The sequence below is a fragment of the Sporosarcina sp. NCCP-2716 genome (genome assembly GCF_023707985.1).
Lineage (GTDB): Bacteria > Bacillota > Bacilli > Bacillales_A > Planococcaceae > Sporosarcina.
In genome coordinates this window covers 1-114096 of record NZ_BRCF01000009.1, presented here as the reverse complement: position 1 = coordinate 114096, position 114096 = coordinate 1, and the positions used below count along the sequence as shown (strand labels likewise).

Sequence of the window (114096 nt, the reverse complement as noted above, 5' to 3'; positions counted from 1 at the left end):
GGCAGGTCTTCCGCTTCAGCGACCTGGACGTGCTCGGCGGAAAACAGAATGCGGCCATGAAAGCAGCGGAAGCTTATGATGAAGCCCGGACGGAATGGCGGAACGCAGTGTCGGAGGAAGTGAAGGAAGCCGGTGTCAGCGGGTCCTCACTGAAATATGCGCTAGTATCGATTGCAGCGGGCCTGCTGCTCGTCCCGCCGATGATCGTGTTCGCGGTGTACGGACTGCCGTGGTGGCTGGCGGGCTTCATCCCGCTGTCGCTGCTCCTCATCATGACGGGGATCTTCAATCAGCCGTATTCCGTGAAGGGCTACGGAGTCCGTAACCAATGGAAATCGTTTGCGGAACGGATGCCGCGTATGACCGAATCCGATTTCTCGGACCGGCTCGACGATGACCAGAAGCGGGCGGTCATCTATGCAGTCGGCACGAACACATTCGAGAAAGAGAAGAGGGACGCGATGATGCAGTACCCGCTGTTCCAGAGCAATCCGAATATGCTCGCCTATTTCATGCTCGCCGAAGTCTCCGCCCGGCAGTTCACGCGGGCCGACACCGCAGTGGCGCAGCACGTCAGCAGTTCCTCGTCGTCCGGTTCCTCCGGCGGCGGTACGGGAGGCGGCGGAGGCGGTGCGGGTGCATTCTGACGGCTGGCCGGACGTTTTCCCAGTCCGGCAGGCGGATTAGTTACGCTATACTTGACGTTCATGCTACCATTGGGAAATAGACAAATTTGCATTCAACCTGGCTGTAGGAGCGTATCGCAATGAAAAAAACACCCTTTGCCCTTTGGCTGCTGCTGGCCAACCTGCTGATCGCCTTTTTAGGCATCGGCCTCATTATCCCGGTCATGCCGACCCTCATGAACGAACTGCACCTGACCGGTAAAGTGGTCGGCTATCTCGTCGCATTCTTTGCGATCGCCCAGCTGATCGCCTCACCGCTGTCAGGCCGCTGGGTCGATTCCATCGGACGGAAAAAGATGATCGTCATGGGTCTGCTCATGTTCAGTTTCTCCGAGCTGCTGTTCGCAGTCGGCCAAACTCTGCCCGTTCTGTACGCCTCCCGGATTGTCGGCGGTGTCAGCGCAGCGTTCATCATGCCGGCGGTCACGGCGTTCATCGCGGATATCACGACGACCGAAAACCGGGCGAAAGCGCTCGGCTACATGTCCGCTGCAATTTCGACGGGGTTCATCCTCGGACCGGGCATCGGCGGATTCCTTGCCGGCCTCGGTACGCGGGTCCCGTTCTTCTTCGCGGCAGGCCTTGCGCTGTTCGCAGCAATCTTCTCGCTCGTCATGCTGCGGGAGCCTGAGCGGCAGCATGTGGAGACGGTGAACGCCAAGAAACCCGGCTTCAAACGTGTCTTCGCGCCGATGTACCTGATCGTCTTCATCGTTATCTTCGTCCTGTCATTCGGGCTCGCTTCATTTGAGTCGATCTTCAGCCTGTTCGTGGATCACAAATTCGGATTCACACCGACGGATATCGCAATCATCATCACGGGCAGCGGAATTGTCGGAGCAATCGCACAAGTCGTCCTGTTCGACTGGCTGGCGAAACGGATGGGGGAAAAGCGCCTGATCTTCTGGTGTCTCGTCCTGTCAGCTGTCCTCGTCGCCGCCATGACGGTCGTCAGCCATTACTTCGCCATTCTCGCGGTGACGATCGTCGTCTTCGTCGGATTCGACCTGATCCGCCCGGCCGCGACGTCGTATCTTTCGAAAATCGCCGGCAACGAGCAAGGATTCGTCGGAGGCATGAACTCCATGTTCACGAGCATCGGCAACGTGTTCGGCCCGATCCTCGGCGGCATGATGTTCGACATCGATCTCGACTACCCGTTCTACTTTGCGACATTCGTCCTGATCGGCGGCGCAGCACTCGCCTTTGTCTGGATGCGGCGGAAGGATGTCACGAACGACCCGATCCACCAGCCGTTATAAAGATGAAAAACAAAACCCCCGCTTGTGATGAATTCATCGCAAGAGGGGGTTTTCTATAGGAAGAAGACGATCAGCTGGGAAGCGACAGCGACCAGGATCAGGGCGAACGGATAGGCGGCCGCATAGGCGATCGCCGGGTCTTCCGAATCGATGAGCTGGTTCAGCGCGCCGAGGGCAGGGGTGCTCGTCATTCCGCCGGACAGGCCGCCGAGGGAATGCACGACGCTCAGCTTCAGCAGCTTGCGGGCGGCGAAATACCCGGCGAAAATCGGCACGAGTGTAATTAGCACACCGCCGAAGACCAGCTTGACGCCTTCGGTCTGAATGACTTCGACGATGCCCGCTCCGGCTGTCGTCCCGGCACCCGCGAGGAAGAGCACGAGACCGAGTTCCCGGATGACATGGTTAGACGGGCCGTAATAGCGGACATGGATCGGCCCGATCTTGCCGAAATGGCCGATGATCAGCGCGACGAACAGCGGTCCGCCGGCAGTGCCGAGTTCAATCGTGCCGAGACCCGGTATCGGGATCGGCACCATGCCGAGCAGGACGCCGAGCAGCAGTGTAATGCTGATCGAGAAGATGTCCAAGTTCGTGACTGCCAGTTTTTTTCGCGTGAACAGCGCTTCGACTTCATCGAGCCGCTGTTCCGTACTGACGATCGTCAGCACATCCCCGCGGATCAGCGGTAAGTTCGGATTCTGCGGCAGTTCGATGCCTTCCCGCGTGATCCGGGTGACCGTCGTCCCGTGATCTTTCCGCAGCCGCAGCTCCTTCAGCGTCTTGCCGGTCACTTCATCGGCATCTACTGTAACTTTCCGGAGATGGACATTATCAGGATTCTCGAGGTCCGTCTCGACGCGTCTGCCGACATAAGCGGTCAGGCCGTGCAGCTTCGTCTCGTTGCCGACGATGACGAGATGATCGCCCTCCAGCAGAATCGTATCACCGAGCGCGATCATCGTATGCCCGTCCCGGATGACCCGGCTGACGACCGCATCATACGGAGCGAAATTCAGCTCGCTCAGACTGCTCTTGTGCAGCATCGGGTTCGTCACCTCCAGCGTGATGACGACTGGCGATCCTTCCGTCCTGATCGGGTTGACCGTACTTTCGAGATCCTTCTGCAGATCGATCTTGCCGAGGCGCGGCAGCAGCTGGACGAACAGCACGACCGCCAGCACACCGAACGGATAGGCGATCCCGTAGCCGACCGAAGCGAGCGGATCATGCGTCGCCTGCAGCGCCGCCGCGAGCCCTGGTGTACTCGTCAGCGCGCCGGTCATAAGGCCGACACTGAGCGCAGGCGCAAGGTTGAACCATTTCGCGACTACGACGGTCGTCACGACGGCGAACACGATGATCAGCAGCGACAGGATGCCGAACACGAGCCCGCTCGTCCGCAGCATGCGGAAGAACCGCGGCCCCGCCTGCAGCCCGATCCCGACGATGAACAGACTCAGCCCGAAGTTCTGTATCACCGGCGACACGGCGAAGCCGAAATGCCCGAACACCATGGCCACCAGCAGCACCCCGGCCGCCCCGAGATTCAGCCCTTTCACCGACAGCGACCCGAACCACGAACCGAGGAACAGAATCACGAACAACAAAATGAGCGGCTCGCTCAGCAAAGAATGCAACAAATCCATCCAATCACCCCTAGTTTGTACTAGTGTACCCTCAGTATACTGCACCGAACCCGTGGGTTGTATGGATGGTGCCTGTCGGTGTTGCGGAGCGGGTCGACGGTACCTGTGCGTGAAACAATCATGAATGTTTGAACATTCATGATAACTTGTGAATGTGGTGGTTTGTGACCGGGTGAGAGTGCGAGGCGCAATTTCGGTCACTAGGGGACGTCTCTAGTACCCGGTTTTTCGGTTTTATCATAGGCACGGTCACTAGGGCGTGCCCTTACTGCCCGTGCCGGCGTAACTTGGGCTCATTGGGTCACTTAAGCGGGCTTTAACTGCCCGTGCCGGCGTAACTTGGGCTCGTACGGTCACTTAAGCAGGCCTTAACTGCCCGTGCAGGAGTAAATTGGGCTCGTACGGTCACTTAAACGGGCCTTAACTGCCCGTGCCGGCGTGAATTGGGCTCGTCCGGTCACTTAAGCAGGCATTAACTGCCCGTGCCGGCGTGAAATGGGCCCCTACGGTCACTTAAGCAGGCCTTAACTGCCCGTGCAGGAGTAAATTGGGCTCGTACGGTCACTTAAACGGGCCTTAACTGCCCGTGCCGGCGTGAATTGGGCTCGTCCGGTCACTTAAGCAGGCCTTAACTGCCCATGCCGGCGTGTATCTGGCTCGTCCGGTCACTTAAGCAGGCCTTAACTGCCCGTGCCGGCGTGACTTGGGCCCGTACGGTCACTTAAGCGTGGCTTAACTGCCCGTGCCGGCGTGAATCTGGCTCGTCCAGTCACTTAGCACCATCCTCGACTACCCTCGCCTGTCCCGAGTGCGCAATCCCTCGCCGTTCCTGTATAATGAACACACTTCACAAACCAACATCAGGAGGGATCCGCTTTGAAAACGATCCAGGACATCGCCAAACTCGCGAACGTTTCGAAAAGCACTGTTTCCCGTTACTTGAACGGCGGCTCCGTCAGCAAGGCTATGCAGGCGAAGCTGTCGCGCATCATTGAAGAAACCGGCTACCGGCCGAACAAATTCGCGCAAAGCCTGCGGGCGAAACGGACAGGCATGATCGGGGCGATCGTTCCCCGGCTTACATCCCGCTCCGCCATGCAGACGCTCAGCGGGCTCGACATGTACTTGCGTGACCGGTCGCATCAGCTGCTCATCGTTAACGCAGACCTGAGTGCAGACCGGGAGATTGAGGGCCTGTACGCCATGGCAAAGCAGAAAGTCGACGGCATCGTGCTGTTTGCGACAGCTGTCACCTATGCTCATATCGATGCGATCGAAGAAATCGGAATCCCAGTAATCCTGCTCGGCCAGCGGCATCCGTCGGTCCCGAGTCTAGCGTACGACGATTACCAGGCCGGCCGGGACTTGGCCGATTATGTTGCAGCACAAGGGTACCGGCAGGCGGCCTACATCGGGGTCGGTCCTGAGGTTGAAGCGATCGGCGTCTTGCGCAGGAAAGGAGTCGAAGACGGACTCGCAGCAGGCGGTGTCCAGTTCACCTCCATTGAGGCGACGTTCGAGATGGAGTCGGCGGCTGCGGCTGCAGAACAACTGCTGCGCGGCGACGCCCCGGATCTCATCATGTGCGCGACGGACGACCTGGCGTTAGGCGTGCTGAAAGCGACCCGGGAGGCAGGACTCCGGGTGCCAGAGGATATCGGCATCACGGGCTTCGGCGGCTATTCACCTGCAACGTACCTGTCACCGGGACTGACGACGATCCGATTCCATTTCCGGGAAGCCGGTGCCGAGGCAGGGCGGGCGCTGCTCGATCTCATGAGCGGGGAGCAGCCGGCGGACCTCCCGTCGCTGCAGCACGAACTGCTCATCCAGGAAAGCGCTGTCAAAATTTGTTGACTTGTGTATGAAAACCATTTAAACTGAATAAATAGAATACTAGTGCAATGAATGACCGGTTCCCGTGCGAACGAGGAACTGTTCTTCGCAACATGATTTGGAACCGGTTCCAAAACAAAAGGAGGGATGGCATGGCTGTTCACTGGACGAGAGAGCAGCGCTACCGCAGGCTCGACACCGTGGATCCGAAAGAGTACGACGAACTGGTGGAGCATGTCGCAAATGCGCCGTGGCGGCAGAAATACCACGTCCAGCCGCTCGCGGGTTTATTGAATGATCCGAACGGGTTCAGCTGGTTCAACGGACAGTACCACTTGTTCTACCAATGGTTCCCGCTCGGTCCTGCGCACGGGTTGAAGTATTGGTACCATACCGTTTCAGATGATTTGGTCACATTCGAAAATAAAGGGATCGCGCTGTCTCCAGACACGGCGTACGATTCACACGGCGTCTATTCCGGCAGCGCGCTGCAGGCGGGGGACGACCTGATGCTGTTCTACACTGGCAACACAAGAGACGACAAATGGCTCCGGACGCCCTACCAATGCATGGCGCAAATGAATAAAGACGGCGAGTTCTCGAAATGGGAGCTGCCGGTCATCACCGGCGTTCCGGAAGGCTACACTCAGGAACTGCGAGATCCGAAACTGTGGAATGAAAACGGCACGTACTATTGTGTCATCGGCGCCCAGCGGGACAATATGACGGGCGCCGCGCTCTTGTACCGTTCTGCGGACCTGCACGCCTGGGAGTTCATCGGCGAAGTGCAGACGGATCATACCGATTTCGGCTATATGTGGGAGTGCCCGGACCTGTTCACGGTGGACGGCACCGACATCCTCGTCTTCTCCCCGCTTGGCTTGAAACCGGAAGGCCTGAGCCGCAGCAACCTGTTCCATGCGGGCTATTTGAGCGGGACGTTCGACGTGGACACAGGCGCATTTAACCATGAACCTTTCCAAGAACTTGACTATGGCTTCGATTTCTATGCACCGCAGACGATGGAAGGGCCGGACGGCGAACGCATCCTGATCGCGTGGATGGCGATTCCGCAGCTGCCGTATCCGACCGACAAGGACGGCTGGGCAAACTGCATGACGCTGCCGCGCGTGCTTACAGTAGAGGACGGACAGCTGAAACAGCGGCTGCCGAAATCGTGGGATAAACCGGAGGAGGACGCCAGCCATTGGCAGGGCGAAATCGGCCGCCAGCCGGAACTGCTGCCTTTCGGCGGTGACTGCTACGAACTGCAGGCGAAGTTGAGTGACGTCACGGCTCGCGAAATGCACATCGACCTGCGGGTGCGCGAAATGGAATATTCCCGGATCACGTACAATAGCGAAACACAGACGCTGGTTTTCGATCGGATGCACAGCGGCGAACCGGTGAATGCGTCGGAAGGCCACACGCGGACCGTCACGCTCAGCCGGCCGCTCGAACGGCTGCGAATCCTCGTCGACATCTCCAGTGTCGAAATTTTCGTCAACGACGGAGACACAGTCATGACGAGCCGGATCTTCCCGGGGGAGGACTCGACCGGGATCCGCATACAGGCAGCGGAGGGGACAGCAGAGCTGGAATTCCATCACTGGCCGCTTGACGGGATCGCTTTCAAGGAAGAAAGGGTGCTGGACAAGGAACCGAAAACTACGTAAACAGGAGGGATTGTCAAATGTCTGCAGAAAACCGGAAAATTGCGGAGGAAGTCATCGAAGCGGTCGGCGGCCGGGAGAATATCGAATCGGTTGCCCACTGTGCGACGCGCCTGCGTTTCATCGTCCATGATCGGTCGAAAATCGACGAAGAGAAAGTCGAATCGGTCGATAAAGTCAAAGGAGCTTTTTTCAACTCAGGGCAGTACCAAATCGTATTCGGCACCGGAACCGTCAACCGGATCTACGAAGAAGTCGAGGCGCTCGGAGCGACAGGCGTCTCGACAACCGACATGAAGAAACAGACGAAAGACCGGGGGAATCCATTTCAGCGGCTCATCCGGACATTCGGTGACGTCTTTGTGCCGATCATTCCGGTGCTCGTTGCGACCGGACTGTTCATGGGGCTTCGCGGCCTGCTGACACAGGAAGCCGTACTTGGGGTCTTCGGCACAACGCCGGAAGCAATTCCCGAGAAATTTATCCTCTTCACGCAAGTGCTGACGGATACGGCGTTCGCCTTCCTGCCGGCGCTCATAGCGTGGTCGGCGTTCCGGGTGTTCGGCGGAAGTCCGGTGCTCGGTATCGTGCTCGGGCTCATGCTCGTCAACCCGGCGCTGCCGAACGCCTACTCCGTCGGAAGCGGCGACGCCGATCCGATGATGTTCTTCGGCTTCCTGCCGGTTACCGGTTACCAGGGGTCCGTCCTGCCTGCATTCTTCATCGGGTTTGTCGGGGCGAAGCTTGAACGCTGGCTCCGCAAACGGACGCCTGAGGCACTTGACTTGATTCTAACCCCATTTTTGACGTTGCTCATAATGATCATACTCGGCCTGTTCGTCATCGGCCCGATTTTCCATACGGTCGAAATCGGCGTCATGGCGGCGACTGTCGCGATCCTCGATCTGCCATTCGGCATTCCGGGGCTGCTGATCGGGTTCTTCAACCAGATCATCGTCATCACCGGCGTCCATCACGTCTTCAACTTCTTGGAAATCCAGCTGCTCGCGCAAGACGGCTGGAACCCGTATAACGCAATCGTCACGGCGGCGGTCGCTGCCCAAGGTGCCGCGGCACTTGCAGTCGGCCTGAAAACGAAAGACAAGAAATTGAAAGCGCTCGCCCTGCCGTCCTCCTTCTCGGCATTCCTCGGGATCACCGAGCCGGCGATCTTCGGGGTGACCCTGCGCTACATGAAACCGTTCGTCATGGGGCTGATCGGAGGAGCGGCAGGCGGATTCTTCGCATCGCTGTTCGGATTGAAAGCGACGGGAATGGCGATCACCGTCATACCGGGTGCGCTGCTCTACTTGAACAGCCAGCTGCCGCTTTATATCGTCGCCAATTTGATCGGTGCCGTCGTCGCCTTCGTCCTGACGTGGCTGTTCGGCTACAACGATTCCATGCTGAAACGGACGCATGACGACCACCCGAAAGTATAACGAAGAAAGGAGGCGGCCCCATGCGAATCGGAGGCATTGAAACAGGCGGGACGAAATTCATCTGCGGTCTTGCGGATGAAACCGGGAATGTACTGGAGCAGACGACCATTCCAACCGAAGACCCGGAAACGACGCTCGGCAAAGTGGCGGATTTCTTCCGGGAGAATCCTATTGACGCCATCGGCATCGCCGCATTCGGTCCGGTCGATGTCCACCCGCAGAGCCCAGACTACGGCATGATCGGCAAGACGCCGAAGTTCGCCTGGCAGTACGTCAATCTGATCACGGAATTGCAGAAGAACCTGCCCGTACCGATCCGTCTGGACACGGATGTCAATGCAGCCGCGCTTGCCGAATCGGCTGCGTACGGAACGGAGAACCTGGCCTACGTCACAGTCGGCACAGGGCTTGGGGCCGGCGCAATCGTCGAAGGGAAACTCGTACATGGCCTGCTCCATCCGGAAATGGGGCATATCGCCATACGGCGCCACCCAGGAGATCCGTTTCCCGGCTGCTGTCCGTACCACGCCGACTGCCTGGAAGGAATGGCATCCGGGACTGCGATGCGCGCCCGCACAGGGAAATCCGGCAAGGACCTGCCCGCTGACGATGACGCCTGGATCTACGAAGCGGACTATCTCGGCCAGCTTGCGGTGACCTTGCTGCTGACGCTTTCCTCGGAAAAAATCATTTTCGGAGGTGGCGTCCTGCAGAACGACTGGCTGCTGCCGATGATCGTCGAAAAGGCCGAGACACAGCTAAACGACTATCTACTGCTGCCGAAACCGGTAGGAGAGATCATCAGCAAACCGGCCCTAGGCACCCAGTCCGGACTGCAAGGTGCCTTCCTGCTCGGCAGAAGTCTGATAGAATAGCCCGTTTTCAGGTGCCTGTGCAGCAAACAATCATGAATGTTTAAACATTCACGATTGTTTGGCGCACAGGCACCTTTTTTTCCAAAGATTCATCTATCTCATTTTGGACACCCGTGATACGATGGATTGTAAGTTTACTTGCATCGGAGGAGTTTGTTATTTTACGGCTGAATCGTCTGCGCACTCGGTTATCCCTGATTTTTGCGATTTTTTCTTTCCTGGCGATCGTATCGCTCAGTCTGCTGATCGGTCAGCGGTCGATCCACCAAGTCGAAGCTGAAATCGGCGGCTCACTCGGGGAAACAGCTTACCTGATGGCGGACAAGTTGGATCACTTCATGTGGTCCCGATATGGCGAAAGCCGACTGCTGGCCAATCTGAATGAACTGCAGCATCCTGAGGAGCCTGAACGGATCAGCACGCTCGTCAACCAGCTCCATGACACATTCCCGTCGTTCTCCTGGATCGGCTACACCGATCCGGCTGGCACGGTCCTCGCTTCCACGGATGACATCCTGAAAGGTGCCGATATCTCGGAGCGGCCGGTCTATAAGGAAGCCCTCAAAGAGCCGTTCATCGGAGATATGCATGATGCCGTTCTGCTAGCGGACCTGCTGCCGAATCCGACCGGCGAAGCGATGAAGTTCGTCGATATCAGTACGCCTGTCAAGGATCCCGACGGCAGTCTCATCGGCGTCCTGGCGACCCACCTCAGCTGGGATTGGCTGAAAGAAGTGAGAGATTCCATGGCGGCCACTCTCGGAAGCCGGAAAGACGTTGAGTTTTTCATCATCAGTCCTAAGGAAGGTGACGTCATCCTCGGTCCGTCTCCCATGCTCGGCCGGAAGCTGAAAACGGACAGTATCGAACGGGCAATGGACGGAAAAAAGGGGTGGGTCCTCGAAACGTGGGCGGACGGAAATGAATACTTGACCGGATACGTCCAATCAGCCGGGTATAAGGACTACCCAGGACTCGGATGGACGATCCTCGTGCGGCAGCCGGTGGCGGAAGCCTACGCACCGGCGCGTGATCTCATGCGCTACTTCGTCATTGCCGGAACGCTCCTCGTCCTGCTCGCAGCGCTCGCCGGCCGTCTTCTTGCCGGCTGGATCGACAAGCCGCTGCAGAGCATCACCAACGTTGCAGACCGTCTGCGTGCCGGGGAAGCAGCCGATATCCCGCAGTACAAAGGGATATCGGAAATCGAAATCCTGTCCGATTCCCTGCGCAAACTCGTCACAGATCTGACATCGACCGAGTCAGCTCTCATCACTGCGGAAAACAGGGCCATGCATGACAAGCTGACGCACCTGCCGAACCGGTACGCCCTCGACGCCTATTTTGAAGCGCAGGAACGGGAAGCTGAATCACTGGCTCTTCTGTATTTCGACCTGGACGGATTCAAAGCCGTCAACGACACGTACGGCCACCCGACAGGCGATCAGCTGCTGCAGAAAGTGGCGGAACGTGTGAGCTCCATCGCCGGGCCGGAAGACATTGCTGCCCGTATCGGCGGGGACGAATTCGTCGTCGTGCTGCGCAACAGGCAGCATCCGGAATCGGCTGGAAAGCAGGCAGGAGAAGATGTCATCCGACTGCTGAACGAACCAGTCCTGCTCGATGCCGCAACTGTCCATGTGGGCTGCAGCGCCGGTCTCGCCATCTGGACGCCTGGCACCACCATCAGCAGCGTGATCCGCGCAGCGGACGAACGACTTTACAAAGCTAAACGAGCCGGCAAAAATCGCCTCGAAACGTAATTTTCCGGTGCCTGTGCAGCAAACAATCATGAATGTTTAAACATTCACGATTGTTTGGCGCAAAGGCACCTTTTTTTATCTAGATGAATCCTTGACTCTCACGTAACGTGACGGCTTACACTGGAATCAGAAAGGAGGGAGTGCCGTGCACATCAAACAGGCAGCTGAACTCGCGGGAGTCAGCGTCCGCACGCTGCATCATTACGATGAAATCGGCCTGCTGCAGCCGGACGGCATCTCGGAAGCGGGCTACCGGATCTATTCGGACGCCAGCCTGCGCACCCTGCAGACGATCCTGTATTACCGGGAGCTCGGTTTTCCCCTGAAACAGATCAAGGAAATCCTCGGCAACCCGTCATTCGACCGGCTGCAGGCGCTCGAAGAACAGCGGGGTCAGCTGCTGCGGAAACAGCAGCAGCTCAAGGTGATGCTCCAGACCATCGATCAGTCTATTCAAGAGGAGAAAGGAGAACGAACAATGACACACGAAGAACGGTTCAGCGGCTTCGACTTCAGCCACAACCCTTATGAAGAGGAAGCGAAACAGAAATGGGGGAAAGACGCAGTGGAACAGGCAAATACTGCCTTGGGCCAGTTCGGCAGTTACAAGCAGGAGCGCATGAACGAGATCTACCGGGCGCTCGCGGACGTGCGGAATATGGCGCCGGATTCCCCGGAAGCCCAAACAGCGATCGGCGACTGGTACCGGTTTTTGAACACTATCGGAACCTACACGCCCCAAGCATTCGCAGGGCTCGGAGAACTCTACATCGCCGATGACCGATTCACCAGCAGCATCGACCAATTCGGCGAAGGTCTGGCCGTCTTCATGCAACAGGCAATGGCGGTCTGGGCCGAACGGCATCGTGAATAAACGGTACCCGGAATAAACGGTACCTGTGCAGCGAACAAACGCGATTGTTTAAACAATCGCGTTTGTTTGACGTTCTTAGATTAATTCAGATGAAGACGTTCCTACTGCCCGTTGATTTTCGGAAATGCTCGTTTCGGTCACTAAGAGAGGCCCTTATTGCCCGCGGGAGGCAGCGGACTCCTTGATCGGTCAATAGGGAGCTGTTCTAGTGCCTCGGCACGGATAATAGGACTCCGCGTAGTCACTAAGAGAGCCGTCTAGTGCCCGAAGTCTCCTAAACACATCTTGCCCGGTCACTAAGAGACACTTTTCCAACCCGCAGGCATCGATATACTGACTGGGACTGCCGATGAAATCTACAGTAAACTGGATAACGAAAAGAATTTATTCAAAAACCGTTACCAAATCCAGCAATCCGTGTCTAAGTAGATAGAAGAGAAAAGAGGTGACAGGATGCCTGCAGAGCAATGGTTCAACGACTATGCCGGCGCGGTGTACAGCTACATCCTCATGCAAGTGCGCAACCGGCACACCGCGGAAGAACTGACACAGGAAACATTTATGAAAGTCGTCGAAAAGGTCCATCAATTCGAGGGGAAAGCAGCTGCCAAGACGTGGATCTTCCGCATCGCCTATACGACCACGATGAACCACTATCGCAAAAAACATCCCCTGACGCATTACCTGGACAGGGAACTTCCCCTGCTCGGCACCCAGCCGTCCTCTGAAGAGACCGCCATCCTGAGCGAACAGGAGGCGGAATTCTACGAAGCGCTGCGACGGCTGCGAAAAAGCCACCAGCAGGTGATTATGCTGCGGCACATCCAGGGATTCTCCACGAAAGACACCGCTGCCATCCTCGGCAGCTCGGAAGGCAAAGTGAAGATGAGTTTGAAACGCGCACTTGACGCATTCAAAAGCGAACTGGAGAAAGGAGGAATGTCCCGTGACACACTTCACAGACGATGAACTGACCCGGCAACTCGAAGCGCTCCGCAAGCCGTTCGAACCGGCACCCGCCGAGAAACGCGCCATGCACCATGCGATTTTTGTGCGAAAGCAGCCGGCAGCCAAAAGGCGCAGCATCCATTGGAAACCTGCACTGATTTCATTCCTCTTACTCATTTCCATCGTCACGACCCTCACCGTGCTGGCCGGAAAACCCGGTGCGCCGAATGCCGGATGGTTCGCCAAAGACGTCACCGGCTCGTGGGCAGGGATCATCATGGAGCAGACGAGTGATCACGAAGTGGCAGGATACTATATTTATTTTGATGAATCGACCATGCATGTTGAAAATACGAATGTAGGCGCATCGTTCATGGGTAACGTCAATATCACTCAGGCGGAAGTGGAGAAAATGGCAGAAGACTACCAGACGAAACTCGCCAAAATGACCATGCAGGCAGGCGACTACCCGAACTACACCGTCAAAAAGAAAAAGGACCAGTACACCATCACGGCACCCGGCGAAAACGGCTTCTCCTACACACTGACGAAAACGGCCCCCCGCCAATTCGTAGGGGAAGACGGCATCCGCTACAGCGTGAACAACTACACAGATTGATGCACGGCAACCTGAACTCTCAGCTTCCAAGAGAGTTCATTTTAATTTGCAAGAAAAGATAGATTTCAACTGGATGAATGATATGATAGAAGCAAGAAAAGGGAGATCATGGCAGACGCCGGTGTCTGAACAAAAGCCTTAAATGTTAAGAGAATAGTCGATGAAAGTTAGAAAGGTAGGAATTCATATGCAGATTACACCGACAGCCGATCAGCTGCAACTATGGATGAAGCAGCTGGTGCCTGACAAGGACCTATTCTTTCTGAAAGAAGAGAACGTCAGAACCTTCTATAAGGAGCTGAAAGAGGCCCTCATTGTGCCGAAGGACGAATTTTTCGCACATTCTTCATACACAAGGCTTGAATATTTGAACAGCTATATGTACTGGACTGTTTCAAAAGAAGCAGCCTGCGTTATCATTGCACCGCCGGAGTGGATTGGAAGCAGAACCCGGGGCACGCGGCAAGCACTGCTGGAATTGCAGGCGGAGCTCTCGACAGGGCTGCTCCTCCCTGCAGCGATCCTCCCTTCCGTGAAATGTATTCCGGCAGACGCCATTATCAAAGCAGTAGGTACGGCGAGCCGTTATTTCACAGAACACTTCAACAGGGACACAGACGAGTTTGCTGTGATCCGTGCCGCCATGTGGCACTCGTTGGATGAAGCAGGAAAGGAAGCGATCATCCGTGCATATGCGCAAATGATCGACGGCTGGGAAACAGAAGTGATACCTGAAACAGCCCCGGCGCACATCAGGAAATATGCCAATCGATTCCCGGACGATCCGGGGAGCAACTGTCTATCCGCTGCGCTGTTCGCCATCACGGAACAGGAGTGGATGCTGCGTGAATGGGTGCATCCCCAGACCTTTCTGAATGGATTGATGTCCAATGGCTATTCTGCCGTAAACGAGGAGCCCCTTCCCGGGGATGTGTTGACATGGTCCGATCGCACGAGCACCGTTCAGCATGCGACATACTATCTGGAGAGGGATCTATGCTTCAATAAAAGCGGCCAAACCTTCTTTGAACCATGGAAGATAGCGAAACTTGAAGATATACAAAGGTACTGGGGCAGATGTACTTTGCGGGTCTACAGGAAGTGTAATGAGGCAGATCTTGAAACGGTCGGGGCAACCTTCAGCTCTATACAAGCCTGAAGCATCCGGTTCCAGATGCCTGCGAGGAGTGGGAATGAATGAAACCAACAAGCATCCTACTTGCTGGAATTGTCCTTGTTCTAGGCATCTTTAGTCTGATCAGCCGAAACCCGCTTGCATTTACCTATATGGAGGTTGCAGTGAGCATCCTGTTTCTCTGTCTCGGAATCCTCCAGTTCCGGGAGCGCCGGAAAACTATAGGCACCTTGTTGGTCGCAGCTGGTGGATTCGACCTCTTCGCCAGTTTGTACCCCTATTTATAAAGGAGGCATAACAGATATGAAAAAATATTATACATACCACATACTGATCATGGCGGCTTTCGGCATTGTCCTCGTCTCAAGTCTGATCCAGCAGAAATTCCTGCCAGTGGCTGTCGCCGCCATCTGCGGGCTGGTCCTTATCTTCTGGAATTACCAAAAGAACCACCCAGCAAAGCAGAACACCAGCCTGTAAACCGAAAAAACGGTACCTGTGCAGTAAACATTCACGTTTGTTTAAACATTCATGAATGTTTGGCGCGCAGGCACCTGGAAGGACGGCAGTGACGTAAGAAAACAATTCACGATGGGAGGCTGTTCATTGAAAAAGTCAGCCCGTTTGTTTCTCCTGTCGGTTGTCCTGCTGCTGATGGCGTGCCAGGCAAAAGATCTTGAGGCCATTTCGCGGCAGGAAGTGATCGCCGCTTTGGAAGCTCAAGGATTGTCCCCGAAAGAACAGATGGAAAAGTGGGGCAAAAACGTGTTTGGGATGAAACTGAACAAGGTTCGCCCTGCTGGCTACGATCTTGAAGGGAACGACTTGTACGTCTATATCTATCCATCGCAAGCGGCGCGGGAACAGGGACTGGATGACTGGCGTGAAAAGACGGCAAGCATGGACATCGGTGGTGCTTTTCAAGTGTACGAAGCGGAAAATGTTCTGCTGTTCTGTGTCAGTGAAATGGAAGACTTGGGCGGAGAAACGGATGAAAAGATACAGGTAGCTATGGATGGATTGATGGATAAATAGAATCTTTCTGTTCGATTTTATTTCCGTAGAAATCAAATGATTCCGCGACGGATTGCAAGGTCGCTTCAATTTTGACCGGAGAAACCAGGAGGAGGCTTTTATGGGAGCTTGGGGAACAGCGGTATTATCAGACGATCTTGCTGGAGATATCAGCTTTCGATATAAGGATCTTTTAGGGGAAGAGTATTCAGGCGAGGAAGCGAGCAGGCTCGTCATCAACGAGTTTCTTGGTGAAGTGGATAGCGAAGAAGTGACGGTCTTTTGGCTGTCGTTCGCTCTTATCCAATGGAAAGCGGGGAGACTCCAAGAACAGGTGAAGAACAAAGCGATTGAGATCATTGACAGCGGCGCGGATCTCGAACGCTGGGAAGAGGAGCCTAAGCTTCTGAAAAAACGCACAACGGTTCTTCAGAAGCTCAAAGAACAATTGAGCTCACCGCAACCACAAGCAAAAAAAGTACCGAAGCGATTTGTAGCGGACACACACTTGAAAGCAGGGGACGCAGTTAGCTATGAATTACTATCTGGAAATTTCATTATCCTGAAAGTTGTTAAGATCATCGAAGAGTGGACGGGCGATCGGTATCCGCTTTTCGAAATATGCGATTGGATCGGAAAAGAAATTCCTTCAAAAACGCAGATCGATGATTTGAAAATGAAGAATTGGACATGGGATAACGGAGTGCAAGAAGTGAAAAGAGTTGCTGTGGTTCCTGCCGGTAAAAGAGATAACCCGAAAAAACGAATAAAAGTGGAAGAGGAAGGCGTCGAACTATCAGAGGTCCAGCAAAAATCTTACACCTTATGTACTTGGAAGGATCTTGATGAGAACTTGAAAGAATTCTATCATTTTGAGTGATTATAGAGAGCGCATTGTATAATTTCCAACACTAAGCGCCGGTCAACTCCAATTGGAATTGTCGTCGAATGAAGATGATGAGTAAGAAGAGAGGACTGAACCTCATTTTGACAAAAAGGAAGCTCTATTGGCTATTATTGATCCCCAGTGTGTTGCTATTTACAGCAGTGCTGATATATCTGCCTGAAGGGAAGAAGAATTACTCGACTATTATCCCCCTGATTTATTGGGTAGTATATTATATTTTAGTTAAATCGCTAGGTCTGGAAAATGCAGATGAACATAGCCAGTAAGTGAACGAGGTGAGATCGTTTGAAAAAGACAATTGCATTGTTCATCATCCTTTCCGCCTTGCTGCTCGGTTCGTGCGGAAATAGTTCGACTGCCTCGTCCATAATGGTGACCGAGAAAGGGCAGTCGGATAACAAGTATTGGATCAAGGTGTATAATTCGAACATTCCTGATGATAAGGAAGAGTTCACGATATTCATAAAGGAAGAAATGGTTTGGAACTTGGTTGAGGAAGATAGAGATTACTTTGCTATGTATTCAACTGATGAAGGTAAGCCACATGTGTTACAAAATATTCAGCAATAGGAGTCCTTATTTCCGACGATGTTCGTATATTTACCAAGGCGTGAGGGAGTCAGGACGGGAGAGAAACGGGGGAGGGAACACATGGGAGCCGGACGACAGAAAAAGCGGGTCAGACAACGAATGATGTTAGGAATACTAGGTTTGACTATTATTTATTACTCACTGCACGCGTCGCCAACTATAGCCGTGAGGACGTGTGTGTTTTACTTAGGACATCCGGTAGCTGCAATCACTTCCGGCATTCATGAAGAAACCAATGCTTCTTATGTTACCCTGACAGATCCACCGATTGAAAAGGCGACTGGAGGCGACTTGGATAGATACGAGGTGAAACGATACGGAGTGATCTACATTGCTAGGTTTGCAGGTGGACTTCAATGACGAAGCATTCAGCAGACAGTTTCATATTTGAAAAGGAAGGGACTTACTAACTTGAAAAATGACAAAGGACAATTCCGTGCCGGCTGGCTGATTGCACTGGCATTCGTGTCGATGCTGGTCGCCCAGCAGATTTTCTCCCTGCCCGGTGCGCTGCTTTTATTTCTTTATGAACTGCCGGCACTGACCAGTTCTACGGAGATGGACATTCTACAGATTTACGACGGCCATCCGTGGCTCTATGTGATCACACAGGGAGGGGCGGTTGTCGGCAGCATTCTCGTCACGTATATTCTTTGGCGGTTTGTGAACAAGGGCTCGCTCCGCAGCCTCGGATTCCGCTGGTCGTTCGCAGATTTCGCATACGGTCTGTTCCTTGGCGCAGCATCGATCACCGTCATTTTCCTGCTGCTGCTGGCAACGGGAAATATCGCGATGGTCAACTCGTTCGGGGCACCGGAATTCAGCGCCTATACGATCGCTTTCCTGCTGATGTACATCCTGGTCGGTATTTCGGAGGAGATGTTTTTCCGCGGATATGTCATGTCGACGATGCAGAGCCGGGGGAATCCGAAGTGGGCAATCTATCTCGTGTCTGCGGTGGTCTTCAGCCTGGCGCACGGCCTCAACCCGAATGTCAGTTGGCTCGGCCTGTTGAACATCGTATTCGTCGGCGTGCTGTTTGCGTATATGTTCCTCGAGACGGACAGTTTGTGGCTGCCGATCGGCTACCATATGACGTGGAACTATTTCCAGGGAAACGTGTTCGGCTTCGCTGTCAGCGGCACAACTCCGAACGGAATTTATAATGTCTCGATCGAGAGCGGCAATGCCTGGCTGACAGGCGGGGCGTTTGGGCTCGAAGGCGGTTTGGCAGCGACAGTGCTGATCCTCGCGGGGTTCGCCGCGACGTGGGTGTATGTCCGGAAAATGAAAAAGAGCGCATGTCCTGTTGTGCAGCCCTAAGTAGGGGGGCACCTACACTCTGCTGAGCGCTTGTTAGAATGGAATGGCTGCACTTCATCGGCAGAGATAACCAGAGCACGGCCGTCCAGCTGTGCATCCAGGAGGGGTAGTGGAGTTTATGAGAAACCGAAGCGGGCTGATTACAGTGGCCGTCGCAATCGTCCTGGTCCTTGGAGGGGTATGGATCGTGGCATCGGATGCTTACGGGGAACCGGAGGAGGCTTTGGCTGCGTATGACCCATCCCTCCTGCTGATCCCTGCCTATCAGCTGGATGACCGGGCTCTGTACTTTTTCATCAACGATCGAAACGGTTTTGGTGCTACCTATGTCCGGAAAGGCCTGTTCGGCTGGAAAAACGAATTCCTTTCGTGGAGTTCACTGGACCAGAAGAGGAAGTATGATGGTTTCGGCAGTGTGCAGGGGCATGGCGGTACGCTCGTCTATGGATTGACGCGCCATGGCGAAGAGTGGCGATTTGAAGTGGACGGCGAAGACGCAGAAATTTTGAATTTGGAAACACTGCCGGCAGAGCAGGTGCAGACCTACCGCTTGGAGGGCTTGTCTGTCTGGTATGCGGAAACCGAAGAGCAGTTGGACGATCCTGAAATCATTTATTATGAAAAGGAGACCGGAGAGGAACTTGAGCCCGAGTGAGTTTGAACGGAATAGCGGGGATCGCTGAACGGAAGACGCACAAGAGGCCGTCCTTCAAGAAAACGGCGGCGAAGGAGGAAGAGAATGGCAACGAGCATGCAGATTTTGAGCCGATTTGGCTTTGACGTAGCGACTGAACAAGAAAGCATCTACCCGTTTTCACCTGTCTATAAAGTACAGAATTTCATAGTGAAACGAACTCAGTTTCCGATCGAGAACGCAGAAAGACTGATGAACTACACAACGTACTTAGAAAAGCACAAGATTCCAATCGTAACACCCGTCAACCTGACGAGCGACAACCCCGTACAGATAGAGGATGACTGCTATGTCTGTTATCCCTTTATAGAAGGCACCGCATACAAGGGAACAAACCAGGAGATCGTTCAGGCTGGAGAGCTGCTTGGCCGTATTCACCAACTCTCAACGCCAGACAACGAATTTCAACTCGATGACTATAATGTCTTCGACTTTTATGCACATGAAGTTGGCGAGCATATGGAAAAGATTCAAACGTTGGCAGACCGTTACAACGTAAGGATAGATGTCGACGGTTTAACCAAGCTCCTGCATAGGGCGGTACTTCGCCAAGAGCACTTGAAAACGAGTGATCTGAAATGGGTGGATACGCCGTACGATTACAAAGCGAATAATTTGGTGTATCAGGATAAACCCGTTGTCATCGACCCTGATCATGCAACGTGGATTCCTCGCACTTTTGACTTGGCGCTGGCTCTTCTCCTATTCCATAATGAGCATGCCACAGCCCCCCATCGAGTGTTCACACCGGAGGAATGGCGGCTTTTCTTACAAGGATATGGTGCCCGCCAAACGCTGACGGAAACAGAAATCAGCACATGGGAGGAAGCGGTCCTTCATGTATTTTTGGACGAAGTGATGTGGCTCATGGCGGAGACAGAAGAAGATTGGCGCAGGCCGGAACAACGCGACCTCTTTGTAAGCGTGGTACAGCTGCTCCCCAATCTGTCTGCCTATCCGTTGAAACATGAAAACCTTAAAACACCTTAGCAGTGGGTACATGGAGGGGTCAGATGGAAATTCAATCAGAGACAATCGATCACATACTCGCACAGTTCGGGCTGACAGGGCATGTGTCCAAGGTCCATAAGTTCATAGATTACTACGATGAAGTAAGCAAAGAAGTCAAAATCATCGCAAAGGTCGAGTTCGCTGATCGAGCGCCATTGATTATGAAAATCCTTCGAGAATCTGAACATCCCATGTCGGTCGTCGAGTCGCAAAGTGCGTTTTCCGAGTATATAAGAAGCCAAGGCATCCGGACGGCACGAAGGTATGCGAGTGACGGACACTACTGCCTGCCATTCAAATTAACTGATCTGGACGTATGGATAACTGTTGAAGAGGATCTCGGAGAGGAAATCCAAGCGATCGATTTTCGTCTTGCCAGCCAGATCGGCCAGTTACTCGGTAAGATCCATGCGGTCTCGGAGAAAGGCAGCTGTCTGATTGGAAGGGATACGATTTTCAATTTCCTCGGCTACAACGAAGTCAGTGGTTACGATGTGTTCTGTGAGCTGGGCGAAACCGGTAACCTGAATCCAGACCTGTTCCAACGCATACAAGCTCTGTACAAAGAAAAACTCGACTGCGTGAAAAGGCAGTGGAAAGAGCTGCCGCGGTTTGCGACACAAGGAGATATGTCCATTAACAATCTGACTTGTAATGGTGGGGACCTAGGAATCTTTGACTTCAACATTGCGGGTGATGCCACGCTCGTCGCAGACATGGTTCTTCAAGGACTGTTGACAGCGAATGAAATGCCCTTGGCGGAGGGCACGGGAGATGACGACAGGCCGGAATTGTTCATGCAGTTCGTTCAAGGATATTGTTCGGAAAGAGAGCTGTCGAAAAAAGAAAAACAGGTAGTAGGTGAGATCCAAGCCCTGTCCGCTGCCTTCTGGTTCACAACCATCCGATACAACGACGATTCACTGGAACAGCTAGTCGAACGACACGAACAAGAGAGCGTTACCGCACGCTTGAAAGAAATATATAATGCGCTGCGGCAGACTAACTTGGGCATATTCAACTCATCGGGCAGCTGTTTACTATAGCAGTCAAGGCATACGTGAAAATGCATCTGAATTACCGGTATCATTTCTTAATGGAGGAAGGCATATGAAGATAACAACAGAACGCTTACGAATACGAAGGTTTATAGGGGATGACTGGCTAAGCGTCTAAAGGGGTGATAGTTTTTGTGAAAATAGCTATAACAGTCATAATCATGTTAATAGGCGTTCTAATGATCTCACTAACGATTACTAGTTTTGGAGAACAAGGGAATCTGTATATGCACATCATTGGCAGAGTATTACTTCTCGGCGGCATAGTGTATGGTTTGTTTTTTAGCTTTAAGAATGCAAAAAAAGAGTAATTCAATGTGAATTGACCTAGTCAACTGACACGTTGCAGTACGTCGTTATGCAGTCACAGAAGGGGAAATAGTGAAAAGGATCAGGTGAAGTGAAATGAACACAGAACTCACGCGGTATAAGGTCAAAGAAGGAAATCAGAGAAGGTGGATGAATGGCTGACCTTTCTGAATGACCATATGGAGGATGTGCTGGTCACGCTGGAAGGGGAAAAAATGTACGTAGAAACCATTTTCAGAGAAACTCTCGACAACACGGAATACTTATATTGGTATTCGGTGCAGGGAGACAATGGTCAAGATGTCGAGGAGTCCGAGCATTGGCTGGATAAAAAGCATCTGGAGTACTGGAATGAATGCATCGACCCGACTTTCAGACCTGTCGACCTTTCTCCGGAAGTGCTCATGATTCCGAAGAAAATCCAAGAAGCGATGGAAGCATAATTAGCGTAAGGACCATTCGCTGCCCCCAGCAGACGTTTCTTTTTTCCAAGAAAGACAGAAGATCTTTAAACACTACAAGGACGGAGTGATACTAATGGCAGAAATCGAAGACTTCATGAAACTGGACATCCGGGTGGGTACAATATTGCGGGCAGTGCCGTTCCCGGAAGCACGCAAGCCGGCCATTAAACTGGAAATCGATTTCGGGGAACTGGGCGTCAAGCAGTCGTCCGCCCAGATTACGAAGAGGTATGAACCGGAACAGCTCGCAGGCACACAAGTGGTCGCTGTCGTGAATTTCCCGCCGAGACGCATTGCGGGCTTCAAATCCGAAGTGCTGGTGATCGGCGGAGTGCCGGGGGAGGAAGACGTCGTGCTCCTGCGGCCGGACCAGCCAGTTGAAAACGGCACCCCTGTTGCTTGAAAAAGCCCACAAGTTAAGTTTCGGCGTGCCTATGCGCCCAGCATCCAAGAAATTGAAAACCAATACGATTGTCTGGCGAGCCGGCACGTTAAGCCAAGTACGTGTGGACCTTGGCAAGGCAATCTTCCACAATGTCATCCCATTGTTGAATTTGAGGATGTGCCGGTTCATACTGTGCTAACAGTTTTAAATTGCGCGCTCGCCAATCAAGAGACTTGATTTGGTCTGTTAAAATAACTCCTGTGACAGGGGTTCCGTCCGTGCCAAAAGAAATGCCCTCTGCAGGCAATTCAACTTCATACGGATAACCTTTTCGCTGATTGGTAATTGGGCATACGACGACAAACCCGGTTAGTTCGTTGAATGCCTTTGGCGACAACACAATGCCGGTTCTTCTCCCCGCTTGCTCGTGCCCGGCTTGGGGATTGAAGCTGATGACAATGAAGTCGCCTCTTCCGGGTACATATACAACCATTACAACAGTTCACGTCCTTCACGGCCGAAATCGAGTTCTTCGTGGCGATTCTCCGCGGTTATCTGCGACAATAATTCATCTAAGGAGTATTTCTTTTTCGGTTTCTTAGTTTTTAACGTAATGGTGTTCCCGTCTCCGAGAACTTCCAATTCAAGTTCGGAGCCCGGTTCGATTCCGATGCGCGCGGCAGCCTCTTTCGGAATCCGGATCCCTAAACTGTTCCCCCACTTTTGGGCAGTGATCGTAGACATGAAATTACCTCCTTTGCACGGGTTAGGATTGGTGGGTGCTGTCTTGTTATCATCCATTATATCATCTCCGATCCATGATGTATATACTAAGTATATACGTCGAAAGCGATTTTGATACAAGGTATGGAGAAAAAAAACGGATAGAAACGTACCTGTGCGTCAAACATTCATGAATGTTTAAACAAACACGATTGTTTGGCACACAGGCACCTGAACTGTCATTCCAGAGACCTCGCAATCTTCCAAATAAAATGAAACAAAAAGCATCTTCATCCGTACTAAAAGGAAGAGGCGGAGCAGCCGTCGGAATCGCTGTCTGCTGCGGAAAGGTGTGGAATCATGTTAAAACAAGTTACTTCACTCATAACCTGGATCCTTATACTTGCGATGGGGATTACGTGGATTTTTCACGGCTATTCCAGCTGGTTTTTACTGATGCTGCCGATCGCGTATATCTCGAACGCCATTGGAGAAGGGAAACTTAAAGTGTTACGAAAACTGACGATGAAGCAGGCCTTGATCATTCTGGTGTCCTTTATCGTATCAGTTGCTATCGCGTTCGGACTCATCCAACTCGCGAATTACTTAATTGTCACTGTTATCGGACTGACTGGAGGAGTCAAGACGGCCAGTCAAATCGCCGCGATCATTCTTTTGATTTACCCAATCAAGTTCCTGTTCGGTACGGTCGTGTACAGGATTTGGAGCAAGCTTGAGGTGCAGTGAAGACATATAAGCGCGGAGATAAAGAAAGGTGCCTGTGCAGCAAACAATCGTGTTTGTTTGAACTTTCATGATTGTTTGGCGCACAGGCACCTTGAGCGCACAGCAAACTGTAATTAGGTATTTGAGGAGGATGTCATGAGGAACGATATACTCGCATATTTGGAAGAGAACTTTCCTGACATGCAAAGTGAGTTGTATGTAAGATTTGAGTTAGGGGCCCCTTTTAAAAACGGCAGTAAAGAACGCATACAGCAAGTAGTGACACGGGTGACCGCCCTGTTCGAGGAATTGTTTGCGCCGGAGGAGACCGTTTCTCTTTTCGTGAAAGAGTATGGTCAGGATCCTGATATCATGTTCGGAAACACGGCCCCTCAATATGTTTGGGAGCTGCTGGGCGAACATCCTATCGAGAAGGAAGTCCTTTGTGAAATCGATGAGGATTATGACGAGGAGACCAGGCAGCGGATTGAAGAGAAACACGAATTCACCGTCGGCATAGTGACTGCCCAGGTGAAGGAAATCCCTTATAAAGAAATACTTGAAGGGATCGGAAACTATGAACAGGGAAGAGAGCCGTCTATCGGACAACAGGTGTACATTATCCATCCTGAAAAGAATATCGTCTTTCATATGTATGATGATCGGGGCTGTGATGTATTCGGATTGCAGAGGGAGCGGCTGTTACCCGTGTATCGAAAGTTTAGCCGCTGGATATTGGACTATAATCGCATAGAAATTGACTCTGTTTTCGGAGAAGGTTTATCAGGTTATCGGGAGAATGAGGAAGAGAGAGTGGCGCGAATCAGAAAGAATGCCATTCAAGTGGACAAGATGGGGATTGATTTATACGTTGACAATACGTGTCAGATAACTCATTCCTTGTACATACCGAACGATTTGGCCGCAGCATGTTTTGATGAAATTGAGACTACAGGGTTTACACCTGTTATTGACAGCGAAGACGATAGAAACACGACATTGAAAGTGAGTAAAACTGAAGCGTTAGCTATCGTGGACTATCAGTCGGAGCTGATGGCATTGTACTCGGAAAAATACAATGGAACATATGCCGGTTGGACGGCGGTAAGAGCGTACTAAGCAAAGGGGGTTCTTTCGTATAACTATCGGAGAGAAAGGTACCTGTGCAGCAAACAATCGTGTTTGTTTGAACTTTCATGATTGTTTGGCGCACAGGTACCTAAACGCAGGTACCTAAACGAAATCGGAAAGGGTGTCTTGGAATGGATGCTTTCAACAGTACCATCAACCTGGGCGACATCATATTTACCATCCTGTCACTTGGTGCACTCGGCGTCCTTGTTGTCTTTCTCATCCTGTTCATGAGTGGGAGAAGGAATAAAAGACAGTAAGATCGGTATCAACATATTCAGTGATGATAGATAATTATGTTTATTGAAAATGAAGGAGAAGATGAAGTGGTAGCATACTACGGGGAACTTTGTACTGAGGATTATGAAATCGATAAGTCGATTGCGGATGGGAAGGAACTTGAGTTTTACCTTTCCTTTGTAACAGACCAAGACATGAAAGTACTGGAACCGATGTGTGGGAACGGCCGAATGCTCCTTCCTTTTCTAGAAAGAGGCATTCACATAGAGGGCTTTGACATTTCGGAGGATATGCTTGATCTGTGCAGAGCGAAAGGCCGGGCATTACATCTGGAGCCTACTGTTTTCAACTGTCGGCTGGAAGAATTCAAAAGTAATAAAAAGTATGATCTTATCATTATCCCTTTTGGTTCCTTCTCATTGGTGACTGATGAGACAGCAAAGAGAAGCCTTTCAAACTTGTTGAATGTCCTCAATAAAGGCGGGAAAATACTGTTAACGGTTATGATCGGCCAAGGTCCCTTCGAAGATGTACCGGAATGGACGGAAGCAGATAGATTCGATGTCAGAGGCAAGGAAGTGATTAAGTCTAGAAAGATGTATTTTGATAATGAAAGCAAAATTTTGCATTCTGGATTAAGATACCAATTGACCTCAAATGGAATTGTGGAAAAAGAGGAAATCATGGATTTTCCTATTCGATATTATGAAGAGGGCGAGTTTGAATCTTTCTTGAAAAACAATGGAGTTTACGATTTTGTTCGTCATGAAGTCGAGGACGGATATGGCTTAGGAAGCCCGTTTCAAGTATTTGAGTGCCGAAACTAAATGATGATATAGCTCTTATTTGCCCTGCTGCTTCTATTCATTCAGAGCAATAGGAAGCAGAATGCTAGGCGATTAGAAAGGGAGGACCACATGTGTACGAAACTAGCTCCTGCAGAACATCTTCGCATCAGACCGATCGCCATGACGGATTTTGCACATGTCCATCAATGGAGCAAAGACCCTGCATTCTGTGAAGCGAATGAATGGGACATACATCGCGATGAAGCCGAATTGCGCGATTGGTGGCAGTGTTGCGTAACCGGAATAGCGAGTGACTTTGTGCGAATGGGAATTGAATTGGACCAAAAGTTGATCGGATATGCCGATTTGGCGAATATCGAAGACAGCTCCGCAGAACTTGGAATTGCCATCGGGGAGAGTGCGTTGTGGGGAAAAGGAATTGGATATCGGTCCAGCAAGAAAATGATAGAATACGCATCAGAACAATGTAATATTCAAGTCCTGAATGCAGAAACACATGAAACGAATAATCGTTCTCGGAGAATGCTTGAGCGATTGGGCTTTTCTGAGCTCAGCAGAATCGGATCGGAGCTTTATTTAGGTGTCGATACACCGCTAATTCAATACAATCTCTCTTTGTAACAGAATATATTTCTTCAAGCAGAAAGAATATAAGGGAAATATCAACTAGAAGAAGGAGGCATGCACACATGGGGCTGTTATATCTGATTTCCTCCCGCACTACCTAAGCATTCACACTACGGGAGGAATCAAAAATGAAAATCCAAGAAGCGCAACAATTTTATAGAAAGCAATTCGACCTGTATGGAAAGCATATCGACTATCCCGAGCTGGACGAAGGGCTGGCAGCCGACATCGTCGAGCAAATGGGCAGACCGTTCACGTCCGTCCTGGAACTCGGGGCAGGGAAGGGCAATCTCGCCCGATGCCTCGCGGGACGTGGAAAATCGGTGACAACAGTGGAACTTGTGCCGGAACTTGTGGAATACGCCGAGCAGTTCCAGTCACCGGACGTCACGTCAATCTGCGGCAGCTTTTACGACATCGAGCTGCCCCGTCAGTTCGACGCGGTGCTATATATGGATGGCTTCGGTGTGGGGACGGACGCGGAACAGCTTCAGCTGCTGCGGAGAATCCACGATTGGCTTTGCGATGACGGAGCCGCTTTGATTGATATTTACGAGCCCACTTACTGGAAGCAGACGAGCGGCAGGACGATGACACTGCCGGGGGATGTGTCGCGGGTGTATGGCTACGACGATTCCCGTAACCGAATGACTGACACGTGGTGGCCTACGGATCGCCCGGACGAAAAAATGACCCAGTCGCTGGCCTGCTACTCTCCGGAAGACATCCATGAAATGTGCAAGCAGGCACGATTGCAGATCATCGCCTACTTCCCCGGAGGCGCCATGGATTATGAGGCATGGAGCTATCACGAAGTCGCCAGCCTGGCACAGTGTATCAGCTACCGGATCAAAGTGGTGAAGATGCGCTAAAACTCGACCGGGTCACCGATTGTAATCGCGCAAATATAATAGGGTAACATGCAATGAATGAGTACCTCTCTCGGACACGCGTGAAAAGCAAATGGAAACGCTTTTCATTTGTGTCCTTTTCTTTTCCTGTTATCGAACCGTTATTTTTGGAAAAGCTAGATAACCAATTGGAGAATGTTATAATTGAAAAGAGTATTCTGTGATTTACGAGGGAGTGAACGCTATGATCCGAGCCTATGTGGAATCAGACATAGACACCTTGGCGGACATTTGGTACAACGGTTCCCTGCAAGCCCACCATTTCATCGAACCCAGCTATTGGGCATTGAAAATCGATGATATGAAACGTATTTATATTCCGTTGTCAGACACACACGTCTACCAGACATCTTCTGTTGTGATTGGCTTCATATCCATGGTTGACAATTACTTGGCTGCGCTTTTTGTAGATCCTACCTCCCAAAACAACGGAGCAGGCAGCCAGTTGTTGAAATTTGAAAAAGAACGTCGAAGTAGTATTCAACTGAAAGTCTATCAAAAAAATCCATCAGCCGTCCGTTTTTATGAAAAGAATGGCTTCCGTATAAAAGGAACTGAAATTGACGAACAAACCGGCCAAGAAGAATATGTTATGGAGTGGAAAGCAAAAGCATCTAAGGGGGAGTGATACCGATGAGCAGCCAGTTCGAACTGAGCTTCAAGAACAGAGCCGTCAGAATGTATCTGTATCTCATTATTCCGGCAGTTCTCATACAGGGATATCTCATCTTTTTTACAAACATACCGAGCATTATCCCGGCCGCCCTGCCAACAATTCCGCTACTCATCTTTTTTGTTTGGCTTGTACTCCATAAAAAGAAGAAGGAGAAGCAGGCTGTGAATGAATGATTGATCGGAGAGGGGGTGCACGATGGAATTCAATATAGGAAATGTCACGATTTCTTTGCCATCCCTGCCCATCACTCTGCGTGGCGATCTATCAGATGGTCCAATTTTATACAGGTGGATAAAAGCCCTTTAACATTGGCGTGAACAGGATACAACACTAAATAAAGCAGGTGAGCAAAATGAATCTGGGATTAAAGAAAAACCAAGTCCGTTTAGCAGACTACACACCGGAATGGAGCGACGAATTCCTGAAAGTGAAGCGTGAATTGCTGGAATGTACGGATCTTGAAGAGGCCAGGATCGAGCACATCGGCAGTACGGCAATTACGGGAATGCCGGCCAAGCCGATCATCGATATCGTCGTCGGAGTCGATAACTTGGAAAACGTAGCCCCCGCGCTCGTCAAGGGATTCGGCGAAGCCGGATTTTTGAGGTTGAAAGTGAAGAGACCCGGTGAAATCGTGTTCGCCAAATTCACGGATGATACGTATGAGGAGAAAACCCACTTCCTCCATCTCGTCGGCTATCAAAAAGAACTATGGAACAATCTCCTTTTCTTCCGCGATCACTTGAATGCACATGAAGACGCCAGACAGCAGTATCTGCAAGTGAAACTCGATTATTTGCGTACGTCCACGACAGGGATTACGGAATATACGAATTTCAAAGAAGCGTTTGTTAGGGAGATTTTTGCCCGACGGGAAAGCGAGGATGGTAACTGAGGCTCGGCATTTTTTCATCAGAGAGGAGCTGTTGGAATTGACGAAAAACCTGCTGCTGTTACTTGCCGGCATTCTTTTCGCTTGGTTCGGAATCAGCTTTTTCACAAAAAACTTCGATGGCAATCACCTGATGACGCTGCTCATCGGAGTGTTCCTGGGTTACATCGTGAAAAAGGAAGAGAAAAATGCCTGATCCGTTTTTTTGATAGGATGACACGGATTCGACACCTGTTTGAATCAGCTGGAAGGATGTGAATTCCAATGAAACTGATCAAGTACATAGCCGCAGCAGTCGTGCTCCTGGTACTCAGTGTCCTTTACTATCAGCACAATTTCTACTATAAGATCCCCAACAACCCGTTTGACAAGCTGGAAGCTGATTCCCTGACGGAGTTCCATCTGACAAAGAACCGGCCGGATGGTACATCGGTCTCCGCATCTTGCCACCAAGGCCGGGAATGTGACGACGTACTGGCGTATCTCCGCCAGCTTGAGTTGCTGCCGTTGAAGGAGAAAGCGGCGAACCGGCTGCTGGCAAACGAGGAGAATATGCCTTTCCTGACGGGCATGCTGAAATTCGGACAGTCGGCAGACGAAATCTTCCTCAGCGATCTGTATGCGGACCAGCCGACCGTCTTTGCCGTCAGCTCGACGAGATCAGGGTTCAAAGGCGCCGGCTATTACGAAGTCCAGCAGTCGGAGTTTGACGTGGACTACGTTTGGCGGCTGCTGAAGGAGGAGTCATGATGACCATGGAACAAAACGATCTGTCCACAGCGTACAAACGAACATTCGACCGCTTGGCCCTCTACCTGCTCGCGGTCTTCCTGTCGCCCATGCTGTTCGGCGCCTGTCTGGCACTGTACTCGGTGATCGCGGTCCGCGACTCATGGGATTTCGGTCCGACCGCTTTAGTGGCCGCCGTCTACTCCCTGCCGTTCTTTGCGCTCGCGGCCTGTCCCGTCTCGCTGTTCGTAGACTATTCGGTGAAAACGAGAGGAAAGCCGCGTCGGTTTAAGCTGCTGATCTACGCAGTGTCCGGGGGACTGGCAGGATTGGTCGGCAGCGTGATCCTGCAAGAGATCTTCTCGATACTCTTCATGACATCATTCGGTATGGTCGGCGGCCTGGTGCATTTCGGGGTGATCGAACTGCTGAAGAAGCTATTCAAGTCATCATGAAAGCCGGAAAGGCGACCATGCAACTTTCAGATCCCATTTATTAATTAATTCAGTACCTGTCGAAAATCGATGAACCGATAAAGAAGGTGATGCCATGGATTTCCTGACTCAAAAATTAGTGTACATTGCGCTGTTCATCTTCATCATCCATTCCATTGAAACCCTGGCATATGCAGTTCGCCTGTCAGGGGCAAGAGTCAGGCTGATCGCCTCTGCCTTGTCGCTCTTCAACATCATGGTCATGGTGTCGCGACTCGCCAATATGATGCAGCAGCCATTCACAGGCAGTCTGATCGACACGGCGCCGAATGAGCATGCACAAGAGTTCGTGGCGACGCAGTTCCGTTTCCTGATCGGGGCCTCTACGGTCGGAACACTGTTCGGCATGCTGCTGCTCCCGACGTTCATCGCGCTCTTTTCCCGTGCGATTATTCACCTATCAGAAGAACGGGGATCCATCCCTTCCTTAGCGAAGCGGATATTTTCCCTGCAATACATACGGCGGGGCGTCACCCATTTCAGCCTGCCGAAGTTTTCCTATTTACGGGATACGAAGATGAAAGAAATCCCGATCCGCCTGTTCGTCATCAATATGGTCATCACCGGTATCTATACGATCGGGGTGCTCTCTGCACTGTACGCCGCCTTGCTCGCTCCTGAACGCGCCTCGACAGCCATTATGGCATCCGGGCTGATCAATGGCATGGCGACCATCCTGTTAGTCATCTTCGTCGACCCGAAAGTATCTGTCGTGGCGGATGATGTCGTGAATGGACGAGGAAACTACCAGACGCTCAAAAATATCTCCATCATGATGGTGTCCTCCAGACTTCTCGGGACACTGCTCGCCCAAGTCTTTTTCATCCCGGGAGCAAAATACATCGCCTGGTTCACCCAGTTTATCGTCTGATGGATAAGAAAACCGGAGAAAAACAGGTGCCTGTGCAAGAAACAATCGTGATTGTTTAAACAAACGTGAATGTTTGGCGCACAGGCACCGTTAAAAGGAGGAAGGCCAATGGACTTTGTGAATATCGAGGGCGTGCCGGATACACAAATCGTGAAGAAGATGTTATGGCTACACGAGCAGATCTTCCAAGACTCGGAAACGTTATTGGACAAAGCACGTACAAAACCGAATCTGCTGTTCACGCTGGCATTGGAGCACGGTGAAGTTGTCGGTTACAAAATCGGATACGAAGTGGACGATGCGACGTTTTACAGCTGGCTTGGGAGTGTTGGGGAGGCGTATCGAGGGAGAGGAATTGCTTCCGAACTCATGAGACACCAACATCATCACTTGGTGGAAAAAGGATATAGCGTGGTACAAACAAAGACCATGAACAAGTGGCGCCATATGCTGATCCTGAATCTCAAACAAGGCTTTGACATAACAGGCACCTACTCGGACAAGAATGGCGAGACCAAAATCATATTGGAAAAGAGATTGGTCCCGATGTCGGTCCAAGTGGCGGGTGCTTATGAAAATTAGAGAAGCTGTGCTGGCGGATGCTCCAGGCATCGCACAAGTCCATGTAGACAGTTGGAGAACTACCTACAGCGGTATCATTCCATCTAAGCACTTAGCGAATTTGTCATACGAGAAACGAACGGATCTATGGAAGAGGAATATAGCAAGGGCAGACAACTTTGTGGTAGTGGCGGAAACCAATGAAGGGAAGATCATCGGATTTGCCGATGCGTGGAAGCGAGAAACCAACACCGTCGACCATTCCAGTGATTTGACCTCGATTTATCTTTTAAAAGAGTATCAGGGGCTAGGAATTGGCAAAAAACTGATGAACGAGTTGTTTCACCATTTTACACAGATGGAGGTTAGCAAAGTATTCGTTGAAGTATTGGAAGCGAATCCAACGCGTTTCTTCTATGAGTACTATGGTGCGAAATTAGTGAAAACCCTGCAGATAGAGTTTGGCGGGGAAACGCTAACGGAACTGGTCTATGAATGGGATGACCTAGAAGAGATGTTAGAGAGATTGTAAGTTGTCTCTTAGTAGATCGGTGTACTGACAGTCATCAAGTGGTCGAGATTGCGTGGGAGAGCCCGAGCAAAGGGAGGAAATTATGAAACCCAAAGTACTGGTTATAGGCGTATACCATTTTGGAGAAACAACCGATCTAACGAAGGTTGAACCGAAAAGCATGGAGGAGTTCACCTCCGAATCTCACGAAGTCGTCCAGGTGCTGAGTCGATTCAATCCGACTCGGCTTGCGGTCGAAGCCGTCCCTGAGAACAGCGTGATGCTGAACGAGCGCTATGCCGCATATCTAGCAGGCGATGTACTTCTTGAAAAGAACGAAATCGATCTGGTCGGCTTTCCATTAGCGAAACAGGCGGCGATTCAGGAGATTTCCTGTGTGGACTGGATGGGTGATATCTCTGATTACGCTGAGTTGGGCGATGTGCTTCAATATGCAGAGGAGCATGAGCCCGAACGCTATCAACATCTCATGAGACATTACATCGAGCCTATGCAGCAAGAAGCATCCGAGATGGTGAACCTGACCGTACTCGATGCCTTCCGACGATTGAATCATCCGAAAGTCGTTCGGGATATGCATGAAGTCTATATGGAATTCACCATGATTGGAAAGGAAAAAAACTACTATGCAACCGATTGGTTAACCTGGTGGTATAAACGGAACTTGATTATCTATACAAACATGAGACGGCTGATAACGTCCCCACAAGACCGCGTGCTGCTGTTGATTGGAAGCGGCCACGTCCATCTCGTCAAGCAATTTTTAAGGGAGTCTGGTGTTTGTGACGTGGTGGATGCAGGTGAAGTTTTGAATTAGGTTGGATGGCTGATCAGGAAAAACGGTGCCTGTGCAAGAAACAATCGTGATTGTTTAAACAAACGTGAATGTTTGGCGCACAGGCACCCTTTATAAAACTTCCTCACTCTGTTAAGCAATTCAATTGGGCAGGACCGTAACGGTGATCCGGCTGTAACTTAATTTGCATTCGGGAGTCTACTCACTAAGGAGGGATTTTCATGCATAAAAAAGGTGCTGTTCTTCTTATGATTGTATTATCGTTAGCTGCCTGTAACCAAGGAACTGCCGGGACAATGGAAGTCACGCAATGTGAAGTGGTTCCGCGTGCTGCAAATGCTTCCCCGCCTCACGACGAGACGAAATTGGTGGAGCTGGTAGATGGGGAAGAACGAAGTGTTTTTGAAAAAGCGGTAGCGGATGCGAAGCGCGAGCCTGGAATAGTCAATATGAAAAATGCCCAATACCGGTTCAGTCTTGGTGATGCGTCCTTTCTGCTTTGGCTCGACAAAGGATCAGGGACGTTAATGAATGCAAACGACACGCACACCATCCATACCTTATCTCCCGACGCTGCCGCGAAAATCTCTGAAATCTTGGATAAACGTTGAATATGGTGTCTGTGCATGAAACGGCAGCGCCGCTAACCTGAACAGTCGGAGGTTGCTATGAAAAGTAAAATCGCGCTCGTGGTATCCGTGGGTTTCGCAATTCTCTTTGGAGTTCTGGCGTATGTCTACTATGAAAAAGCGTATATTGCTGAAGCCGTAATGGAAAGTGGTATCCGGGATACGCTTCGGGACAGCGCCCTCTTTTTCGAGAAAGACCACTATGACGCAGCGTATGCAGAGCCGTTATACGTGCTGAATGGTTATGTCGAATTGCAACGGAGTTCTTTTAAGAAAGGCGAGAATGATCAGTTGGACTTTATCGTCCGCACCGTAAAAGAATATGGGGATCCTGTGACGTATCAAATACTGTCTGCGGACGAAAAAGAGAAGATTGCAGACAGTTTGCGGCGACTGGCCGACAAGCAGCCGATCTACGTGAGCAAAGAGGACTGGTCATTTTTTTACGACTTGAAGATCGAGAAGCCGTAGGGAAACGACAACTAAACTGGAAAGGAACGTGACACCATGGATGCACTTTTATTGGACGGCTGGACCCCACTTATTTTGCTAGCTCTAATCAGCATGGCGATCATACTGGTTCTGTCGCGAAAGTTGGCCAGACGGGTGTTTTACTCCATCGCCGTAGGAATCGCATTGCTCTGCATCGCGGTGTTCTTCGGCAGCATGGTCGTCATCGGCGGCTGGGAAGGAATGGGCTATGGAATCCTTGCCGTCTGTGTCCTGGTCGGGACATTGATCGGTACGGCGCTCGGCAGTCTTTCGACGGGGAAGTGATGGAGATATGTTCTTCAGGAAAATGAACGAGCAAGAGAAGGAGAATTCGAGACGGGGCATGGTCGTCGGGTTCATGACGTATATGCTGATCACGGCTGTTAACTATTGCTATTATATCGTCACGGATAATGCCCTATTCTCTCCGGCAGTTGTTTTCTTGACCGGACTTGTGGCTTCCTCCGTGTATCAGTTCATCTTAAACTATACAGATGAGCAAATTGAGGAAATGCGCAAGAATAAGGACGAGTGAGTCCTGTTTCATCAAGCTTAGAGTAGGTTGGTATAAAGTCCGCTGATTCACCAGTTGAGTCAGCGAAGATAAGGAGAATCCCATGCCACAAACAACTTCAGGGAAGATCACAGCCGCTTTGCTTGTCCTGTTTTTCATACAAGTTATCATCGGTTGTATTTATCTATTCACTGCTCCGTTGATGGTATTCACCGTAATATTGGCAACCAGCCTGATCGCGGGGATTGTGTTCCTGGTCGGCGGCACGATCGGCACTGTGTTTGAAGACGGCAGCCGCAAAGCCGTTCCGCTGATCGTCGCAGCACTTGGCGCAGCGGAACTCGTGCTGTTCCTCTCAGTGCAGTTCGGCTTTTCGTTCGGGGGATGAAACCCCGTATGACAATTAACCGAAACGGATGGGGAAATGTGTACGTGAATCTCAGTCGTCCATAAAGATATCCTGCAAAACGAAGGGGGTACCTTCCAGTGAGACACCATTTCCATCGGGCCGTCTGGCTATTTCCCAATATTCTGAGCTACCTGGCCATTGTCTCTGTAAGCGTCTGGGTCTTCAACAATCGGGAAGACATGCGGGAGATCGGCGTATTCGGTATATATGCCGGATTCCTCCTGCTGTTTTCAGCGATCACGCTGTTCGGCACGTTCAGGATTTGGACGTGGATACGGGCTGGAAAGATATAGAGCGCTGCTGTTTCTGTTGCAGCAACTAGGAACATGAGGAGGATATCGATGACCCGAAACTTGTATTTTTCAATCCCATTTTATTTTGAAGAGGATACCATCCAATTGCCCTGCCATGGAGATTACGCATATTGGCTGTCGCTTCTGAACCGATTCATCACACGGGCGGATCGGGTGGAAATCCATTGCTGGGATGGGGAGGAGGCATCATTGGACGATCTGTTCGCCCATTGTGCAAATGAACCGTATGAAGTGATACGTGAGCCGCATATGACCCGCGTGCAGATTACTCTTTCCCCTGCGTTCACCAATTATTTGCGGACCTCGTCGATTAATGAGGCGAATCATCTGAAATGGTTCAGCCTTTCTCTTAGCCGAGAGGGCTCTCTCCTATTCTCTTCGGAGCACTGGGGCACTGAGTTTTTCATTCCACATGTCCGAGAAGACGACGCGGAGATGATCCAGCGGGAGATGCCGCCCGATTCGATTTTTCATTTTCACGAGCCTGTCAGTACGGAAGGGGACTGATCAATTGAAACGGATGATGCTGTTGTGTGCAGTACTGCTGTTGCTAACGGGGTGTTCGGGTGTTATCCCTTCCAATACACTGACGGTTTCCCCTTATACGCTGTCTGAGCGGGAAGGTCAGGTCGTGTTAAAGAGCGGTGGCGGTGACTTTCAGTTCTTCATGCTTAACGGTAAGCCTGATGCTGATGAGGTGGTTGCGTTAATTGTGGAAAAATGGGAAAACGGCACATTCACTGGTGAAACGACGATATCATGGGGTGGTCAAGAGGAGGGCTATCGGGACGAGCTGCTGTCGTTCGGCACAATTGGCGGGAAAAATGAAGACACGACCAGGCTGTTGGTCACCGGTGTCCCTTCAGGTACGAACACCGGGGAATTGAACGAAACAGTCGGGATTGAAATGATGTGCCGGATCATTCCTGGCAAGGTCCGATTGAAGAAAGAGGAACCCGTCTATCTCGCGATGTGGCAAGGAAGTGACGGGGAGTCGCTCAGCTGTGCAACCAACGATACAGGTGCGCTGCCGGATGATGTGAAGAGGGCGGATGTTGCTTATCTATACAAGACGATCTGGACGGATGAAAAGAATCTGGAGAACAAATGACCCCCGGCATCAGCCGGATGAGGGGGAGCAGCGATGAATGCAGAGGATACACACCACAGAGTGAAAACAGGATATTTGTATGCGATTACGATCGTACTGTTTTTTGTCTGTCGAATGCAGCTTCTTAAGTGATAGGATTCCAGGCTGAGGAGGGAATGAAATGAAAGTGAAGTGGACGGCTTGGCTATTCTTTCTGGTTTCATTGCTGGGCCTGCTCGCTGCTTGCACATCCTCCGGTAAAGACTGGAACAGCAGCTTCATCGTCTGGCAGGGCGATATGTATGAAGTCGATAGCGAGTATATCCAAGAGGTTGGGGACAAATTGGGCCAGGTGACCGTCTATTCCGATCGGGAAGCGACCTATATAGGTACGTTCTCGAACACATACCGGAAAGGGACCAAGTTCTACGCCATCCCCGGTGAATCACCTGACGACATGATCGCCATCGAGGAAGAGGGGAAGCACCGCAAAGCCGTCAACACAGAGAAATATGGAAGGAAGTAATGTGCATTACCGGTACCTGCATTACCGGTACCTGCATTACCGGTACCTGTGTGTGAAACAATCGTGATTGTTTGAACAAACATGAATGTTTGGCGCACAGGTACCTATAAATCAATGAGCTGCGAGGAGACATATATGAATTTCACTAAACAATCATTCGCGGCGATTGGGCTGCTCGTCATGGGCGTCATGTCCGCTGGCTGTTCTACAGATGCACCAAATCTTGCGAAGACAGCCGGACAAGGAGTTGCTTACAGCGAGTATTTCCATTCGTACGATGGTCTGAAAGAACGGAAACATCTTACATACTACAAACCGGTTTCCGTAAAAGAAGCAAAGAAAACGTTTCCCGATCAGGTGAAACCGGTAGTGCACGAAGTGGAAGCGTCACAATTGCCATTCGACATAGATGAAGAAGACGCCTACTTGATCACGTCGAAGCAAAAGGATGGCGAAATCGTCCACGAAGCCCAAGTCAGCTTTCTGGGGAAAGACGAATATGACGACGTAGAGAACTTTTTGATCATTTCCGTTGCGGAATCGAAGGACAATCCCTTGAAAGCTTATCAGCACACGAAGGACGTCGATACTGTCGGGAATCAGATAATAGAAGCCCCACTGGCGGACGGGCTTCCGATCTATCAGCAAGTCCTTACGACAGATAGTGCATTGCTATACACCTACTACGAAGAGAACGGCGAACAAATTGTTACGGTCGCAACAGCTGCCAATGAATTTTACGCATATTATCAGGGTCACATCTACCACGCGGGCTTCATGATCGATAAAGAAAAAAATGACGCGGCTACACAGAAGCAAATGCTGGAGATTGTCCGGAAATACATTTTGGAAAGTGCAGCTGCAAAATAAGAAGAAGACGTTTCCTGAATGGATACTAACATACCGGTTAACTGAATTACCGGTGCCTAATTACCGGTGCCTGTGCGTGAAACAATCGTGATTGTTTAAACAAACGTGAATGTTTGGCGCACAGGTACCTTTTAGGAAAAGGAGCGATGGCAAGTGCCAAAGGGATTGCTGCATCACATTGAATTGTATGTATCGGACTTGAGGAGATCGGCGGAGTTTTGGGGATGGCTGCTCGAGGAGCTCGGGTACGAACCGTTCCAGGAGTGGGAACAGGGGAAAAGCTGGAAACTGGATGACACGTACTTGGTCTTCGTCCAGGCGGAAGAGCGGTATTTGGATATCCCCTATCATCGAAAGCGTGTCGGTCTGAACCATCTGGCGTTCTGGGGAGATTACCGTGCGCATGTGGACGAAATCACGGACAAGCTGAGAGACAAGGGCATCCCGATTTTGTATGGGACGAAGCATCCGTTTGCTGGTGGAGAGGCGCACTATGCCGTGTACTTCGAGGATCCGGATCGGATAAAGGTGGAACTGGTAGCCCCACACTGACTGTTGACCTTCAAAGCTGTGCTGAAAAACTGAAGCTACATAAGGCTTCATTGAAAGAAAACGGAATTTTGTTATAATGAATTCCTAATCTGCGAAAGGGGGCGTTGCATGATGAAATGGACAATCGGCAAATATGGGGTGCCTGCATTTTAAGGAACGTGCGTTAGAATGCCCCGATGACCCGCACGGTTCCTGCATTCAGGAGGAAAAAGATATGATCCGTGAATATGAACCCCGTGACGAACAAGGGTGGGTGCGCTGCCGGACGCTGGCCTTTTTGGAGACGGCTTATTTCGATAACGTACTGCCCCAAAAGGAACATTATGAGTCTCTCGCAATTGAATTGGTTGCTGAGAAAGACGGGCTTATTGTGGGCTTGATTGATGTGGAGTATGAGATTGAAGAAGGCGCTGTCTGTTCGAGAGGGAAAGGGCTGGGCGGCATGATCTGGCATATCGCTGTTCACCCGGATTATTCAAGGCATGGTATCGGTCGGCAACTGTTAGCGGCTGCTGAAGAACGGGCTGCAGCTCTTGGCCTGAATCGGCTGGAAGCTTGGACGCGGGATGATGAATGGGTCCGCCAATGGTATCGGAAGCAGGATTTCCAGCTGGTCGATGCGTATTATCACGTGTACTTCGGAGGGGACGAGCTGAGTGGCCGTGTTAAAAGTGACGTGCCGAACTTGAGGCTTGTGAGTGCCTGCGCTCATTACACAGGGACGGAAATTGAACAGTTCCAAGCGAAACACCAGCGAATCCATGAATGTGTTTGTTTTGAGAAATACTTGGAGTAGAAGGCGTACATGCAGAAATACCGGTGAATAGCTAAGGAAAGCGTTCCAATTGTTACAGTTGGAACGCTTTTTTTTACTAGCAGCTTCGTGATCGGTTGGAAAAAAATGATTGGAGAAATGCAGGATAAAGGACAATTCGTGGTGAGAAGCAGAAAGCGAAACTTTTATTAAGAGCTTTTAGGAGCAAGAACATTCTCGTAGATGAAAAAAATTTTGGGGATTTATGATTGTGGATAGCGAGTAAGAATTGATTGTGAAGTAATTTCCTATTCCTTTCAAGAATAGTAATGAACGACGAGACAAATAATAGATTGGTGGTGTCGACAGTTAAGAAGAGAGCTATGCTTTTAATGTTTCTTTTGATTCTTTTATTGTTAACATTTATTTTTCTAAGACATAATCAAAAAAGATCGGAAAAATTGACAACTTCAGTTGAAAACAATATACAAAAAGAGAGCTTTTCACCGAAATCGCTATCATCTGGTAACGAAAGCCTTTACGATATTGATTTAAAAATGGATGCGGACGGGAATTTCGACATAGAGACGAAAATAGAGATAACAAACACTTCAGAAGATACATGGCAGGAATTAGTCTTCTATTTCATACCTAACATTTTCACGGAAGAGGTTTCAGAACAGTTAGGGAAGACTTTGGATGTTCCAGCTACTGTGGAGGTACAAGATGTCTCGGTAGATAATAAATCAACTGAGTTTACGTTAAATCAAGACACTTTGTCTATGCCGTTAGCTAATACCATTACACCCGGAGGTAATGTAGTTGTAAAGTTTTCTTATCAACTTACCTTGCCGGTTGGAGGACTGCGATTTACAAAGAACAAAGACAATTTTCATTTAGCTCAATTTTACCCTATGCTTGCAACGTATCGGGATCAGAAGTGGAATAAGGAAGAGTATAGATTCAGAGGAGAAACGTACCACACCGGGTTTAGTGATTTTAAAGTAACTTATGAGATTCCCGAAACGTACACCTTCGTCTCTTCAGGAGAGAATGAAAGTTATCCGAGTCAGGAGGCCGGTGAATTTAGAATAAACAACGTTAAAGAAATATTTATTGCTATATTGAAAGATCCGGTCGTTGTTGAAAAACAAGTGAGAGATGTAAACATTCGAGTATTTGGATTTGAGGAGAAAGAGAATTTGTACAAGGAGATTATCGAGATAGCCAATGATTCATTACAATATTTCCAAGAGATAATGGGACCCTATCCATTTAATCAATTGGATATAGTGATAGACGGGCTCGGTATGGAATATCCAGGTATTGTGACAGCAGGCTCTATTTATGGTTCAACTGTTCGCGATGAAGCCGTTAAAAATATGGTTGTTCATGAGATAGCACATCAGTGGTTTTACGGGATTATTAGTAATGATCCGTATCATGAGGCTTGGTTGGATGAGGGCTTTACCTCATTCGCTGAAGAGATGTTTCATTACTCACAATCTGGAGACGAAATTTTTTATGACGATATGGTAGATAGACTGGGACTAATTAAGGACACGGATTTACCTGTAAACCTACCGCTCGATCAATACGAGAATAATTCACATGTCTATGGTAAAGCCAGTACAATGCTCTGGCTGTTATTTAAAGACAGAGGCGGATTAGAAGAAGCAGAAAAGTTTTTAAAATCCTATTATGACTTCTACAAATATAAAGAAGTAGATTCTAAAGAATTCGTTAGGTTCGCTTGTTCTTATTATAACCTTGAAGACGACTCTGAATTTACAACGTGGTTGGAGATGCATCATTAGGTTGCTCTTAGCATGCCGCAATTAAGCTAGACTGATTGAAATTTAGAAATTGCAATGTGTACAAAATATATCAAGTTGTGCTTATAAGGGTGGTGATCAAGTGAAGTTGGTATTTATTCGTCATGGCCAGGGAGAACAAAAAATACAGCCTGGCATAGCCGCAGATGATGGTGTTGCCATTCACTACAAAGAACAAGCGATCAGTAAAATCGTCAGCTCCCGACCTGAAGCGAAAGCGTATCGTGTTTCCTTGGAAGGACAAGTGATCGAGAACGTGCTTCACCCACAATTCTTAGGAACTTAATGAGCAAAAAAAACTGAAAGACCGTCACTTGGTAGGTGATACAGGGGAAGGAGGCCGTGCCCATGGAAGAAAACCGAGAGACGGAGATTTTACAACTGTTCCGTGACGATGAATGGATGATGACCATTCTAGCGACCGTTCAATCACTGAACTTGCCCGACTGGTGGGTCTGTGCCGGTTTTGTCCGTTCGAAAGTGTGGGACACGCTCCATCATTATAAGGAACGCACGTCACTGCCTGATATTGACGTGATCTATTATGACACCTCGTGTTTGGACGAAAAGGAAGAAAAGAGAATGGAACAGATGCTGAATACCTTGCATCCGGGAGAGCCGTGGTCTGTTAAAAACCAGGCCAGGATGCACCTTGCTAACAACGTTTCTCCCTATTCCTCTTCCTTCGATGCGATATCCAAATTTCCTGAAACAGCCACGGCACTGGGGGTGAAAATGGATGATCAAGACCAATTACTTTTGGCAGCTCCGCATGGCGTTGAAGACGTCCTCAAGATGCGGGTCACACCGACTCCATATTTCCGGGAAAGCCCAGAGCGTCTAAAGCTGTATCAAGATCGCGTAGCCAAGAAAGCGTGGAACTTGCAGTGGGGGAATGTGAGGATAGAAGAGATGTGTAAATGAGTGGGGCGTCTTGTCCATGAGAGGTGCCTAATTTCGAACTTACTTATTGAGCGTAATTGTAAACTAACTAGATTTTTAAAAATGGATTAGCGGTGTAATGTATTTACAAATAAGAAAGCTTGTACTGAAGAGAGGTGAGTAGATATCGATGCATTCGGCGCTATTCTAGATTTACTACTTTTTATTATTATCATTTATTTAATCACACGTGTTGCGAACTTCATGATGCATACCAAACAGAAATTAGATGAAATGGATAAAAAGATTGATGAGATTAGAGAGTATGTGAACCAGAGAGAAAACTAGAATTCATGTATGACTATATCATATGACAAGCGGATAGGAGGAAAACCGAATGGACAATAAGTGGTACGGCGTCTATGCACTGATTTTAGGAATCGTCTCCTTTTTCACTGGCGAAATTGTGACGTTCATCATGCTTGGTTTCATCTTGATGGCGCTTATCAATATCAATACGACCCTTAAGAAGAATGGGGAGAAGCGGGGGATAGATAGAGAGTGAGACGGTTGGATAAGAGAGACAAGAAGGTTATCCAGTCAATTCCTTCCGGGGATAAGAGGCTGCGAATAATGATCATCACAAGTATATATATCATTTTGACACCGATTGTCTCATTTCTCGGGGGCGTGCTTTCTTTCGGTCTGGTCTTGCAGCTAGTATGGGATGAGTCAATCTGGAATGATGTGAGCTTTGTGCTGTTGTGGGGAAGTGCTTTGTATTCGATCATAGTGCCTGTCTATTTTGTCATTGTGTATGTAATCGCCCGCCGCTTCCAGCACAACCTGTTACTTCTATTCCTTGCCGGATGTCTCTTGGTTTCGTTACTGCCAGGATTGATGATTTTCGCTCCTTTTGGGAAAGTGTCAGTTCTTGTCACTGTTCCTTTTTTGACGGCGGGTGCAATCGTTGCGGTATGCAGCTGGTTATTCATGAACTACAGGAGAAGGATGGATAAGACGGGAGAATGAGAGGGAGAACGGATTATGAATTACATCAAGGACATGCGTAAGTTGATCGGACAGGAAACACTGTTCACAGTAGGCTGCGGCGTACTCATCGAACAGCAAGGAAAGATTTTACTGCAGCATCGGACAGATGAAGACAATTGGTGCATCCCTGGCGGTGTCATGGAACTGGGAGAAACCTTTGAAGAGGCGGCCATACAGGGAGCTTTAGAGGAAGCGAAAAAACATGCACAGAATGTAAATACTTTCTATGCAGGTTTTAATTTTGTCTAGCTTCAGCCAAACACCGTTTTGATTACTACCACTACTAGAATCCCTGCAATCACACCTACTGCTAATTTCACTGCGTTCTTCAATCCAGGTCTCTCCTTACTTAATCAATCAACCGTTTTTTATAAAGACTGACAGCGGCAAATGAGGCTACTACTCCCCAGGCCAGGATGACTGCGAGCTGGGGCAGGATATCTGTAAAGCTGCCACCCCTTTCGACCTTAGTTCCGATTTCAAGCAATTGGATATTCGGTAAGTAGGCCGTCGCTTGCAAGGCCGGGTACTGTTCGGCCAATAGTGGCAGCATGGTGCCGAACGAGAAGAGCAGGATGATCGGCGTGACGTAGAGCGATGCTTCCATGACAGTCTTAGCGAATAGACCGACCATTGTGCCGAGTGCAATATAGAAGATCGCCGATACGAAAAGTGCGAGCACGATAAGACCTATATTAGCCGGCCGATAATTTGAAAAAAGAGCGCTGAGTGCGATGGTCAGAAGTGTCAGCACGAGGGAAAGCGAGCTTTTCCCAATCAGGATTTCCGTTGTACTCGCCGGAGAGAGCATCAGGCCGCGCAGCGTGTTCTTTTCCTTTTCTTCGGCGATGAGGCAGCTTTGGACAAATGCGGCGACCATGCCGAACGCCATATTGATCACCATGTAATAGGTCTCAATTGAACCGCCGTTGCCGGTCCGGCTGTAGAAGGCGGCCAGCACCGGCGGCAGGAAGATGATCAGTGAGACCGCCAAGTTGCGGGAAAAGTCCTTGTAGTCTTTCATGAAGATGGCGTGTATTCGTTTCCAAGAAATGGTCATGCTAGTTTCCTCCCTGTCACTTGTATGAAGATATCACCGAGCGTCGGCTCATTTGAGTGGATCGTGTCGACTTGATCTTCCTTCATGTAGTCGAACAACTGCTGGGCACCCTCCTGACCGGATGGCAGTGCAATGGATTCCCCATTCTTCAATGCCACTGTCAGTGTCGAGTCTGAGAATTGCTTCTTCAACTCTTCCGGTGATCCGATCAGTTGGATCTGTCCGTTGTTCAAGAAGGCGACTCGGTCGCACAGTGTTTCGGCTTCCTGCATATCGTGGGTCGTCAGAAAAATGGTAGTGCCGCGGTCGTTCAAGGCGCGCAGTCCATCATATATATGAAGGGTATTGACCGGATCAAGCGCTGAAGTGGGTTCATCCAAGAAAAGCAGCTCCGGCTCATGGAGCAGTGCCCGTGCGAGTGCCACACGCTGACGCATTCCTTTCGACAGGGCGGAGACCCTCTTTTGCTGTTCGTGCTGCAACTGGACGATCGCCAGCACATCCGCAATCTTCGTACGCGGCACCTCGTATAAGTCGCAATACAGCTTCAAGTTGTCATAGATAGAAAGCCTGCCGTACAAACCGCTGTTATCGGTGAGGACACCGAACCGTTTTCGATTGACAGGCTGCTTCAAACTGGAGACGGACTTGCCAAAGACACTGGCGTTTCCTCCTGTCGGCAGCAGCTGGCCCGTTAAGATCTTAATGGTCGTCGTTTTCCCGGAACCGCTCGGACCGAGAAACCCGAAAATCTCCCCGCGGTTAACATGGAAGTCGAGTTGCGCCAAGGCGGTTTCGTTCCCAAATCGTTTTTCAACGTGCTTCATTTCAATAATCGTTTCCATTTTCATCCTCCTGCTCGTTAGGTTGCTGAACGTTGTCTGCACTACTAGACTACGGCAGGGATTGCTGCAATACAGCTGATTTGGAGTGAAAAGAGCCAAGAAGCGGACGAATGGAGACTAGTTTCGGTGAATGGAGCAGTTGTATTGCCGGGAATGTACGCAGCTGTTAGAAAAAACCGATTTATTTCCGGGGAAATAATCGGTTTTTCTGCAATCTTCGTCATGATTTCAATCCAAGCATCTCTTTCAGCTCTGTCATTTTCGATTTAGAGAGGGGGATAGGCGTTTTTGTCGGATCGTCGAGAACGAGACTGTAGCTGTTACGGGTCCACGTAATGACTTCACGGACTTTCTGCAGATTGACGAGATAGGAACGATGGCATCGGAAGAATCCAAAAGGCATGAGCCGATTCTCTAAATCGGTCAATGTGAATACACAAGGAAAGGACTCTCCCTTTATATGTAAGAACGTCTGACCTTCGCTGCTTTCGATATAATCGATCTCCGGAGGATTGAACAGGACGATCTTATCGTTCACTTTCGTCGGGATCTTTTCAAACCGGACAGGTGTTACGGTTTCTTCGCTATCGAGAAGCGTCGCGGTATCGGGTACATCCTGTTCCAGCTGGACCGGATGAAGACCAGAGTCATCGAGTTTGTATACGTGATCGGCTGCGGTCACCGCGCTCTCCAGGTTGCCGGTGAGGATGAGCACGGTTTTCTTCTCCTCTTTAAGCTGCTGCAGCAATCGCAAATAGATCCGTCTGGACTCCAGGTCTATATTTTGGTCCGGCTCTTCCAGGATAAAGACAGAAGGGTTCTGCAGCACCAGGCAGGCGAGCTGAACACGCTTTTTCTCGGAATACGAAAGCCGTTTGATCTTCGCGTGTTGGATCGGTTCCAGGTGAAGCTGGCGCATCGCCGAGGCAATGGGCTCACTGGAACTATGCAGCTGTCGGGTGAACCGGAGCATCTCCGTCACGGACAGGCGCTCATACAAGCCAGGCTCGAGAAAACAGAAGCCTGAACGGGTATGTTCTCCCCATTTTAATTCCCCATGTGAAAGACTTCCTTGTCCGCACAGCAGTCCTAACAGATCCTCGCGAACATTCACACTCGACTGGATGGCCGTCACGCTTGCTGCAGACAAAACCAGGTCGAACGGCGGGAACAGGACTGAATCATGCACCCGCTTTTCCGCTTGTTTGAATTCCAAAACCATGTGCCGAACCTCCTGACGGTCAATAAGTGTCTAGAGGTATTATAACAGGCCGTTGGAGAGGAAGAAGAGAAATGTCCAATTTCAATAAATTCAAGGAATGTTGGAAAAAATTTCTCCATACAGGTGGCCGATAGGATATAATGGATGCATAACTAGAATTCATCGAACATTCGGAACGTTGAAGGATAGGAGGAGGACGGGTATGAGCAAACACGAGGATCGGGAGCCGTACAATGATCTGATGGGGGATATCTTGAAGAAGCATCGGGAAGAAGGCGGAATGGATGATCTGAAAGGCAAAGGGAAGCCGTTGTCGCGGGAGTACTTCTCCGGAGACACACTGCAGCACTTCCAGCGGATTGCAAAAGACGCGGGCTACAAACCGAACTGGATCGTCCTGCAAGACGAGATCCGTGATGACGTCCATACCCTTGCCGACTACTGGGAAGCCGGCATCACGGTGGATATGGACGCCCGTCTCGAGGCGATCAACGCAAAAGTCGTCAAATACAACCGCGCATGTCCGCGCCCGATGCAGAAAGGTCCCGTTTCGATGGAGACCGTTAAACGGGCGGCTGAACGGAAGTCGGTTGAATAACTGCGAGACCGCAGTTGGAACGAAGGGTGTGTTCAGTTGAAAAAAGTGGCAGTGGCATTGGTAGGTATTGCGGTGATGGTGTTCTTATATATGTACCAACCGCCAATCCTAAGTACGGATGAGGCGATCATCCGCGCAGAAGAGCATTTGCAACATATTCCGATGGAATGGGAGAGGGCGTTTGAAGAAAATGAATTTCAAGACGTCCCTTGGGGGAACTTCACAGCCGAACTGGGTCCGCGCCGAGGGGTTTGGAACACATTGCTCCATCGGCAACAGTGGGAAGTGACAGTGAACCATAATGGCAAAGAGCCGACGGTAGTGATCGACGCATATACGGGGAAGTTTTTAGAGATGTGGGGATTGTTGAATTGATACGCAAGAATCCATAAATAAGTGGGACGCGTTTGAAGAAGAAAGGGGTGAATCCAATGATCAAGATGAATCGGAAGTTATCTTTGTTTTTTATCGGGATATTGGCGGCGGCAGTCGGGTTGCCAGCTGTCTATGCAGTGGGAGTCCCTTCGTTCAGTACGATCTTGACTGCTGTGTTAGGGGCGGGGAGCATTTGGGCATACGGGGTCACCGTCTTGCTTTTGGGAACGGTTCTGTTCGGTGTTCATAAAGTTATTAAAGCGTATAACTGATCTGGTTTTCATCTCAAATATAATGATTTTAACTAAACTTAACGAGGGGGAATAGGATGCGCAACGACACGGCAGAGAAGCGATCCGAGAAATGGGACGGTTTCCATTTTGTCATGATTTTGGCGATTGTCAGCATGGTCTACTTGCTCCGTCTGCCCGATGCTGCATTCTGGATTCTGACGACGGGCTATGCACTGATCATAGTCTTTTTGGATAGGAAAACTTCACTCAGGAGGATCCTCGGCTTTCTCGCACTGGCGGCCGTAATGGTTTTGCTGAGGATAGGTTGGTGAATGCATACTGAACCTACATACGACTAATAAGTAGATGAAAATAATAATTTTCAATTCTTTGGGGAGAAGGTAATGAGCTTTGATTATAGTTGCAGCGATGGTCTCTCTGGCTCTCGGTAGTTATGGAATCACCAAGAGCAACGGTGCGGTTTGGAAGAAACTTCTATCTATTCTTTCTATGATGTGTTTAGGATTATTGGGATCACTGTTCTGGAACGAAGCGCTGTTTAACACGATTCTCGATCAAGGCCTTTTCTGGTTCGGTGTCATCGGCGTTCTAGGAATTCTGTTAGGGTTGTTCGGTGTGAAAGGGACGACACGCGTCACGCTAGTCACCTTGCATGTTGTTGGATTGATGCTGTATGGGGTTCTAGTTTTCATAGGTACGGTCGGTTTTCAGGAGCCATGACGGAAGTTGGTTGAGGCAGAGGAGTGAATAGGGACGTGGGTTTCCGCTTGAATTCTCTCGAATTTCCGAGTCTGTAGCCGGAGGAGTATCTACATTGAGACAGGTAAGTCTCTTTAGAGGCTGATCGATAATGGCTCACGAATTGATGAGATGGCATTCTAAGTTACACGGACTACTAATGAAAACAGGAAGACATTTCTCAGAAAGGAGGCCGACATGCAGACACTAACTGTGATCACAAATGAAGAAAAAGAAAAGATATTGACGAATTATTTCAAGCAGGGCACAGGTGGAAAGCTGGATACATTTCCGAGCAAAGAGAAACGGAAGCTCGTCGTTCTGGGTGCGATTATCAAGCGCTTTGAAGCTGATCAGCGGTATACCGAAAAAGAGGTGAACCACGTATTGAAGCCGGTCTATGAGGATTTCGCTTTGATCCGCAGGGCGCTGATCGATTATCGCTTCATGGATCGCAGCGGTGATTGCCGGGAGTATTGGGTTATTGTCGAATGACTGCAATCAAAAAGCAATCATTATCGACCGTACATACCAATTGCTGTTTCACCTGGAACCTTTTCAGATAATGACGAATGAAGAGGATGACCCCTATGCCCGTATCATCTGCTGAACAACCGATGCCCTCCTACTCGCTGCTGGAACGACTGCTGTTCCCGTCTGTCCGTTTTCGACCTGAACGGCTTACTGAGGAATTGCGAGGTAAAACGGTTTTGATCACAGGGGCGAGTTCGGGCATCGGTGAACAGGTAGCTTACCTATTACGGGATATACCAGTCCACCTCATCCTGGTAGCCCGACGGACGGATCGTTTGCTGGACGTCCAACGGGCTCTGGCGACAGGGGCTGCCACTGTGACTGTGGTGACGGCAGATCTCCGGGCGCCGGATGATCTTGACCGGCTAATCGATGTAATCCATGCACTGCCGGCCGGATTGGATGTGTTCGTGAGCAATGCGGGGCTTTCCATCCACCGGACCCTTGCGGCGTCGCTCGACCGGTTCCACGATTTCGAGCGAACGATGGCGATCAATTATTTTGCCCCTGTCCGATTGCTGCTTGCTGTACTTCCTCTCCTTCGACAGAACCAGGGCCAGGTCGTTAATGTTTCCACCATCAATGCCCGACTTCTCCCCATGCCGGACTGGTCCGCCTACCAGGCCTCCAAGACAGCTTTCGACAGCTGGCTGCGTTCATCGTCCATCGAACTGCGGCAGTCCGGCGTCTCGGTCACCACCTTCTACTTGCCGCTCGTCAGGACGGAGATGATCCGGCCGACCACGGCGTACGACCGGATGCCAGCGATGACCCCGGTGCATGTCGCGAAAATGATTGCACGCTCCATGTATTCGAAACAGAAAGCGTGGCGTCCGTGGTGGCTGCCGCCGGGCGAGTTGGCATCCGTACTGTTCAGACGGCCAATCGAAGAAGTGCTGCTCTGGAGAAGGGGAAGGAGGTCGCGAGATGCCGATCGCTAAGCTGACACGGCTGATGCGGGAGATGGGGGTATGGACGCCTGCAGGAGCTGTCGGATTGTCTTCAAGTATTGCCAAGCATGGCGTGAACCTGATGATGCTTCTGGAATTTGCAGAACGGCTGTATGGAGAGGAAACGGCGCTCATCGACGACGCGGGGGAATACAGCTATGCAGAGCTCCGTAAAACGAGCGAAGACATCGCAGACAACCTGGAGGCAAAATATAGCATCTGCCGCGGACAGAAAGTGGCTTTCCTCTGTTGTAACCAGGCAGCAATGATGACCGCGATGTTTGCTGTATCCCGCCTCGGCGCGGATATCTACTTGCTGAATGCCGATATGGGGCATAACCAGTTGGGTACCCTCTTGCAACGGCATGAATTCGATCTATTGATCCATGATTGCAACTCGAGGGAATTGGCAGACCTATTTCCCAAACACGAAGCGAGTTTCGTCCATATTGGAGAGTGTGCCCGTCGGAACAGCAACACTCCTGCCATACGAAAACGAAAACGGATGGCAGCCGGCCGTCTCGTCCTGCTGACAGGCGGAACGACCGGAGTGCCGAAAGCCGTGACTCATCAGCCCTCCCTTTTCAACTATATTGATCCTTATCTCGGCTTGCTTACAAAACTGAAGCTGACCCGTCACAACAATGTCCTGATCGCCACGCCTCTCTATCATGGCTACGGGTTTGCGATCCTGCTGTCGTTTTTTGCTCTCGGGAAGACAGTCGTGATGAGCCGGGGGTTTAGCGCCGAACGGATGAGCACCCTCATCCGGACTTACGCAGTAGAAGTCATCACTGTTGTTCCGTTGATGGCGGAACGGCTGCTCGCGTATAGTGCAGACAATCTGCGGTCCGTGAAGTGCATCGCTTCCGGCGGTGCGCCGCTGCATCCAAGAGTGATCCGAAATGTAGAAGCGGCGCTCGGTCCGGTCCTATTCAATTTATATGGAACATCCGAGACAGGACTTACCTGTATCGCAACGCCGATAGAATTGGCGCTCTCTCCCGGGACCGTCGGCAGGAACATCTGTGGCGGCAGGCTGAAAGTGCTTAATCCGGAAGGGAATGAGGCGGCTCCTGGTGAAATCGGACAGATCTGTACGATCAACAGCTGGTCGATGGCCAACAAGAGGACGAAATGGATCGGCACCGGGGACCTCGGTTATGTAGACCTGCACGGGTTGCTGCACGTGTGTGGCCGGATTGATGACATGATCATTTCAGGAGGCGAGAATATCCATCCTGCCGAACTGGAATCCTTGCTCCGCACCCATCCCCACGTCCGCGAAACAGCCGTCATCGGGGTGACGGACGAACAGTTCGGGCAGCGCCTATGCGCCGTCATCGAACCGCTCTTCGATACGCTTACAGCGGAAGAGATCCGCACTTGGCTGGAAGGCAGAGCTGCCCGCTATCACATGCCTAAACGAATCATCATGCGTCAGATTCCATATACGGCACTCGGTAAACCCGATAGGCGCAGGTTGAGAGAAGAGTTGCAGTGAATCCTTTGTCTGCGGAAGCTTCGCATGCGTGGAATTCAGTAAGGAGAACGGTCGGCAGATAACCAGTTCAGACTGAAGAGTCAGTCCAATCTTTTAAGGAGGCGGGCGGAGTGGATAAAATGTTTTATCTATTGAGCTCAGTTGGCCTGTTCATCGCGGTGGCGGTTGCCATTTTGTATACTCAACAGCCGAAAACCGGACCGCTTGGTGAAAATACAGGGGTACCCTTTCAATTTAAGATGGCCATGTTCTCGACGGTCTGTGTGGCTGTTTACTGCTTTGTGCGGTATTTGCAGTCTCGTAAAAACTCTTCTGGTTAAAGACGGCTTATATTAAAACTAGTCGTGAGCCGAGTGACCTACTGATGGCAAATGTGAACAGTAAGAGAGGAGGGGTTATGATGAATTTGCTTATAATAGGTGTCCTGCTGGTTTTTGCAAAAACCAATCTGTAGCTGCTGGATACAGGTGTCTTTTTCTACGCAACGAACGCGCTGGGGTATGGAATGATCTGCTTGGGCCTTTGGCAATTGGGCGATCCGCTGCCGAGGGTGCGCCGCTTGCTGCCTGCCGCTGCAGTCATGGTTGTGGACAGTGTTGGATTTGCGCTATTGAACGGCGTCGGGCATTCGATTCAGACGATCTCCCTGACGAGCGGTGCCGCAACAGCTGCCGCCTTGACACTGGCTGCGCTGGCAGTCGGAGGGCTCATGGTGATCTTCTACATCCTTCACGAAGTGGTGCTCGCTATCCGAAATGACGGAAGTGCTGACGCTTCGAATGGGTCGCACCTCGAGAAGCTGCCGGGACTGCTGCTGATCCTGCTTGTTTTGACGATCGTGCTCTTTTTCATCGCCCCTTCTGCTGCAAGCGTCCTGATGCTTATCTTACTGGGCGGGGAAATGCTGTTTGTGGTGAGATTTTCTATGACTATGCGGGGTGTGTTGTGAGGTTATCGAACGGGATTAGAGAGAATCTGTTGATCGGCTAGGATTAGCGGGGGTGGATTCTTCGGTTATAACGGATTTTTAGTAAACAAGGCATAGGAGGATTTTAAAATGAAACTGGTTTGTAAATTATGCAATTTAGATGTTTCCAAACAAGTAATTGAGCTGCAAGACTTAAAATTGCTGAACAAAACTGATGGTCAGGATTTAATGCCTGAAAGTTTTTATATAGTTGCAAATGACGAGTATTTCGCTCCACGAGACAAGGGTTGTTTTATTATAAATAGTAAGGATGTAATCAATTCAAACTTTCATTCAGATCAGGGGAGGTTAAATGGGTGCTGCGGTTATGATGGTTGTGATGGAATGAATAGAGTTTGCTTAAATAACCATGAAATTGGTACAGAGTGTTCTGATTGCTGGATGTCTCATTTCGTAGCATTTAATCCGGAATCAGTAAGACTAGTTTAAGATGAATACATAATTTGGTGAAGGAACATGATTGTCGTGTTTGTGCTCTCTTTTATTCTGTGATATTTCTATTCAAGAGTACAATCAATTTATTGTGAAGGAGCTCATCCATGAACAGAACACCAAGCGGATTCACGGAACGGCTGTTGGCGTCCCTGACTGATTTCTTTCTCATCTTTCTTCCAGTCAATTTTGTAATGTATGTGAAAAGCGGCGTGTTTTCAGTTGACCAGGCTGCAGGCGTGACATGGCAAGTGATCGACGCTGCCTATCTGACACTCGTCCCTCTCGTGTGGGGCGGCTACACGCTTGGCAAATGGCTGTTCAAGATTAACATCAGACAGATGGATGAGCAGGCACCGAGCTTGAAAAATATGCTGCTGCGCGAAGTGGTGGGGAAGGTGCTGCTCACGTATCTCACGTTCGGTCTCTCGAATATCATCAGTGCGTTCATGGTCATCTTCCGGGAAGACAAACGGGCAATCCATGACTTCATCGCCGGGACATATGTCCGATACGACGAGCGGTTTAAGGGCAGCCGTATGGTATGAGTGTCGATCTGGCACAGTCTGTTTGAAGGGGAGGGAAGACCATGCGTTTACCAAAATACATTACAGGGTTTCTGGATGAAGAGGCCGTCCTGAATCCGATGGACGGCGCCTATTTCAAGAAGTCGGGCAATGAAATCGTCAGGAAGCTTCAGTACGATGTGACGCACTTCAGTCTGCCGGAGTATTCCATAAATTTTTTCCGATTCGGTTTTCGGAAGGATGGCAAGGAATTCGCCATATTGCTTCATGAATACTTCCCCTACGCCGCCCTCGCTGCGTATGACAGTGAGCTTAATACACATTTTATAGACTGTGACGGGGTTACGGCTGAATTAAGTCCCTACTACCAAGTGTTGGACGCTGAATTCCTTAACGGAGCCTTTGACCCGGCGGCGCATGACCTGGCAGAGATCGAGCTAACGCAAGTGCGTTATTGGAAAATTGTCACGATCGGAGAAGTGGTTTTCAACTGTTGGGATTAGCGGGTGCAGGCATGGAAGTCGTCAGCTGTCTGTTGAATTGCTGCAGCCATTTAATTGGCACATATGAACCGCCCAATTTGCGAGAAGTTCCTGATTTTTAAATCCATACAATTATTCGTCAAGCAAAATTGCAAAGGTATAACTAGAGTGTATTAGGAGGCAGTACATGAAGCTTGTGGAAGTAGCGGAATATGATATTGATGGAAAATTAGAAAAGGACTTACAAAAATTACTAAGAGAATCTTTTGGAGAAATGTACCCGACAGATAGGAGTTACTATAAACAGCTGCCCCACTTTAGATTCATCATTACTGACGAGGATGAGCAAGTGATGGGACAAGTAGGCGCAGATTATCGAGTGATGTCCTTAAACGGAAAACCGATACGGGTACTCGGCGTAATTGACTTATGTGTTTCGGAAGCACATCGCTCCAAAGGGATTGGCTCCTTCCTTCTTGCTGAAATCGATAACTTTTGCAAAGGGAAAAACATCGATTTTGTTCTGTTATTTGCGGACAATCCAGCCCTGTATTTGAAAAATGGATATAGTACTGCTAAAAACAATTGCAAGTGGCTGCAAATAGACGAAGTAAAGCAAACGACATACGGAATTGGAATGGAAGTCAACAATGAATTGATGATCAAGAAATTAGGCAATGAAAATTGGGCGTCAGGAGATTTGGATTTATTGGGGTACCTTTATTGACCTCATTTAAAGAAGGCATGGTAAGAAGTTGACTTAATTTAAAAATGACAAATTTGATATATAATTATAACAACTAAAAAGGCGGTGGAAAGGTGCTTGTATTAATCTTTTTATTTGGTTGGATAGGATGGCCTTTAATGCCTATCTGGTGTATTGTATTTTGTTTAAATTTGGTTTCTATCATGAAAAAAGTGAAGCAAGAAGAAAAAACGACAACCAATACAGTTTGGCTCACTATTTCGTTTACGATTATTATGTGGACCACTGCTTCGCAAACAATAGGTTACGATTACTAACGGGTGTAGTCGTGGAGGAAGCGTTATGCCTAATTCCATCCATCTAGTTACACTTTTAAAACCGTTCACAAGTCTTCTTCGTTTTGAAAAGTAAGAATTTTCAATGTGAATGGAGAGGGAAATATGTGGCTAATGTTTGGTCTCATCGCAATAGTAGCAACCTGTATGAATCTTTATCTGTATGGAACAGGAAAAGAGTATAAGTTAGCAATGGCAATGGGAATATCGTTTACCGCACTAACAATTGCTGCAGAATACAGTATGGTGTCCGGTTGGGTAAAGGCAGAAGATTGGGCTGCTTTATTAGATGTGGTGCCTACAATGGAAACCGCATTATGGGTTTTGACGATTCTATCGGTGTTCTTAAATATCGTGCCCATATTATTAGAGTTAAAAAAAGGGAAATGACGATTGTGCTGATCTTAGTTTGCAACTAACAGCTATGATTTTAAACAGAGGATCATGTCTGCTTAACGACAGGAGAGATCGCAATGGAGTATATATGGGCAGCATTTAAGAGGACTTTTGAAATACGGGGTAGGTCGAGAAGGACAGAATATTGGATGTACACCTTATTTATATCCATCATAGGCGTTATCTTTGTGATAGTTGATGGCGTTATGGGGTGGGAGTTGGATGAGGATCTCGGTGTAACGTCTGCAGTATTCCTTCTCCTAACACTCATTACATCCGTAACCGTACTAATCCGACGGCTGCATGACACGGGAAGGACGGGCTGGTGGATCTTGTTGAGTTTCATTCCGTTGGTCGGTTCAATTGTTCTTTTCATTTTCACTGTTTTGGATAGTACGCCGGGTGCGAATAAGTACGGACCGAATCCGAAAGAGTATTCGGATGGCCTTTAGTGACGGAGTAAAGTCGTTGGGACGGCGCATAGTCTTTAGTATTTGGAATATGGATTTGCGTCTATTGAGTAACCGGGCCGGATTATTATGAGCATTATTTAGTCAGAGGGGGGAGAACTTATGAAAAAGTCGATTTTGCTTTTACTCATCCTTTGCACATTAATACTCGCCTCCTGCGGAGAGACATCAACCTCCTCGTCGTTTGTTGTGATTGAAAAAGGTCAGTCGAACAACAAGGAGTGTTGGATCAGGGGATATAATCCGAACATACCAAACAAAAAAGAACCGTTCAAGATAGTGGTTAAAGAGAAAATGGTTTGGAACATTATCGAAGAAGAGGTGGATTATTTTGTCACATATTCAGACAATGAAAATAATCGTCGGGTGTTAGAAGACATTCAGCGTTGAAGGTTGGAAAGAATAATATAAAGTAATCTACTTGCTCAATCGGGCGCAGTTTCAGTTTAAAGGCAGTGCTTTTGACGGGCCAGGATACTTTGATAACGAGGAGTGAATTAAAGAATTAAAGAATCTACCGGAAGTAGGGAGAAAATGATTGAGTTAAGAAAAATCACCCACGATAATTTTGAGGCAGTGTTGGAGTTAAGCTTAACAGATAAGCAGAAAGGAAATGTGGATTCGAGCATATATTGTTTGGCTAGAGCTTATGTGAGGATACTTAACGACGAAAAGCCTCCTATGATCTTCGCCATATGCCACAATGATGAAGTCATAGGATATGTCGATATTGGATTTTACGAGCTGGCGGAAAGTTCAATTTTACGTGAAAAATATGGAGATGAAGTCACTTATGGACTTAATCGCTTTATGATTGATAAACAGCATCAGGGCAAAGGACTTGGCAAGCAAGCCATGAAGAAAGTTATTGGATACATAAAGTCGTTTCCACAAGGAAAAGCCGATGCAGTTTCTCTATCATATTGGATGACAAACGCAGCTGCACGAGGATTGTATGCGTCTGTCGGTTTCGTTGAAACAGGAGCGATATGGGATGGACAAACAGGGGGGGATTGGAATGCAGAAAGAAAAGATATCGAGTATGCAGAAGTAGGTGCCAGACTCGGATTGTAAAGCTAACAATTTGAATAATGCATCATACAGTATAAGACGAATCATGCAAAGTCAATAACAAAAATGCAAAAAAGCAAAATATTAGCCCTGCAAAAAAGTATATGATTTCATGAACCGTAATGTAGAGCAGTTTATATCAATAACAATATTCATCAATCGGGCGTGTTTGCTTGCAAGAAAGTGCTTGTCGTCCTTTTCTACAAACGGGCCATTTCGTGACATGCGTATGAAACTTTTTGTATGATATCACGACTAATATGAATGAGGGGTAATTCATGAAAAAGTTGTTATTTATATCTGTTTTCCTTTTTGCTTTTATGCCATCTCTAGGTGGTTGTAGCAAAGGGATAACAGAGGTTAAGGAAGTAAGAATTTATGAAATGGAGAGTTTTTCTGAAGTTAAACAGGATTCATTAGTTATATATACAGAACCAATGGCGACAAAGCAATTTGAAAAGGCTTTTAGGAGTGCTAAGAAGAAAAGAGGAAAAGTGGATATCACGGATCCCGAATATAAAGTTGAATTAGGAGAGAAAACATACTTTCTTTGGTTAAGTCAAGAAAGTGGAACAATCATGGATGTTGAAGATACTAACACGATATATTCTTTAATAGATAGTTCAGTTGAAAATCTAAACGACATTTTCCGTTCAAGCGCGCGATGGCGGAAAGCGAATTGGACCCATTTGCAACGGGCTAAATATAGTGCAACATGGTCTTTAAATGTCCCTGAAAGTAAGCCTTGGGGAATCTTACACTCTCTATCTAGCGTCGTTTGATTAAAGGTTTGTAAAGTTTAGATGATAGGGAGAAAAGAGACTTATGAAAAAGGGCATTTATTTACTCTTCCTTATAATTTTTATCGGTTTAATCATTAATTTATTTGCAAATCAAGCTAGTCAAGATACGGATTTAGCTAAAGAAATTGACGACCTTTTAGAAAAAGGAGAATCACAAATTGATCTAACAGATATAACTAACTTTAAATGGGCTCAAGTCGGTATATTTGGACCTTATACAACAGATGAATCAATTAAAGATGCAATGAATATTCGATTTAAAGGGGACAATGGTGGAATTGATATACTTGATGATCGCTTTTTATTAGTATTTGCTAATGAAAAACATGCCATTAAAACCGTTGTGCTTTCAAGGAAACATGGTGCCTACGCCATAAAAGAGAACCAATTTTTAGTTGTGGACCGATAACCTTCTTCAGCTAACGGGCACAAGTATCAAGTAGTTATTAGTTGCGGCACCCCGTTGATCAAAATAAAAGCAGAGGCTATCCAATCATCCCGTCGCCTCGAAATAGTGTATACTGCCACAGACGTCAAAACGAAACACGAGGTGAAGGACTATGGATTGGCAGTTGAAACGGTTTGAGGAATTGACGAATACAGAACTGTACACGATTTTACAAGAGAGGACATCGGTGTTTGTCGTTGAACAGAACTGTCCGTACTTGGAGGTGGATGGGAAGGATCCTGCTTCCTATCATTTGTTCAAAGAGGACAATGGCGAGATTCACGCATATTTGCGCATTGTCCCTGCGGGGGTTTCGTACGAGGTAACGTCCATTGGCCGGGTATTCGTGAAGAAGGCATACAGGGGGCGCGGGCTTGCGCAAGAGCTGATGACACGGGGATTGGAGTTCGTTCAGCATGAATTGCAAGAGACGTGCGTCAAAATTCAGGCACAGGATTATTTACGTAATTTTTACGGCTCCTTCGGTTTCAAGCCCGTTTCCGATACCTACTTGGAGGACGATATCCCTCACGTCGATATGCTGTTGCAGAATTGAACGAATTACCGGCATTTTCCTACAATTGCGCTTTTCACCAAAAGAAAAAAGTAACCACCCTCCGCTAACTTTGCCAGTAAGCAGGGTAGTTACTATTTTGTAAAAACTCTCGTATTACAGGCCGACCGCACTTCATGCGGATGTCAGCTGCATTGACTGGGTGTTAGCCGCACCCGGTCTTTTTTAGTATATCCTTAGTTTACCGCAGTTATAACACCAATACACCTTTTAAAATGAAAAGTGCCTGTGCGCCAAACTTTCATGATTGTTGAAACAATCACGATTGTTTGGCGCACAGGCACCGTTTTTTTATTTTGCTGCTTCTGCGGGTCTTGCCTCGGGCAGGGATTTGTCTGCTGGGATGACGAGGTTCAGGATGACGGTGGCGAGGGCGCCGACCGAGATGCCGGAGGACAGCAGGTAGTTGGCCCAGTTCGGTACGGTTGCCAGTACTTCTTTCGGCAGGACGGTAACCGCAATCGTCAGCAGGATCGGGACACCGATGACGATCATGTTGCGGTCATCGATGATGATCGGCTGGATGATCTTCATGCCGTTCGTGACGATGGCGACGCAGACGATGCCGAAGATGCCGTTGATAACGGCTTCCGGGATACAGATGATGACGGCCGACAGTTTCGGGATGAAGCCGATCAGGACAAGGATGACGCCGCTGGCCATGATGACCATCCGGCTGCCGACGCCAGTGATAGCGAGCAAGCCGGCGTTCGACGAGTAGCCGGTGAGTGGCGTGCTGCCGAACAGCGAGCCGATGAAGCAGCCGAGACCTTCACCGAAAGAAGCACGGTTCAGGCGTTTTTCATCCAGCTCTTCGTCCGTGATCTGCGAAACGACGAACCATGTGCCGGTCGTTTCCAGCAAGATGATGAGGTAGACGAGCATCATCGTTAGAATAGCGCCCATGTCGAATACCGGTTTTCCGAAGGGCATGAGTGTCGGGAGTGCGATCCAAGCGGCATCTTTGACCGGCGAGAAGTCGATTAGGTTAAAGAAACTGGCCGTGATGGAGCCGGCGATGATTGCCAGGACGACCGAGACGAGCCGGAAAAACGAACCGAACCGTGGGAGACGTTTGCCGAGCACCATGCAGACGACAAGGACGGCTGCGGCGACGGAAGCGGTAATAACGTTCTGGCCGATGGAGCCTTCCGCAAAGTAAATGTTGTTCAGTCCGACGGGCATTAACGCAATGCCGACGATGATGATGACCGTGCCGCCGACGAGCGGCGGGATGATCTTGCGGACGGTTTTCGCGAAGATCTTCAATGGATAGCCGAGCAGGGCGATGAGGATGGCGCCGGGGATCAAGCTGCCTACGACTGCGCCGAGTCCGAGTTTCCCGCCGATGGCCGCGATGGCACCAATCGGTACGTAGGAGGGTCCTTGTACGACCGGAAGTTTCAGACCGAAGCCTGTCTGGATGAGTGTTGCAATGCCGGTTGCGAGGAAACACATCTGGACGAAAAATGACGTGTTTTCCGTGCTGAGTGACAGAAGGCCCGCGACGATGATCGGGGCTATGTAGAGATCCATGGCGAGCACGTGCTGCAGGCCGAGACCGATCGCTTTCGGATAACTGACTTTCTCGTTCACTCCGATGAGGAGACCATCTGGACGTTTCTTGGACAACAGGAACACTCCTTCGTTCGTTTTTGTTTTGGTATAGTTGGAGTATAAAGAAGACAGAACGGTTTGTACAGTTAAATTACGAATGATTTTAAATTAATCTTAAAAATTGTTCGTGTTTCGGGTTGACGCGTCTAAAAAGTTTCCGTACACTGAAGGCAGCTAAAGAAGAAAAGGGGACGGTAACATGTTGAAGGATCGAGTGCTGCAGGAAGAGTGGCTGGTTGCATGCCGGTCGACAGATGTGCAGGAGGCGCCCATCCAAGTGGTGCTGATGGGCGAACGTCTGGCGATCTTCCGCAACAGCAAAGGCGTGCATGCGTTCAAGGACCTGTGCATCCATAGAGGGGCGGCGCTGTCGCTCGGTGAAGTGAAAAACGACTGTCTCGTTTGCCCGTATCATGGATGGGAATTCGAGGAGGAAGGCGACTGCGTCAAGATTCCCCAGCTGCCGGAAGGAAAAGCGATCCCGAAAAAGGCGAAGGCAACGGTCTACTCGTGTGTCGAAAAATACGGATTCATCTGGGTGAACCTGGCGGGGAATGAGCCGGACTTCTTCGACTATCCTGAGATGGAGACGGAAGGCTGGCGCAATGTCATCTGGGGGCCGCAGGAAGCGGAAGCGCTGCCGCCGCGCATCGTAGAGAACTTTCTCGACGTCGGCCATCTCGCGGTTGTCCATCAGGGATATCTCGGGGAGGAAGCGCACCGGGAGATCGAGCCGTACAAGATGAACGAACAGGACGGCCGCCTGTATTCCGATGAAATCCGGATCTTCCAGCCGGACGCTGACGGTACAGGCGTTTCGAAATATGTGTACTATACATACGAAATCGTCCGTCCGCTGACGGTGCGTTTCACGAAGCGCGACGCGGAGAACAATACGCATATGACGATCCTGCTGACGGTGCGGCCGATGTCTGAGACACATTCCGTCGCGTACGGCATCCTGTCGTTCGATTATGACACCGGGCAGACCGATGAGGAGATCGTCGAGTTCCAGGATCTGATCTTCGCGCAGGACAAGCCGATCGTACAGAACCAGAAGCCGGAAGAACTGCCGCTCGATCTGCAGGTGGAGCTGTCGCTCGTTTCCGACCGGGTGAGCATCGCGTACCGCCAGTATTTGAAGAAGCACGGCGTCGTCCTCGGAACCGCGTGACCCGTTCCGAATGAAGATGAAATCGTTCATCCTATAGTATAGAAGGAAGCCGTCCGGTGCCGGGCGGTTTTTTCGTGCGGGGCCCGGTGCTTCATTGCGGAAAGGGCGCTGTGGTACACTGTGGAAAAGGATTGAAGGCGGCCGCTTGAGGGAACGGGAATGAGTAAGGAATCGAAAGGAAGAGAGGTGCGGGCGATGAAGCGAACCCCGCTCATCTGGCTGCTGCTCGGGATCGTTCTGCTCGCTGCCTGCGGGAAAGAAGCAGGACGGCCTGCAGCGGAGCCGGAGCCGGCCGATGGCTATCAGCTGAAACAAGAAGTGAAGAATATTAACGAGCATCTGGATTACAGCGGCAGCGACCTGCACAAGATCTACTTTGCCGGCGGCTGTTTCTGGGGTGTCGAGGCGTATTTTGCCCGGCTGTACGGTGTGGAGAAGACCGTCTCAGGGTACGCGAACGGGACAGGGGCCGATCCGTCGTATGAAGATGTCATCCAAGGGGACCGGAAGTTTGCGGAAACCGTCGAGGTGACATATGATCCGGAGCGGATTCCGCTCGAGTCGCTCGTCGACCATCTGTTCCAGGTGATCGATCCGACGACCGAGAACCAGCAGGGGAACGACCGCGGCATCCAGTACCGGTCAGGAATTTATTATACAGACAAGTCAGAAGCAGAGATCGTGGAGAAAGCGGTGGCGGATGAGGCGCAGTTCTACAAGAAGGACATCGTGACAGAAGCGCTGCCGCTCGAGAATTTCTATCCGGCGGAAGAGTTCCATCAGGATTATCTGGAGAAGAACCCGGACGGCTACTGCCACATCAACCTGCATACGCTGGACGGCATGACGGTCGAGCCGATCGCAAAAGACGAAGAGATCGTGAAACAATTGAGCGAACCGAAACAAGATACAAAGTGATGGAGGGATTGGACGATGACGGAGACATTGCTGGTGAAGAATGCGAGGATCAGTGACGAAGGAGCGCTGCAGGATCTGTTTATCAAAGACGGGCTGTTCGAGAAGATCGGACCCCAATTGGAGATGGACGAACAGGCGGATCGGGTGATCGACTGCCGCGGAAAAGTGGTGCTGCCCGGGCTGATCGAGTCGCACATCCATCCGGACAAGGCGTTTCTCGAGGACCGCAAGCCGAATGTGTCAGGGACGCTGGACGAAGCGATCCGCAACACGGGCGAGCTGAAGAAGGCGTATACGTACGATGACGTCTACAACCGGGCGGAGAAAGTGCTGAACTGGGCGATTTCAAAAGGGACGACGATCATGCGGGCGCATCCCGATGTCGACCATATCGAGGAGCTGCTCGGTGTGGAAGTGCTGCTCGAGCTGAAGGAGAAATACCGTGACAAGATCGACTTGCAGATTGTCGTGTTCCCGCAGGAAGGGATCCTGAAGTCGGAAGGGACGCTCGACAGGCTGGAGGAAGGCTTGAAGATGGGGGCTGACGTCGTCGGCGGCTGTCCGTATAACGAGAAGTCGATCGAGGATTCGTACCGGCATTTGGAATACGTATTCGACTTGGCGGAGAAGTATGACGTGCCAGTCGACATGCATGTCGATTTCGCCGATCATACCGACGATCCTCGGTACATGCTGACGGAGCGCATCTGCAAGATGACTATCGAGCGCGGCTGGCAGGGGCGTGTGGCGCTCGGCCACGTGACGACGCTCGGTTCGATGGAGACTGAAGAGGCAGGTCAGCTGTTCGATAAAATCGCGGAAACCGGCATTACGATCATGCCTCTGCCGGCGACGGATGTGTATTTGAACGGGCGCGATGATACGCATAACGTCCGACGCGGGATGGCGCCGGTGAAGCGGCTGCTGGAACACGGGGTCAATGTCGTGTTCGCGTCGAATAACATCCGCAATGCATTCACACCGTTCGGCAACGCGAACTTGCTGCTGGTCGGCTATCTGCTCGCGGAGACGCAGTATATGGGATCGGCGGATGAACAGCGGAAAGTGCTCGATATGATCACGGTGAACGCGGCGAAGTGCCTCGGGATCGAAGAGACGTACGGCCTGGAGGAAGGGAAACAGGCGGATCTCGTCGTGCTCGATTCTGAGAAACTGAGCGAGGTCATCCAGGATCAGCCGATCGCGAACGTTGTCGTGAAGCGCGGACAGGTCATCGTGGAGCAGCAGATCCTGCCGCAATAAGTGTTCCGGATGACATGTTCGATTAGTTTGAATGCTCGCTGACATGTGGTAAAGTGGAACACATTACTACTTCGGACAGGGGGCTGCAGGTATGACGACAATCGGTTTTGTGCGGCATGGCGTGACGGCTTGGAACAAAGAGGGACGGGCCCAGGGGAGCACCGATATCCCGCTTGACGACGATGGCGTGCGGATGGCCCGACAGATTGCGGACCGGCTCGCCTCCGAATCATGGGATGCTGTGTTCACGAGCCCTTGGAAACGGACAAAGCGGACGGCGGACCTGATCGGTGAGAAGCTGCCGGACGCGGAAGTACTGGTCGACGAACGGCTGCGCGAACGGGCTGGCGGGTTGATTGAAGGGACGACGGAAGCGGACCGACAGGCGAAATGGGGCCCGGACTGGAAGAAGCTTGACTTGCAGGGAGAGACGCATGACAGCGTGATCGAGCGCGGAATGTCATTCGTACGGGACATGCAGCAGGAGTATCCGGACGGCCGGGTGCTCGCCGTCAGTCACGGCGGGTTCATCAAACGGCTGCTGTCGGAACTGCTGCCTGGCGGGGCGTACACGGAGCCGCTCGGCAACACGTCGATTACGATTGTGCGGCTCGGTGAGGATGAAAACGTCTGTGAGCTGTTCAACTGCACGCAGCATTTGGAAGAGATGAAGTTATGATAGGAGCCGGCACGCCCTCGGGCGGCCGGTTTTTTTGGTACCGTGACGGGCAGGGAATCGGCCAGATGGGCGGGGGTATCGGCCAAAAGGGTTGTGGAATCGGCCAGATCCCGGGGTGAATCGGCCAAATGGAGCGAACAATCGGCCAGATCGGTGAATGAATCGGCATCCAGACACAATTCAGAATGGTGTCCAAATTGTCTAGCGCACAGGTACCGGTTTTGGGCGTCGGTTTTGGATAGTTAGCGCAACGGGTAGAGGAAGAGGGAGTATACGATGAAAGAGGTGCAGCATATGGCAGAACACGAATTCCATTTGACTGCTGTCTGGCCCGGCGGCCGGAACAGTGCAGGATACATTGAAGCGGGGAACTTGAAGACGAAGATCTCGATTCCGTCCGCGATGGAAGGGCCGAATGTCGGGACGAATCCGGATGAGATGCTGCTTGGAGCGGCGGCGACGTGCTACCTGATTACACTGGCGGCGATGATCGAGCGGACGAAGCTGCCGCTGAACGAGCTGTCGCTGGAGTCGGTCGGCTCGGTCGATGTGACGCGCGGGATTTACACGTACAAAAAGATCACCCACCGGCCGACGGTGTCGTTGAAGCAGGAAGCGACGGAATCCGATTACAAGAAATTGAGAGTGCTCATCATCGAGGCGGAAAAACACTGCATGATCTCGAAGGCGATCAAAGGCAATGTCGAGGTGGACGTCGAGCCGGTCATATCGTAATCGCGCAGCAGGGAGCCCCCTGCTGTTTTTTCATCTGCCGGATTCGCATTTCTCTGACAAAATTGCTAGAATGGATGAAACCTGATGGAAGGATGATGAAGAGTGACCGAAACGCTGTCGAAGAAAGATGTGATCTACGCGTTCAGCAGCACGCATCAGCCGGTGAAGCGTGTGGACGCCGGTACGACCATTGAAATCGAGACGTATGACTGTTTTAAAGACCAAGTGCAGTCTCTGGAGACGAAGATCAGCGGCATCGACTGGGACGCGATCAATCCGGCGACCGGCCCGATCCATGTGAACGGGGCAGAACCAGGCGATGTCCTGAAAGTGACGATCAAAAAATTGGAGATCGGCAGTCAGGGGGTCATGTCGACCGGACCTGATCTCGGCGTCATGGGACACCGGCTGACGGAACTCGAATCGAAGATCATCCTGATCGAGAACGGCCGGGCGAAGTTCAACGACCGGCTGTCGCTGCCGCTTAATCCGATGATTGGTGTGATCGGTGTTGCACCTGCCGGAGAGCCGGTATCGTGCGGGACGCCGGGCGCACACGGCGGCAACATGGATACGAAACTCATCACGGAAGGGGCCGTGCTGTACTTCCCGGTGTTCGCAGAAGGCGCCTTGTTTGCACTCGGCGATTTCCATGCGGCGATGGGGGACGGCGAAGTCGGCGTGTCCGGTATTGAAGTACCTGGCAGCGCGACTGTAACGCTGGATGTCGTGAAACAGACCGAACTCCGGCATCCGCTGCTTGAAAACGAAAACGGATTCACGTTCCTTGTATCCGCGGAGACACTTGACGAAGCGGTTAAAATTGCAGTTGAAGAGACAGCAGAATTGCTCGCCGCGCGGACAGGGATGAGCCTGTCCGAAGTGACGATGCTGCTGAGTGCGGTCGGCCAGGTGCAAGTGAGCCAGGTCGTCGATCCGCTCGTCACCGTCCGCTGTTTCGTGCCGCGTTATGTGCTCGAAACGTACGGCGCCGTATTGCTCAGCTGATAGGGGATTGATCGGCCGGCTTCTTCTGAGGAGCCGGCTTTCTTCATGGGCAGGACAAGTGCGGAATGAATCCTTTTCTGCGTCAGCACCGTATATGTCACAGTGAGAAAAGGATGCCGGGGAGGGATTCCGATGAACGCAGTGGGAGAGAGAATCGAATTTTGCCATCCGTGGCGTCCGTACCAAGCAAGGATATTGGAGAACTTGGATGAGCATCTGCGGAACCGGCATTTGCACTTAGTGGCGCCGCCCGGCTCGGGGAAAACGGTGCTCGGTCTGGAAGTGATGCTCCGTCTCGGAGAACCGGCGCTGATCGTCGCACCGACACTCGCGATCCGCAACCAGTGGATCGACCGGTTTTGTGAATCGTTCCTGCAGGCCCGGCAGCCGGAATGGGTTTCTTCGGATTTGCGGAACCCCGCCCGGATGACCGTGACGACGTACCAATCTCTGCACAGCATACTGAAGAGCAAAGATGTCGATGAATTCTGGGCTGCATTCGACGCGCAGCAGTTCAAGACGCTAATATTGGATGAAGCCCACCACTTACGGACGTCCTGGTGGCAGAGCGCTCTCGAGTTCCGCAACCGGCTGGATGAACCTGCTGTCATCTCGCTGACAGCGACTCCCCCTTATGACGCGGACCAGAAAGAATGGAACAAATACATACAGCTGTGCGGGCCGATCGATGAGGAAATCTATGTACCTGAGCTGATCAGGGAGGGGGATCTCTGTCCGCACCAAGATTACGTCTATGCATCCATTCCGTCACCTGAAGAAGCCGGCATGATTGCCCGTTTCCACCGGGCGGTCGATGGGTTCACCGGAAGACTGCTGGCCGACAGGGAATTCATCGGTCTGGCAGAGAACCACCCATGGATCCGGACACCTGACTTGTTCATGGATGAAATGCTTGGCATGCCTGCCTATTATTCAAGCATGCTGCTCTTCTTGAAGCAGACGGGCAGGGAGGGTTGGCAGAAGGGATTGGAAACACTCGGTGCTGATGTGAAGGATATACCCGATTACAGTCTGGCATGGCTGGAGGAGCTGCTGAACGGCCTGCTCTACCGGGATGCCCATTTCGAAGCCGATCATCCTGTATTGAAAAGGATCCGGCTGGAACTGTCGAGGATCGGAGCGATGGAACGGCGGAAGGTCGTTCTGCGCTCGAATCATACCATTCAGCAGGCGCTTGTGAAGAGTGTGACGAAGCTGAACAGCATCGAAGAGATCGTCAAATTCGAAAGCGGTCAGCTTGGCCCCGGGCTCCGGCAGGTCATCTTGACGGACTTCATCCACAAAGAGGATATGCCGAGGAGCGGTGATGATGAAGTTCAGCTTGTCCGCCTCGGAACTGTCCCGGTGTTCGAACAGCTGCGCAGGACAGCTGGACAGGATCTGCGTCTCGGCGTACTGACAGGTTCGCTCGTCATCGTGCCGGCCAGTGCACTGCAGACACTGTCTGCACAGGCTCATGACGCGGCTGTGTCCATTACTGCCCGACCGCTGGCGCACGATGAAAACTATGTACAGATTGACGCTGGAGCCAATCATCAGAAACTGATAGCCCTCATCACGGAACTCTTCACGCGGGGAGAAATCCGGGTGCTTATCGGGACCGCAGCGCTGCTCGGGGAAGGGTGGGACGCACCGGCCATCAATTCCCTTATCATCGGTTCGACGGTCGGGAGTTACATGCTGAGCAACCAAATGAGGGGACGTGCGATACGGACGCAGGCTGGGAATCCGGGGAAGACCGCAGCCATCTGGCACCTTGTCTGTATCCAGCCTGTGCTGGAAGGCGGGGGGTCGGACCAAGTGTCACTGGAGCGCAGGTTCCGGTCGCTGCTCGGGCTGGATGCGGGTCTGCCGCTGATCACTTCCGGTTACGAACGGCTGAGATTGACGGAAAATCCCGAGTCGGGGCAGGACATCCAGCAGCAAAACCGGGAAACGTTCAGCAGGGCGAAGGAGCGGAACGGTTTACGGAGACGCTGGCTGCATGCAGTGGAGGATGCTCCGCGGGGAGAACGGAAAGAAGAACTTCTCGTGAGGCGGAAACGGGTGCCGAAACCGTTTCTACTGGAGGCGACGGTCAAATCGCTGCTTATTACGAGTGCTGCGGTCGGTTTTGAAGCAGCCCGGCAAATTATCGGGCCGAACCCTCTCAATTTCTCGAAAGAACGGCTGCTGATCGCTCTTCTGATCGGTCTGGTCATTGCCTCCCCATATTTGTGGAAGGCGGGAAAAGCCTTGATTCTGCACAGCTCGCTTGAAAACCGGATGGGTCAGACCGCAGCCGCTGTCTATTCATCTCTCTACCATGCGGGTCTGCTGACCGTACCGCTTGCCGAAAACCGGATACGGATTGACGGAAGTAGTGCCGTTGCCTGCAGCCTGGAATACGGTACGATCCAGGAGCAGACGCTTTTCCTCAATGCGCTTCAGGAATTGCTGGATCCGATCGAAAATCCGCGTTATCTGTTAGTTCGCAGTTCCAAGTTTCTGTTTTTCACCCGCCGTGATTATCATGCGGTGCCGGAAGAACTGGGGAAAAAGAAGGAGACAGCGGAGTTTTTCCTGGATGAATGGAAGACACGTGTTGACCGGGCAAACCTGATCTATACGAGGACACCGGAAGGGCGGAAGGAATTGCTCATAGCACGGCTCGGGGCGATGTCCGCTATCTATATGGACAAATCAGAGCACAGAAGTGTGTGGAGATAGAAGAAGTCCCGGCCTGTTATTGAAAAAAGGCCGGGACGGAAAAGGGGTTTCAATGATCGAATATGTACTTGTCTTTTTAGGAGCCGCCATTCCGGCGCTCGAGATTGCAATCGTCATCCCGGCAGGCATCATCCGGGGGTTGTCCCCATTCTGGGTGATTCTGCTCGCATTCGCCGGCAACATGCTGACGGTCCTGCTGCTGATCGTCCTGTACAAGCGAATTGAACAGTGGTACAGGCAGCGGAAAGGCGATGACACACAAGGGCCGTCTAAACGGCAGCTGCGCGGCCGGAAGATCATGGATAAATACGGCGTTGCCGGGCTCGCACTCGCCGGTCCGATCCTGATCGGCACGCATATCGCCGCATTTTTCGCATTGCTGTTCGGTGCATCGAAACGAAAGACGATCATCTGGATGGCTGCCAGCATTGCGTTATGGTCGCTCGTTTTCGGAATTGCCACCGCTATGGGATTTACTTATTTCCTCAAAGACTGAACACTTTGGAGAGGAAGGTCAGCACCGGCGCGACGATGACACCGTAAGTGAGAAAGATTGCACCGAACGTCCCGAAAATATACAGCATCCGGTGTTTCTGATAGGCGCTTGCTTCCGGTGTATCTATCATGTGGAACCATCTCTTTTTCCTGCACGGTTCGCAATAGAGCCGGAACGTCACATCCTTGATAATCTCGGATTTGTTGAAGATCACTTTTTTTACACGTTTCTCTTTACGTTTAAAAGAAAGACCGAACATTTCAGCATAGGGGATAGCTTTCGTATGCGGGCAGCCGGTTGACTCGAATTCCAGCTGCAGGCCGTCGAACCAGCTTTTCTGCTTGAGAGTCTTTTTGTAGAGCAGGATACCGGCAATCCCGACAACTAGGATGGTCAGGGGGAAAGCAGATATCATCAGTATGAGTTTCACGGTGGATGTCATCTCCTTCTCAACACGCTTTCAAGGATTTTCTTCAGTCTATCAATTTGTGTACGGTATGTCCAAGACTAGTGGAAAGACGTCCAGCATAGAAGCGGAAATTCATCTTAATTTCATGATGATAAAATAAAATGAAAAAGATTGAAAAATCGATTGACAGGAAAAACACAATCCTTTACTATAGTTTTCAGCATGAATAAAGTCATTCTTATTAGTAGCCGCGGAGACGAGGGGTCGACGATGCGGTGGCAAACTTATCCGGTGTTCCAACTGGATAGGGCGCCCAACCTGAGCGCAGTTCCGTAACGGGGCTGTGAACAATAAGAGGATAAGCAGCTGATGCAGATCGAAGCTTTCCTTAGGTTGTAAGGAGAGCTTTTTTTGTGCTCCAAAATACATTTTATGTAAGGAGTGGATAACATTGGCTGAAAGGATTTTATTTACATCGGAATCGGTATCGGAAGGACATCCAGATAAAATTGCAGACCAGATCTCGGATGCGGTGTTGGATGCGGCACTTGCACAGGACCCGTTTTCCCGGGTGGCGTGTGAAGTGTTCACGACAACCAACACGGTCATCGTCGGCGGGGAGATCACAACCCATGCCGTGCTGGATATCGAGCGGATTGCCCGGCAGACGCTGCTGGACATCGGCTACACGAAGGATGAGTTTGGAATCGACGGCAATACGTGTGATGTACAGGTGCTCGTGCATACACAGTCCGCAGACATCGCCATGGGTGTCGATGCTTCGAGCGATACGAAAGAAATCGGCGCGGGCGATCAAGGCATCATGTTCGGCTTTGCAAAAGATGAGACGGACAGCAGCATGCCGCTTGCAATCGAGCTGGCGCATGCCCTCGTGAAAAAAGCTTCCGTACTCCGCAAGAGCGGTGACTTCCGCTGGGCGCGTCCAGATATGAAATCACAAGTCACAATCGACTATACGGAACCGGGCAATCCGCAGATCCATACGATCCTCATGTCGATCCAGCATGATGGGGACTTTAAAAAAGAAGAATTTGACGCCTATGTAACCGATGTAATTATCGGACAGACGGTACAGGAATTCGGATTGGCAGGGGAATTTCGGGTACTGATCAACCCGACCGGCCGGTTTGTGACAGGGGGTCCGCACGGAGATGCCGGCCTTACGGGACGCAAAATCATCGTGGACACATACGGGGGAGCTGCCCGGCATGGTGGCGGTGCGTTCTCCGGGAAAGACTGCACGAAAGTCGACCGTTCAGCGGCCTACGCAGCACGCTATGTTGCGAAGAACATCGTCGCATCAGGTCTTGCAAAGAAGTGTGAGATCCAGCTGTCGTACGCGATCGGTGTAAGTGAACCGATCAGTATTGCAATCGATACGTTCGCAACAGGAACAGCGACCGATGCGGAATTGCTGGGGGCTGTCAGACAAGTTTTCGACCTGACGCCGGCCGGCATCATCGACATGCTCGATCTCCGCACACCGCGCTACCAGGCGACTGCGGTATACGGCCACTTCGGACGGACGGATCTCGATCTGCCGTGGGAACGGACAGACCGGTCTGAAGCGATGAAGAATGCTGTATTCGGAACAGTCGGAGCAGGCTGCTGATGACGGCTGTCAAAGAGACGGCCGCGGAACGCCGGATCCTGACTCAAGCAGACGCACCGCTGTTCGAAGCGCTCGTCAACTATGCGGAATCCGCTGCCGTGCCGTTCGATGTGCCCGGTCATAAGATGGGCGCGTCGGACACGCCGTTCCGGCAGGCGATCGGCGCCAGTGCGCTGAAGATGGACGTGAATTCGATGGCGGAGCTGGACTTGCTGAGCCATCCGAAATCCGTCATCAAAGACGCGCAAAACCTTGCGGCAAAAAGTTTCGGCGCGGATCATGCATTCTTCCTTGTCAACGGCACGACGACGGGTATCCATGCGATGATCCTGGCGGCGTGCAGACCGGGGGAGACGCTGATCGTCCCGCGCAACTGCCACAAATCGGTGATCGACGGAATGATTCTGAGCGGTGTGAGTCCTGTTTTCATGCTGCCTGAGGTGGATGAACAGTTCGGGATCTCGCACGGAATTTCCGCTAGCACAGCTGTGGAAGCGCTGCGTCGGAATCCAACGGCGAAAGCGATGCTCCTGACCTATCCGACGTATTTCGGATCGATGACCGACCTTACGGAAATCTGCCGGCTGGCCCATGAAGCCGGGGTCCTCGTTCTCGTCGATGCTGCGCACGGTGCCCACCTGCACATGATGGATGGAGTGACGGATGCGGTTGCAGCCGGAGCGGATCTCGTGACGGTGAGCATGCACAAGACGGGCGGTTCGCTGACCCAGAGTTCCCTTCTCCTCTTGAAGGGGAGCCGGATTTCATCCGAAAAAGTACGGAAAGTGACCGGGATGCTCCAGTCGACGAGCGCCAGCTACTTGCTGATGAGTTCGCTCGACGCGGCAAGACGGGAACTGGCGCTGCACGGACGGACGGCGTTCCGGCGGCTGCGGCCGATTGCCGAAGCGGCTGTCCGTTCGATCGAGGCGGGCGGTACGTATGAGGTGTTGGAGGAGTCCCATACAGTGGGACGGTTCGGACAGTCTCATGACTGGACAAAACTCGTCATTCGCGTGAACGGTCTCGGCATGAGCGGCTTTGAAGTTTATTCACTATTGAAACAGCGGTACGGCATCCAGATGGAGCTGGCGGAAGGGTACGTCGTCATGGCGGTCCTCACGCCGGCGGATACGGAACAGTCGATCGGCCGGCTTGTGGACGCGCTCCTCGATATCGAGCGCACGGAAACGACGGGCTACGTCCTGCATTCCTCCTGGACAGTTGCCGGCACGGTGCCGGAACTTGCAATGACACCGCGGGAAGCATTTTACGGAGAGCACGAAACGGTGCCCATGGAAGAAGCGGCAGGACGCATCGCGGCGGACACGCTGATGATCTATCCGCCGGGCATTCCGCTCGTCCTCCCGGGAGAGCGTATGACGGACGAAGTGATCCAGCAGTACAAGTATTACGAACAAGCGGCGGGAGCCGTATTATCCGGAACAAAACAACCAGGCAGCGTGACTGTCGTCAAAGGGGGAACCGAACGATGAGTTTGGAATTATCGGCGCTTGGCCGCCACGTACTGATTGAATATTATGGATGCCCGAGTGAGATTATCGAAAACAACAAGGTGATTGAGCAGTTCATGAAGGAAGCGGCGGATTATTCCGGAGCCACGATCGTGGAGTCCGTGTTCCATCATTTCAATCCGTATGGTGTCTCGGGCGCGGTCATCATCGCGGAATCCCACCTGACGATTCACACGTGGCCGGAATACGGTTTTGCATCGGTCGATGTGTATACGTGCGGCGATTCCGTCAGTCCGTGGAAAGCTGCGGAATACTTGGAAGAGAAGTTACAGGCGACCAAGACCGAATCGTTCGAAGTGCCGCGCGGAATGGTCGAGAAGATCAAGCAGTTCGCTGCGCGTGACATCGAGCAGGTCACCGTGAAGCCGGCATTGGCAGGTGCCAACTCATGAGCTGGTATACCGAACAATGGAGCCTCGACTGCAAGTTCTCCGTCGGCTATGAGGAGCACCTGCATAGCGAGAAATCTCCGTTCCAGCAGATCGACTTCTACAAAGGAGACGAATTCGGCACGTTCTTCGCGCTGGACGGCCTGATGATGGTCAACGAAAAAGACGAATTCATCTACCATGATATGATTGTCCATCCGGCGTTCGCGACAAATCCGGCCATTAAAAATGTCCTTGTCATCGGCGGGGGCGACGGCGGGACGGCACGTGAAGTGCTCCGTTATCCGGGTGTCGAGCGTGTCGTTCTGGCAGAGATCGATGAGCGGGTGTTCCGCCTCTGCCAGCAGTACTTGCCGGTGACAGCAAGCGGCGTGGAAGAGGATCCGCGAATGGAGCTTGCTTTCGGCGACGGATTGGCCTATGTGCAAAACGCACCCGACGCTTCGTTCGATCTCATCCTCGTCGACTCGACGGATCCGGTCTCGGTCGGCGAAGGGCTGTTCACGACGGCTTTCTACAAGGAATGTTACCGTGTGCTGAACGATAAAGGAATTTTGATCAACCAGCATGAGTCCCCGTACTTCGAAGAGTATGCGGAAAACATGAAGAAAGCGCGCAGAAAGATCCGTGACATCTTCCCGATCGCGCGTGTGTATCAATATCACATGCCGACTTATCCGTCGGGCCACTGGCTGTTCGGGTTCGCTTCTAAGGCACTTGATCCCCTTAAGGACGCGGATGCGGACGCCTGGAATGCACTCGGACTGAAGACGAAATACTACAATACAGACTTGCATGCAGGAGCATTCGCATTGCCGACCTATGTGCGGGAGGCGCTCGATCATGACGAATAAAATGATCAGCACGAACGCATTCATCGGCTGTGAGACTCCTTACACGGAAGCAGAGGTCGTCCTGTTCGGCGCTCCGTTCGACGGGACGGTCAGTTTCCGTCCGGGCACGCGCTTTGCAGGACAGGCGATCCGGCCCGATTCGTACGGACTTGAAACGTATTCTCCTTATTTGGATAAAGACCTCCAAGACGCCCGCGTGTTCGACGGCGGTGATCTCGAGCTGCCGTTCGGCAATACGGAACGGGTGCTGGAGCAAATCGGCGACTGCAGCCGCGATGTGCTCGCGGACGGCAAGAAGTTCCTGATGATCGGCGGCGAGCATTTAGTGAGCCTGCCGGCGATCCGGGCGGCGTATGAGAAATACCCGGATCTGCATGTCATCCATATCGATGCACATACCGATCTGCGGGACGATTATATGGGGGATCCATTGTCCCATGCGTCCATCATCCGGCGCTGCCATGACTTCCTCGGCGACGGCCGGATTTATCAGTTCGGCATCCGCTCCGGCATGAAGAGTGAGTTCGAATGGGCGGAAACGCATACCCATCTTGAGAAATTCACGCTGAAGACACTCGGACCGGTCGTTGAGCAGCTGAAAGACAAGCCTGTCTACGTAACGATCGATTTGGATGTGCTCGATCCCGGCGTGTTTCCGGGAACCGGGACACCCGAACCGGGAGGCATTACGTATCGTGAGCTGCTGACAGCGATCGATGAGCTGCAGCAGCTTTCGAACATCGTCGCAGCTGACGTCGTCGAACTGTCGCCGCAGTATGATCCATCCGGCGCGTCGACCGCTGCCGCCTGCAAGACAATTCGCGAAATGCTGCTGACTCTATGTGAATAACGAGAAAACCCGCACTGCCGACGATGTGGCGTGCGGGTTTTCATTTACAAAAAGAGTCCCATGAGGAGGTAGATGACGATTCCGGTGCCGCCGACGACGAGACAGTAGGGGATCTGCGTACGTACGTGATCGATATGATCGACCGCCGCGCCCGTCGAAGCGAGAATTGTCGTGTCGGAGAGTGGAGAACAGTGGTCTCCGAAGACGCCGCCACCTGCGACCGCTGCCACTGTAGCGAGCACGAGTGTGGTGATGTCGCCGCCCGCAAATTCGATGGCGACCGGAACGGCGATCGGAATCATGATGCCGTACGTCCCCCAGGAAGAACCGGTCGAAAACGAGATCAGGCCGGCCAGGATGAACGTCAGCACGGGCAGCAGGCCAGGGCTCAGCCATGATTCCGAGATGCTGACCAAGTATTGCGCCGTGCCCATCTGTTCGCTCAGCGCGTTTATGGCATAGGCGAAGATGAGGATCATGACGGCGGGCATGATGCCTTTGATGCCGCTGATGGCGGTGTCCATAATGTCTGAAGTCGGAATGCCCTGGAACCGCATGGCGAATCCAAGGAGGATGATGGCGGCGAGGAACGCTTCCATCGTTTTCGTCGTGCCTATTGCGAAGAATGTCCCCATCGCGATGGTGATGATGACAATGACGGGCATGAAGAAATTCCAGAAGATGCTGAGGGTGCGGTCCTCGAAGTATGGACGGATGTCCGTGAGCTCCTTGGAAACAATCGGTTTCGAGCCGTCGCGGATGACTTTGCCTTCGTTCCGCGCCCGGTCTTCCGCGGTTTTCATCGGACCGAAGTCTTTCAGGATGCCGCTCGCAATCAGACCGACCATTAGGATGGAAAGAATGGCGTAGAAATTGAATGGAATGGATTTTGTGAATACCGCCATGGCGTCGACTTCATTCTGAATCGGCCCCATGCTCATGAGGAGCCCGGCGATGAACACCGCCCATCCGGTGAACGGAACAATGACGGCCATCGGTGCAGAAGTCGAGTCACATATGTAGGCGAGCTTTTCGCGTGAAATCTTGACGCGGTCGGTGATCTTGCGCATCGTCGTGCCGACAAAAACAGGGCTGAACGAATCGCTGAAGAAGACAAACATGCCGAGTCCCCACGTGCTCAGTTCCACTTTTTTCCGAGTCAGTTTCCGGCGTCCAGCGATGGCTGCGAAACTCTCGATGGCACCGGTCCGCTGGAAGAAGGCGATGAGGACACCGATGAACAGTTCCAGCAGAAAAATCCAGGCAAAGTCTTCATTGCCGAGGGAAGTCTTCAGTAAATCCGGGAATCCGAGAAGTCCGTCCCCGTTCAGCAGCACCCCGATGACGCAGGCAGCTGCCAGTGCCAGAATGGTGTTGCGTGTGATGAATGCCAATGTTACCGCGATGATCGGCGGCAGTAAAGAAACGAATCCCAATACGTTCAACATCCTTTCTCTCTGTCTGGTAAGCAAGCAAGCATGGAATCTATGAGTGTCTTCCCTAAATGGGAGAGTTGTAAACAAATGGTTTGGAATAGTTTGTGAATTCATTGCACGAAAAAACCGATGTCCGAGGACACCGGTTCTGATTATGAAAAGGTTATGCAAGTGTCTGTTCACCCGAGACGGCCAGTTCGCCCGGCTGGACGTCCCCTGGCTGGTTCTCTTTCTTGGCGCCGTGGGACAGCGTCAGCATGAACATGAACGAGATGCAGAACAGGATGGCGAGGTAGATCATCGCTGCGGTCATCGTGTAATGCTGCAGGATGTAGCCGACGAGGATCGGCGACAGGCCGCCGACTGCGCGGCCGAAGTTGAAGATCGTGTTCGTCGCGGTCGTGCGGATTTCCACCGGGTAGAAGCTGCTGATGAGCGCCCCGTACCCGGCGAACATGCCGTTCGAGAAGAAGCCGACAATGGCGCCGCCGATCAGGACACCCGCGCCGCCGGATGCGTAGCTGTAGAGGAACACTGCAGCCGCTGAAGCGATTAGGAACAGGCCGTACGCTTTCTTCGCACCAAGACGATCCATGATCTGGCCGAATGTCAGCATCCCGGCAATCATGCCGACTGCTGTGCTGATCGTCCATAGAGCGGAACTCGATACGGAAAGTCCTTGTGACTGCTGCAGCATGGACGGCAGCCAGATCATCAGGCCGTTATAACCGGCGATCTGGACTGTCGCCATGACGGCGAGTGCAAGAGTTGTGAATGCAATGCGCGGCGAGTTGACGAGCAGGCGCAGTTTGCCTGCGTCCTTCTTCGCATTGTCCGACTTTTTCGCCTGCTGGGCAGCGAGCCACTCAGGTGACTCTTTCAAGTTGCGGCGCACGAAGAAGGCGAAGATGACCGGGACGATGCCGACGAAGAAGAGCGCACGCCAGCCGAAAGCTGGGAGGATGAGTGCACTCAGCAGGGCTGCCAGGATGACGCCGTACTGGGCGCCGACACTGACGTACGACGAAGCGCGGCCCTGCTTGTGCTTCGGCCACGCTTCCGCGACGAGCGCCATGCCGATTCCGTATTCACCGCCGGCACCAAGTCCTGCGATGAAGCGGTAGAGATAGATCTGTTCGACGTTCGTCGCAAGACCGGTGAGGGCCGTGCCGAGCGCGAACAGCAGGATGCTGTACGTGAACACTTTCACACGGCCGAATTTATCGGCCAATATCCCGAAGGTGACGCCGCCGATCAGCATGCCGATGTTCGTAACAGACGAAATCAGTCCCCCTGTTGCAAAATCGATGCCGAAGTCTGCGATGATCATCGTCATGGCGAAGGAGATGAACATGATGTCCATGCCTTCGAGGGTGAGGCCGGCGACTGAAGCGACGACTGTTTTCTTTTGATAGTTCATGTGGGGTTCCGCCTTCCTGTTAGTGGATATCCAGAAGAATGGAACCGCAGCGGGTGCGATGGCCATCCTCTTTCTGCGTCTCACGGGACGCGGGTTAAAAGAGTGCGTGGTGCATGAAAAAAGCCCTGACTGCCAAAGAGGGCAGTCAGGGCGGCGCGCAGCAAAACAGAGGAGACATGGCTGGACCTGTCTCTCATACCGGTACCCTTTCCGGCCTCTCTGGACCGTGTTAAAGGAGCTATTTAATTGTTTTCATCCTATCAGACGGCCGGCCGCAGCACAACAGTTTTTTTGAAGATCGGTGAAAGTTGAATTTTTCTGTCGCTTTGTTCCGGTGCCAGTGTGGAGCAGGATAGAGTTGATACAGTTCCGAATCGTTTCCATTTGCCGATTAATTAAACTGACTGGCCGATTGTTGGCTCCATCTGGCCGATAACTCCTCGCATTTGTCCGATTCCACGCTCCATTTGGCCGATTCAGCCCGCATTCTGGCCGATACCACCAAAAAAGCCGGCTCCCCAGGAGGGAGCCGGCTCGTGCCAAGTCAGGCATCGGTAACAGGTTTCTTCAGGAATCCGAGCAGCACGGCTGAGACGATCGACCCGATCAGGACGGCGAGCAGATACAGAAGCCAGCTGCCGTCGACGAGTGGGAAGACGAACACGCCGCCGTGCGGAGCCTGGAGTCCGATGTTGAATGCCATCGACAGGCCGCCGGCGATCCCGGCACCCACCATGACCGCTGGGATGACGCGGAGCGGATCGGCTGCCGCGAAGGGAATGGCCCCTTCGGTGATGAAGGACAGGCCCATAATGTAATTGACTTTACCAGCTTCCCGCTGCTGGACGGAATACTTGCGCCGGAAGAACGTCGTCGAAAACGCAATGGCGAGCGGGGGCACCATACCGGCTGCCATGATGGCAGCCATCGGTTCGTACACGCCGCTTGCGATCAGCCCGGTGCCGAACAGGTAGGCCGCTTTGTTGATCGGGCCGCCCATGTCGATCGCCATCATCAGGCCGAGGACGATGCCGAGCGCGACAGCATTGCCCGTTCCGAGGCCTGTCAGCCATGAGGAAATCGCCGTATTCAGTGCGCTGAACGGAGTGTTGACGACGTAATGCATGATCAGGCCGGTCGCCGCAATCCCGAGCAGCGGATAGAGCAGGATCGTCTTGATGCCGTTCAGGGAGGCGGGCATCGGCGCGAGCCATTTCTTTAATCCAACAACTAGGTAGCCGCCGAGGAATCCGGCGATAATCCCGCCGAGGAAACCGGCGCCGCTTGTGGCGGCCATCAGCCCGCCGACCATACCGGGTGCGAAGCCGGGACGGTCCGCGATGCTCATGGCGATGAATCCGGCGAGGACGGGAATCATGAGCGCGAATGCGTTGCCGCCGCCGATCGTGTTCAAGGCCGCTGCGAACGAATTGTATGTCGGATCATCCGGTTTGAACGAGTTCGGTCCGAACAGGAAGCCGAGCGCGATGAGGATTCCGCCGCCGATGACGAATGGCAGCATGTTCGACACCCCGCTCATCAGGTGTTTGTAGATCGTGGCGCCGACGCCTTTCTTGCCGCCGCCTGCCTGGGATTCATCTGAAGATGCGGTCTTGTCAGTTTGGTAGACGGGTGCATCCTGCCTGACAGCTCGCTCGAGCAGTTCCTTCGGTTTGCGGATGCCGTCTGCCACGGGCACTTCGATGACGTGCTTGCCGGCGAACCGGCCCATCGACACGTTCGTGTCGGCTGCAACGATGACAGCTGTCGCGCGTTCGATCTCTTCGGGAGTAAGGATATTCTGCGCACCGCCCGAGCCGTTCGTCTCCACTTTGAACGGAATGCCGAGCTCGGCCGCTTTGTTTTTCAATGAATCCGCGGACATATACGTATGGGCAATTCCCGTCGGGCACGCCGTGACAGCGATGACGAATGGTTTTGAAGAATCTGTTTCCGGCGCGGCAGCCGATGCTGCAGCAGCCGGTTCTTCGTCCGGCTCGTCATGCGCATCGATCAGCGCCAGCACTTCCTCCTTCGTGGATGCTGCGAGCAGCTGCGCGCGCACTTCTTCATTCATGAGCAGGGTCGACAGGCGGGCAAGCGCTTTCAAGTGCATCTTGTTGGCGCCGTCTTCCGCCGCAATCATGAAGAATAGGTGAGCGGGCTTGCCGTCGAAAGATTCGTATTCAGCACCTGCCTCTGATCGGCCGAACGCAATCGCCGGCACTCGGACAGCGCTCGTTTTGGCATGGGGGATGGCAATGCCGTCCCCAATCCCGGTCGTCGTCTGTGCTTCGCGGGCAAAAATCGCTTCCTTGAATGCAGCCGGGTCAGCCAGTTTTCCGGCACGGTCGAGCACGCCGGTCAATTCCTCGATGACCGACGGTTTATCAGTCCCTTCCAGGTCGAGCAAGATTGTGTCTGCAGTCAGCAATTCTGTAATTCTCATTGTCCATTCCCTCCTTCAAGCTGTGTCACCGAAATGTGCGGCAAAAGCGAAAGAACTTGTTCTTCTGTACAGAGGCAGTCCGAGAATGCGGTCGCACTTCCTGAGGCGACGGCGAACCGGAACGCATCCTCTGCTGAGCGGCCCGCCGACACAGCGGCGAGGAACCCGGCCACCATAGAATCCCCGGCACCGACAGATCCGCGGACAGTGCCTTCGGGCGCATTGGCCATCAATGACAGCGACCTGCTCACGTAGACGGCTCCTGCGCCGGCGAGCGACACGATGACCTGCTCGGCCCCTTGCGCAAGCAACTTCTGCGCATGGCGCACAGCCTCTTCAGGCGTTGAGATTTGCGCGCCCACAATGGCGCCGAGTTCATGGTGATTCGGTTTGACAAGCAGCGGCCGGTACGGCAGCGTCTTCAGCAGGGAATCCCCTTCCGCGTCGACGGTGAACCGGCAGCCTGTTTCAACACAGATTGCCGCCAGCTGTTCGTACGTATCACCGGGCAGGGAAGTCGGCACGCTTCCCGACAGGACGAGCGTGTCGCCTGAACCGAGACGCCCGAGCTGCTCTTTCAGCTGTTCGAACTGGTCCGGCGAAAGCGATGGTCCGGCGGCATTCACCTCGGTCTCTTCACCGGCGCGGAGCTTGACGTTGACCCGCGTATTTCCGGCAGTGCGGATGAAGTCCGTCGTAACTCCGGCCTCGTGCAGCAGCCGTTCCAGCTCCAGCCCCGTGAAACCTCCTGTGAAGCCGAGCGCCCTGACGGCGGTCCCAAGATTGTGCAGCACTTGTGCGACGTTGATCCCTTTGCCGCCAGCCAAGTATTGATCTGACAGCGTCCTGTTCAATGCCCCCGGTTCAAATGAGTCCAGCGTGAGCAGATAATCGAGTGACGGATTGAGCGTGACAGTATAGATCATTGGTCGGTCACCTTCCATTTCATAGAGTGCGGATAATGTTCCAAAGACTCCCGTGCAGCGGCGGTCGTCAGGACGGTCACTTCGTCGAGTTCCGCGAATCTGGCAAAAGAGACTTCCTGGAATTTGGAAGGATCCACGAGCGCGAACGCATCGCGTGACAGACGGATCGCAAGCTCCTTCATCGACGCCTCCTCTTCATCGGGCGTCGTCAGCCCGTAATCAGGATGAAGGCCGTTCACTCCGAGGAAACACTTGTCGAACCGGTACTGGTTCATGCTCGCTAGCGCTCCTCTGCCGATCAGCGCCTTCGTCGACGGCTTCGCGCTGCCGCCTGTCAGGATTGTCTTGCAGCCGCGGTCGAGCAGGGCGTCAGTATGCGAAATGCCATTCGTCACGACGGTCACGGATGGCGGCAGATGACGGATCATTTCATAGATGGTCGACCCGGCATCTAAGTAAATCGTATCGTTTTCATCGACAAGAGACGCTGCAAGCTGAGCGATCTCCTGCTTTTCCTGAAGGTTTTTGGATGATTTCTCGGTCATAGGGGATTCAGACAGCTTTCCCTGCAGCTTCGACGCACCACCATGGATCCGCTTCAGTTTCCTCTGCTTCTCGAGCTCGATCAGATCCCTCCGGATTGTGGATTCGGAGGATCCGGTCTCCTCTCTCAAGTCCTGGATGCGGACGGTGCCGAGTTCAGCAACCATCCGCATAATGATGGCATGGCGTTCAGTTTCAAGCATCGAATCCCTCCTTAGCCGAATATCTATGAACCTCATTATAAACCTGGAATGTTCAGATATCAATCAATAATATTCAAAAACATTCAATAACATTCACAGATACTCGAAGTTTTCTCGCGGAGAAAAAATAGTTTGTGAATCGAAAGAATTATTGACCCGGAACGGACGCTTTGTTAAAATGAAGCGTCTTACCGACACCATTCGACAGAGGACAGCTGTCCGGAATTTCTTTCGTTTTTTTTCGGGGCTCCCCGTTAAAAAGGGAAGGATTTGGAGAAACTGTAGAGGAGTCGCGATTCGGTCAGCGTCATTGTAAATGACTTGCGGAAAAAAATTTTCGTATGCAAGGTTCAGTATCCGGAAAGAACGGGTATTGGACAGTAGATGGTCTGCTGACTTGGACGTGCTGTGGGATTTAAGAACATAGCGTCTGTGTGCCGGGCCGTATTTTGTGATTGATCCGTCACGGGATTTTAAATTGAGGAAGGGGAGAAACGAAATGAACTTTGCTGCTATCGGCGTGCCGGGGCTTATTATTATTTTGGTGATTGTACTTATTCTGTTCGGACCGAGAAAGTTACCCGAGGTTGGTTCTGCGGTGGGGAAAACACTTGCGGAATTCAAGAAGTCTGCGAAAGATATTATGGATGATGATGAAAAGGCTGAAGTGAAGAAAACGTCCGAAATTGAGAAATAAGGTGATACGATGGAACCGAATCCGAACGAAAATCGTAAAATCCTGAGTCCGCTCGATGAGAAGAACAGCCAGGAGGCCGAAGAGATTGTCGAAGAGGTGATGGACAGCGCGGAATCGGCGAAAGAAACGCCGCCTCCTATGCCGTACACCGATGAGAACGGCTATCCGACGAACATCCGCCCTTCCGACCCGGAACCGGACCCTGAAGAGGACGAGTCCAATCTCGTCGGCCACCTGACCGATCTGCGCAAACAGCTCATCAAGAGCATCGCTGTGTTCCTGCTGTTCTTCATCGCCGCGTTCAGTACGATCAATCTCTGGTTTCCGTACATTACGCGCGGTTACGAACTGATTGTCCTGAGTCCGATGGAAGTGATCTCTTTCTACACGACGATCTCCGCTGCACTGGCATTCGGTTTTTCCGTGCCGTTCCTCTGCCATTTCCTCTGGCAGTTCGTCAAGCCGGGGCTGACGGAAAAAGAGAGCCGGTTCCTGAGTCTCTACTCGCCGGCGATCCTGCTGCTGTTCGCTCTCGGGCTTGCATTCGGCTACTTTATCGTCAATCCGCTGAGTTACAACTTCCTAGTGAACCTCGGTAAGATGAATTTCAACGTCATGGTATCTGCGCAGGAATACGCACGATTCCTCCTGCTGACGACGATGCCGATCGGACTGCTGTTCGAACTCCCGGTCGTCGCACTCTTTTTGTCCGCGATCGGTCTCTTGACCTCCCAGACATTGAAAAAGGTGAGGAAGTGGTCCTACGTCGTACTGGCTGTCGTCTCGGCACTCATCACACCGCCGGACTTCTTCAGCCAGCTGATCATCCTCATTCCGATGATCGGTCTGTACGAAGCGAGTATCTTCCTCGTCACACGAACAGAGCGCAAGATGGAAACAGCCGATCTGTCATAAGCAAAAACGCCAAGCATCCCGCATGCTTGGCGTTTTTTCTATGGCGGCTGTTTTCAGGGTGCCTGTGCACCACACAACTTGAACACGATTCTGAATAGTGTCTGAATTGTGTGACGCACAGGTACCATTCCGCTGATACCATTCCGCTATTCCATGCCTCATGCATAATCGTTCCAATAGAGGGGAACTTTTTAGAGAGGATCGGCGTTCTTTACATATGCTTTAATGTTAAATTAAACAACCTGCATGTAAAATGAAACAGTGGAATGAAAGGGAAGGAATTAGACAATGAAAATGAAAGATGTGATCGGCAACACGCTGCTGTTTGTCGGTATGATGGCCTATATCCTGCTGTTCGGCGGGCTGTTCGGCCAAAACAACATATTGATCGGAGTCGCCGCCATTACTGCGATGCTCATGATGCTGGAACGGGATTTAACGATCCATCCGGTGGCGAACACAGTGAAACTTACCGGTTTGAACGTCGTTACCGGGCTGGCTGCTTTCGCGGCTCAATTTTCGATATGGACGGCTGTGCCGATCCACTTCGTGATGATGTTCATCATCAGCTATACTCTGATCTTCAATTTGAAAAATCCGCTTTACCTGCCGTTTTCCCTGCAGTATCTATTTCTGCTTGCTGTCCCGGTGTCGGCTGCTGAACTGCCGATACGGCTGCTGGCTCTTGCGGTCGGTGCTGTCTCCATCATGGCGCTGCAGCTCCTCGTGAACCGGAAACGGATCGCTAAAAAAGGAACACCCATCGTTAAGAAAGTGAGTGCATCCTTGCTGAAAAAGATCGACTGTAAGCTGGAGGGCGAGTCTGCGGATGAACTGGATGAGGAGATCCGGAAGTCGATCGGTTCGCTGCGGTCCATGATCTATGACCAGCGGGAAGAGGACTACTACTTGACGGAGGAAGGGCGGCTGCAGCTGAACGTGTCGGCAGCTCTGGAAAAAATCAATGCGCTTCTCGACTCGCTGGAACCCCGTCACGAAGCAGGCTCCGTAATCGACGATGTCCGCACGCTGCTTGGGCGGATTGCAGATGAGAAAACCGAAGAAATCGACGCGAAGGCACTTAGTGAAGCAGCGGACGAAACACTGTACAGTTATCAAGAAAAGCCGCCGCAATCAGCCACTCTGCTCCGTTTGCTGAGCAATGTCGACTATTTGACCGAAAGTCTCCTAGCCTTGAAGAACCTGGCACCGGAAAAACGGAAACTGACAAGAAAACTCGTGGAGATTCCGCTGAAGTTCCGGAAGCTGTCGCTCGGATCGACCCCGGCCCATACAGCTTCCATTAAAGTGTCCTATGCCGTCCGTATGGCGACGGGCATTGCATTCGCCGGTTTTCTGATGGCGTATTTCAATTTGGCGGAAGGCCGGTGGATCCTCTTCACTGTGCTGTCGGTCGTCATTCCGTTCTATGAGCAGTCCCATAAGAAGATGAGGGACCGGATTTTCGCCACGATCACAGGCGGCCTGCTCGTCTGGATCCTCTTCACCGTATTCCAGACAAATGCCATCCGGACAGGACTTCTGCTGCTTTCCGGGTATTTGATGAGCTACGTGAAAGTGTACCGCTACAGCACGATCCTCGTCACGTTTTCCGCTATCGGCTCAGTCGCCCTCGTCACCGGGGAAACGCAATTCCTGACCGTGGAACGTGCAGTCATGGTGCTGATCGGCGTCTTCATCGGCCTGCTCGTGAATCGTTTCGTCCTGCCGTATAAACTGGAGGATGCCGAACGGGATCTCGAGGAAATGTCGAATGACACACTTGCATCCATGCTGTCTGAAACGAAGGAATCCCTTCTCAGCAGCAAGGCAGGCGGCAGTGACAATGTGAAGAATCTATTGATCATCAGCACTATGATCGAAGAACGGGCACGCGTCAACTTACAGGCGGCCGGCAAAGAAGCGCCGGATGAACAGTTTTTGGCCCGCCGCCTCGCTGCCAGCACCATGTATGAACTGATTGAGTGGAGTGAGCTGCACGGCGCTGAAAAAGAGCTCGCATCCCAGGCGGCTGAAGTGCTTGGCCGGCTGGAACACGGGCTTGAAAATGGGAAGGATCTCCGGCAGCTGGAGACGGATCTGTATACAGCACTGCGTAACGAGCCTGATCTGGAACTAAAGATTACACTGAGCATCCTCCTCGAACTCATTGAAAACTTCAGCCAGATCAAGTAAAGCATCCCACGGTACCTGTGCGTCACACAACTTAAAAACAATTCTGAATCGTGTCTGAATTGTGTGACGCACAGGCACCTGTTTTTCACTTGCTGTCTTTCCGTTCCTTTTCTTCATCTGGCAGATGCTTTACGATCGGTTCGTTGAATAAATCGCCGTCAGGCATGGCGCTTTCCTTCACTTTCTGAATGCGATCCATCTCTTCTTCGTATTCCTCATCGGTCTCCGTTGTGGAAGGGATGAAATTCTCCGTATTGTGATCGACCCGCTTCCCATACCGCAACAATTCGTAGATGAGCATGCCATTGTTCGGCCGCCCGTTCGTCATAGTCATCGGAATCGCATCGAACAGCACATAGTAGAACGCGTAAAAGATGAAACGGCTCCAGAATCGTTCCTGGCTTTCAAGAAACCCGTTGGCCAACAGAGCGTTGAGACCGAGGGCCACAATGATATTCGCAAGGATGGGAGCCGAATAGATCAGCAGATACCGCCCGTTGCTCGGCCGGCGGATCCCGTCGAACGAGAACCAGCTGTACAAATGGTAATACTTCCGGATGTCGAAGATGCCGAACTTGAAAAGACGGGGACCGGAACCGATCGTCAGCCGCGGATTGCGCACACCGAACAGGAGGGTCACCGGCAAGTAGCCGAATTCCCGGATGAAGATAACGACAGGCAGTATGATGAACGCTGAAATGACCAGCGATCCGAGATCAGCCCAACCAAACAAAACGGTCACTTCCTTCGTCAGTCTATCTATCACGTACCCGGTGTGCGCAGAAGTAAATCTTGGCAAATTGGACCAACTCACCTGCCAGCGGACGGCCCGATGATATGAGGACAGGTTTAATTCATCTCCAGACGGGAAACATATGAATATGCACAACAGATAGTGATTCGATAAAGGAGGAACTTGGAAATGGCTAAAATCGCAGTAGAGAAACCATTCGACGACATTAAGAAAGCACTTGAGGAAAAAGGACATCAGGTAACGATGTGCGAATCCGATGAAAAACTGAGCGGTTATGATTTCGGTGTCGTGCGCGCACTCAGCGACGTCAACATCGACCAGTACGACTTCCCCGTTGTAAGCGTGGAAGGCAACTCAGTGGAAGACATCGTTGCGGACGTTGAAAAACGTCTCGCCCGCTGAAGAACGAATGATAATCCGCACGGGCCTCTTGAAGGGGTCCGTGTTTTTGTGCTGCCGGAAAAAGAGGGCTCGACGAAAACTCCTGGAGTGCAGAAAGGCTGTAAATTCACTATACTGAAGAAGAAAGCACATAAGGAAACGAGGGATTGACATGTCGGAATTGAAGACGACACTGCTGGCGGACATGAAAACAGCGATGAAAGAAAAAGATACGGTGAAAAAAGGGGTCATCAACCTGCTGCGTGCGGGAATCCAAAACCAGGAATTGGAACTCAAGCGGGAATTGAACGAAGAAGAGGAATTGAAAGTTGTCCAGCGGGAGCTGAAACAGACGAAGCAATCGCTGGAAGAAGGGGAGAAGGCGGGCCGCGAAGACATCGTGTCCGCTGAAAAAGAGAAGATCACCATCATTGAAAACTATTTGCCGAAACAGCTCTCCCACGACGAAGTCCTGCAGCTGATCGAAACGCTCGGCATCACGAAGGACACGCCGATGGGGCAGGCGGTCGGTCAGGTCATGAAAGAAACCGCAGGACGGGCGGAAGGGAAAGTCGTATCCCAGGCCGTGAAAGACTATCTGAACAGCTGATCACACGAAAACCGCAGTCGGGCCGATAGGCAGCCCGCTGCGGTTTTCTACTTGCCGACGACCCATGTCTTCAACAGGGCGAGCCGTTCCCGGATCCCTGTCTTCATCTTCACGGATTGCGGCGTCTTCGCCGAAACCGCGTCCCAGTCCCATCCGACCTTTTTCGCGAGCATGCCGGCGCGGGCGACGTGGTAATCGCTCGTGATGAGCGTGACAGCTGCCGTACCGGGCGGCAGCAGCCGCTTGGAATTGACGAGATTCTCATACGTGGAAGTGGATTGGTCCTCTACGATCAGCCGCTCCTGCGGCAGCCCACGCGCAGTCAGGTATTCCGCCATCGCGACGCCTTCGCTTATGTCCTCATCCTCTCCCTGCCCGCCGGACAGCACGAGCGTGACGTCCGGATACTTCTCGGCATAGTCATACGCTGCTTCCAGCCGGTAACGGAGCGATTTCGAGGGCTGTGTCCCGTTCACTTTAGCGCCTAGGACGATAGCATACGGGGAACCGCCCGCCGCCACATTACGCTGCGCGCTTTTCATGGCGTGCCCGGTACCGAACCACCACGCGGAGACCGCGAGCGCACCGAAACAGATGATGATGATCATACCTCTTCCTTTCATCATGAAAATCGCCTCAATCCTTTTTTCTATGCCGCCCGTGTTGGATATAGAACAAGACGCCCACAGTGCCGCACAAGTTGCCGCAAAAATGGTTCTTTACCTGTTATGGCGATTTCGTGTAAGATTACACTAGAAGGAAGAGGTGGCCGGAATGAACCAGGAACAGATTATCGAACAGATTTCCCGGCGGGCACTGCTCATCCGGACGGAAGCCGGGTACTCTCAGGAGACGATGGCATCTGTGCTCGGCATGTCGAAAAAGACTCTGGTGCAGATCGAGAAAGAGCGGACAAATGCGAGCTGGACAGTGATCGTCGCAATCGTCGCCCTGTTTTCGGACAGTGAGATCATCCAGTCGCTGCTCGGGGATGCGCCGCTTGAAGTGATCCGGACAGTTGCGCATGATGGGCTCGACCGCCCGAAAGGCAAGACGCTCGGCGGGAAAGTCTGGTGGCGGGAAGTCGACCGGGCTGGCGTGTTCCGGATCCAGCAAAACCTGATCAGTCAGCATTACCGGATCCTGGATACGGATGATTACGTCTGGTTCAGCTCATTCGACGAAACTGCGGTGCTCGACCGTTTCCGGGAACTGACGGAGACGAAAGCAGCCGAATAAAAAAACTGCCTTCCTTATACAGGAGAGCAGTTTTCTATGTAGTCATTGCTCCGTCAGACGGTAGCGAACGTGACGTCGTCGACGATGCGGTCCAATTTCTTGCCGGCATCTGCCGCGAATTCCTCTTTGCGGTCGATCGGCGCATCCGGATCCTCCGGTGCCTGGAACTGTTCGAGTCCCGTCACGGTCATCGTAGCACTCTCTTCTTCATCGAGCCCGATATTCATGACATGCTTGATGAGGAAGGGGGTGCCGAATTGAATGACCGCGTTGTTTCCATCAAGTTCCCCTTGCAGTACTTTGAAAGGGACCCGCAGATAGATGGTCGTTTCATTCCGTTTGTACAGGATGCTGTCGAACGTCCCGTGGTCATACTCCCACCCGCCGCCTAAATCCATTCCTTCGGCGTTGAATAACTTCAGTGCATCTCCGTAAATACTCATCTTTCCTTCGATACTGCTTTTCAGTGCAATCAAGGAAATCCCTCCTAGTCTCGTTTCCAGTCAAGTAGTCTTAACGTACCCTGACTGCGCGCGGCTGAAACCTTGCACAGCGGATGGCTGGGGTTTTGAGGGGACGCAGCGTTCCATTTAGGCAGGAACTGTTCCGAATCAACCCGGGGGTGATCATAAAAAGCGGGAATCGCTCATAAATTGCGGAAACCGCTCATAAATCTGTCAAAACGCTCATAAATCCAGGAAACCGCTCATAAATCACAGGAACCGCTCATAAACTCCCAGAACCGCTCATAAATCTCAAAAAGCGCTCATAAACCCGCCCAACGTCACCACAATCCCCCATCAGCACCTCACCCATCCTCACGCTCAGCCGTCCGCCGCCTGAACGACTCCGCGTAAACCGGAGCCCGGTAGTGCAGCACCGGGTCGTCGGAGCAGGAGAAGCCCGGCACTTCCACGGTCGGGTCGAACTTGACGTCTTCCGCGTTGTCCGTGCGACGCTCCTGCAAGGTCAGGACGCCGACATCGATCACCGGCCGCTCGTCCGGCCATGCAGCCGAAGGGTCGTCGGTCGGATCATCGAGCGCCGCGAGTGTCATGAGCAGCCTGAACTGCACGGGGCCGTCCGCCATCCGCTCGAGCAGGTCGAGCTCCATGTCGCCGGTCGCAAACGGCAGCGTCCACTCCGTCCGCGCGGGGATCCATGTGAAGCGCGCAGGCTGGCGGGTTCCCTGTTCGGTCGAGAGGATGTAGGCGTGCAGTGCCCAGAATTGCGTCATGGCGAAACTGGACGGGGTCTTCAGTTGTTTCAGCAAAGCCGGCACGGTGTGCAGTTCAGTGTCGTCCTTGAGGATTCCGAGCCGTTCCTTGAATGGGATATCCCGTCTGCCGAGCACTTGGATCAGCCGCATGAAGGCTTCCGGTGTCTTGGTCGGGAAGATCGGTGCGTTCGCCATGACGAGCGACACCGGCTCGCCGGACGGATTGCTGAACTGGACGGCCATCCCTTTGATCGGAACGAGACGCTCGGACTGGTCGGGCATGGGCGCACTGTGCGAAAACCGCACGATCACTTCGGCCGTCCCGCCCCGCAGGAAGGCTGCCTCGGTGAACGGTTCGGCATTCCCGTTCGGTGTGAACTGGGCATGCAAGCCGATCCCTTTTGCGTGGGCACGGCGGAAACCGGGGTGCCGGCCAGCGATGTCCTCGATGATCGTGACAGCTTCTTCCGGCGACGGTGATTTTGAAACAGGGTTGGATTCCATAACGGGACAGCTCCTTTTCGTCTTTGCTGACCTATACCCGTGACGGCTGTTTTCAATCCGTCTTGCCGTCCTCTTTCAACTCGGTGTAGACGACGAGCCGCTCTTCGTGGGTTTTCGCCTTCCGGTTGAAATCGCCGGTGCACGTGATCAGATTCAGCCGGCTGCCGTAGGAGAAGCCGAAGATCTCATCGATCGGTGAGTCGTTTCGCGGGAAGACTTCCGAACGCGTGACGGTGAAGGTGAGCTGCTGTCCTTCCTTGCCGGTCACGATAACGTCGTCACCCGGTTTCAGCTGATCGAGCTTGTAGAAGATCGCCGGGCCGGTCAGTGAGTCAATATGGCCTGCCATGACGGCGCTTCCCTGGCTGCCGGGCATGGTGCCGGGTTCAAACCAGCCGACATGGTTCACGTCTTCCGGGACGCCCATCTGGCCGTTCACCAGGGTGCCGACCGCTTCGATGTCCGTCCGGACGCCGATCGCCGGGATTTCGATCGAAGCGGGGATGACGCCGCGTTCTTCTTTCTGCAGTGTCTTTTCTGGCGCCGCTGCCGGGACGGTCGGTGAACTGGCAGGCTCCGCCGCCGGGATTTCCGCGGAAGTGCCGTCCGTGACGGCTGTTTCCTGTGTACTGCAACCTGCCGTCAGGGCCATCGATCCCGCGAGGATAGCTGTAAACATCATCTGGCGGCGCATAAAGACCACTCCCTTCTTAAAAAAGGAAGAGAGGGGATTCCCTCTCTCCTTGTGTCAGTCGTTCCGTGCTTCGGTTGTTTTGCGGATCACGACCGCCCCGGCTGCTATGGCCAGCAGGAGACTGACGATCACCCAGATCGGTGTCTGGTGCTCCGCCGGCTGGCTCATACCGCCAAGTCCCGTCTTCGGCATGTCGGCCGGCATGTTGCCGGCGAACTTGTCCGGGAACTGATCGACGATGGCCCCTGTCATCATCGTCCCGACACCGAACATGTGGGAATACGCTTCGTGGATATCGTCGTAAGCGCCTTCATAATCCCCGTCATGGTACTTGTTGAACGCAGCGAGCAGCTGATCGACGTGCACTTTGAGACCCTCTTCCAGGTCGGCCGCTTTCAACCGTCCTTCCGTTGCCGATTCCAGCATGGCGGCCTGCTTCATGCGGTAGTCGTCCAGTTTCGCGACCGCTTTCTGGCGACCGTCTTCGTCGCCTGCGGCAGTCGCCTTGACGTAATCGACAAAGTAGCCGATGTGGCTGCTCCAGATTTCATTGAACTGCTCAGCACCTTCTTTGCCGTAGACCGACTCGATCGATTTCGTCAGGTCTTCCGTGTTGCTGTTCAGCTCTGCGGCGGACGCATCGAAGTCTTCCGCGCCGTCGATGCCTTTCTGCATGGCGAGAACTGCCAGAGCGGCGTGCGTGGAGAATTGGTTGTTCAGCTGCTCGCGCAGGTCCGCTGTCGGTGTGTCGACGGACTGGTTATCGAACTTGTCCGGGAACTGATCGGTGATCGCCCATGCAATCCCTTTGCCCGGTTCGAACATGTGCATCATCGAATGGGTGATTGCGTCGTAGGTTTTATCGAAATCGCCTGCATTGTAATTGTCGAAAGCCGAAATCAGCTGATCGACGTGCATTTTGAGCCCTTCTTCCAGATCTGATGCCTTCAACCGGTTTTCAGTCGCTTTTGAAAGGAACGCTGCATTCTTCATGCGGTAGTTGTCCAGGTTCTTGACCGCTTCCTGCCGTCCGTTTTCGTCTTTCGCGGCAGTCGCTTTCACGTAATCGACGAAATACCCGATATGGCTGCCCCAGATTTCCTTGAACTGCATCCCGGCATCCTCACCATAGACGGAAGCGATTGCGGCGGACAGCTCATCGGTGTTGTCGTTCAGCTGCCCTGCGGCTGCGTCGAAGTCCTTCGCGCCGTCAATCCCTTTCTGCATCGTCACGATCGCCAGGTAGGCGTGCTCCGACAAAATCGAGTCGAGTGTCGCCCGCAGGTCGGTCGCTTTGTTGGAAACGCTCATCGGCGCCACCCCATGGGCGTGGTCTGCTGCACTTGCGACAGCTCCCATGGGAAGCAGGAGGGAAACACTTAACGGAATGGCTGCTAATTTTTTGTAGTTCATCGAAATCTCTCCTTTGCGGTTTGGTATAAAGCTAACGGGAGCGATTTGCGGATGGATCACTTTTTTTGCAGAAAAATTTAGAGAAATGAAAAAACCGCCTGTGTCGGCGGCTTTGGCGCTGTGTATTCAGAGGCTTCCTGCAAGAATGATGGGTCCTTCCGGCGCAGGGAGTCCTTCTTCTTTTTCAATCGTGATGGCAATCGTGTCGAATGCCCCGAATTTGCTGCCGAGAGGATGCGACACTGTACCAGTGCCTTCGCCGGAGGACCGGAACGCCCCGGCCGGCTTCGGCGCACCGGCGTCCAGCACCCAGACTTGGAACAGCTCCCCGTCTGAAAGCTCAGGCAGGTTTTCGGCATCGACGACAAGGTCCCGCGAGCTGCCGTCGGACAGGATCAGGGCGATGGCGTTCGATGGATCGCCTTCCTGTTGAGGGGCGAGCTCCGCTTTGTCCGCAAGTTCCCAGTTCCGCTGTTCGACGGCGGGCTCGGCCGAACGGTCGGCTGTTGCCAAGAAGATATTCGTTACCAACGACGCGAGCAGGGCGGCGGCGAGGAGTGGGATGGCCGGTCTGCGCCGTTTTTCAGGGAGCGGAGTGACGTTCCCTGCTTGGTGCGGCGGTTCCTCGTCATGTACATCGGGTTGTGCATCGATCACTGCGAAAACATTCGCTTTCAGTCCGGCAGGGACGTCGGCCTCTTCGGAAAGATAGGGCAGACCTTCTGTCAGCGTGCGCAGTTCTTCAAGTTCCGAGCTGCAGGCAGGACATTCCGCTAGATGCTGCTCGAAGGCAGCGGTCTCCTCAGGCGTCAAGGCCCGGTTGAAGTAATCGATCAGCCGCATGCAGTTTTCATTCATATGACGTCCCTCCTTCCTTGGTGATGGTGCCTCTCAACTTCTGCAAGGCCAGACGGATGCGGCCTTTCACAGTGCCGAGGGGCAGTTCGCAATGGTCGGCGATCTTCTGCTGGCTCAATCCTCTGAAGTAGAACAGTTCGATGATTTCCCGCTGCTCCGGATTCAGTTCCAGGACAGCAGAGCGGATTTCAGCCTGCTGTTCGTGCCACGCAGCCGTCTGCTCCACACTGCCGGGCTGCTCGAGCAGCGCATCCTTCTCGACCATCGGTTCATGGTCATGGCGCTGGAGACGGCGCAGCTCATCGATCGCTTTGTTGCGTGTCACCGTCAGCAGCCAGGACGAGAAGGCCCCTTTGCCCGGCTCATAGACGGCTGAGCCGTTCCAGATCTTCACAAAGACATCCTGAACCACCTCTTCCGCGATTTCGCGGTCGGAAGCGATCCGGTACGCGAATGAGAAGACGAGCTTTTCGTACCGATCGTAAAGCAGTTCAAAAGCCCGGCGGTCCTTTGAAGAGGCGAGTCCATATAATGTTCCGTCGTCTGTATGATTCATCCGAAGCCTCTTTTCCATACTTTTCATCCAGAATACCACAAACGGGCGGACAGGCGAGCCCGCCGCTTTTCTAATAAGCTAACGGAATGAAATCCCAAACCGATCACTTTCCGATGAACGCAGGTTTCCAATCACGCAGGGAAGGGTATATAACTAACTAAAAAGTGTTGAGCAGGGGGAGCAGCAATCATGGAATTGAAACGCAGACGGCCATTACAAGGTTTCACTACATTCATCAAAACTGCCGGCGCTTATATGGCTGCCGGGCTTTTGCCGCGTGTGGGGAAGAAACCGATCATCCTAATCGGCGGCAGTCTCGGAGAGAAGTACGAAGACAACGCAGCTGCCTTCCATGAGTACTTGACCGCGAACTTCCGCGATCGGTACGAAATTTACTGGATGTACGACCCGGACACTGACTACGTCCAGGAGAAAGGCATCGAGAACGCTGTGCCGCTCGGCAGTTTCCGTAACTACCTGCTCTTCTTTCGTGCTGCCTACACTGTGCACGGCCACTCGCTCATGTATGATATCGTCCCGGGGATCGACAAATACATATTCTGGAACAAAAAGACGACCATGGTGCACATCAGCCACGGCATCGAATGCTTCAAGAAGATCCTCATCATGCCGGAAGATGTGCCGCTGCTGGAGCGGTGCGATATCTTCAACTGTGCCTCGCGTTACGAACGGCATATCAAGCGCGACGAATGGGGGATGCCTGAGCACAAACTGCCTGTCACCGGCATGGCGCGATTCGACCGGCTGCCTTACAATACACCGGCGAAACGCGTCCGCAACATCCTGCTCATGATGACGTGGCGGGAGACGCTGATGGATCTGTCCGAAAAGGAGTTCATGGCGAGCGATTACTTCCGCGCGACGGAGGGCCTGCTGAAGAACGAACAGTTCCAGCGCCTGCTGTCCAATCATAATGCACACTTAAAGGTTGTCCTCCATCCGTTCATGAAACGGTTCGAACACTATTTCAAGCAGCTAGGCATCGACAGCGATCGGATGGAGTTCCGGACGTTCGATGACATGTCGATCCGTGAGGAAATCAGCCAGTCCGATATGCTCATCACCGATTATTCGAGCATCTTCTGGGATTTCGTCTACATGAACCGCCCCGTCATCTTCTTCACGTTCGATCAGGAGGATTTCCTGAAGATGCGCGGCTCGTACCTCGACCTCGATAACGACCTGCTCGGGTACAAAGCGGACACCTCTGCAGGAGTTGCAGACGCCCTTTCAACGATCCTCGATGACCACAAGCCCGGAAATCCTCGGTTCAGTGAGCTGTCCGAGTACGTCGACTTCACGGACGGCAAGAACTGTGAACGCCTTGCGTATTACATGTTCACGCACGGAAGACGGTGAAAGCTCCTACAGAGGATGAACCACCATTGTCGGAAAACGATTTGTTTGGTATAGTAGAGGAAATAGTGATCGATGAAGTGGTCAAGTAGACCGGAATCGTGATACAGAAAGCAGGGTGCGTGCTGAAAGCCCTGCCACCTCTTCCGGCTTGAAACCTACCGCTGAGATGCCGTGCAAACACGGCCGGTTCGTCCCGTTACGAAACGACAGAGGGACGGGTCTGCGAGAATATCGCGGATCCGGCCGAACGAAGGTGGTACCGCGTCCTGCACACAATGACGTCCTTGAACCGAGGACAGCATTGTGTGTTTTTTTATGCGTCACTTCATCCGACACCCGACAATTAGGAGGAATCGCCATGACAACAGAACAGCAGAACGATTTTTCGAAGTGGTACATCGACACGATCCAGAAGGCGGACCTGATGGACTACACACCCGTGCGCGGCTGTATCGCCTTCAAACCGGACGGCTTCGAAATCTGGGAGCACATCCAGGAGGAGATGAACCGCCGCTTCAAGGAGACGGGCCACCGTAATGCCTATTTCCCGATGCTCATCCCGGAATCGTTCTTCCAAAAGGAAAAGGACCATATCGAAGGATTCTCGCCGGAACTGCCGTGGGTGACGGAAGCGGCGGGGGAGAAGCTCGAAGAACGGCTGGCGCTGCGCCCGACATCCGAAACGATGATAGGTCACCTCTATTCCGACTGGATCAAGAGCTACCGCGACCTGCCTGTTCTGATCAACCAGTGGGCCAATGTCTTCCGTTGGGAGAAAAAGACGCTGCCGTTCATCCGTACGTCAGAATTCCTCTGGCAGGAAGGCCACACAGCGCACGTCGATGAAAAAGAAGCGCGCGAGGAAACGATGCAGATGCTGAACATCTACAAGGAAGTCGTCGAGGAACTGCTCGCAATTCCGGTCTATGACGGCCAGAAAACACCGTCCGAACGGTTTGCCGGAGCGGTCGACACGTATTCGATCGAAGCGATGATGAAAGACGGCAAAGCAGTGCAGGCGGGGACATCTCACTACCTCGGCACGAAATTTGCGGAAGCGTTCGACATCAAGTACCTGACGAAAGAGAACCGCCACGAATTCGTCCATACGACATCTTGGGGCACGTCGACGCGCCTGATCGGCTCGGTCATCATGGTCCACGGTGACGAACAGGGGCTCGTCCTGCCGCCGCGTGTAGCGCCGACGCAAGTCGTCCTCATCCCGGTCGGTCCGTGGAAGAAGAACCCGGCAATCATGGAAAAACTCGACGCACTGTTCGCCGAGCTGAAAGCGAAAGGCATCCGTGTACGTCTCGACGATTCCGACCAGTCTCCGGGCTTCAAGTTCAACGAGTGGGAACTGAAAGGCGTGCCGCTCCGTGTCGAACTCGGACCGCGCGACTTGGAAAACGAGCAGGCGATGGTGAAGCTGCGTGACGAAGACGGCAAGAATGCACAGCCGCTGGAAGGTCTTGCAGAGCAGATCGAGCAGGAACTCAAAACAATGCAGACGCGTCTGCTGGAAAAGGCGAGAGTCTTCCGGGATGAAAACTCCCATACAGGCATCGATACACTCGATGAGCTGAAGCAGCACATCGAAACGTCGGCCGAAGCCAACGAAATTCCAGGCTGGGTCCTGGCCGGCTGGTGCGGCGATGATGCGTGTGAAGAACACGTGAAGGAAGAAACGAAGTTCACGACGCGCAACATCCCGTTCAATCCGCCGATGGAAAAACAGACGTGCATCAACTGCGGCAAGGAAGCGAAGCACACCGTCTGGTTTGCACGCGCCTACTGAGCCATTCCGACCGCCACATCCGACTTTCGGGTGATGGCGGTTTTTCATGTGCTGAATCGGAAGTCCTGAGTAAAAAACATTAAAAATTCATTAAAACAGTCATGAAAGTCCCGGACTGGCCGATAGTCATCATAGGAGGGATACTGTCATGAAAACGAAGATGAACATCCGGACAAAGCTGATCGTGATTTCTGCAATCCTATTAGTGATTCCAAGCCTTGTCATCGGATTGAGCGGTTATATGCTGGCGAAAGACAGCTTGAACGACATCGGATCGACCGGCCTGAAGAATGACGTCATGCTGGCGGTCGATCTGCTGGAAACCTTGCAGGACCAAGTGGACAAAGGCAACATGACGCTCGATGAAGCCCAGGACGCGGCGAAGGAACAGCTGATCGGCCCGCTCCAGCAAGATGGGACGCGGAAGATCGAGTCGGAAGTCGACATGGGGGAACACGGCTATTTCTTCGTCCTAGAGGATAACGGTTACGCAATCGCCCACCCCGTGAAGGAAGGGGAGGACTTGAGCGGTTCCAAAACGGACAGCGGCATGATGACAACGCTCGAAACCATTAAAACCGCGCAAAGCGGCGGCGGTTTCCTGACGTTCGACTTCGCCGTGCCGGGTACGGACAAGACGGCCCCGAAGATCGTCTATGCAAAAGCATTCCCTGCGTGGGGCTGGAATGTCGTGGCGGGGTCCTACCTCATGGACTTCAACAGTGCGTCCAACTCACTGCTCACCGTACTGGGCATCGTCCTGGCCGCAGCCCTGCTGCTAGGCGGCCTGCTGATCTTCTGGTTCTCGGGCCACCTGTCGAAACCGCTCAGCCGCATAACGGATCACGTGGCGGCCATCGCGGACGGAGATCTTACGGGGAGACTCGGCGAAGTCCGGAACCGGGATGAAATCGGGGAACTTGCCGATTCCGCCCACCGCATGTCGGACAGCCTGAAAGAGATGATCGAACAAGTCTCGAATGCGTCGATGCAAGTGGCGGCGACGTCAGAAGAGCTGTCGGCTTCAAGTGAAGAGACGAGCCGCTCTGTGGAGCATGTGTCGGAATCGATCCAGGAACTGGCCGGCGGCATCGACGGGCAGCTGGAACAGGCCGAAACGGCAAACGAGGCGGCGGCACACCTATCCGCCGATATGCAGCACATGGAAAGTGAAATGGGGAAAGCCGGCAAGACGGTCGGAGCAACAGTGGACCTGGCTTCGGAAGGGACGCAATCCGTCACACGGGCGGTCAACCATATGCAGACCATCCGGACAGAAACGGACTCGGCGTTCGGCTATGTCAATGAGCTCGGCAGCAAGTCCGCCGAAATCGGCAAGATTGCAGGCATGATCACAAATGTCGCGGAGCAGACCAATCTGCTGGCACTCAACGCGGCCATCGAGGCGGCGCGCGCCGGCGAGAACGGCAGAGGATTCGCTGTCGTGGCGGATGAAGTCCGCAAACTTGCTGAACAGTCGTCCAATGCGGCGTCACAAGTCGGCGTGCTCATCAGTGCGATCCAGCAGGACATCGGCTATTCCGTTTCGGCGATCGGCCGAGGGAATGAAGCTGTCAAACTCGGATCCGATCTCGTGGAAGAAACGGGCGTCCTGTTCACCCGCATTACGGAATCGATTGAAAGCATTTCGCGCCAGATCGACGAAGTCGCTGCCGGCACAGCGGGCAACCGCAAAGAAGCCGAGCACATGGCCGCTGTCGTCGGGCAGACTGCGGAGACCGCGATGCGTTCAGCTAATCACGCAGAAACGATTGCTGCTTCGGCAGAGGAGCAGACTGCGTCCATGGAAGAGATCGCAGCTGCGTCCGAAACGCTTGCCCGCATGGCGGAAGACCTGCAGGAATCTGTCCGGAAGTTCACGCTGTAACATAACAAAGCTGTACGGTCCGTCGATGATGACGGGCCGTACAGCTTTTTCATTATCCGATATTCGATTGGCGCGCTCCGTAGAAATGGTTCCATGCATCCCGGATTCCGCCGGCGCAGTGACGATCCGCACGGAACAGATTCGGCCGATCGGGGATCGCTTTCAGTTCATCGTGCGCATTCCCGACAATCACTGCCGGCCAGTCCCGATCCAGCATATCGATATCATTGCCGGAATCGCCAGCGACAAGCAGGCTGACGTCAGGCGAAGCGTAATTCGTGACCACATAGTCAAGCGCGTTCCCTTTGCCGGCGCCTGCAGGCAGGACATCGATGTCCCGGCCGGAGCTGTAGATGAATTCGTGGCGGATGCCGAGATGCTGAAGGGCCGCCCGGAACTGCCTGACAGCAGCCTCATCATCTTCCGCCGTAAACGATACGCGGCGGTCGTCGGGCAGCTCCTGGAGCTTCAGTGCAGGAAACGAAGCGGCGCATGTTTTGATGCGGTCCGGCTGCCAGTCCGCTTCCATCCGGTTGCGCCAGCGGGTATCTTCCTGCCAGTCCGGCATCCGCCAGACGGCTGTTCCGACATCCGAAATGACGAAGTCGGGGACCGGCAGATGTTCCGCCTTCATCAATTCCTGCACAGAAACGGCATGTCTGCCTGTCACGTAGACGAGCGCAGTGTGGCCGGCCTCCGGCTCAAGCAGGACAAGCAGTTCCTCGAGTTCTGCCTTCTCCCCGACCAATGTATGATCGAGATCAGTTGCTAACAAATGTGTCTTGTGCAGCATAGGCGACTCCTTCGTACAGTTTATCGACCTTTTTGGCGATACGCGACCAGTTGAAATTCTGCTTCGCGAATTGTGCAGCTGTACGGCCGAGCTGCCGTGCCACATCCGGCCGTTTTGCGAGGAAGCCCATGGATGAGGCGAGTTCCTTTACGTTTCCAGGAGCCGTCTGCAGCCCTGTTTTCTTATCAAGGACAATATCGCCGAGTCCGCCGACTTTGGAGGCGATGACCGGACTGCCGCAAGCCTGCGCTTCCACAGCGACCATGCCGAACGATTCGTAGTAGGAGGGGACGATGACCGCCAGACTGTCCTGGAAATGGACCGCCAGTTTATCCTGCGGCAGACAGCCGAGGAAGTCGACACGATCTTCGATGCCGCGGACAGCTTCCTGCAGCCGCGGAGAGAGGGCCTGTCTGTTCACGGCATCGACTTGCGTCTCGTCGCCTCCGATGATCCGCAGCCGAACGGGTGTATCGAGAAGATCTGAATATGTCAGCAGTTTGAATGCACGGAGCAGGGTGAAGATCCCTTTCGTCTCTTCCAGACGCCCCGCAAACGTGAATGTAAGCGGGCGGCGCATAGAATGGCTGCCCGGGGAGAATACTGAATCCACACCGATCGGAATGACAGCAATCGGTGACGACCGTCTCACTGAAGACTGGATCAGCGCCTTTTCCGTCAGCGATGTGGCGATCACAGCATCCGCCGATGACAGGATGAGTTGCTCCGCCTTCAGCCGTCGCGGCTCACGGAGGCCGGTCGCCTGTTCTTTCGCGACTGCCAGTGAGTGGGACGTATGGATCCAAGGTGTTGAATAAGTTTTTTTGAGCTTTTCACCGAGAAGCCCGGAAAGCCAGTAATGTGTGTGTAATACGTCATAGCGGGAGAAATCCTGAAGTTGGAGCATTTCGTTGAGAAACGACGGGAGGAGATGGATCATATCTGATTTTTCGACAAAGCCTCTATTGCCAGCCGCCACCCGGATCACGCGGCAGCGATTGCCGAACGTTTCATACTGTGGTGTTTCCGCGCTGTTCCAATGTGTGAACACGTCCACCGAGTGACCGCGTGCATCTAATGCCAGGGCCAGCTGTTTTACGTAGTTGTTCTGTCCTCCGGCCTGGCTAGTCCCAAGTGGTGCAAGGGGATCGCCGTGGTCGGAAATCATGCAAATTGCCTTTGGCATATACACTCCTCCATTTTAGTTGTAATCGTAAATTAACTGAAGTTCTATATATATTGAAAGTTTACTTGATGAAAAAGTAAGCGTAATAGGTTTATACCCTATGTTAAGCGTTTGTAAACATAATAGTAAGAACAAGTAAACATCGCTTTCCTAATGAGAAAATAAAATGACGGCAGCGGGGATCGGCGAGGCTTATCAGGGGTGGGCGGTAAGATGAAAGCGTCCGAACCGTCACTTGAGCAAATCAGTTCATGGGAAACAGGAAAAAGTGCTATCCTGAAAAAGCAATGAAAGAATAGACAGGATAAAGGAGTTTTTTTAAATGGCGATTCGGGTAAAAGCGATCATCGGGAGTACAAGTTCCACTTCCTACAATAGACGGTTAGTGAATTTCATGAAGAAACGGTACGCAGATAAGCTGGACATCACACCGGTATCGATCAACGGGGTGGACATGTTTTCTGTCGATACCGAAAACAACCCGCCTGCAGCAGTGAAGGCGTTCAAGGATGACGTCAAAGATTCGGATGCTGTGCTGTTCGCAGTGCCGGAATACAACTTCTCCATTCCAGGTGCGATGAAGAACGCATTGGATTGGCTTTCCCGCGGCGGTGAAGCGACATTGCGCGACAAGCCGGCATTCATCGTCGGGTCATCCATGGGTGTCTTCGGAAGCGTCCGCGCGCAGATCCACTTGCGTGAAATCCTATCAAACCCGGGGCTTTCCCCGCTGATCCTGCCGAACAACGAAGTGTACATCGGCTCGATCCACAACAAGATCGATGACAACGACGAACTGACAGACGAACCGACAATCGCATTCTTGGATTCCGTCGTCGACAACTTCGTCGACTTCTACGAGCGGATGACAGAAATGCACAGTAAAAAAGGATAAATAAAAACGCCGGGCTGATGACAATACATCGGCCCGGCGTTTTTATTTACGGCAATATCGCAAACGAACGGACAGGGAACCCGGACGCTTTCTCCGGCTTCGGCACAATGTTGAAGATGACTGCACCGCGCACCGGCAGTTTATCGAGATTCGTCAGCAGTTCGATCTGGTACGTATCCTGTTCGAGGACATAATACTCGCCGTGCAGGGCGCCGTTCTTGCGGAAGTCCGCTGCGGAGTCGGTATCGAACGTCTCGTGGCCGACCGCTTTGACGCCGCGTTCTTCGAACAGGAACTTCAGCGCATCGAGCCCCCATCCCGGTATCCGGTTGTTCCCTTCGGCGTCTTTGTTGCAGAACGCGTCGGCATCCGGCCATCGCTTGCTCCAGTCCGTCCGGAGCGCGACGAACGCGCCGGGCTCGATCTTGCCGTTCGCCTCTTCGAATGCCAGAAGATCTTCTTTGGAACAGGTGAAGTCATGGTCTGCGGCAGCCTGTTCGGACTTATCCACGACGATCAGCGGCAGGACGAGCTCCTTCAGTTCAAGTTCATCCAAGAAACGTGTGTCCCGGACGAAGTGGATCGGCGCGTCGATATGGGTGCCGTATTGCCCGGCGAACGAGAACTGCTGGGCGAAGAAGCCGTCATCATGTGTGAACAATGTCTTGAACTCCGCGTCGTCGAACATGAAGAAGTGAGGTGAATCCGGACCGAATGTATGCGTCAGGTCGACCCATTCCTTCGTTTTTAAAGTATCCAATGCAGCCAGTACGTCAGTTTGTGTTTGTGTTGTCATCTCGAATCCCGCCTTTTTGTAGTATTGCCGGCAACCCGGCTGTAGATAAATAAAAAGAAGGCCCCCAATACAGATGAGGGCCTTCCTGAACACACGCGCGTCAGTTCTCATCTTTGGAATGCAGGTTCGCATCCCCTGGAATTAGCACCTCGGCCATAACGGCTGGTTGCTGAGATATCATCGGGCCAGTCCCTCCATCTCTCTGGATAAGAAAATATATGGAATTGTTTGAAAAATATTATTCTGATAATACCATAGCCTTTCCTGGAATGCAAGAGGAAACATGGCGTTCTTTTTGTCCGGGATTTGGTATACTTGGACATAGTGTGAAAACCGCAGGAAAGGGAGGCGTCTTCAATGGCTTGGGGATTTGTTGTGCTTGCGGCGGCTGTCGAGGTGGTGTGGGTTGTCGGACTTCGGCATGCCGATACGCCGCTCGAATGGGCAGGAACCATAGCCGCTATCATATTCAGTTTTTACTTCATCATCAAAGCATGCGAAACGATCCCGTCCGGTACTGTGTACGCTGTATTCACCGGGAGCGGGGCAGCGGCGATCGTGCTTGTCGATTACCTGATCTTCGGCACGCACTTGAAACCGGCCGGTCTGCTGTTCGTCGGTCTGATCCTCATCGGAGTGGTCGGCATCAAACTGACGACAGGACCGCAAGCTCCAGGACAGGAGGAAGGCTGAGATGGCATGGCTCTATTTGGTGGTTGCGAGTTTTGGTGAAATCTTCGGCGTCCTGTGTATCAATTGGTTCCTGCTTAAGAAGACGCCGGGCCGGCTGCTGCTGCTCGTCCTGTCGTTCGGCGGTGGATTTTACTTCCTGTCGCTTGCGATGCAGTCAATCCCCATGGGGACGGCATACGCGATCTGGACAGGTCTCGGGGCGGCAGGCGCCGTCCTGATCGGCATCTTGTTCTTCAACGAACCCGCGGGCTGGAAGCGGCTGCTGTTCCTCGCCTGCATCATCGGCGGGGCAGCCGGACTGAAGCTGTTCAGCTGACAGATGCCGGCAGTTACAAACATGGTAAAACGGGTACATAGATGGAAAAGGCAGTGCAAAGAACAAATTGGAAGAGGCGAATTGGCGTGAGCTCAACTTACTCAGATGACAGCTTAGCATTACATACCGACCTATATCAGATCAATATGATGGAGACTTATTGGGCTGAAGGAATCCATGAAAAGAAGGCGATCTTCGAACTGTATTTCAGGAAACTGCCTTTCGGCAACGGCTACGCCGTATTCGCGGGACTCGAGCGGGTTCTCGATTACTTGCGCGATCTGCGTTTCACGGACAGCGATATCGAGTACTTGAGGAACGAACTCCATTACAAGGATGATTTCCTCGATTATTTGAAAGGCGTCCGGTTCACAGGAGACCTTTATTCCATGAAAGAAGGGGAGACCGTCTTCGGCAACGAACCGATCATGCGTGTCGAGACGACGCTCGCGGAAGCGCAGCTGATCGAGACCGCCCTGCTCAATATCGTCAACTATCAGACGCTGATCGCGACGAAAGCGAGCCGCATCAAACAAGTCGTGAAGGATGCGCAGATCATGGAGTTCGGCAGCCGGAGGGCGCAGGAGATGGATGCGGCGATCTGGGGCGCGCGCGCAGCGGTCATCGGCGGCGTCGAAGCGACGAGCAACGTCCGGGCCGCGAAGCTGTTCGGCCTGCAGGCGAGCGGCACGCATGCGCATTCACTCGTCCAGGCTTATAAAAGCGAGTACAAAGCATTCCATGCGTACGCGAAACGCCACCGCGACTGTGTCTTCCTCGTCGATACGTACAATACGCTGAAGATCGGCGTGCCGACGGCCATAAAAGTCGCGAAAGAACTCGGTGACTCTATCAATTTCATCGGTATCCGGCTGGACAGCGGGGACATCGCCTTCCTGTCGAAGGAAGCCCGCCGCATGCTCGACGAAGCGGGGTTCAAGGATGCGAAGATCGTCGTGTCGAATGACCTGGATGAATACACGATCCTGAACTTGAAAGCGCAAGGCGCGCAGGTGGACGTCTGGGGGATCGGGACGAAACTGATCACGGCGTATGACCAGCCGGCCCTCGGCGCTGTATATAAACTCGTTGCGATCGAAGGGGAAGCTGGGGAATTGGTCGATACGATCAAGATCTCGTCGAACGCCGAGAAAGTGACGACGCCCGGCCGCAAAAAGCTGTACCGGATCATCGACCGGGAAAACGGCAAGGCGGAAGGGGACTACATCACGCTGTATGACGAGGAGCCGAGTGCCGAGAAACGCATTAAGATGTTCCACCCGGTCCATACGTTCATCTCGAAATTCGTCACGAACTTCGAGGCGCGGAATCTTCATGAGAAAGTGATCGACCAGGGGGAGACAGTCTACAGCCTGCCGACGGTCGCAGAGATCCAGCGGTACGCCAAAGAAAGCCTTGACCTGCTGTGGGACGAGTATAAGCGGTCGCTGAATCCGGAAGAATATCCGGTCGACCTGAGTCAGAAATGCTGGGATAACAAAATGCGCAATATCCAGGAAGTGCAGGAGATGGTGAGCGACTTCATCGAAGAAAAGGAGTGACGGAAGATGAATGACCTGCAAAAACAGATTATCGAAGAACTGCATGTAAAGCCGAAAATCGACGCGTACGGGGAAGTCCGTGTCTCAGTCGATTTCCTGAAGGACTATTTGGAGAAGAATACGTTCCTGGAAGGGTATGTGCTCGGCATATCGGGCGGTCAGGATTCGACCCTTGCCGGAAAGCTCGCGCAGATGGCGGTCAATGAGCTGAACGAAGAGAAGCAGACGGATCGGTACAAGTTCATCGCAGTCCGGCTGCCGTACGGGACACAGTTCGATGAAATCGACTGCCAGGAGGCGCTGCGCTTCATCGGACCGACCATCACGTATACCGTCAACATCCAGGAGGCGGTCGATGCGAGCCGCCGTGCACTTGACGCGGCGGGCATCCAGCTGACGGACTTCGAAAAAGGGAACGAAAAGGCGAGGGAGCGCATGAAAGTGCAGTACTCGATCGCCGCTTCCCATCATTGTGCGGTCATCGGGACGGATCACGCTGCGGAAGCGATCACGGGCTTCTACACGAAGTTCGGCGACGGAGCTGCTGACGTGACACCGCTCAGCCGGCTCGACAAACGGCAGGGCAAGGAGATGCTCCGCGTATTGGACTGTCCGGAATCACTTTACAACAAGGTGCCGACAGCGGACCTGGAGGAAGACAAGCCTGCTCTGCCGGACGAAGTCGCACTTGGTGTCAGCTACACGCAGATCGACGATTACTTGGAAGGCATCCCGGTTTCCGAGGAAGCCCGGAAAGTGATCGAAGGCCATTATCTGCGCTCGCAGCATAAGCGCCATATGCCGATCACGGTGTTCGATGACTTTTGGAAATGAGAATCGTGAACCTCTCTGCTTGACGGAGAGGTTCTTTTTTAATTCATTCTATTTTCTGAATTAGTTTGTCGCCTGCCAATTCTTCCGGTATGATGGAAGGAACTGAATGTTTCATCAGGAAAATCAGCAGGGGGGAAATGAAATGCCTCATAAAGAGAGAATCGATGCCGTGCTGTCGGCGATCGAACAGACGATTGTCGGGAAACGGGAAATCAGTGAATTGAGTCTGGCGGCGCTGCTTGCGGGCGGTCACGTACTGCTCGAAGACGTGCCGGGTGTCGGGAAGACCGTCATGGTGAAATCGCTTGCGGCGGCGATCGGCGCTGCGTTCAAACGGATCCAGTTCACGCCGGATCTGCTGCCGTCGGACGTACTGGGAGTTTCCATCTACAATCCGCAGACGATGGAATTCGAATTCAGGCCGGGGCCGATCGTCGGTAATATCGTCCTTGCCGACGAGATCAACCGGACGTCCCCGAAGACGCAGGCGGCACTCCTGGAAGGGATGGAAGAAGCCTCTGTGACGGTGGATGGCACAACGCTCCCGCTGCCGGAACCGTTTTTCGTCATGGCGACACAGAACCCGATCGAATACGAAGGGACGTACCCGCTGCCGGAAGCGCAGATGGACCGGTTCCTGTTCAAGCTCAAGATGGGCTATCCGTCGCGTGCGGATGAAGTGGAAGTGCTGTCCCGTGCCGCTATGCAGCTGGAATCGCAGGCGCAAACCGCCGTCATCGGACTGGACGAGCTGCTCGGACTGCAGGCGGCTGCCTCCGAAGTCCTCGTCGATATGACTGTGAAGACGTACATCGTCGACTGTGCAGCTGCCACGCGAAACCATACCGCTGTCTATTTAGGCGTCAGTCCGCGCGGTTCGCTGGGCCTCATGAAAGCATGCCAGGCATACGCCCTCATGCGCGGCCGCCATTACGTTACACCGGATGACGTCCAGTATTTGCTGCCGTTCGTCTTCGGCCACCGGATCATCCTGCATCCGGACGCCCAGTACAGCGGCAGCACGACGGACAGCGTCATCGAGGATGTGCTGGCGCAAGTCAGGGTGCCTGTCGTCAAGGCGAAGTCCGTATGATGCGCAGCAGAACAGTGCTGGCAGTGCGGACACTTTTCGTCCTGCTGCTTGTCCTCGGCGCGTATGCATTCGCCATGTTCCAGGGCGGGATGGCGAGCTGGACGATCTTCTACTTCCTGCTGCCGTTCGCGCTCTATTCGTTATGCATTCTGCTGTATCCGCTGAAATCGCTCTCCGTCACACGCAGTATGTCCCGATCGCTCATCGGCATCGGGGAAGCGGCGGAAGTGACGCTTACTGTGAAGCGGCCGGGCTGGTTCCCCCTGCTCTACCTGCTCATCCTGGAAACGGACGGGGAGCAGGCTGGCGGCGTGTCGAAAGGGCGTGCTGCCAGACTTGCCGTTCCCGGTTTCAAAAGGGAATTCGACCTGCACTACGAACTGACAGGCGTGCAGCGCGGCGAACATTCCTTCCCGCCCGTCCGCATCGAGACCGCGGACTTTTTCGGGTGGATGAAAAAAACAGCAGCTGTCGAAGCGGCCGGCATCTCCTCTTTCCTCGTCTTACCGGAAACGACGGCAGTCGACTACGTGCCGATCGGGTCGAACCACGAAAAAGGGGCCGCCGACTCCCCGTTTTCGCTCATCAAGGAAACGACTGTGGCGACGAGTGTCCGGGATTACCAGTCAGGGGACCGGGTTTCCTGGATCCACTGGAAGTCATTTGCACGCACACAGAACCTGATGACGAAGGAATTCGAGAACAAACGGGGGGAGCATGCCGCCCTGCTGCTCGACGCGCGGGATTCCGCGACATTCGAAGAACAGATCCGATTCGCTGCGTCCATCCTGAAAGAAGCGTCGGCGCGACGGGCGGATCTGACGTTCGCCGTGACGGATGCGGCGCACCCCGTCATAAGGACCGTGTCCTCTGGAGCGGAACTGCACCATGCACTGACGCAGCTCGCCCGGCTCCACCCGATTGGAGGAGAGGCCACGAAGCCGCCTGATTATTCGACGGCACTGCAGGGGGGCGGGGCGGTTATCCTTATTTCCGGCAATCCCGATGCTGCCGTGCTGCGTCCGATCCTGAAAGCGGCGAAGATGCAGCCGGTCTACTGCTTTGTGATCCGTGGCACTTCCGGGGAACTGCCTGAAGCGGTCGCCGACCAGGTGCGCGCAGCAAGAAGGCTTGGTGTGCACGTCCAGCTCCTCGGCACGGACGAGTTCGAACATTCTTTCCGGGAGGTGGCACAGCCGTGAAAGACACTCCGATTGATAAGCGGCTCCTGGTCTTCCTCTACATCTTGGCATTTTTCCTGACAGTGGAATGGCTGCGGCCGATCGCAGACCTTACGGGAACCGGCCATATCAGCCATTTCTACGGATTCGTCGCGCTGTCCATGATCATCGGACTTGTGCGGCTGCCGGGGTGGATCGGTGTGCCGGTGAAACTCCTGTTCATCGTCTTTTCGATCCAGGCGGTCTTCTACAGCAAGGCGTTCATGGCGGCGGCCAGTCTGCGCAGCATGGGTGCTGATTTCACGGGAAGCCTGTCACTGATCTGGTCAGGCGACTGGATGGAACTGTCCAACCTGTTCCGCACCGTGCTGTTCTTCATCCTCCTCTGGATGATTTCGTATTTGCTGCGCTTCTGGATGGAATACCGGAAATCGATTTTCCTTTTTTTCGGGATGACCGTGATCTTCCTTGCAGTCATCGATACATTCACTGATTACGACGCTTCCTATGCAGTGCTGCGTGTCATGGTGATCGGCCTGTTCCTGCTGGGCGTGCTGTTCCCGCTCCGGCTGACCGGCAAGCTGAAGACGAAGCTGCCCGCGGGCGAGCTCCTGAAACTCATTCTGCCGCTCAGCCTCGTCCTTCTCACCGTCGGAATGCTCGCGGTCCTGATGCCTGTAAAAGAACCGGCTTGGCCCGATCCGATCCCGCTCATCCGATCAGCGGCAGGGTTCGGAGAGTCGGGGGACGGAACGGGAGATGGTGTCTCGAAAGTGGGATATGATGCGGATGATACGCAGCTCGGCGGGCCGTTCCGGCAGGATGACACGCTCGTCTTCGAAGTTTACGCGGAATCCCGTCAATACTGGAAGATGGAAACGAAGAACACGTATACATCGAAAGGGTGGGTGCAGCTTTCGAACGATGAGTTCCCGGAGTACAATGGCCAGTTCGCTATGATCATGGGCGGCCAGGTGACCGAACCGCCGCGGCAGCGCGCAGATATCGAACTTCATGAAACCCTTCCGCTTCTGCCGTATCCGTACGGGTTCGAGGAACTGCAGCTAAGTGAGATGAACCCATACAGGCAGGAGCCGGATTCCGGTCAGCTGACGGTGGAAATGGATATGCAGGCGCCGTTCACCTACCGGGCCGAATACATCGAACCGGTCTACAGCCTGAAAGCGCTGCGGGAGACGAAGATGGAAGATCTGCAGAAGTTCGGCGGAGAGCTGGACGAATACTTGGCACTGCCGGGAGACCTGCCGAAACGCATAGCGGATCTCGCCCTTGACCTGACAAAAGACCAGCCGAGTGTCTATCAGAAAGCACAGGCGATCGAACGGTACTTCGGCAGGAGCGGCTTCGTCTATTCAAGGGAAAACGTCGCAGTACCGAAAGAGGATGACGATTATGTCGATCAGTTCCTGTTCGAGACGAAGCGCGGCTATTGTGATAACTTCAGTTCCTCGATGGTCGTCATGCTGCGATCCGCGGGGATTCCGGCCCGTTGGGTGAAAGGGTTTGCGCCTGGCGAATTAAGGCGGGATGAAGAGCGGAAGAAATACTACACCATCACGAACAACCAGGCACACTCCTGGGTCGAAGCGTACATGCCGGGGCATGGCTGGATGCCGTTCGAACCGACAATCGGTTTCAACGGTGTCACGAACATCAATTTCGATATCGAGATGGCGGAGGATGACGTCAAGCAGCAGGAAGAGCTGAAACGCCCCGAACTCGAAAAGAAAAAGCAGGAGCAGCAGGCGGCAAAACGGAAGAAATCGAATTCCGGCGGGCTGCTGGAGCTGCTGCCGGATTGGCTGAAATCGGGCATCACATGGACAGTTCTGCTATTGGTCTCGACTGCAGCGGCGATCGTCCTCCTCTTGCTGACGCGGAAGAAGTGGCTGCCGCGCCTCTATGTAAGACGAGCGCAAGGCAATCCCGGCGGCTGGCCGGAGTTCGCCAGCCGTTACGGCCAGCTGCTCAGCCAACTGGAAAGGCTCGGTATCCGCAGACCTGAAGGCATGACGCTCAACGCCTACGCTGTAGAAGTCGATAAGCTGCGCGGCGATGAGATGATGAGCATACTCACACGCGTCTATGAGCAGGGTCTGTACGGACAAGCTGCTTCCAATGCGGATTGGGCGCAGTTGCGTGAGATGTGGGAAGATTTAATCATCCACACAAGCGGTTGATTTTTACGTTGGATGGCAGTAGAATGATGGCAGTAATAAAAACAAGAGAATGCTCTCATATAGGTCCGATAATAGGGTTCGGATGTTTCTACCAGGCTACCGTAAACAGCCTGTCTATGATTGCGATAGCAGCTGCGGGATTACTGCAGTCTGTTTTCGTGATTCCATAGATCCGGTCAGAAACTGAAGACGCGCGGAAAGGGAACCCTTTCCTTCGCGTCTTTCCCGTTTTTAAGGGTATACTTAGACAAAAATAAGAAGAGGTGGATTTCATGTCAGCAGCTCCATTATTGTCAGAACAGGAAAAAATCGTCGTTTTGGATTTAGGCAGCAAGCACAATCAGCTCATCACACGCGTAATCCGGGATTTAGGAGTATACAGCGAGCTGTACCCGCACACTGCAACGGCTGAAGAAATCCGTCACATGAACGCTGCAGGTATTGTCCTGTCTGGCGGCGATGTGAAGATGGACGCAGACATCGATTCTGAAATCTTTTCACTTGGTATCCCTGTACTTGGAATCGGATCGGGCCTTGAAGTGCTCGCAGAGCAGTTCGGCGGTACGACGGAGTCGATGGAAGCGCATGGTGATGCATCTTCCATCACGGCAGAAGGCGCATCCAAACTGCTGGCTGGTCTGCAAGGATCATTTGCGGCCCACATCGGCGGCACTGTCAAGGTCGCTGCACTCCCTGAAGGGTTCGAAGCAGCAGCGAAAGACGAGCATGGCCATGTCGTCGCTATCGAAAACGGCGAAAAAGGGCTGTACGGCGTCCAGTTCCACCCTGAAATGGACAGCACGGAAAACGGCGAAGCGATCTTGAAGACATTCCTGACGTCGATCTGCAAACCATCCGCCGAATGGAACATGGAGCGCTTCATCGAAGTGGAAGTCGAGAAGATCCGCGAACAGGTCGGAGAACGCAACGTATTGTGTGCGTTGAGCGGCGGAGTCGATTCTTCTGTCGTTGCGACATTGATCCACCAAGCGATCGGTGACCAGCTCACTTGTATCTTCGTCGATCACGGCCTTCTCCGCAAAGGGGAAGTGGAGAGCGTCGTCGATACATTCAGCAACCAGTTCCACATGAATTTCATTAAGATCGACGCACGCAAGCGGTTCCTGGACAAGCTTGCCGGCGTAACGGATCCTGAACAGAAACGGAAGATCATCGGTAACGAGTTCATCTATGTGTTCGACGAAGAAGCTGCGAAACTGAAAGGTATCGACTTCCTCGCACAAGGCACGATCTATGCCGATATCATCGAGAGCGGCACAGCGACAGCTGAAGTGATCAAATCACACCACAACGTCGGCGGCCTGCCGGAAGATCTCGACTTCGAGCTGATCGAACCGCTGAAGGCATTGTTCAAAGATGAAGTCCGTGCGGTCGGTAAAGCACTCGGACTGCCGGAAGATATCTACAACCGCCAGCCGTTCCCAGGACCAGGTCTCGGTGTCCGAGTCCTCGGCGAGGTGACGGAAGAGAAACTCGCGATCGTCCGCGATGCTGACTATATCCTCCGTGAAGAGATCAAGAACGCCGGGCTCGACCGCTCGATCTGGCAGTATTTCGCAATCCTGCCGGGCATTAAGAGTGTCGGTGTCCGCAACGGGAAACGTTCGTATGACCACGCAATCGGGCTCCGTGCAGTGCACTCGTCAGACGGCATGAGCGCCGACTGGGCACAGATTCCGTGGGAAGTACTCGAGAAGATCAGCTCCCGCATCACGGCAGAAGTCGACCACGTCAACCGCGTTGTCTATGACATCACTGCGAAGCCTCCGGGCACGATCGAATGGGAGTGAAATTGAATAGATGATTGTCGTATAACCTTGGGGATAAGGCCCAAAAGTCTCTACCAAAGCACCGTAAATGCTTTGACTACGATGAATGGAACGCTTCTTGCGCGTACGTACCAAGGGCCCCATTCTGAAGAGTTTAGGAGAGCATGCGGCAGAAAGTTGCCGCATGCTCTTTTTAAAACCAAAACAGATGAGGACGGTTGATGATGAAAAAGTATTTCGAGTTCGACAAACTGGGTACGAATTACCGCAGGGAAATCATCGGGGGACTGACGACATTCCTCGCGATGGCATACATATTGGCAGTCAATCCGCTCGTCCTGTCTCTCGACGGGGTGACGGACATACCTGATGCTATGCGCATGAACAAAGGTGCAGTATTCGTTGCGACTGCCCTGGCAGGAGCAGTCGGGTCGCTATTCATGGGACTGATCGCAAGATACCCGATCGGACTGGCGCCGGGCATGGGGCTGAACGCCTTCTTCGCCTTCTCCGTCGTGCTGACATACGGAATTCCCTGGCAGACAGCGCTGACCGGCGTACTGTTCTCCGGACTGATCTTCATCGTCCTTTCATTGACAGGGCTCCGTGAATTGATCATCAACGCCATACCGGCACAGCTGAAATTCGCTGTCGGCGCCGGGATCGGCCTGTTCATTACATTTTTAGGGCTTCAGAACGCAAATATCATCGTTGCAGATCCAAATACGCTTGTAACACTCGGCGATCTGTCGCAAGGCCCGGTGCTGCTGGCGATCTTCGGTCTGGTGATCACTGTCATCATGATGGTGAGAGGCATCAAAGGCGCGATATTCTACGGAATGATTCTGACAACGGTGACTGGGATGATCTTCAGCCTGATCGACGTTCCTCACAAGATTGTCTCCGGAGTGCCGAGTGTGGCGCCGACATTCGGTGCTGCGTTTGACGCGATCTTCCACAGCCCGGGAGAACTGTTCACGACGCAATTCCTCGTCATCGTCATCACGTTCCTGTTCGTCGATTTCTTCGACACGGCCGGAACACTTGTCGCAGTAGCGACACAGGCAGGGCTCATGAAAGATGGGAAACTGCCGCGTGCAGGCCGCGCATTGCTTGCGGATTCCATGGCGACCGTCACAGGAGCTGTTTTCGGGACTTCGACAACGACTTCCTACATTGAATCCACTGCGGGTGTTGCAGCCGGAGCCAAAACAGGGTTCGCGTCCGTTATCACAGGGTTGATGTTCTTGCTCGCACTGTTCTTCTCGCCGCTGCTGTTCGTCATCACGCCTGAAGTGACGGCGCCTGCGCTGATCATCGTCGGCGTCCTGATGGTCTCGAATCTCGGAAACATCGAATGGACAAAATTCGAAATGGCAGTTCCGGCGTTCTTCACGGTGATTGCGATGCCGTTGACGTACAGCATCGCAACCGGAATCGCGATCGGCTTCATTTTCTATCCGATCACGATGCTGCTGAGCGGCCGCCGGAAAGAAATCCATCCGATCATGTACGGCCTGATGGTCCTCTTCATCCTGTATTTCATCTTCATCAAATAGAGTGCACTCCTGAACTGCTGCCTGACTTCCTTCATTGGAATCCGGGCGGCGGTTTTTTTAATTATAGATTATGCGCGGCTGCAGGGTTTAATTGCCGCTGTTATGGGTACAGTAAGGGTTGAATAATTTATTTCGGGAAAAGTGTTGACTTCTTATTCACCGCTTGGTATAGTAGTAAAGCAGTCGGGAGCGAAAGCTTGTACAACACGCTCCGCAGACGATATGAACCTTGAAAACTGAACAGCAAAATGTCAACGAATTATCGTCTGTTCCGCCGACCCCGTCGGCGGAACAGACACAAAACAGATCAACAGATCTGATAGACATCTTAAATGATGCCAGCAAGAATTGAGCAATCGA

131 protein-coding genes, 1 pseudogene and 3 riboswitches (1 of these 135 only partly in view) are annotated in these 114096 nt (G+C 52.3%); of the genes and pseudogenes, 108 read left to right on the top strand and 24 right to left on the bottom strand.

What is annotated here, in order from left to right:
- On the top strand, positions 1-647 hold the 3' end of the coding sequence (locus NFU03_RS13365) for a DUF2207 domain-containing protein (protein ID WP_251639433.1). 1042 nt of this gene lie to the left of the window's left edge; only the last 647 of its 1689 coding nucleotides appear in the window; the start codon falls outside the window, past its left edge; it ends in the stop codon at positions 645-647.
- Between the two features lie 119 nt (positions 648-766).
- Positions 767-1948 carry an MFS transporter gene (locus tag NFU03_RS13360; RefSeq protein WP_251639431.1) on the top strand — a complete coding sequence of 394 codons (1182 nt, stop codon included), beginning with the start codon at positions 767-769 and terminating at the stop codon, positions 1946-1948.
- Between the two features lie 53 nt (positions 1949-2001).
- Here the strand turns inward: NFU03_RS13360 and NFU03_RS13355 are convergent, their stop codons facing one another.
- On the bottom strand, positions 2002-3597 hold the full coding sequence (locus tag NFU03_RS13355; RefSeq protein WP_251639429.1) for an aspartate:alanine exchanger family transporter: 1596 nt from the start codon (positions 3595-3597) through the stop codon (positions 2002-2004).
- Between the two features lie 876 nt (positions 3598-4473).
- On the opposite strand from NFU03_RS13355, the gene NFU03_RS13350 reads away from it, so the two are divergent.
- From NFU03_RS13350 to csaA, 20 genes and pseudogenes are all read left to right on the top strand, one after another.
- Positions 4474-5454 carry a LacI family DNA-binding transcriptional regulator gene (locus NFU03_RS13350; protein ID WP_251639428.1) on the top strand — a complete coding sequence of 327 codons (981 nt, stop codon included), beginning with the start codon at positions 4474-4476 and terminating at the stop codon, positions 5452-5454.
- A 131-nt stretch (positions 5455-5585) separates the two neighbouring features.
- Positions 5586-7109 (top strand): glycoside hydrolase family 32 protein, encoded by a 1524-nt coding sequence (locus NFU03_RS13345; RefSeq protein ID WP_251639426.1) that lies wholly within the window; start codon positions 5586-5588, stop codon positions 7107-7109.
- Positions 7110-7126: 17 nt separating this feature from the next.
- Complete coding sequence (locus NFU03_RS13340) at positions 7127-8548, top strand: sucrose-specific PTS transporter subunit IIBC (protein ID WP_251639424.1); 1422 nt, start codon at positions 7127-7129, stop codon at positions 8546-8548.
- 20 nt (positions 8549-8568) lie between these two features.
- On the top strand, positions 8569-9423 hold the full coding sequence (locus NFU03_RS13335; RefSeq protein WP_251639422.1) for an ROK family protein: 855 nt from the start codon (positions 8569-8571) through the stop codon (positions 9421-9423).
- A 113-nt stretch (positions 9424-9536) separates the two neighbouring features.
- Positions 9537-11186 carry a sensor domain-containing diguanylate cyclase gene (locus NFU03_RS13330; protein ID WP_251639420.1) on the top strand — a complete coding sequence of 550 codons (1650 nt, stop codon included), beginning with the start codon at positions 9537-9539 and terminating at the stop codon, positions 11184-11186.
- Between the two features lie 145 nt (positions 11187-11331).
- Positions 11332-12060, top strand: a complete 729-nt coding sequence (locus NFU03_RS13325) for a MerR family transcriptional regulator (protein ID WP_251639418.1) — start codon at positions 11332-11334, stop codon at positions 12058-12060.
- Between the two features lie 453 nt (positions 12061-12513).
- Positions 12514-13029, top strand: a complete 516-nt coding sequence (locus NFU03_RS13320) for an RNA polymerase sigma factor (protein ID WP_251639416.1) — start codon at positions 12514-12516, stop codon at positions 13027-13029.
- Positions 13007-13627 (top strand): hypothetical protein, encoded by a 621-nt coding sequence (locus NFU03_RS13315; protein ID WP_251639415.1) that lies wholly within the window; start codon positions 13007-13009, stop codon positions 13625-13627. Before NFU03_RS13320 ends, NFU03_RS13315 begins: the two co-directional genes overlap by 23 nt.
- Positions 13628-13814: 187 nt before the next feature.
- A complete protein-coding gene (locus tag NFU03_RS13310) occupies positions 13815-14786 on the top strand; it encodes a hypothetical protein (RefSeq protein ID WP_251639414.1) in 972 nt (323 codons plus the stop codon).
- A 38-nt stretch (positions 14787-14824) separates the two neighbouring features.
- Positions 14825-15049 (top strand): hypothetical protein, encoded by a 225-nt coding sequence (locus NFU03_RS13305; protein ID WP_251639413.1) that lies wholly within the window; start codon positions 14825-14827, stop codon positions 15047-15049.
- Positions 15050-15065: 16 nt separating this feature from the next.
- Positions 15066-15242 (top strand): hypothetical protein, encoded by a 177-nt coding sequence (locus NFU03_RS13300; protein ID WP_251639412.1) that lies wholly within the window; start codon positions 15066-15068, stop codon positions 15240-15242.
- A 126-nt stretch (positions 15243-15368) separates the two neighbouring features.
- Complete coding sequence (locus tag NFU03_RS13295; protein ID WP_251639411.1) at positions 15369-15797, top strand: hypothetical protein; 429 nt, start codon at positions 15369-15371, stop codon at positions 15795-15797.
- A gap of 100 nt (positions 15798-15897) precedes the next feature.
- Entirely contained in the window at positions 15898-16656 is a 759-nt protein-coding gene (locus tag NFU03_RS13290; RefSeq protein WP_251639409.1) for a hypothetical protein, read from the top strand.
- Positions 16657-16968: 312 nt separating this feature from the next.
- Complete coding sequence (locus tag NFU03_RS13285) at positions 16969-17253, top strand: hypothetical protein (protein ID WP_251639407.1); 285 nt, start codon at positions 16969-16971, stop codon at positions 17251-17253.
- A 432-nt stretch (positions 17254-17685) separates the two neighbouring features.
- The gene (locus NFU03_RS13280) at positions 17686-18597 is read left to right on the top strand and encodes a CPBP family intramembrane glutamic endopeptidase (protein ID WP_251639405.1); all 912 of its coding nucleotides are present in this window, start codon (positions 17686-17688) and stop codon (positions 18595-18597) included.
- A gap of 118 nt (positions 18598-18715) precedes the next feature.
- Complete coding sequence (locus tag NFU03_RS13275; protein WP_251639402.1) at positions 18716-19252, top strand: aspartyl-tRNA synthetase; 537 nt, start codon at positions 18716-18718, stop codon at positions 19250-19252.
- 84 nt (positions 19253-19336) lie between these two features.
- A complete protein-coding gene (locus NFU03_RS13270) occupies positions 19337-20281 on the top strand; it encodes a phosphotransferase (RefSeq protein ID WP_251639400.1) in 945 nt (314 codons plus the stop codon).
- Between the two features lie 23 nt (positions 20282-20304).
- Positions 20305-21348: a phosphotransferase gene (locus tag NFU03_RS13265; protein WP_251639398.1), complete on the top strand. Its 1044-nt coding sequence runs from the start codon at positions 20305-20307 to the stop codon at positions 21346-21348.
- A 417-nt stretch (positions 21349-21765) separates the two neighbouring features.
- Positions 21766-22112 (top strand): annotated as a pseudogene (locus NFU03_RS13260) (DUF6176 family protein).
- 94 nt (positions 22113-22206) lie between these two features.
- Complete coding sequence (gene csaA / locus NFU03_RS13255; RefSeq protein ID WP_251639396.1) at positions 22207-22536, top strand: chaperone CsaA; 330 nt, start codon at positions 22207-22209, stop codon at positions 22534-22536.
- A gap of 88 nt (positions 22537-22624) precedes the next feature.
- Here the strand turns inward: csaA and NFU03_RS13250 are convergent, their stop codons facing one another.
- Entirely contained in the window at positions 22625-23011 is a 387-nt protein-coding gene (locus NFU03_RS13250) for a type II toxin-antitoxin system PemK/MazF family toxin (protein ID WP_251639394.1), read from the bottom strand.
- Complete coding sequence (locus NFU03_RS13245) at positions 23011-23262, bottom strand: AbrB/MazE/SpoVT family DNA-binding domain-containing protein (protein ID WP_251639392.1); 252 nt, start codon at positions 23260-23262, stop codon at positions 23011-23013. The genes NFU03_RS13250 and NFU03_RS13245 overlap by 1 nt, the downstream gene beginning before the upstream one ends.
- A gap of 339 nt (positions 23263-23601) precedes the next feature.
- On the opposite strand from NFU03_RS13245, the gene NFU03_RS13240 reads away from it, so the two are divergent.
- The 33 genes from NFU03_RS13240 to NFU03_RS13080 all read left to right on the top strand — a co-directional run bounded on the left by NFU03_RS13240 (position 23602) and on the right by NFU03_RS13080 (position 43405).
- Positions 23602-23988, top strand: a complete 387-nt coding sequence (locus NFU03_RS13240; RefSeq protein ID WP_251639391.1) for a disulfide bond formation protein DsbD — start codon at positions 23602-23604, stop codon at positions 23986-23988.
- Between the two features lie 135 nt (positions 23989-24123).
- Entirely contained in the window at positions 24124-25086 is a 963-nt protein-coding gene (locus NFU03_RS13235) for a DUF3885 domain-containing protein (RefSeq protein ID WP_251639390.1), read from the top strand.
- 338 nt (positions 25087-25424) lie between these two features.
- Positions 25425-26165, top strand: coding sequence for a class I SAM-dependent methyltransferase (locus NFU03_RS13230; protein ID WP_251639389.1), 741 nt, complete (start codon positions 25425-25427; stop codon positions 26163-26165).
- Between the two features lie 90 nt (positions 26166-26255).
- Positions 26256-26768: a GNAT family N-acetyltransferase gene (locus tag NFU03_RS13225; protein ID WP_251639388.1), complete on the top strand. Its 513-nt coding sequence runs from the start codon at positions 26256-26258 to the stop codon at positions 26766-26768.
- A 134-nt stretch (positions 26769-26902) separates the two neighbouring features.
- Entirely contained in the window at positions 26903-27646 is a 744-nt protein-coding gene (locus NFU03_RS13220) for a class I SAM-dependent methyltransferase (RefSeq protein WP_251639387.1), read from the top strand.
- A gap of 223 nt (positions 27647-27869) precedes the next feature.
- Positions 27870-28313, top strand: coding sequence for a GNAT family N-acetyltransferase (locus NFU03_RS13215; RefSeq protein ID WP_251639386.1), 444 nt, complete (start codon positions 27870-27872; stop codon positions 28311-28313).
- Between the two features lie 5 nt (positions 28314-28318).
- Positions 28319-28534: a hypothetical protein gene (locus NFU03_RS13210; protein ID WP_251639385.1), complete on the top strand. Its 216-nt coding sequence runs from the start codon at positions 28319-28321 to the stop codon at positions 28532-28534.
- A 179-nt stretch (positions 28535-28713) separates the two neighbouring features.
- The gene (locus NFU03_RS13205) at positions 28714-29256 is read left to right on the top strand and encodes a GrpB family protein (protein WP_251639383.1); all 543 of its coding nucleotides are present in this window, start codon (positions 28714-28716) and stop codon (positions 29254-29256) included.
- 37 nt (positions 29257-29293) lie between these two features.
- A complete protein-coding gene (locus tag NFU03_RS13200; protein ID WP_251639381.1) occupies positions 29294-29449 on the top strand; it encodes a hypothetical protein in 156 nt (51 codons plus the stop codon).
- A gap of 68 nt (positions 29450-29517) precedes the next feature.
- Entirely contained in the window at positions 29518-30003 is a 486-nt protein-coding gene (locus NFU03_RS13195; protein WP_251639379.1) for a hypothetical protein, read from the top strand.
- On the top strand, positions 30003-30437 hold the full coding sequence (locus tag NFU03_RS13190; protein WP_251639377.1) for a hypothetical protein: 435 nt from the start codon (positions 30003-30005) through the stop codon (positions 30435-30437). Before NFU03_RS13195 ends, NFU03_RS13190 begins: the two co-directional genes overlap by 1 nt.
- Positions 30438-30531: 94 nt before the next feature.
- Positions 30532-31347: a lipid II flippase Amj family protein gene (locus NFU03_RS13185; protein ID WP_251639376.1), complete on the top strand. Its 816-nt coding sequence runs from the start codon at positions 30532-30534 to the stop codon at positions 31345-31347.
- A 108-nt stretch (positions 31348-31455) separates the two neighbouring features.
- Complete coding sequence (locus tag NFU03_RS13180; protein ID WP_251639375.1) at positions 31456-31929, top strand: GNAT family N-acetyltransferase; 474 nt, start codon at positions 31456-31458, stop codon at positions 31927-31929.
- Positions 31919-32440, top strand: a complete 522-nt coding sequence (locus NFU03_RS13175; protein ID WP_251639374.1) for a GNAT family N-acetyltransferase — start codon at positions 31919-31921, stop codon at positions 32438-32440. Before NFU03_RS13180 ends, NFU03_RS13175 begins: the two co-directional genes overlap by 11 nt.
- A gap of 82 nt (positions 32441-32522) precedes the next feature.
- Positions 32523-33257, top strand: a complete 735-nt coding sequence (locus tag NFU03_RS13170; protein ID WP_251639373.1) for a DUF5694 domain-containing protein — start codon at positions 32523-32525, stop codon at positions 33255-33257.
- A gap of 200 nt (positions 33258-33457) precedes the next feature.
- Positions 33458-33847: a YhfM domain-containing protein gene (locus NFU03_RS13165; RefSeq protein ID WP_251639372.1), complete on the top strand. Its 390-nt coding sequence runs from the start codon at positions 33458-33460 to the stop codon at positions 33845-33847.
- A gap of 57 nt (positions 33848-33904) precedes the next feature.
- The gene (locus NFU03_RS13160; RefSeq protein ID WP_251639370.1) at positions 33905-34336 is read left to right on the top strand and encodes a hypothetical protein; all 432 of its coding nucleotides are present in this window, start codon (positions 33905-33907) and stop codon (positions 34334-34336) included.
- A gap of 36 nt (positions 34337-34372) precedes the next feature.
- Positions 34373-34642 carry a YesK-like family protein gene (locus tag NFU03_RS13155; protein ID WP_251639368.1) on the top strand — a complete coding sequence of 90 codons (270 nt, stop codon included), beginning with the start codon at positions 34373-34375 and terminating at the stop codon, positions 34640-34642.
- Positions 34643-34649: 7 nt separating this feature from the next.
- Positions 34650-34892 (top strand): hypothetical protein, encoded by a 243-nt coding sequence (locus NFU03_RS13150; RefSeq protein ID WP_251639367.1) that lies wholly within the window; start codon positions 34650-34652, stop codon positions 34890-34892.
- Positions 34893-34974: 82 nt separating this feature from the next.
- The gene (locus NFU03_RS13145) at positions 34975-35259 is read left to right on the top strand and encodes a hypothetical protein (protein WP_251639366.1); all 285 of its coding nucleotides are present in this window, start codon (positions 34975-34977) and stop codon (positions 35257-35259) included.
- A 98-nt stretch (positions 35260-35357) separates the two neighbouring features.
- Positions 35358-35573, top strand: coding sequence for a hypothetical protein (locus tag NFU03_RS13140; protein ID WP_251639365.1), 216 nt, complete (start codon positions 35358-35360; stop codon positions 35571-35573).
- 48 nt (positions 35574-35621) lie between these two features.
- Positions 35622-36101, top strand: a complete 480-nt coding sequence (locus tag NFU03_RS13135; protein WP_251639364.1) for a hypothetical protein — start codon at positions 35622-35624, stop codon at positions 36099-36101.
- A 205-nt stretch (positions 36102-36306) separates the two neighbouring features.
- A complete protein-coding gene (locus tag NFU03_RS13130) occupies positions 36307-36705 on the top strand; it encodes a hypothetical protein (RefSeq protein ID WP_251639363.1) in 399 nt (132 codons plus the stop codon).
- A 160-nt stretch (positions 36706-36865) separates the two neighbouring features.
- Positions 36866-37210 (top strand): hypothetical protein, encoded by a 345-nt coding sequence (locus NFU03_RS13125; RefSeq protein WP_251639362.1) that lies wholly within the window; start codon positions 36866-36868, stop codon positions 37208-37210.
- Positions 37211-37345: 135 nt separating this feature from the next.
- Positions 37346-38080, top strand: coding sequence for a hypothetical protein (locus NFU03_RS13120; RefSeq protein ID WP_251639361.1), 735 nt, complete (start codon positions 37346-37348; stop codon positions 38078-38080).
- A 153-nt stretch (positions 38081-38233) separates the two neighbouring features.
- The gene (locus NFU03_RS13115; RefSeq protein ID WP_251639360.1) at positions 38234-38632 is read left to right on the top strand and encodes a VOC family protein; all 399 of its coding nucleotides are present in this window, start codon (positions 38234-38236) and stop codon (positions 38630-38632) included.
- A 214-nt stretch (positions 38633-38846) separates the two neighbouring features.
- Positions 38847-39428, top strand: a complete 582-nt coding sequence (locus NFU03_RS13110) for a GNAT family N-acetyltransferase (protein WP_251639358.1) — start codon at positions 38847-38849, stop codon at positions 39426-39428.
- Between the two features lie 419 nt (positions 39429-39847).
- Positions 39848-41203, top strand: coding sequence for a M1 family metallopeptidase (locus NFU03_RS13105; RefSeq protein ID WP_251639356.1), 1356 nt, complete (start codon positions 39848-39850; stop codon positions 41201-41203).
- Positions 41204-41303: 100 nt separating this feature from the next.
- On the top strand, positions 41304-41507 hold the full coding sequence (locus tag NFU03_RS13100) for a hypothetical protein (RefSeq protein WP_309296275.1): 204 nt from the start codon (positions 41304-41306) through the stop codon (positions 41505-41507).
- A gap of 62 nt (positions 41508-41569) precedes the next feature.
- Positions 41570-42145, top strand: a complete 576-nt coding sequence (locus NFU03_RS13095; protein WP_251639354.1) for a nucleotidyltransferase family protein — start codon at positions 41570-41572, stop codon at positions 42143-42145.
- Positions 42146-42500: 355 nt separating this feature from the next.
- Positions 42501-42668, top strand: coding sequence for a hypothetical protein (locus NFU03_RS13090; protein ID WP_251639352.1), 168 nt, complete (start codon positions 42501-42503; stop codon positions 42666-42668).
- Between the two features lie 68 nt (positions 42669-42736).
- The gene (locus NFU03_RS13085; protein ID WP_251639350.1) at positions 42737-43135 is read left to right on the top strand and encodes a hypothetical protein; all 399 of its coding nucleotides are present in this window, start codon (positions 42737-42739) and stop codon (positions 43133-43135) included.
- Between the two features lie 15 nt (positions 43136-43150).
- On the top strand, positions 43151-43405 hold the full coding sequence (locus tag NFU03_RS13080; RefSeq protein WP_309296274.1) for an NUDIX domain-containing protein: 255 nt from the start codon (positions 43151-43153) through the stop codon (positions 43403-43405).
- A 100-nt stretch (positions 43406-43505) separates the two neighbouring features.
- Here the strand turns inward: NFU03_RS13080 and NFU03_RS13075 are convergent, their stop codons facing one another.
- From NFU03_RS13075 to NFU03_RS13065, 3 genes are all read right to left on the bottom strand, one after another.
- Positions 43506-44216, bottom strand: a complete 711-nt coding sequence (locus tag NFU03_RS13075; protein WP_251639348.1) for an ABC transporter permease — start codon at positions 44214-44216, stop codon at positions 43506-43508.
- A complete protein-coding gene (locus tag NFU03_RS13070) occupies positions 44213-45061 on the bottom strand; it encodes an ABC transporter ATP-binding protein (protein ID WP_251639346.1) in 849 nt (282 codons plus the stop codon). The genes NFU03_RS13075 and NFU03_RS13070 overlap by 4 nt, the downstream gene beginning before the upstream one ends.
- A 220-nt stretch (positions 45062-45281) precedes the next feature.
- Entirely contained in the window at positions 45282-46283 is a 1002-nt protein-coding gene (locus NFU03_RS13065; RefSeq protein ID WP_251639345.1) for a LytTR family transcriptional regulator DNA-binding domain-containing protein, read from the bottom strand.
- Between the two features lie 202 nt (positions 46284-46485).
- On the opposite strand from NFU03_RS13065, the gene NFU03_RS13060 reads away from it, so the two are divergent.
- The 21 genes from NFU03_RS13060 (at position 46486) to NFU03_RS12960 (ending at position 58450) form a co-directional block, all read left to right on the top strand.
- The gene (locus NFU03_RS13060; protein ID WP_251639343.1) at positions 46486-46881 is read left to right on the top strand and encodes a DnaJ family domain-containing protein; all 396 of its coding nucleotides are present in this window, start codon (positions 46486-46488) and stop codon (positions 46879-46881) included.
- Positions 46882-46926: 45 nt separating this feature from the next.
- The gene (locus NFU03_RS13055; RefSeq protein WP_251639548.1) at positions 46927-47256 is read left to right on the top strand and encodes a PepSY domain-containing protein; all 330 of its coding nucleotides are present in this window, start codon (positions 46927-46929) and stop codon (positions 47254-47256) included.
- 56 nt (positions 47257-47312) lie between these two features.
- A complete protein-coding gene (locus NFU03_RS13050; protein ID WP_251639341.1) occupies positions 47313-47528 on the top strand; it encodes a hypothetical protein in 216 nt (71 codons plus the stop codon).
- 56 nt (positions 47529-47584) lie between these two features.
- Complete coding sequence (locus NFU03_RS13045; RefSeq protein WP_251639339.1) at positions 47585-47821, top strand: hypothetical protein; 237 nt, start codon at positions 47585-47587, stop codon at positions 47819-47821.
- A gap of 79 nt (positions 47822-47900) precedes the next feature.
- Positions 47901-48230 (top strand): hypothetical protein, encoded by a 330-nt coding sequence (locus NFU03_RS13040; protein WP_251639336.1) that lies wholly within the window; start codon positions 47901-47903, stop codon positions 48228-48230.
- Positions 48231-48446: 216 nt separating this feature from the next.
- Positions 48447-48743: a DUF2087 domain-containing protein gene (locus NFU03_RS13035; protein ID WP_251639334.1), complete on the top strand. Its 297-nt coding sequence runs from the start codon at positions 48447-48449 to the stop codon at positions 48741-48743.
- A gap of 95 nt (positions 48744-48838) precedes the next feature.
- Positions 48839-49723: an SDR family NAD(P)-dependent oxidoreductase gene (locus NFU03_RS13030; RefSeq protein ID WP_251639332.1), complete on the top strand. Its 885-nt coding sequence runs from the start codon at positions 48839-48841 to the stop codon at positions 49721-49723.
- Positions 49710-51236 (top strand): AMP-binding protein, encoded by a 1527-nt coding sequence (locus tag NFU03_RS13025; RefSeq protein WP_251639330.1) that lies wholly within the window; start codon positions 49710-49712, stop codon positions 51234-51236. The genes NFU03_RS13030 and NFU03_RS13025 overlap by 14 nt, the downstream gene beginning before the upstream one ends.
- Positions 51237-51346: 110 nt before the next feature.
- Entirely contained in the window at positions 51347-51556 is a 210-nt protein-coding gene (locus NFU03_RS13020) for a hypothetical protein (protein WP_251639328.1), read from the top strand.
- A gap of 194 nt (positions 51557-51750) precedes the next feature.
- The gene (locus NFU03_RS13015; RefSeq protein ID WP_251639326.1) at positions 51751-52185 is read left to right on the top strand and encodes a hypothetical protein; all 435 of its coding nucleotides are present in this window, start codon (positions 51751-51753) and stop codon (positions 52183-52185) included.
- Between the two features lie 108 nt (positions 52186-52293).
- Complete coding sequence (locus tag NFU03_RS13010; protein WP_251639324.1) at positions 52294-52653, top strand: hypothetical protein; 360 nt, start codon at positions 52294-52296, stop codon at positions 52651-52653.
- A 110-nt stretch (positions 52654-52763) separates the two neighbouring features.
- The gene (locus NFU03_RS13005; protein WP_251639322.1) at positions 52764-53204 is read left to right on the top strand and encodes an RDD family protein; all 441 of its coding nucleotides are present in this window, start codon (positions 52764-52766) and stop codon (positions 53202-53204) included.
- A gap of 41 nt (positions 53205-53245) precedes the next feature.
- Positions 53246-53686 carry a hypothetical protein gene (locus tag NFU03_RS13000; RefSeq protein WP_251639321.1) on the top strand — a complete coding sequence of 147 codons (441 nt, stop codon included), beginning with the start codon at positions 53246-53248 and terminating at the stop codon, positions 53684-53686.
- A gap of 166 nt (positions 53687-53852) precedes the next feature.
- On the top strand, positions 53853-54392 hold the full coding sequence (locus tag NFU03_RS12995) for a GNAT family N-acetyltransferase (protein ID WP_251639320.1): 540 nt from the start codon (positions 53853-53855) through the stop codon (positions 54390-54392).
- 419 nt (positions 54393-54811) lie between these two features.
- Positions 54812-55096, top strand: a complete 285-nt coding sequence (locus tag NFU03_RS12990) for a hypothetical protein (protein ID WP_251639319.1) — start codon at positions 54812-54814, stop codon at positions 55094-55096.
- Positions 55097-55179: 83 nt separating this feature from the next.
- Positions 55180-55554 (top strand): DUF805 domain-containing protein, encoded by a 375-nt coding sequence (locus NFU03_RS12985; RefSeq protein WP_251639318.1) that lies wholly within the window; start codon positions 55180-55182, stop codon positions 55552-55554.
- A 120-nt stretch (positions 55555-55674) separates the two neighbouring features.
- On the top strand, positions 55675-55962 hold the full coding sequence (locus NFU03_RS12980; protein ID WP_251639317.1) for a hypothetical protein: 288 nt from the start codon (positions 55675-55677) through the stop codon (positions 55960-55962).
- Positions 55963-56106: 144 nt separating this feature from the next.
- Positions 56107-56646 carry a GNAT family N-acetyltransferase gene (locus tag NFU03_RS12975; protein ID WP_251639316.1) on the top strand — a complete coding sequence of 180 codons (540 nt, stop codon included), beginning with the start codon at positions 56107-56109 and terminating at the stop codon, positions 56644-56646.
- Between the two features lie 275 nt (positions 56647-56921).
- Positions 56922-57425, top strand: coding sequence for a YhfM domain-containing protein (locus NFU03_RS12970; RefSeq protein ID WP_251639315.1), 504 nt, complete (start codon positions 56922-56924; stop codon positions 57423-57425).
- Between the two features lie 43 nt (positions 57426-57468).
- Complete coding sequence (locus tag NFU03_RS12965; protein ID WP_251639314.1) at positions 57469-57855, top strand: hypothetical protein; 387 nt, start codon at positions 57469-57471, stop codon at positions 57853-57855.
- Between the two features lie 151 nt (positions 57856-58006).
- Complete coding sequence (locus tag NFU03_RS12960) at positions 58007-58450, top strand: GNAT family N-acetyltransferase (RefSeq protein ID WP_251639313.1); 444 nt, start codon at positions 58007-58009, stop codon at positions 58448-58450.
- 309 nt (positions 58451-58759) lie between these two features.
- Here the strand turns inward: NFU03_RS12960 and NFU03_RS12955 are convergent, their stop codons facing one another.
- Positions 58760-60100 carry a uracil-xanthine permease family protein gene (locus NFU03_RS12955; RefSeq protein ID WP_251639312.1) on the bottom strand — a complete coding sequence of 447 codons (1341 nt, stop codon included), beginning with the start codon at positions 60098-60100 and terminating at the stop codon, positions 58760-58762.
- A gap of 184 nt (positions 60101-60284) precedes the next feature.
- Between NFU03_RS12955 and NFU03_RS12950 the strand changes: the two genes are divergently transcribed.
- The 8 genes from NFU03_RS12950 (at position 60285) to NFU03_RS12915 (ending at position 69088) form a co-directional block, all read left to right on the top strand.
- A complete protein-coding gene (locus NFU03_RS12950) occupies positions 60285-61259 on the top strand; it encodes an aromatic ring-hydroxylating oxygenase subunit alpha (RefSeq protein ID WP_251639311.1) in 975 nt (324 codons plus the stop codon).
- 159 nt (positions 61260-61418) lie between these two features.
- Complete coding sequence (gene msrA / locus NFU03_RS12945; RefSeq protein ID WP_251639310.1) at positions 61419-62177, top strand: peptide-methionine (S)-S-oxide reductase MsrA; 759 nt, start codon at positions 61419-61421, stop codon at positions 62175-62177.
- A 15-nt stretch (positions 62178-62192) separates the two neighbouring features.
- The gene (locus NFU03_RS12940) at positions 62193-63440 is read left to right on the top strand and encodes an amidohydrolase family protein (RefSeq protein WP_251639309.1); all 1248 of its coding nucleotides are present in this window, start codon (positions 62193-62195) and stop codon (positions 63438-63440) included.
- A 91-nt stretch (positions 63441-63531) separates the two neighbouring features.
- Entirely contained in the window at positions 63532-64119 is a 588-nt protein-coding gene (locus NFU03_RS12935; protein WP_251639307.1) for a histidine phosphatase family protein, read from the top strand.
- 294 nt (positions 64120-64413) lie between these two features.
- Positions 64414-64854 carry an OsmC family protein gene (locus NFU03_RS12930; protein WP_251639305.1) on the top strand — a complete coding sequence of 147 codons (441 nt, stop codon included), beginning with the start codon at positions 64414-64416 and terminating at the stop codon, positions 64852-64854.
- A 102-nt stretch (positions 64855-64956) separates the two neighbouring features.
- Positions 64957-65862, top strand: coding sequence for an acetamidase/formamidase family protein (locus tag NFU03_RS12925; RefSeq protein ID WP_251639302.1), 906 nt, complete (start codon positions 64957-64959; stop codon positions 65860-65862).
- 132 nt (positions 65863-65994) lie between these two features.
- Positions 65995-68592 (top strand): DEAD/DEAH box helicase family protein, encoded by a 2598-nt coding sequence (locus NFU03_RS12920; protein WP_251639300.1) that lies wholly within the window; start codon positions 65995-65997, stop codon positions 68590-68592.
- Between the two features lie 52 nt (positions 68593-68644).
- A complete protein-coding gene (locus tag NFU03_RS12915; RefSeq protein WP_251639298.1) occupies positions 68645-69088 on the top strand; it encodes a small multi-drug export protein in 444 nt (147 codons plus the stop codon).
- On the opposite strand, the gene NFU03_RS12910 is transcribed toward NFU03_RS12915, so the two are convergent.
- Entirely contained in the window at positions 69078-69518 is a 441-nt protein-coding gene (locus tag NFU03_RS12910) for a hypothetical protein (protein WP_251639296.1), read from the bottom strand. The two genes, NFU03_RS12915 and NFU03_RS12910, sit on opposite strands and share 11 nt — an antisense overlap.
- Positions 69519-69948: 430 nt before the next feature.
- Here NFU03_RS12910 and metK point away from each other — a divergent pair, with 430 nt between their 5' ends.
- Genes metK through speB form a run of 5 tightly spaced genes read left to right on the top strand, consistent with a single transcriptional unit; the run spans position 69949 to position 74758 of the window.
- Positions 69949-71130 carry a methionine adenosyltransferase gene (gene metK / locus NFU03_RS12905; RefSeq protein ID WP_251639294.1) on the top strand — a complete coding sequence of 394 codons (1182 nt, stop codon included), beginning with the start codon at positions 69949-69951 and terminating at the stop codon, positions 71128-71130.
- On the top strand, positions 71130-72626 hold the full coding sequence (locus NFU03_RS12900; protein WP_251639293.1) for an aminotransferase class I/II-fold pyridoxal phosphate-dependent enzyme: 1497 nt from the start codon (positions 71130-71132) through the stop codon (positions 72624-72626). Before metK ends, NFU03_RS12900 begins: the two co-directional genes overlap by 1 nt.
- Positions 72623-73057, top strand: a complete 435-nt coding sequence (speD, locus tag NFU03_RS12895; RefSeq protein WP_251639292.1) for an adenosylmethionine decarboxylase — start codon at positions 72623-72625, stop codon at positions 73055-73057. Before NFU03_RS12900 ends, speD begins: the two co-directional genes overlap by 4 nt.
- Positions 73054-73908, top strand: a complete 855-nt coding sequence (gene speE / locus NFU03_RS12890) for a polyamine aminopropyltransferase (protein ID WP_251639291.1) — start codon at positions 73054-73056, stop codon at positions 73906-73908. Before speD ends, speE begins: the two co-directional genes overlap by 4 nt.
- Entirely contained in the window at positions 73898-74758 is an 861-nt protein-coding gene (gene speB, locus NFU03_RS12885) for an agmatinase (protein WP_251639290.1), read from the top strand. Before speE ends, speB begins: the two co-directional genes overlap by 11 nt.
- Positions 74759-74802: 44 nt before the next feature.
- Here the strand turns inward: speB and NFU03_RS12880 are convergent, their stop codons facing one another.
- The 5 genes from NFU03_RS12880 to NFU03_RS12860 all read right to left on the bottom strand — a co-directional run bounded on the left by NFU03_RS12880 (position 74803) and on the right by NFU03_RS12860 (position 81735).
- Positions 74803-76206, bottom strand: a complete 1404-nt coding sequence (locus NFU03_RS12880) for a Na+/H+ antiporter NhaC family protein (RefSeq protein ID WP_251639289.1) — start codon at positions 76204-76206, stop codon at positions 74803-74805.
- Between the two features lie 151 nt (positions 76207-76357).
- Complete coding sequence (locus NFU03_RS12875) at positions 76358-77614, bottom strand: MFS transporter (protein WP_251639288.1); 1257 nt, start codon at positions 77612-77614, stop codon at positions 76358-76360.
- Between the two features lie 544 nt (positions 77615-78158).
- The gene (locus NFU03_RS12870; RefSeq protein WP_251639287.1) at positions 78159-80063 is read right to left on the bottom strand and encodes a PTS fructose transporter subunit IIABC; all 1905 of its coding nucleotides are present in this window, start codon (positions 80061-80063) and stop codon (positions 78159-78161) included.
- A complete protein-coding gene (gene pfkB / locus NFU03_RS12865) occupies positions 80060-80989 on the bottom strand; it encodes a 1-phosphofructokinase (protein WP_251639286.1) in 930 nt (309 codons plus the stop codon). The genes NFU03_RS12870 and pfkB overlap by 4 nt, the downstream gene beginning before the upstream one ends.
- Positions 80986-81735 (bottom strand): DeoR/GlpR family DNA-binding transcription regulator, encoded by a 750-nt coding sequence (locus NFU03_RS12860; protein WP_251639284.1) that lies wholly within the window; start codon positions 81733-81735, stop codon positions 80986-80988. Before NFU03_RS12860 ends, pfkB begins: the two co-directional genes overlap by 4 nt.
- Before the next feature lie 499 nt (positions 81736-82234).
- Between NFU03_RS12860 and tatA the strand changes: the two genes are divergently transcribed.
- The 3 genes from tatA (at position 82235) to NFU03_RS12845 (ending at position 85543) form a co-directional block, all read left to right on the top strand.
- Positions 82235-82432, top strand: coding sequence for a twin-arginine translocase TatA/TatE family subunit (gene tatA / locus NFU03_RS12855; protein ID WP_251639282.1), 198 nt, complete (start codon positions 82235-82237; stop codon positions 82430-82432).
- Between the two features lie 9 nt (positions 82433-82441).
- On the top strand, positions 82442-83347 hold the full coding sequence (tatC, locus tag NFU03_RS12850; protein WP_251639281.1) for a twin-arginine translocase subunit TatC: 906 nt from the start codon (positions 82442-82444) through the stop codon (positions 83345-83347).
- A gap of 288 nt (positions 83348-83635) precedes the next feature.
- Positions 83636-85543: an FUSC family protein gene (locus NFU03_RS12845; protein WP_251639280.1), complete on the top strand. Its 1908-nt coding sequence runs from the start codon at positions 83636-83638 to the stop codon at positions 85541-85543.
- A gap of 85 nt (positions 85544-85628) precedes the next feature.
- Here NFU03_RS12845 and NFU03_RS12840 read toward each other — a convergent pair whose 3' ends face one another.
- Positions 85629-86276, bottom strand: coding sequence for a zinc metalloprotease (locus tag NFU03_RS12840; RefSeq protein WP_251639278.1), 648 nt, complete (start codon positions 86274-86276; stop codon positions 85629-85631).
- A 189-nt stretch (positions 86277-86465) separates the two neighbouring features.
- On the opposite strand from NFU03_RS12840, the gene NFU03_RS12835 reads away from it, so the two are divergent.
- Both NFU03_RS12835 and NFU03_RS12830 read left to right on the top strand, forming a co-directional pair.
- A complete protein-coding gene (locus tag NFU03_RS12835; protein WP_251639276.1) occupies positions 86466-86699 on the top strand; it encodes a YkuS family protein in 234 nt (77 codons plus the stop codon).
- Between the two features lie 151 nt (positions 86700-86850).
- Positions 86851-87288, top strand: coding sequence for a GatB/YqeY domain-containing protein (locus NFU03_RS12830; protein WP_251639274.1), 438 nt, complete (start codon positions 86851-86853; stop codon positions 87286-87288).
- Positions 87289-87335: 47 nt separating this feature from the next.
- Here NFU03_RS12830 and NFU03_RS12825 read toward each other — a convergent pair whose 3' ends face one another.
- A complete protein-coding gene (locus NFU03_RS12825; protein ID WP_251639271.1) occupies positions 87336-87914 on the bottom strand; it encodes a YdcF family protein in 579 nt (192 codons plus the stop codon).
- 148 nt (positions 87915-88062) lie between these two features.
- Here NFU03_RS12825 and NFU03_RS12820 point away from each other — a divergent pair, with 148 nt between their 5' ends.
- A complete protein-coding gene (locus NFU03_RS12820; RefSeq protein ID WP_251639269.1) occupies positions 88063-88527 on the top strand; it encodes a helix-turn-helix transcriptional regulator in 465 nt (154 codons plus the stop codon).
- Between the two features lie 53 nt (positions 88528-88580).
- On the opposite strand, the gene NFU03_RS12815 is transcribed toward NFU03_RS12820, so the two are convergent.
- From NFU03_RS12815 to NFU03_RS12790, 6 genes are all read right to left on the bottom strand, one after another.
- On the bottom strand, positions 88581-89003 hold the full coding sequence (locus tag NFU03_RS12815; RefSeq protein ID WP_251639267.1) for a YugN family protein: 423 nt from the start codon (positions 89001-89003) through the stop codon (positions 88581-88583).
- 332 nt (positions 89004-89335) lie between these two features.
- Positions 89336-90250: a catalase gene (locus NFU03_RS12810; RefSeq protein ID WP_251639265.1), complete on the bottom strand. Its 915-nt coding sequence runs from the start codon at positions 90248-90250 to the stop codon at positions 89336-89338.
- Positions 90251-90302: 52 nt separating this feature from the next.
- Positions 90303-90944, bottom strand: a complete 642-nt coding sequence (locus tag NFU03_RS12805; RefSeq protein ID WP_251639263.1) for a class F sortase — start codon at positions 90942-90944, stop codon at positions 90303-90305.
- Positions 90945-90998: 54 nt separating this feature from the next.
- Positions 90999-92357, bottom strand: a complete 1359-nt coding sequence (locus NFU03_RS12800) for a copper amine oxidase (protein WP_251639261.1) — start codon at positions 92355-92357, stop codon at positions 90999-91001.
- A gap of 126 nt (positions 92358-92483) precedes the next feature.
- The gene (locus tag NFU03_RS12795; RefSeq protein ID WP_251639260.1) at positions 92484-93215 is read right to left on the bottom strand and encodes an anti-sigma factor; all 732 of its coding nucleotides are present in this window, start codon (positions 93213-93215) and stop codon (positions 92484-92486) included.
- Positions 93208-93771, bottom strand: a complete 564-nt coding sequence (locus tag NFU03_RS12790; protein WP_251639258.1) for an RNA polymerase sigma factor — start codon at positions 93769-93771, stop codon at positions 93208-93210. Before NFU03_RS12790 ends, NFU03_RS12795 begins: the two co-directional genes overlap by 8 nt.
- Before the next feature lie 189 nt (positions 93772-93960).
- Between NFU03_RS12790 and NFU03_RS12785 the strand changes: the two genes are divergently transcribed.
- The 3 genes from NFU03_RS12785 to NFU03_RS12775 all read left to right on the top strand — a co-directional run bounded on the left by NFU03_RS12785 (position 93961) and on the right by NFU03_RS12775 (position 98837).
- A complete protein-coding gene (locus NFU03_RS12785) occupies positions 93961-95151 on the top strand; it encodes a CDP-glycerol glycerophosphotransferase family protein (protein WP_251639256.1) in 1191 nt (396 codons plus the stop codon).
- 358 nt (positions 95152-95509) lie between these two features.
- A complete protein-coding gene (proS, locus tag NFU03_RS12780) occupies positions 95510-96949 on the top strand; it encodes a proline--tRNA ligase (protein ID WP_251639254.1) in 1440 nt (479 codons plus the stop codon).
- Positions 96950-97097: 148 nt separating this feature from the next.
- Entirely contained in the window at positions 97098-98837 is a 1740-nt protein-coding gene (locus tag NFU03_RS12775; RefSeq protein WP_251639252.1) for a methyl-accepting chemotaxis protein, read from the top strand.
- Positions 98838-98889: 52 nt separating this feature from the next.
- On the opposite strand, the gene NFU03_RS12770 is transcribed toward NFU03_RS12775, so the two are convergent.
- Entirely contained in the window at positions 98890-99630 is a 741-nt protein-coding gene (locus tag NFU03_RS12770) for an HAD-IIB family hydrolase (protein ID WP_251639250.1), read from the bottom strand.
- Positions 99599-100816 carry a glycosyltransferase gene (locus tag NFU03_RS12765; protein ID WP_251639248.1) on the bottom strand — a complete coding sequence of 406 codons (1218 nt, stop codon included), beginning with the start codon at positions 100814-100816 and terminating at the stop codon, positions 99599-99601. The genes NFU03_RS12770 and NFU03_RS12765 overlap by 32 nt, the downstream gene beginning before the upstream one ends.
- Before the next feature lie 322 nt (positions 100817-101138).
- Between NFU03_RS12765 and NFU03_RS12760 the strand changes: the two genes are divergently transcribed.
- Positions 101139-101711: an NADPH-dependent FMN reductase gene (locus NFU03_RS12760; RefSeq protein WP_251639246.1), complete on the top strand. Its 573-nt coding sequence runs from the start codon at positions 101139-101141 to the stop codon at positions 101709-101711.
- A 46-nt stretch (positions 101712-101757) separates the two neighbouring features.
- Here the strand turns inward: NFU03_RS12760 and NFU03_RS12755 are convergent, their stop codons facing one another.
- Positions 101758-102507: a cyclase family protein gene (locus NFU03_RS12755; RefSeq protein ID WP_251639244.1), complete on the bottom strand. Its 750-nt coding sequence runs from the start codon at positions 102505-102507 to the stop codon at positions 101758-101760.
- Between the two features lie 104 nt (positions 102508-102611).
- Positions 102612-102720: riboswitch (SAM riboswitch) on the bottom strand.
- 144 nt (positions 102721-102864) lie between these two features.
- Between NFU03_RS12755 and NFU03_RS12750 the strand changes: the two genes are divergently transcribed.
- From NFU03_RS12750 to NFU03_RS12710, 9 genes are all read left to right on the top strand, one after another.
- On the top strand, positions 102865-103200 hold the full coding sequence (locus NFU03_RS12750; protein ID WP_251639242.1) for a DMT family transporter: 336 nt from the start codon (positions 102865-102867) through the stop codon (positions 103198-103200).
- Between the two features lies 1 nt (position 103201).
- On the top strand, positions 103202-103516 hold the full coding sequence (locus NFU03_RS12745; RefSeq protein ID WP_251639240.1) for a DMT family transporter: 315 nt from the start codon (positions 103202-103204) through the stop codon (positions 103514-103516).
- An 86-nt stretch (positions 103517-103602) separates the two neighbouring features.
- A complete protein-coding gene (locus tag NFU03_RS12740) occupies positions 103603-105078 on the top strand; it encodes a nicotinate phosphoribosyltransferase (RefSeq protein ID WP_251639238.1) in 1476 nt (491 codons plus the stop codon).
- A gap of 6 nt (positions 105079-105084) precedes the next feature.
- The gene (gene nadE, locus NFU03_RS12735; RefSeq protein WP_251639236.1) at positions 105085-105912 is read left to right on the top strand and encodes an ammonia-dependent NAD(+) synthetase; all 828 of its coding nucleotides are present in this window, start codon (positions 105085-105087) and stop codon (positions 105910-105912) included.
- Positions 105913-106054: 142 nt separating this feature from the next.
- The gene (locus NFU03_RS12730) at positions 106055-107005 is read left to right on the top strand and encodes an AAA family ATPase (RefSeq protein WP_251639235.1); all 951 of its coding nucleotides are present in this window, start codon (positions 106055-106057) and stop codon (positions 107003-107005) included.
- Complete coding sequence (locus NFU03_RS12725; RefSeq protein WP_251639233.1) at positions 107002-108207, top strand: DUF58 domain-containing protein; 1206 nt, start codon at positions 107002-107004, stop codon at positions 108205-108207. Before NFU03_RS12730 ends, NFU03_RS12725 begins: the two co-directional genes overlap by 4 nt.
- Positions 108204-110387, top strand: a complete 2184-nt coding sequence (locus NFU03_RS12720; RefSeq protein ID WP_251639231.1) for a transglutaminase domain-containing protein — start codon at positions 108204-108206, stop codon at positions 110385-110387. Before NFU03_RS12725 ends, NFU03_RS12720 begins: the two co-directional genes overlap by 4 nt.
- Before the next feature lie 35 nt (positions 110388-110422).
- Positions 110423-110524: riboswitch (purine riboswitch) on the top strand.
- Positions 110525-110659: 135 nt separating this feature from the next.
- On the top strand, positions 110660-112198 hold the full coding sequence (guaA, locus tag NFU03_RS12715; protein WP_251639229.1) for a glutamine-hydrolyzing GMP synthase: 1539 nt from the start codon (positions 110660-110662) through the stop codon (positions 112196-112198).
- Positions 112196-112297: riboswitch (purine riboswitch) on the top strand. Its footprint overlaps the gene before it by 3 nt.
- Positions 112298-112401: 104 nt before the next feature.
- Positions 112402-113736: an NCS2 family permease gene (locus NFU03_RS12710; protein ID WP_251639546.1), complete on the top strand. Its 1335-nt coding sequence runs from the start codon at positions 112402-112404 to the stop codon at positions 113734-113736.
- Positions 113737-114096: the final 360 nt, after the last annotated feature.

Coding starts and splice junctions, on each gene's coding strand:
- NFU03_RS13360 (WP_251639431.1), top strand. CDS start 767: ATGAAAAAAACACCCTTTGCCCTTTGGCTGCTGCTGGCCAACCTGCTG.
- NFU03_RS13355 (WP_251639429.1), bottom strand. CDS start 3,597: ATGGATTTGTTGCATTCTTTGCTGAGCGAGCCGCTCATTTTGTTGTTC.
- NFU03_RS13345 (WP_251639426.1), top strand. CDS start 5,586: ATGGCTGTTCACTGGACGAGAGAGCAGCGCTACCGCAGGCTCGACACC.
- NFU03_RS13340 (WP_251639424.1), top strand. CDS start 7,127: ATGTCTGCAGAAAACCGGAAAATTGCGGAGGAAGTCATCGAAGCGGTC.
- NFU03_RS13335 (WP_251639422.1), top strand. CDS start 8,569: ATGCGAATCGGAGGCATTGAAACAGGCGGGACGAAATTCATCTGCGGT.
- NFU03_RS13320 (WP_251639416.1), top strand. CDS start 12,514: ATGCCTGCAGAGCAATGGTTCAACGACTATGCCGGCGCGGTGTACAGC.
- NFU03_RS13310 (WP_251639414.1), top strand. CDS start 13,815: ATGCAGATTACACCGACAGCCGATCAGCTGCAACTATGGATGAAGCAG.
- NFU03_RS13305 (WP_251639413.1), top strand. CDS start 14,825: ATGAAACCAACAAGCATCCTACTTGCTGGAATTGTCCTTGTTCTAGGC.
- NFU03_RS13300 (WP_251639412.1), top strand. CDS start 15,066: ATGAAAAAATATTATACATACCACATACTGATCATGGCGGCTTTCGGC.
- NFU03_RS13290 (WP_251639409.1), top strand. CDS start 15,898: ATGGGAGCTTGGGGAACAGCGGTATTATCAGACGATCTTGCTGGAGAT.
- NFU03_RS13275 (WP_251639402.1), top strand. CDS start 18,716: ATGAGAAACCGAAGCGGGCTGATTACAGTGGCCGTCGCAATCGTCCTG.
- NFU03_RS13270 (WP_251639400.1), top strand. CDS start 19,337: ATGGCAACGAGCATGCAGATTTTGAGCCGATTTGGCTTTGACGTAGCG.
- NFU03_RS13265 (WP_251639398.1), top strand. CDS start 20,305: ATGGAAATTCAATCAGAGACAATCGATCACATACTCGCACAGTTCGGG.
- csaA (WP_251639396.1), top strand. CDS start 22,207: ATGGCAGAAATCGAAGACTTCATGAAACTGGACATCCGGGTGGGTACA.
- NFU03_RS13250 (WP_251639394.1), bottom strand. CDS start 23,011: ATGGTTGTATATGTACCCGGAAGAGGCGACTTCATTGTCATCAGCTTC.
- NFU03_RS13245 (WP_251639392.1), bottom strand. CDS start 23,262: ATGTCTACGATCACTGCCCAAAAGTGGGGGAACAGTTTAGGGATCCGG.
- NFU03_RS13240 (WP_251639391.1), top strand. CDS start 23,602: ATGTTAAAACAAGTTACTTCACTCATAACCTGGATCCTTATACTTGCG.
- NFU03_RS13235 (WP_251639390.1), top strand. CDS start 24,124: ATGAGGAACGATATACTCGCATATTTGGAAGAGAACTTTCCTGACATG.
- NFU03_RS13225 (WP_251639388.1), top strand. CDS start 26,256: ATGTGTACGAAACTAGCTCCTGCAGAACATCTTCGCATCAGACCGATC.
- NFU03_RS13220 (WP_251639387.1), top strand. CDS start 26,903: ATGAAAATCCAAGAAGCGCAACAATTTTATAGAAAGCAATTCGACCTG.
- NFU03_RS13215 (WP_251639386.1), top strand. CDS start 27,870: ATGATCCGAGCCTATGTGGAATCAGACATAGACACCTTGGCGGACATT.
- NFU03_RS13210 (WP_251639385.1), top strand. CDS start 28,319: ATGAGCAGCCAGTTCGAACTGAGCTTCAAGAACAGAGCCGTCAGAATG.
- NFU03_RS13205 (WP_251639383.1), top strand. CDS start 28,714: ATGAATCTGGGATTAAAGAAAAACCAAGTCCGTTTAGCAGACTACACA.
- NFU03_RS13195 (WP_251639379.1), top strand. CDS start 29,518: ATGAAACTGATCAAGTACATAGCCGCAGCAGTCGTGCTCCTGGTACTC.
- NFU03_RS13190 (WP_251639377.1), top strand. CDS start 30,003: ATGACCATGGAACAAAACGATCTGTCCACAGCGTACAAACGAACATTC.
- NFU03_RS13185 (WP_251639376.1), top strand. CDS start 30,532: ATGGATTTCCTGACTCAAAAATTAGTGTACATTGCGCTGTTCATCTTC.
- NFU03_RS13180 (WP_251639375.1), top strand. CDS start 31,456: ATGGACTTTGTGAATATCGAGGGCGTGCCGGATACACAAATCGTGAAG.
- NFU03_RS13175 (WP_251639374.1), top strand. CDS start 31,919: ATGAAAATTAGAGAAGCTGTGCTGGCGGATGCTCCAGGCATCGCACAA.
- NFU03_RS13170 (WP_251639373.1), top strand. CDS start 32,523: ATGAAACCCAAAGTACTGGTTATAGGCGTATACCATTTTGGAGAAACA.
- NFU03_RS13165 (WP_251639372.1), top strand. CDS start 33,458: ATGCATAAAAAAGGTGCTGTTCTTCTTATGATTGTATTATCGTTAGCT.
- NFU03_RS13160 (WP_251639370.1), top strand. CDS start 33,905: ATGAAAAGTAAAATCGCGCTCGTGGTATCCGTGGGTTTCGCAATTCTC.
- NFU03_RS13155 (WP_251639368.1), top strand. CDS start 34,373: ATGGATGCACTTTTATTGGACGGCTGGACCCCACTTATTTTGCTAGCT.
- NFU03_RS13150 (WP_251639367.1), top strand. CDS start 34,650: ATGTTCTTCAGGAAAATGAACGAGCAAGAGAAGGAGAATTCGAGACGG.
- NFU03_RS13145 (WP_251639366.1), top strand. CDS start 34,975: ATGCCACAAACAACTTCAGGGAAGATCACAGCCGCTTTGCTTGTCCTG.
- NFU03_RS13135 (WP_251639364.1), top strand. CDS start 35,622: ATGACCCGAAACTTGTATTTTTCAATCCCATTTTATTTTGAAGAGGAT.
- NFU03_RS13125 (WP_251639362.1), top strand. CDS start 36,866: ATGAAAGTGAAGTGGACGGCTTGGCTATTCTTTCTGGTTTCATTGCTG.
- NFU03_RS13120 (WP_251639361.1), top strand. CDS start 37,346: ATGAATTTCACTAAACAATCATTCGCGGCGATTGGGCTGCTCGTCATG.
- NFU03_RS13110 (WP_251639358.1), top strand. CDS start 38,847: ATGATCCGTGAATATGAACCCCGTGACGAACAAGGGTGGGTGCGCTGC.
- NFU03_RS13095 (WP_251639354.1), top strand. CDS start 41,570: ATGGAAGAAAACCGAGAGACGGAGATTTTACAACTGTTCCGTGACGAT.
- NFU03_RS13090 (WP_251639352.1), top strand. CDS start 42,501: ATGGACAATAAGTGGTACGGCGTCTATGCACTGATTTTAGGAATCGTC.
- NFU03_RS13085 (WP_251639350.1), top strand. CDS start 42,737: ATGATCATCACAAGTATATATATCATTTTGACACCGATTGTCTCATTT.
- NFU03_RS13080 (WP_309296274.1), top strand. CDS start 43,151: ATGAATTACATCAAGGACATGCGTAAGTTGATCGGACAGGAAACACTG.
- NFU03_RS13075 (WP_251639348.1), bottom strand. CDS start 44,216: ATGACCATTTCTTGGAAACGAATACACGCCATCTTCATGAAAGACTAC.
- NFU03_RS13070 (WP_251639346.1), bottom strand. CDS start 45,061: ATGGAAACGATTATTGAAATGAAGCACGTTGAAAAACGATTTGGGAAC.
- NFU03_RS13065 (WP_251639345.1), bottom strand. CDS start 46,283: ATGGTTTTGGAATTCAAACAAGCGGAAAAGCGGGTGCATGATTCAGTC.
- NFU03_RS13060 (WP_251639343.1), top strand. CDS start 46,486: ATGAGCAAACACGAGGATCGGGAGCCGTACAATGATCTGATGGGGGAT.
- NFU03_RS13050 (WP_251639341.1), top strand. CDS start 47,313: ATGATCAAGATGAATCGGAAGTTATCTTTGTTTTTTATCGGGATATTG.
- NFU03_RS13045 (WP_251639339.1), top strand. CDS start 47,585: ATGCGCAACGACACGGCAGAGAAGCGATCCGAGAAATGGGACGGTTTC.
- NFU03_RS13035 (WP_251639334.1), top strand. CDS start 48,447: ATGCAGACACTAACTGTGATCACAAATGAAGAAAAAGAAAAGATATTG.
- NFU03_RS13030 (WP_251639332.1), top strand. CDS start 48,839: ATGCCCGTATCATCTGCTGAACAACCGATGCCCTCCTACTCGCTGCTG.
- NFU03_RS13025 (WP_251639330.1), top strand. CDS start 49,710: ATGCCGATCGCTAAGCTGACACGGCTGATGCGGGAGATGGGGGTATGG.
- NFU03_RS13010 (WP_251639324.1), top strand. CDS start 52,294: ATGAAACTGGTTTGTAAATTATGCAATTTAGATGTTTCCAAACAAGTA.
- NFU03_RS13005 (WP_251639322.1), top strand. CDS start 52,764: ATGAACAGAACACCAAGCGGATTCACGGAACGGCTGTTGGCGTCCCTG.
- NFU03_RS13000 (WP_251639321.1), top strand. CDS start 53,246: ATGCGTTTACCAAAATACATTACAGGGTTTCTGGATGAAGAGGCCGTC.
- NFU03_RS12995 (WP_251639320.1), top strand. CDS start 53,853: ATGAAGCTTGTGGAAGTAGCGGAATATGATATTGATGGAAAATTAGAA.
- NFU03_RS12990 (WP_251639319.1), top strand. CDS start 54,812: ATGTGGCTAATGTTTGGTCTCATCGCAATAGTAGCAACCTGTATGAAT.
- NFU03_RS12985 (WP_251639318.1), top strand. CDS start 55,180: ATGGAGTATATATGGGCAGCATTTAAGAGGACTTTTGAAATACGGGGT.
- NFU03_RS12980 (WP_251639317.1), top strand. CDS start 55,675: ATGAAAAAGTCGATTTTGCTTTTACTCATCCTTTGCACATTAATACTC.
- NFU03_RS12975 (WP_251639316.1), top strand. CDS start 56,107: ATGATTGAGTTAAGAAAAATCACCCACGATAATTTTGAGGCAGTGTTG.
- NFU03_RS12970 (WP_251639315.1), top strand. CDS start 56,922: ATGAAAAAGTTGTTATTTATATCTGTTTTCCTTTTTGCTTTTATGCCA.
- NFU03_RS12965 (WP_251639314.1), top strand. CDS start 57,469: ATGAAAAAGGGCATTTATTTACTCTTCCTTATAATTTTTATCGGTTTA.
- NFU03_RS12960 (WP_251639313.1), top strand. CDS start 58,007: ATGGATTGGCAGTTGAAACGGTTTGAGGAATTGACGAATACAGAACTG.
- NFU03_RS12950 (WP_251639311.1), top strand. CDS start 60,285: ATGTTGAAGGATCGAGTGCTGCAGGAAGAGTGGCTGGTTGCATGCCGG.
- msrA (WP_251639310.1), top strand. CDS start 61,419: ATGAGTAAGGAATCGAAAGGAAGAGAGGTGCGGGCGATGAAGCGAACC.
- NFU03_RS12940 (WP_251639309.1), top strand. CDS start 62,193: ATGACGGAGACATTGCTGGTGAAGAATGCGAGGATCAGTGACGAAGGA.
- NFU03_RS12935 (WP_251639307.1), top strand. CDS start 63,532: ATGACGACAATCGGTTTTGTGCGGCATGGCGTGACGGCTTGGAACAAA.
- NFU03_RS12930 (WP_251639305.1), top strand. CDS start 64,414: ATGGCAGAACACGAATTCCATTTGACTGCTGTCTGGCCCGGCGGCCGG.
- NFU03_RS12920 (WP_251639300.1), top strand. CDS start 65,995: ATGAACGCAGTGGGAGAGAGAATCGAATTTTGCCATCCGTGGCGTCCG.
- NFU03_RS12915 (WP_251639298.1), top strand. CDS start 68,645: ATGATCGAATATGTACTTGTCTTTTTAGGAGCCGCCATTCCGGCGCTC.
- NFU03_RS12900 (WP_251639293.1), top strand. CDS start 71,130: ATGACGGCTGTCAAAGAGACGGCCGCGGAACGCCGGATCCTGACTCAA.
- speD (WP_251639292.1), top strand. CDS start 72,623: ATGAGTTTGGAATTATCGGCGCTTGGCCGCCACGTACTGATTGAATAT.
- speE (WP_251639291.1), top strand. CDS start 73,054: ATGAGCTGGTATACCGAACAATGGAGCCTCGACTGCAAGTTCTCCGTC.
- speB (WP_251639290.1), top strand. CDS start 73,898: ATGACGAATAAAATGATCAGCACGAACGCATTCATCGGCTGTGAGACT.
- NFU03_RS12880 (WP_251639289.1), bottom strand. CDS start 76,206: ATGTTGAACGTATTGGGATTCGTTTCTTTACTGCCGCCGATCATCGCG.
- NFU03_RS12875 (WP_251639288.1), bottom strand. CDS start 77,614: ATGAACTATCAAAAGAAAACAGTCGTCGCTTCAGTCGCCGGCCTCACC.
- NFU03_RS12870 (WP_251639287.1), bottom strand. CDS start 80,063: ATGAGAATTACAGAATTGCTGACTGCAGACACAATCTTGCTCGACCTG.
- pfkB (WP_251639286.1), bottom strand. CDS start 80,989: ATGATCTATACTGTCACGCTCAATCCGTCACTCGATTATCTGCTCACG.
- NFU03_RS12860 (WP_251639284.1), bottom strand. CDS start 81,735: ATGCTTGAAACTGAACGCCATGCCATCATTATGCGGATGGTTGCTGAA.
- tatA (WP_251639282.1), top strand. CDS start 82,235: ATGAACTTTGCTGCTATCGGCGTGCCGGGGCTTATTATTATTTTGGTG.
- tatC (WP_251639281.1), top strand. CDS start 82,442: ATGGAACCGAATCCGAACGAAAATCGTAAAATCCTGAGTCCGCTCGAT.
- NFU03_RS12845 (WP_251639280.1), top strand. CDS start 83,636: ATGAAAATGAAAGATGTGATCGGCAACACGCTGCTGTTTGTCGGTATG.
- NFU03_RS12835 (WP_251639276.1), top strand. CDS start 86,466: ATGGCTAAAATCGCAGTAGAGAAACCATTCGACGACATTAAGAAAGCA.
- NFU03_RS12830 (WP_251639274.1), top strand. CDS start 86,851: ATGTCGGAATTGAAGACGACACTGCTGGCGGACATGAAAACAGCGATG.
- NFU03_RS12825 (WP_251639271.1), bottom strand. CDS start 87,914: ATGATGAAAGGAAGAGGTATGATCATCATCATCTGTTTCGGTGCGCTC.
- NFU03_RS12820 (WP_251639269.1), top strand. CDS start 88,063: ATGAACCAGGAACAGATTATCGAACAGATTTCCCGGCGGGCACTGCTC.
- NFU03_RS12810 (WP_251639265.1), bottom strand. CDS start 90,250: ATGGAATCCAACCCTGTTTCAAAATCACCGTCGCCGGAAGAAGCTGTC.
- NFU03_RS12805 (WP_251639263.1), bottom strand. CDS start 90,944: ATGCGCCGCCAGATGATGTTTACAGCTATCCTCGCGGGATCGATGGCC.
- NFU03_RS12800 (WP_251639261.1), bottom strand. CDS start 92,357: ATGAACTACAAAAAATTAGCAGCCATTCCGTTAAGTGTTTCCCTCCTG.
- NFU03_RS12795 (WP_251639260.1), bottom strand. CDS start 93,215: ATGAATGAAAACTGCATGCGGCTGATCGATTACTTCAACCGGGCCTTG.
- NFU03_RS12790 (WP_251639258.1), bottom strand. CDS start 93,771: ATGAATCATACAGACGACGGAACATTATATGGACTCGCCTCTTCAAAG.
- NFU03_RS12785 (WP_251639256.1), top strand. CDS start 93,961: ATGGAATTGAAACGCAGACGGCCATTACAAGGTTTCACTACATTCATC.
- proS (WP_251639254.1), top strand. CDS start 95,510: ATGACAACAGAACAGCAGAACGATTTTTCGAAGTGGTACATCGACACG.
- NFU03_RS12775 (WP_251639252.1), top strand. CDS start 97,098: ATGAAAACGAAGATGAACATCCGGACAAAGCTGATCGTGATTTCTGCA.
- NFU03_RS12770 (WP_251639250.1), bottom strand. CDS start 99,630: ATGCTGCACAAGACACATTTGTTAGCAACTGATCTCGATCATACATTG.
- NFU03_RS12765 (WP_251639248.1), bottom strand. CDS start 100,816: ATGCCAAAGGCAATTTGCATGATTTCCGACCACGGCGATCCCCTTGCA.
- NFU03_RS12760 (WP_251639246.1), top strand. CDS start 101,139: ATGGCGATTCGGGTAAAAGCGATCATCGGGAGTACAAGTTCCACTTCC.
- NFU03_RS12755 (WP_251639244.1), bottom strand. CDS start 102,507: ATGACAACACAAACACAAACTGACGTACTGGCTGCATTGGATACTTTA.
- NFU03_RS12750 (WP_251639242.1), top strand. CDS start 102,865: ATGGCTTGGGGATTTGTTGTGCTTGCGGCGGCTGTCGAGGTGGTGTGG.
- NFU03_RS12745 (WP_251639240.1), top strand. CDS start 103,202: ATGGCATGGCTCTATTTGGTGGTTGCGAGTTTTGGTGAAATCTTCGGC.
- nadE (WP_251639236.1), top strand. CDS start 105,085: ATGAATGACCTGCAAAAACAGATTATCGAAGAACTGCATGTAAAGCCG.
- NFU03_RS12730 (WP_251639235.1), top strand. CDS start 106,055: ATGCCTCATAAAGAGAGAATCGATGCCGTGCTGTCGGCGATCGAACAG.
- NFU03_RS12725 (WP_251639233.1), top strand. CDS start 107,002: ATGATGCGCAGCAGAACAGTGCTGGCAGTGCGGACACTTTTCGTCCTG.
- guaA (WP_251639229.1), top strand. CDS start 110,660: ATGTCAGCAGCTCCATTATTGTCAGAACAGGAAAAAATCGTCGTTTTG.
- NFU03_RS12710 (WP_251639546.1), top strand. CDS start 112,402: ATGAAAAAGTATTTCGAGTTCGACAAACTGGGTACGAATTACCGCAGG.